Annotated in this window: 103 protein-coding genes, 1 tRNA gene and 2 pseudogenes (2 of these 106 running past the window's edge); 55 read left to right on the top strand and 51 right to left on the bottom strand. The window is 73.1% G+C overall.

From position 1 onward, the window contains the following. A protein-coding gene (gene cobC / locus HDA31_RS04725) for an Rv2231c family histidinol phosphate aminotransferase CobC (RefSeq protein ID WP_178066160.1) crosses the window boundary here: on the bottom strand, nucleotides 1-331 show its beginning. The gene continues 836 nt to the left of window position 1, outside the view; the window shows 331 of its 1,167 coding nt (coding positions 1-331); its start codon is at nucleotides 329-331; its stop codon lies off the left edge, out of view. 121 nt (nucleotides 332-452) lie between these two features. On the opposite strand from cobC, the gene HDA31_RS04720 reads away from it, so the two are divergent. Continuing rightward, complete coding sequence (locus HDA31_RS04720; RefSeq protein ID WP_178066161.1) at nucleotides 453-2,585, top strand: transglycosylase domain-containing protein; 2,133 nt, start codon at nucleotides 453-455, stop codon at nucleotides 2,583-2,585. 76 nt (nucleotides 2,586-2,661) lie between these two features. Here the strand turns inward: HDA31_RS04720 and HDA31_RS04715 are convergent, their stop codons facing one another. Further along, on the bottom strand, nucleotides 2,662-4,053 hold the full coding sequence (locus HDA31_RS04715) for a cobyrinic acid a,c-diamide synthase CobB (protein WP_178066162.1): 1,392 nt from the start codon (nucleotides 4,051-4,053) through the stop codon (nucleotides 2,662-2,664). Between the two features lie 197 nt (nucleotides 4,054-4,250). Between HDA31_RS04715 and HDA31_RS04710 the strand changes: the two genes are divergently transcribed. Continuing rightward, nucleotides 4,251-5,072: an SURF1 family cytochrome oxidase biogenesis protein gene (locus HDA31_RS04710; protein ID WP_074477569.1), complete on the top strand. Its 822-nt coding sequence runs from the start codon at nucleotides 4,251-4,253 to the stop codon at nucleotides 5,070-5,072. Between the two features lie 287 nt (nucleotides 5,073-5,359). After that, entirely contained in the window at nucleotides 5,360-6,148 is a 789-nt protein-coding gene (locus tag HDA31_RS31945; protein WP_178066163.1) for a hypothetical protein, read from the top strand. A 58-nt stretch (nucleotides 6,149-6,206) separates the two neighbouring features. On the opposite strand, the gene HDA31_RS04700 is transcribed toward HDA31_RS31945, so the two are convergent. From HDA31_RS04700 to HDA31_RS04685, 4 genes and pseudogenes are all read right to left on the bottom strand, one after another. Continuing rightward, the gene (locus HDA31_RS04700; RefSeq protein ID WP_221486937.1) at nucleotides 6,207-7,844 is read right to left on the bottom strand and encodes an ATP-dependent DNA ligase; all 1,638 of its coding nucleotides are present in this window, start codon (nucleotides 7,842-7,844) and stop codon (nucleotides 6,207-6,209) included. Nucleotides 7,845-8,170: 326 nt separating this feature from the next. Beyond that, nucleotides 8,171-8,377, bottom strand: coding sequence for a hypothetical protein (locus tag HDA31_RS04695; protein ID WP_083302916.1), 207 nt, complete (start codon nucleotides 8,375-8,377; stop codon nucleotides 8,171-8,173). A 113-nt stretch (nucleotides 8,378-8,490) separates the two neighbouring features. Beyond that, a complete protein-coding gene (locus tag HDA31_RS04690; protein ID WP_178067766.1) occupies nucleotides 8,491-9,843 on the bottom strand; it encodes a dipeptidase in 1,353 nt (450 codons plus the stop codon). Further along, a pseudogene (locus HDA31_RS04685) lies at nucleotides 9,836-10,701 on the bottom strand (uridine kinase family protein); the annotation flags it as partial. The gene HDA31_RS04690 and the pseudogene HDA31_RS04685, both read right to left, overlap by 8 nt. On the opposite strand from HDA31_RS04685, the gene HDA31_RS04680 reads away from it, so the two are divergent. Further along, nucleotides 10,636-11,037, top strand: coding sequence for a rhodanese-like domain-containing protein (locus HDA31_RS04680; RefSeq protein WP_221486935.1), 402 nt, complete (start codon nucleotides 10,636-10,638; stop codon nucleotides 11,035-11,037). The pseudogene HDA31_RS04685 and the gene HDA31_RS04680 sit on opposite strands and share 66 nt — an antisense overlap. A gap of 38 nt (nucleotides 11,038-11,075) precedes the next feature. Here the strand turns inward: HDA31_RS04680 and HDA31_RS04675 are convergent, their stop codons facing one another. The 4 genes and pseudogenes from HDA31_RS04675 to ssb form a co-directional block, all read right to left on the bottom strand. Beyond that, complete coding sequence (locus HDA31_RS04675) at nucleotides 11,076-12,137, bottom strand: hypothetical protein (RefSeq protein WP_178066166.1); 1,062 nt, start codon at nucleotides 12,135-12,137, stop codon at nucleotides 11,076-11,078. Between the two features lie 175 nt (nucleotides 12,138-12,312). Continuing rightward, entirely contained in the window at nucleotides 12,313-13,857 is a 1,545-nt protein-coding gene (locus HDA31_RS04670) for a cobyric acid synthase (RefSeq protein WP_178066167.1), read from the bottom strand. Continuing rightward, complete coding sequence (locus HDA31_RS04665) at nucleotides 13,854-14,912, bottom strand: cobalamin biosynthesis protein (RefSeq protein WP_376701437.1); 1,059 nt, start codon at nucleotides 14,910-14,912, stop codon at nucleotides 13,854-13,856. The genes HDA31_RS04670 and HDA31_RS04665 overlap by 4 nt, the downstream gene beginning before the upstream one ends. 851 nt (nucleotides 14,913-15,763) lie before the next feature. After that, nucleotides 15,764-16,205, bottom strand: a pseudogene (gene ssb / locus HDA31_RS04660) (single-stranded DNA-binding protein); the annotation flags it as partial. Nucleotides 16,206-16,543: 338 nt separating this feature from the next. Here ssb and HDA31_RS04655 point away from each other — a divergent pair. From HDA31_RS04655 to HDA31_RS04630, 6 genes are all read left to right on the top strand, one after another. Further along, entirely contained in the window at nucleotides 16,544-16,978 is a 435-nt protein-coding gene (locus HDA31_RS04655; protein WP_178066169.1) for an HPF/RaiA family ribosome-associated protein, read from the top strand. A gap of 96 nt (nucleotides 16,979-17,074) precedes the next feature. Continuing rightward, a complete protein-coding gene (locus HDA31_RS04650) occupies nucleotides 17,075-18,181 on the top strand; it encodes an alpha/beta hydrolase (RefSeq protein ID WP_178066170.1) in 1,107 nt (368 codons plus the stop codon). Between the two features lie 125 nt (nucleotides 18,182-18,306). Continuing rightward, a tRNA-Arg gene (locus HDA31_RS04645) sits at nucleotides 18,307-18,379 on the top strand. 68 nt (nucleotides 18,380-18,447) lie between these two features. Beyond that, nucleotides 18,448-19,935: a tyrosine-type recombinase/integrase gene (locus tag HDA31_RS04640; RefSeq protein WP_178066171.1), complete on the top strand. Its 1,488-nt coding sequence runs from the start codon at nucleotides 18,448-18,450 to the stop codon at nucleotides 19,933-19,935. A 661-nt stretch (nucleotides 19,936-20,596) separates the two neighbouring features. Beyond that, nucleotides 20,597-21,475, top strand: a complete 879-nt coding sequence (locus HDA31_RS04635; RefSeq protein ID WP_178066172.1) for a hypothetical protein — start codon at nucleotides 20,597-20,599, stop codon at nucleotides 21,473-21,475. Nucleotides 21,476-21,958: 483 nt separating this feature from the next. Further along, on the top strand, nucleotides 21,959-22,993 hold the full coding sequence (locus HDA31_RS04630; protein WP_178066173.1) for an NAD-dependent epimerase/dehydratase family protein: 1,035 nt from the start codon (nucleotides 21,959-21,961) through the stop codon (nucleotides 22,991-22,993). Here the strand turns inward: HDA31_RS04630 and HDA31_RS04625 are convergent. After that, a complete protein-coding gene (locus HDA31_RS04625; protein WP_246384107.1) occupies nucleotides 22,973-24,250 on the bottom strand; it encodes a hypothetical protein in 1,278 nt (425 codons plus the stop codon). The genes HDA31_RS04630 and HDA31_RS04625 overlap by 21 nt on opposite strands. A gap of 132 nt (nucleotides 24,251-24,382) precedes the next feature. Between HDA31_RS04625 and HDA31_RS04620 the strand changes: the two genes are divergently transcribed. Further along, nucleotides 24,383-24,628, top strand: coding sequence for a helix-turn-helix domain-containing protein (locus tag HDA31_RS04620; protein WP_246384109.1), 246 nt, complete (start codon nucleotides 24,383-24,385; stop codon nucleotides 24,626-24,628). 10 nt (nucleotides 24,629-24,638) lie between these two features. Here HDA31_RS04620 and HDA31_RS04615 read toward each other — a convergent pair whose 3' ends face one another. Beyond that, nucleotides 24,639-24,875 (bottom strand): hypothetical protein, encoded by a 237-nt coding sequence (locus tag HDA31_RS04615; protein ID WP_178066175.1) that lies wholly within the window; start codon nucleotides 24,873-24,875, stop codon nucleotides 24,639-24,641. 116 nt (nucleotides 24,876-24,991) lie between these two features. On the opposite strand from HDA31_RS04615, the gene HDA31_RS04610 reads away from it, so the two are divergent. From HDA31_RS04610 to HDA31_RS04560, 11 genes are all read left to right on the top strand, one after another. Next, nucleotides 24,992-25,243, top strand: coding sequence for a DUF6284 family protein (locus tag HDA31_RS04610; RefSeq protein ID WP_178066176.1), 252 nt, complete (start codon nucleotides 24,992-24,994; stop codon nucleotides 25,241-25,243). Nucleotides 25,244-25,441: 198 nt separating this feature from the next. Next, complete coding sequence (locus HDA31_RS04605) at nucleotides 25,442-25,780, top strand: hypothetical protein (RefSeq protein WP_376701358.1); 339 nt, start codon at nucleotides 25,442-25,444, stop codon at nucleotides 25,778-25,780. Nucleotides 25,781-25,940: 160 nt separating this feature from the next. Then, a complete protein-coding gene (locus HDA31_RS04600; RefSeq protein WP_178066177.1) occupies nucleotides 25,941-26,795 on the top strand; it encodes an ABC transporter permease in 855 nt (284 codons plus the stop codon). An 85-nt stretch (nucleotides 26,796-26,880) separates the two neighbouring features. After that, the gene (locus HDA31_RS04595) at nucleotides 26,881-27,345 is read left to right on the top strand and encodes a Pycsar system effector family protein (protein ID WP_178066178.1); all 465 of its coding nucleotides are present in this window, start codon (nucleotides 26,881-26,883) and stop codon (nucleotides 27,343-27,345) included. 148 nt (nucleotides 27,346-27,493) lie between these two features. Continuing rightward, nucleotides 27,494-27,880, top strand: coding sequence for a TraA-like protein (locus HDA31_RS04590; RefSeq protein WP_043966229.1), 387 nt, complete (start codon nucleotides 27,494-27,496; stop codon nucleotides 27,878-27,880). Then, nucleotides 27,877-29,823 (top strand): FtsK/SpoIIIE domain-containing protein, encoded by a 1,947-nt coding sequence (locus HDA31_RS04585; RefSeq protein ID WP_246384110.1) that lies wholly within the window; start codon nucleotides 27,877-27,879, stop codon nucleotides 29,821-29,823. The genes HDA31_RS04590 and HDA31_RS04585 overlap by 4 nt, the downstream gene beginning before the upstream one ends. A gap of 132 nt (nucleotides 29,824-29,955) precedes the next feature. Next, entirely contained in the window at nucleotides 29,956-30,195 is a 240-nt protein-coding gene (locus tag HDA31_RS04580; protein WP_178066179.1) for a hypothetical protein, read from the top strand. Between the two features lie 30 nt (nucleotides 30,196-30,225). After that, nucleotides 30,226-31,155, top strand: coding sequence for a bifunctional DNA primase/polymerase (locus tag HDA31_RS04575; protein WP_178066180.1), 930 nt, complete (start codon nucleotides 30,226-30,228; stop codon nucleotides 31,153-31,155). Further along, nucleotides 31,152-32,714, top strand: coding sequence for a hypothetical protein (locus HDA31_RS04570; RefSeq protein WP_178066181.1), 1,563 nt, complete (start codon nucleotides 31,152-31,154; stop codon nucleotides 32,712-32,714). The genes HDA31_RS04575 and HDA31_RS04570 overlap by 4 nt, the downstream gene beginning before the upstream one ends. Before the next feature lie 785 nt (nucleotides 32,715-33,499). Further along, nucleotides 33,500-34,447, top strand: coding sequence for an AbiTii domain-containing protein (locus HDA31_RS04565; protein ID WP_178066182.1), 948 nt, complete (start codon nucleotides 33,500-33,502; stop codon nucleotides 34,445-34,447). Nucleotides 34,448-35,325: 878 nt separating this feature from the next. Next, a complete protein-coding gene (locus tag HDA31_RS04560) occupies nucleotides 35,326-35,889 on the top strand; it encodes a dihydrofolate reductase family protein (protein ID WP_178066183.1) in 564 nt (187 codons plus the stop codon). Between the two features lie 124 nt (nucleotides 35,890-36,013). Here the strand turns inward: HDA31_RS04560 and HDA31_RS04555 are convergent, their stop codons facing one another. The 6 genes from HDA31_RS04555 to HDA31_RS04530 all read right to left on the bottom strand — a co-directional run bounded on the left by HDA31_RS04555 (nucleotide 36,014) and on the right by HDA31_RS04530 (nucleotide 41,828). Next, complete coding sequence (locus HDA31_RS04555) at nucleotides 36,014-36,859, bottom strand: ABC transporter ATP-binding protein (protein WP_178066184.1); 846 nt, start codon at nucleotides 36,857-36,859, stop codon at nucleotides 36,014-36,016. 114 nt (nucleotides 36,860-36,973) lie between these two features. Next, nucleotides 36,974-37,819 (bottom strand): ABC transporter permease, encoded by an 846-nt coding sequence (locus HDA31_RS04550; RefSeq protein ID WP_178066185.1) that lies wholly within the window; start codon nucleotides 37,817-37,819, stop codon nucleotides 36,974-36,976. Continuing rightward, nucleotides 37,816-38,670, bottom strand: coding sequence for an ABC transporter permease (locus tag HDA31_RS04545; protein ID WP_178066186.1), 855 nt, complete (start codon nucleotides 38,668-38,670; stop codon nucleotides 37,816-37,818). The genes HDA31_RS04550 and HDA31_RS04545 overlap by 4 nt, the downstream gene beginning before the upstream one ends. 40 nt (nucleotides 38,671-38,710) lie before the next feature. Beyond that, nucleotides 38,711-39,676, bottom strand: coding sequence for an ABC transporter substrate-binding protein (locus HDA31_RS04540; RefSeq protein ID WP_178066187.1), 966 nt, complete (start codon nucleotides 39,674-39,676; stop codon nucleotides 38,711-38,713). A 1,508-nt stretch (nucleotides 39,677-41,184) separates the two neighbouring features. Next, entirely contained in the window at nucleotides 41,185-41,463 is a 279-nt protein-coding gene (locus tag HDA31_RS04535; protein WP_178067774.1) for a hypothetical protein, read from the bottom strand. 110 nt (nucleotides 41,464-41,573) lie between these two features. Then, complete coding sequence (locus HDA31_RS04530) at nucleotides 41,574-41,828, bottom strand: hypothetical protein (RefSeq protein WP_178062719.1); 255 nt, start codon at nucleotides 41,826-41,828, stop codon at nucleotides 41,574-41,576. Nucleotides 41,829-42,102: 274 nt separating this feature from the next. Between HDA31_RS04530 and HDA31_RS04525 the strand changes: the two genes are divergently transcribed. Together HDA31_RS04525 and HDA31_RS04520 are read left to right on the top strand one after the other, a co-directional pair. Then, on the top strand, nucleotides 42,103-42,987 hold the full coding sequence (locus HDA31_RS04525) for a helix-turn-helix domain-containing protein (protein WP_178066188.1): 885 nt from the start codon (nucleotides 42,103-42,105) through the stop codon (nucleotides 42,985-42,987). After that, nucleotides 42,984-43,181, top strand: a complete 198-nt coding sequence (locus HDA31_RS04520) for a DUF397 domain-containing protein (RefSeq protein ID WP_074477528.1) — start codon at nucleotides 42,984-42,986, stop codon at nucleotides 43,179-43,181. Before HDA31_RS04525 ends, HDA31_RS04520 begins: the two co-directional genes overlap by 4 nt. 150 nt (nucleotides 43,182-43,331) lie before the next feature. Here HDA31_RS04520 and HDA31_RS04515 read toward each other — a convergent pair whose 3' ends face one another. Then, complete coding sequence (locus tag HDA31_RS04515) at nucleotides 43,332-44,756, bottom strand: glycoside hydrolase family 30 protein (protein ID WP_178066189.1); 1,425 nt, start codon at nucleotides 44,754-44,756, stop codon at nucleotides 43,332-43,334. 97 nt (nucleotides 44,757-44,853) lie between these two features. On the opposite strand from HDA31_RS04515, the gene HDA31_RS04510 reads away from it, so the two are divergent. The 4 genes from HDA31_RS04510 to HDA31_RS04495 all read left to right on the top strand — a co-directional run bounded on the left by HDA31_RS04510 (nucleotide 44,854) and on the right by HDA31_RS04495 (nucleotide 47,291). Then, the gene (locus HDA31_RS04510; protein WP_178066190.1) at nucleotides 44,854-45,300 is read left to right on the top strand and encodes a hypothetical protein; all 447 of its coding nucleotides are present in this window, start codon (nucleotides 44,854-44,856) and stop codon (nucleotides 45,298-45,300) included. 331 nt (nucleotides 45,301-45,631) lie between these two features. Continuing rightward, a complete protein-coding gene (locus HDA31_RS04505) occupies nucleotides 45,632-46,504 on the top strand; it encodes an oxidoreductase (RefSeq protein WP_178066191.1) in 873 nt (290 codons plus the stop codon). Next, entirely contained in the window at nucleotides 46,501-46,803 is a 303-nt protein-coding gene (locus HDA31_RS04500; protein WP_178066192.1) for a hypothetical protein, read from the top strand. Before HDA31_RS04505 ends, HDA31_RS04500 begins: the two co-directional genes overlap by 4 nt. A 47-nt stretch (nucleotides 46,804-46,850) precedes the next feature. After that, on the top strand, nucleotides 46,851-47,291 hold the full coding sequence (locus tag HDA31_RS04495) for a winged helix-turn-helix transcriptional regulator (RefSeq protein ID WP_074477518.1): 441 nt from the start codon (nucleotides 46,851-46,853) through the stop codon (nucleotides 47,289-47,291). Here the strand turns inward: HDA31_RS04495 and HDA31_RS04490 are convergent. The 10 genes from HDA31_RS04490 to HDA31_RS04445 all read right to left on the bottom strand — a co-directional run bounded on the left by HDA31_RS04490 (nucleotide 47,255) and on the right by HDA31_RS04445 (nucleotide 57,256). Continuing rightward, nucleotides 47,255-47,755, bottom strand: a complete 501-nt coding sequence (locus HDA31_RS04490) for a GNAT family N-acetyltransferase (RefSeq protein WP_074477516.1) — start codon at nucleotides 47,753-47,755, stop codon at nucleotides 47,255-47,257. The two genes, HDA31_RS04495 and HDA31_RS04490, sit on opposite strands and share 37 nt — an antisense overlap. Before the next feature lie 62 nt (nucleotides 47,756-47,817). Beyond that, on the bottom strand, nucleotides 47,818-49,011 hold the full coding sequence (locus tag HDA31_RS04485) for a hypothetical protein (protein ID WP_178066193.1): 1,194 nt from the start codon (nucleotides 49,009-49,011) through the stop codon (nucleotides 47,818-47,820). Between the two features lie 57 nt (nucleotides 49,012-49,068). Next, nucleotides 49,069-49,818, bottom strand: coding sequence for a lysophospholipid acyltransferase family protein (locus tag HDA31_RS04480; protein WP_074477512.1), 750 nt, complete (start codon nucleotides 49,816-49,818; stop codon nucleotides 49,069-49,071). A 108-nt stretch (nucleotides 49,819-49,926) separates the two neighbouring features. Further along, nucleotides 49,927-51,987, bottom strand: a complete 2,061-nt coding sequence (locus HDA31_RS04475; RefSeq protein WP_178066194.1) for an amylo-alpha-1,6-glucosidase — start codon at nucleotides 51,985-51,987, stop codon at nucleotides 49,927-49,929. After that, on the bottom strand, nucleotides 51,987-52,373 hold the full coding sequence (locus tag HDA31_RS04470; protein WP_178066195.1) for an SCP2 sterol-binding domain-containing protein: 387 nt from the start codon (nucleotides 52,371-52,373) through the stop codon (nucleotides 51,987-51,989). Before HDA31_RS04470 ends, HDA31_RS04475 begins: the two co-directional genes overlap by 1 nt. A gap of 157 nt (nucleotides 52,374-52,530) precedes the next feature. Continuing rightward, complete coding sequence (locus tag HDA31_RS04465; RefSeq protein WP_074477506.1) at nucleotides 52,531-52,947, bottom strand: CBS domain-containing protein; 417 nt, start codon at nucleotides 52,945-52,947, stop codon at nucleotides 52,531-52,533. 88 nt (nucleotides 52,948-53,035) lie between these two features. After that, on the bottom strand, nucleotides 53,036-54,061 hold the full coding sequence (locus tag HDA31_RS04460; RefSeq protein WP_178066196.1) for an aspartate-semialdehyde dehydrogenase: 1,026 nt from the start codon (nucleotides 54,059-54,061) through the stop codon (nucleotides 53,036-53,038). 222 nt (nucleotides 54,062-54,283) lie between these two features. Further along, a complete protein-coding gene (locus tag HDA31_RS04455) occupies nucleotides 54,284-55,630 on the bottom strand; it encodes a M16 family metallopeptidase (protein ID WP_178066197.1) in 1,347 nt (448 codons plus the stop codon). Beyond that, the gene (locus tag HDA31_RS04450; protein WP_074477500.1) at nucleotides 55,627-56,919 is read right to left on the bottom strand and encodes a M16 family metallopeptidase; all 1,293 of its coding nucleotides are present in this window, start codon (nucleotides 56,917-56,919) and stop codon (nucleotides 55,627-55,629) included. The genes HDA31_RS04455 and HDA31_RS04450 overlap by 4 nt, the downstream gene beginning before the upstream one ends. A gap of 121 nt (nucleotides 56,920-57,040) precedes the next feature. Then, nucleotides 57,041-57,256, bottom strand: a complete 216-nt coding sequence (locus HDA31_RS04445) for a hypothetical protein (RefSeq protein WP_074477498.1) — start codon at nucleotides 57,254-57,256, stop codon at nucleotides 57,041-57,043. 297 nt (nucleotides 57,257-57,553) lie between these two features. Between HDA31_RS04445 and HDA31_RS04440 the strand changes: the two genes are divergently transcribed. The 3 genes from HDA31_RS04440 (at nucleotide 57,554) to HDA31_RS04430 (ending at nucleotide 59,509) form a co-directional block, all read left to right on the top strand. Further along, on the top strand, nucleotides 57,554-58,663 hold the full coding sequence (locus HDA31_RS04440) for a 3-deoxy-7-phosphoheptulonate synthase (RefSeq protein WP_074477494.1): 1,110 nt from the start codon (nucleotides 57,554-57,556) through the stop codon (nucleotides 58,661-58,663). A gap of 345 nt (nucleotides 58,664-59,008) precedes the next feature. Then, nucleotides 59,009-59,278 (top strand): hypothetical protein, encoded by a 270-nt coding sequence (locus HDA31_RS31940; RefSeq protein WP_376701436.1) that lies wholly within the window; start codon nucleotides 59,009-59,011, stop codon nucleotides 59,276-59,278. A gap of 33 nt (nucleotides 59,279-59,311) precedes the next feature. Then, nucleotides 59,312-59,509: a hypothetical protein gene (locus HDA31_RS04430; protein WP_074477492.1), complete on the top strand. Its 198-nt coding sequence runs from the start codon at nucleotides 59,312-59,314 to the stop codon at nucleotides 59,507-59,509. Nucleotides 59,510-59,570: 61 nt separating this feature from the next. Here HDA31_RS04430 and HDA31_RS04425 read toward each other — a convergent pair whose 3' ends face one another. Genes HDA31_RS04425 through HDA31_RS04415 form a run of 3 tightly spaced genes read right to left on the bottom strand, consistent with a single transcriptional unit; the run spans nucleotide 59,571 to nucleotide 60,819 of the window. Next, on the bottom strand, nucleotides 59,571-60,110 hold the full coding sequence (locus HDA31_RS04425) for a DUF1360 domain-containing protein (RefSeq protein ID WP_178066198.1): 540 nt from the start codon (nucleotides 60,108-60,110) through the stop codon (nucleotides 59,571-59,573). Between the two features lie 59 nt (nucleotides 60,111-60,169). After that, the gene (locus tag HDA31_RS04420; RefSeq protein ID WP_074477488.1) at nucleotides 60,170-60,505 is read right to left on the bottom strand and encodes a hypothetical protein; all 336 of its coding nucleotides are present in this window, start codon (nucleotides 60,503-60,505) and stop codon (nucleotides 60,170-60,172) included. Beyond that, nucleotides 60,505-60,819, bottom strand: a complete 315-nt coding sequence (locus tag HDA31_RS04415; RefSeq protein ID WP_074477486.1) for a DUF6158 family protein — start codon at nucleotides 60,817-60,819, stop codon at nucleotides 60,505-60,507. The genes HDA31_RS04420 and HDA31_RS04415 overlap by 1 nt, the downstream gene beginning before the upstream one ends. Before the next feature lie 121 nt (nucleotides 60,820-60,940). Between HDA31_RS04415 and HDA31_RS04410 the strand changes: the two genes are divergently transcribed. From HDA31_RS04410 to HDA31_RS04400, 3 genes are all read left to right on the top strand, one after another. Next, on the top strand, nucleotides 60,941-61,381 hold the full coding sequence (locus HDA31_RS04410; protein ID WP_178066199.1) for a hypothetical protein: 441 nt from the start codon (nucleotides 60,941-60,943) through the stop codon (nucleotides 61,379-61,381). Nucleotides 61,382-61,431: 50 nt separating this feature from the next. Beyond that, entirely contained in the window at nucleotides 61,432-61,758 is a 327-nt protein-coding gene (locus HDA31_RS04405) for a DUF3817 domain-containing protein (RefSeq protein WP_074477483.1), read from the top strand. 210 nt (nucleotides 61,759-61,968) lie between these two features. Then, complete coding sequence (locus tag HDA31_RS04400) at nucleotides 61,969-62,958, top strand: C40 family peptidase (protein WP_074477481.1); 990 nt, start codon at nucleotides 61,969-61,971, stop codon at nucleotides 62,956-62,958. Nucleotides 62,959-63,033: 75 nt separating this feature from the next. On the opposite strand, the gene HDA31_RS04395 is transcribed toward HDA31_RS04400, so the two are convergent. The 4 genes from HDA31_RS04395 to HDA31_RS04380 form a co-directional block, all read right to left on the bottom strand. After that, on the bottom strand, nucleotides 63,034-64,023 hold the full coding sequence (locus HDA31_RS04395) for a sigma-70 family RNA polymerase sigma factor (protein WP_178067778.1): 990 nt from the start codon (nucleotides 64,021-64,023) through the stop codon (nucleotides 63,034-63,036). 438 nt (nucleotides 64,024-64,461) lie between these two features. Continuing rightward, the gene (gene murQ / locus HDA31_RS04390) at nucleotides 64,462-65,415 is read right to left on the bottom strand and encodes an N-acetylmuramic acid 6-phosphate etherase (RefSeq protein ID WP_178066200.1); all 954 of its coding nucleotides are present in this window, start codon (nucleotides 65,413-65,415) and stop codon (nucleotides 64,462-64,464) included. Next, nucleotides 65,412-66,326: a MurR/RpiR family transcriptional regulator gene (locus HDA31_RS04385; RefSeq protein WP_074477475.1), complete on the bottom strand. Its 915-nt coding sequence runs from the start codon at nucleotides 66,324-66,326 to the stop codon at nucleotides 65,412-65,414. The genes murQ and HDA31_RS04385 overlap by 4 nt, the downstream gene beginning before the upstream one ends. 223 nt (nucleotides 66,327-66,549) lie before the next feature. After that, nucleotides 66,550-67,362, bottom strand: coding sequence for a dTMP kinase (locus tag HDA31_RS04380; protein WP_246384112.1), 813 nt, complete (start codon nucleotides 67,360-67,362; stop codon nucleotides 66,550-66,552). A 98-nt stretch (nucleotides 67,363-67,460) separates the two neighbouring features. Between HDA31_RS04380 and HDA31_RS04375 the strand changes: the two genes are divergently transcribed. From HDA31_RS04375 to HDA31_RS04360, 4 genes are read left to right on the top strand one after another with little or no spacing between them, the layout of a single operon-like run. Next, nucleotides 67,461-68,102 carry a nucleotidyltransferase family protein gene (locus HDA31_RS04375; RefSeq protein ID WP_343071136.1) on the top strand — a complete coding sequence of 214 codons (642 nt, stop codon included), beginning with the start codon at nucleotides 67,461-67,463 and terminating at the stop codon, nucleotides 68,100-68,102. Then, on the top strand, nucleotides 68,099-68,395 hold the full coding sequence (locus HDA31_RS04370; protein WP_074477469.1) for a hypothetical protein: 297 nt from the start codon (nucleotides 68,099-68,101) through the stop codon (nucleotides 68,393-68,395). Before HDA31_RS04375 ends, HDA31_RS04370 begins: the two co-directional genes overlap by 4 nt. A gap of 13 nt (nucleotides 68,396-68,408) precedes the next feature. Beyond that, nucleotides 68,409-69,182 carry a metallophosphoesterase family protein gene (locus HDA31_RS04365; protein WP_074477467.1) on the top strand — a complete coding sequence of 258 codons (774 nt, stop codon included), beginning with the start codon at nucleotides 68,409-68,411 and terminating at the stop codon, nucleotides 69,180-69,182. Beyond that, on the top strand, nucleotides 69,173-69,319 hold the full coding sequence (locus tag HDA31_RS04360; RefSeq protein WP_013288160.1) for a GPGG-motif small membrane protein: 147 nt from the start codon (nucleotides 69,173-69,175) through the stop codon (nucleotides 69,317-69,319). Before HDA31_RS04365 ends, HDA31_RS04360 begins: the two co-directional genes overlap by 10 nt. A gap of 337 nt (nucleotides 69,320-69,656) precedes the next feature. Here the strand turns inward: HDA31_RS04360 and HDA31_RS04355 are convergent, their stop codons facing one another. Continuing rightward, on the bottom strand, nucleotides 69,657-70,430 hold the full coding sequence (locus HDA31_RS04355) for a M23 family metallopeptidase (RefSeq protein ID WP_043966153.1): 774 nt from the start codon (nucleotides 70,428-70,430) through the stop codon (nucleotides 69,657-69,659). A 259-nt stretch (nucleotides 70,431-70,689) separates the two neighbouring features. Here HDA31_RS04355 and HDA31_RS04350 point away from each other — a divergent pair, with 259 nt between their 5' ends. The 5 genes from HDA31_RS04350 (at nucleotide 70,690) to HDA31_RS04330 (ending at nucleotide 76,946) form a co-directional block, all read left to right on the top strand. Beyond that, complete coding sequence (locus HDA31_RS04350; RefSeq protein ID WP_178066201.1) at nucleotides 70,690-72,036, top strand: ABC transporter substrate-binding protein; 1,347 nt, start codon at nucleotides 70,690-70,692, stop codon at nucleotides 72,034-72,036. Between the two features lie 67 nt (nucleotides 72,037-72,103). Further along, nucleotides 72,104-73,153 (top strand): carbohydrate ABC transporter permease, encoded by a 1,050-nt coding sequence (locus HDA31_RS04345; protein ID WP_074477462.1) that lies wholly within the window; start codon nucleotides 72,104-72,106, stop codon nucleotides 73,151-73,153. Between the two features lies 1 nt (nucleotide 73,154). Next, entirely contained in the window at nucleotides 73,155-74,120 is a 966-nt protein-coding gene (locus HDA31_RS04340; protein WP_178066202.1) for a carbohydrate ABC transporter permease, read from the top strand. A gap of 61 nt (nucleotides 74,121-74,181) precedes the next feature. Continuing rightward, the gene (locus HDA31_RS04335) at nucleotides 74,182-75,204 is read left to right on the top strand and encodes a LacI family DNA-binding transcriptional regulator (protein WP_178066203.1); all 1,023 of its coding nucleotides are present in this window, start codon (nucleotides 74,182-74,184) and stop codon (nucleotides 75,202-75,204) included. A gap of 65 nt (nucleotides 75,205-75,269) precedes the next feature. After that, the gene (locus HDA31_RS04330) at nucleotides 75,270-76,946 is read left to right on the top strand and encodes a glycoside hydrolase family 13 protein (RefSeq protein WP_178067779.1); all 1,677 of its coding nucleotides are present in this window, start codon (nucleotides 75,270-75,272) and stop codon (nucleotides 76,944-76,946) included. A gap of 520 nt (nucleotides 76,947-77,466) precedes the next feature. Here HDA31_RS04330 and HDA31_RS04325 read toward each other — a convergent pair. The 3 genes from HDA31_RS04325 to xylA are packed head-to-tail and all read right to left on the bottom strand — an operon-like array spanning nucleotide 77,467 to nucleotide 81,566. Continuing rightward, complete coding sequence (locus HDA31_RS04325) at nucleotides 77,467-78,891, bottom strand: MFS transporter (RefSeq protein ID WP_246384114.1); 1,425 nt, start codon at nucleotides 78,889-78,891, stop codon at nucleotides 77,467-77,469. Nucleotides 78,892-78,925: 34 nt separating this feature from the next. After that, nucleotides 78,926-80,368: a xylulokinase gene (xylB, locus tag HDA31_RS04320; RefSeq protein WP_178066204.1), complete on the bottom strand. Its 1,443-nt coding sequence runs from the start codon at nucleotides 80,366-80,368 to the stop codon at nucleotides 78,926-78,928. A 10-nt stretch (nucleotides 80,369-80,378) separates the two neighbouring features. Further along, nucleotides 80,379-81,566, bottom strand: coding sequence for a xylose isomerase (xylA, locus tag HDA31_RS04315; RefSeq protein ID WP_178066205.1), 1,188 nt, complete (start codon nucleotides 81,564-81,566; stop codon nucleotides 80,379-80,381). A 49-nt stretch (nucleotides 81,567-81,615) separates the two neighbouring features. Here xylA and HDA31_RS04310 point away from each other — a divergent pair, with 49 nt between their 5' ends. From HDA31_RS04310 to HDA31_RS04300, 3 genes are all read left to right on the top strand, one after another. Continuing rightward, nucleotides 81,616-82,872 (top strand): ROK family transcriptional regulator, encoded by a 1,257-nt coding sequence (locus tag HDA31_RS04310; protein WP_176735007.1) that lies wholly within the window; start codon nucleotides 81,616-81,618, stop codon nucleotides 82,870-82,872. Nucleotides 82,873-83,004: 132 nt separating this feature from the next. Continuing rightward, complete coding sequence (locus HDA31_RS04305) at nucleotides 83,005-84,678, top strand: PP2C family protein-serine/threonine phosphatase (RefSeq protein ID WP_178066206.1); 1,674 nt, start codon at nucleotides 83,005-83,007, stop codon at nucleotides 84,676-84,678. Continuing rightward, nucleotides 84,675-85,694, top strand: coding sequence for a cobalamin B12-binding domain-containing protein (locus tag HDA31_RS04300; RefSeq protein ID WP_178066207.1), 1,020 nt, complete (start codon nucleotides 84,675-84,677; stop codon nucleotides 85,692-85,694). The genes HDA31_RS04305 and HDA31_RS04300 overlap by 4 nt, the downstream gene beginning before the upstream one ends. Before the next feature lie 103 nt (nucleotides 85,695-85,797). On the opposite strand, the gene HDA31_RS04295 is transcribed toward HDA31_RS04300, so the two are convergent. Continuing rightward, nucleotides 85,798-86,439, bottom strand: coding sequence for a MarR family winged helix-turn-helix transcriptional regulator (locus HDA31_RS04295; RefSeq protein ID WP_178066208.1), 642 nt, complete (start codon nucleotides 86,437-86,439; stop codon nucleotides 85,798-85,800). A 99-nt stretch (nucleotides 86,440-86,538) separates the two neighbouring features. On the opposite strand from HDA31_RS04295, the gene HDA31_RS04290 reads away from it, so the two are divergent. Further along, nucleotides 86,539-87,669, top strand: a complete 1,131-nt coding sequence (locus HDA31_RS04290) for a PP2C family protein-serine/threonine phosphatase (RefSeq protein ID WP_178066209.1) — start codon at nucleotides 86,539-86,541, stop codon at nucleotides 87,667-87,669. Between the two features lie 22 nt (nucleotides 87,670-87,691). Here the strand turns inward: HDA31_RS04290 and HDA31_RS04285 are convergent, their stop codons facing one another. From HDA31_RS04285 to HDA31_RS04255, 7 genes are all read right to left on the bottom strand, one after another. Further along, the gene (locus tag HDA31_RS04285; protein ID WP_184871937.1) at nucleotides 87,692-89,176 is read right to left on the bottom strand and encodes a sugar transferase; all 1,485 of its coding nucleotides are present in this window, start codon (nucleotides 89,174-89,176) and stop codon (nucleotides 87,692-87,694) included. Between the two features lie 228 nt (nucleotides 89,177-89,404). Then, nucleotides 89,405-91,147 carry a substrate-binding domain-containing protein gene (locus HDA31_RS04280; RefSeq protein ID WP_178066211.1) on the bottom strand — a complete coding sequence of 581 codons (1,743 nt, stop codon included), beginning with the start codon at nucleotides 91,145-91,147 and terminating at the stop codon, nucleotides 89,405-89,407. A gap of 175 nt (nucleotides 91,148-91,322) precedes the next feature. Then, the gene (locus HDA31_RS04275; RefSeq protein WP_178066212.1) at nucleotides 91,323-92,360 is read right to left on the bottom strand and encodes a lactonase family protein; all 1,038 of its coding nucleotides are present in this window, start codon (nucleotides 92,358-92,360) and stop codon (nucleotides 91,323-91,325) included. A 112-nt stretch (nucleotides 92,361-92,472) separates the two neighbouring features. Beyond that, nucleotides 92,473-93,072, bottom strand: a complete 600-nt coding sequence (locus HDA31_RS04270) for a GTP-binding protein (protein ID WP_178066213.1) — start codon at nucleotides 93,070-93,072, stop codon at nucleotides 92,473-92,475. Continuing rightward, entirely contained in the window at nucleotides 93,053-93,439 is a 387-nt protein-coding gene (locus HDA31_RS04265) for a DUF742 domain-containing protein (RefSeq protein ID WP_074477700.1), read from the bottom strand. Before HDA31_RS04265 ends, HDA31_RS04270 begins: the two co-directional genes overlap by 20 nt. Further along, the gene (locus HDA31_RS04260; RefSeq protein WP_074477436.1) at nucleotides 93,429-93,851 is read right to left on the bottom strand and encodes a roadblock/LC7 domain-containing protein; all 423 of its coding nucleotides are present in this window, start codon (nucleotides 93,849-93,851) and stop codon (nucleotides 93,429-93,431) included. The genes HDA31_RS04265 and HDA31_RS04260 overlap by 11 nt, the downstream gene beginning before the upstream one ends. Next, complete coding sequence (locus tag HDA31_RS04255; RefSeq protein WP_184871935.1) at nucleotides 93,851-96,265, bottom strand: sensor histidine kinase; 2,415 nt, start codon at nucleotides 96,263-96,265, stop codon at nucleotides 93,851-93,853. The genes HDA31_RS04260 and HDA31_RS04255 overlap by 1 nt, the downstream gene beginning before the upstream one ends. Nucleotides 96,266-96,565: 300 nt before the next feature. Between HDA31_RS04255 and HDA31_RS04250 the strand changes: the two genes are divergently transcribed. Beyond that, a complete protein-coding gene (locus HDA31_RS04250; protein ID WP_246384116.1) occupies nucleotides 96,566-97,261 on the top strand; it encodes a hypothetical protein in 696 nt (231 codons plus the stop codon). 10 nt (nucleotides 97,262-97,271) lie between these two features. Then, nucleotides 97,272-98,270 (top strand): hypothetical protein, encoded by a 999-nt coding sequence (locus tag HDA31_RS04245; RefSeq protein WP_178066215.1) that lies wholly within the window; start codon nucleotides 97,272-97,274, stop codon nucleotides 98,268-98,270. A 101-nt stretch (nucleotides 98,271-98,371) separates the two neighbouring features. Here the strand turns inward: HDA31_RS04245 and HDA31_RS04240 are convergent, their stop codons facing one another. Further along, entirely contained in the window at nucleotides 98,372-99,271 is a 900-nt protein-coding gene (locus tag HDA31_RS04240; RefSeq protein WP_178066216.1) for a helix-turn-helix domain-containing protein, read from the bottom strand. Between the two features lie 558 nt (nucleotides 99,272-99,829). Between HDA31_RS04240 and HDA31_RS04235 the strand changes: the two genes are divergently transcribed. The 3 genes from HDA31_RS04235 (at nucleotide 99,830) to HDA31_RS04225 (ending at nucleotide 100,782) form a co-directional block, all read left to right on the top strand. Next, nucleotides 99,830-99,970 (top strand): hypothetical protein, encoded by a 141-nt coding sequence (locus tag HDA31_RS04235; protein WP_176735005.1) that lies wholly within the window; start codon nucleotides 99,830-99,832, stop codon nucleotides 99,968-99,970. 33 nt (nucleotides 99,971-100,003) lie between these two features. Then, the gene (locus HDA31_RS04230; protein ID WP_178066217.1) at nucleotides 100,004-100,267 is read left to right on the top strand and encodes a hypothetical protein; all 264 of its coding nucleotides are present in this window, start codon (nucleotides 100,004-100,006) and stop codon (nucleotides 100,265-100,267) included. A 149-nt stretch (nucleotides 100,268-100,416) separates the two neighbouring features. Further along, complete coding sequence (locus tag HDA31_RS04225) at nucleotides 100,417-100,782, top strand: hypothetical protein (RefSeq protein ID WP_178066218.1); 366 nt, start codon at nucleotides 100,417-100,419, stop codon at nucleotides 100,780-100,782. A 162-nt stretch (nucleotides 100,783-100,944) separates the two neighbouring features. Here the strand turns inward: HDA31_RS04225 and HDA31_RS04220 are convergent, their stop codons facing one another. Further along, nucleotides 100,945-102,750 carry a glycoside hydrolase family 6 protein gene (locus tag HDA31_RS04220; protein ID WP_178066219.1) on the bottom strand — a complete coding sequence of 602 codons (1,806 nt, stop codon included), beginning with the start codon at nucleotides 102,748-102,750 and terminating at the stop codon, nucleotides 100,945-100,947. A 589-nt stretch (nucleotides 102,751-103,339) separates the two neighbouring features. Between HDA31_RS04220 and HDA31_RS04215 the strand changes: the two genes are divergently transcribed. Both HDA31_RS04215 and HDA31_RS04210 read left to right on the top strand, forming a co-directional pair. Beyond that, nucleotides 103,340-104,344: a hypothetical protein gene (locus tag HDA31_RS04215; RefSeq protein WP_178066220.1), complete on the top strand. Its 1,005-nt coding sequence runs from the start codon at nucleotides 103,340-103,342 to the stop codon at nucleotides 104,342-104,344. Between the two features lies 1 nt (nucleotide 104,345). Continuing rightward, complete coding sequence (locus HDA31_RS04210) at nucleotides 104,346-105,071, top strand: class F sortase (protein WP_178066221.1); 726 nt, start codon at nucleotides 104,346-104,348, stop codon at nucleotides 105,069-105,071. A gap of 72 nt (nucleotides 105,072-105,143) precedes the next feature. On the opposite strand, the gene HDA31_RS04205 is transcribed toward HDA31_RS04210, so the two are convergent. Continuing rightward, the gene (locus tag HDA31_RS04205) at nucleotides 105,144-110,198 is read right to left on the bottom strand and encodes an NAD-glutamate dehydrogenase (protein ID WP_178066222.1); all 5,055 of its coding nucleotides are present in this window, start codon (nucleotides 110,196-110,198) and stop codon (nucleotides 105,144-105,146) included. Nucleotides 110,199-110,520: 322 nt separating this feature from the next. Here HDA31_RS04205 and HDA31_RS04200 point away from each other — a divergent pair, with 322 nt between their 5' ends. Continuing rightward, nucleotides 110,521-111,960: the 5' portion of a penicillin-binding transpeptidase domain-containing protein gene (locus tag HDA31_RS04200; RefSeq protein WP_178066223.1), read on the top strand. Its footprint extends 540 nt past the window's final position; 1,440 of the gene's 1,980 nt are visible here — the first part of the coding sequence; it begins with the start codon at nucleotides 110,521-110,523; its stop codon lies off the right edge, out of view.

The raw sequence follows: 111,960 nt of genomic DNA, 5'->3' as shown, positions 1-111,960 counted from the left end.
TGAGCAGCGCCTCCTCCGGGGGGCGGCCGTGCCGGGCCGCGACGGCCGCGCGGGCGGGCCGGGCGTCCGGGTACGCGGCCAACTCGCCCAGGGCGGCGGTGATCGGGTCGGCCAGCCAGTCCGGCATCGGGGCCCGGCGGACGTTGACGGCGAGGTCGACCAGACCGTCGCCGACCTCGGCGTCCCCGTGGTGCCCGAGGTCGGGACCGGTGACGGAGGCGGGGTCGGGACCGGGGGCGGGGTCGGGACCGGGGGCGGGACCGGGGTCCGCCTCGACGGTGGCGTCCGGCTCGTCCCGGGTGGGTGGTGGCGGCACCAGGTGAGCACGCATGTCCGCGATCCTGCCGGGAAGCCGCCGCGCGGGACAGCGCATCCCGGCGTGGGCCGCGTCACCCGCTGCCGGTTTATGAATTGTTCTCACGGACGATTCGGAAATGTCATAACTTGACCCCGTGAGCAACCGACCCCTTGCCTCCGTTGGCCGTCTCGTCCCTCTCCTGCGCGCCGGGCTGATCGCCGGCATCGTGATCGCCGGCGCGCTCTACCCACTGGCCGCCGTCACCGGCCTCGGCGCCAAGGCCACCGCGCACGCCGGGGAGCAGAAGGCCGACATCCTGCGCACCGCGCTGCCCGCCGAGACCTCCTACGTGTACGCGCCGGACGGCCGGACCGTGCTGACGATGTTCTACGAGGAGTACCGCCGCTACACGAAGCTGTCCGACATGTCCCCGAACATCCAGCAGGCCATCGTGGCCGCCGAGGACAGCCGCTTCTACCAGCACCGGGGCGTCGACCCGAAGGGCGCCGCCCGCGCCTTCGTGGCCAACTCACAGTCCGGCGGGGTCTCCCAGGGCGCGTCGACCCTGACCATGCAGTTCGTCCGGATGACCCTGCGGGACAGCGCCAAGACCCCGAAGGAGGTCCAGGAGGCCACCCAGCAGACCAGCCTGCGCAAGGTCAAGGAGATGCGGATGGCGCTGGACGTCGAGAAGGAGCTGACCAAGGAGCAGATCCTGGAGCGCTACCTCAACTCGGCGTACTTCGGCCACCGGGCGTACGGCATCTACGCCGCCGCGCAGATCTTCTTCTCCAAGACGCCGGCCACCCTCAGCCCGGTCGAGGCGGCCACCCTCGCCGGACTGGTCAAGTCGCCCTCCGAGTACGACCCGGCCAGCTCCGACCAGAAGGACGCCACCGGCCGGCGCAACTACGTGCTGGACCGGATGGCGCAGCTCGGCTACCTCAGCCCGGACGCCGCCACCGCGGCGAAGGCCGAGCCGATCCGGCTCAAGCTGACCGACCCGCCGAACGACTGCGCGTCGCTGCCGGCGACGTACCAGACCTGGGGCTTCGCCTGCGACTACCTGAAGAACTGGTGGAGCGCCCAGCCCGCGTTCGGGGAGAACCGGCTGGAACGGATGGACAAGCTGCGCCGCGGCGGCTACCGCATCGTGCTCAGCATCGACCCGAAGATCCAGGCGGCGGCCGAGAAGAACGTCGGGGCCAAGGAGAACACCGGCAGCCCGTTCGCCAACGGCATCGTCGTCGCCGAACCGGGCACCGGGCGGATCAAGGCGATGGCGGTGAACCGCAACTACTCGCTGGACGTCAGCGAGAACGGGCCCAGCTCCAACCCGGAGGCGTCACCGAAGGTGAAGGCGAACTATCCGAACACCGTGGCGCCCCTGCTCGGCGGCGGCGACCTCCCCGGTTACCAGGCCGGGTCGACGTTCAAGATGTTCCCGATGCTGGCCGCGCTCAACGCCGGGATGCCGCTGTCCACCGCGTACGACTCGCCGTACCGCTACCGCTCCGAGGTGTACGACGGGTGGGCCCCGTCCAACGCCAGCGGCGCGATGACGGGCCGGCAGACCATGTGGTCCGGGTTCGGCAAGTCGGTGAACACCTACTTCGTCCAACTGGAGGAGAGGGTCGGGGCGGACGCCGCCGTGCGGCTCGCCGAGCAGCTCGGGCTGCGCTGGCGCACCGACGTCGACCGGGAGCAGGCGTCGCCGGCCAAGGCCAGGAAGTGGGGCGCTTTCACCCTGGGCGTCTCCGACGCCACCCCGCTGGAGATGGCGAACGCCTACGCCGCGATCGCCGCCGACGGGCGGTACTGCGAGGCGATGCCCGTCCAGTCCATCAGCAAGCGGGACGGCACCCCGGCCACGTACACGACGGCCGGCGGGATCGAGCGGGAGGTCGCCAAGCCGCGCTGCCGGCAGGTGGTCAGCGCCGACGCGGCCCGCGCCGCCACCGACGCGGCCCGCTGCCCGACCGGCGACACGCCGGCCAAGGGGAGCTGCGGCGGCTGGTCGACCGCCGACAGCGTGCGGGGCACGGTGGGGCGGCCGGTGGCCGGCAAGACGGGTACGACCGACAGCACCCGGTCGGCCTGGTTCGTCGGCTACACGCCGGAGCTGGCGGCGGCGAGCTTCATCGCGGACCCGGACAACCCGTTCAACGCGGTCGGCGACGGGCAGTCCCAGATCCCGATCGCGGCGGTGGCGAACACCCTGCGCGACGGTTTGAAGGGCCAGCCCACCCGCCAGTTCACCCCGCCCTCCGACGCCATCGTCGGCTGACGACGACGCCGCTCACCAGGGGCCCGTCCCCGGGTGAGCGGCGGCGGTCAGGCGGGAGCCCCGAGCACCGCGGCGATCAGGCGGGAGCCCCGAGCACCGCGGCGGCCCGGGCCGCCGCGACGACCCGGGCACCGACCCCGGGCTGCCCGGCCCAGTGCACCATCAGCTGGGAGGCGTGCACGCCCTGCCAGACGAACCCCTCGGGCGCGCCGCCGTCCCAGCTCCACGCCGGGGACTGGCCGGCGCGGGGGGTGAGCACCGCCCGGTGTTCCTTGTAGCCGACCACCGTCGCGCCGGCCGGGGCGAGCACGCTGTCGGTGCGGGCGGTCGCCGACCGGTAGCCGACCACCACGCCCTCGCGGCTGACGCCCACCGTGTCGAGCACGCCGCACATCGGCAGCCCGTCCAGCTCCCGGGCCAGCCAGAGCACGCCGGCGCCCTCGGCGAGCACCGGCCGCCCCGTCCGGGCCAGCTCCGCCACCGCGATGCAGAGCCGGCGGTTGGCGGAGAGCTGCTCCGCGTACGACTCGGGGAGGCCGCCGCCGACGACCAGCGCGGCCGCCCCGGCGGGCAGCGCCTCGTCGCGCAGCGGATCGAAGCGGACCACCTCCGCGCCGGCCGCCCGCAGCAGCTCGGTCGTCTCGGCGGGGCCGTAGTCGCCGCCCGGCCCGCCGGCCACCGCGATCACCGGGGACGCGCCGGCCGGCACGGGCCCCGACGGGTCCGCCGGCTCGGCCGGCTCCGGCGACCAGGGCTCGCCCGGCACCGGCGGGGCCGACCTGGCCAGCGTCAGCAGCCGGTCCAGGTCGAGCGTGGCGGCCACCGCCTCGCCGAGCCGGCGGACCGCCCGCAGCGCGTCGGCGTCGCGGCCGACCACCGGGGCCAGGCCGTGCCGCCGGGGCGGCAGCACCGGGGGCAGCTCGTGGCGGCGCACCGCTCCGTAGACCGGCACGCCGACGTCGTCGAGCGCCTCGCGCAGCATCGCCTCGTGCCGGGGCGAGGCCACCCGGTTGAGGATCACCCCGCCCAGCCAGAGCTGATCGTCGTACGCCCGGAAGCCGTGCACGAGGGCCGCCACCGACTGCCCCATCGCCGCCACGTCGACCACCAGCACCACCGGGCTGCGCAGCGCGATCGCCACGGCGGCCGTGGACTCCGTCTCGGACTGGCCGGCGACCGAGTCGTACAGCCCCATGGTGCCCTGCACCACGGCGAGCCCGGCACCGGCGGCACCGTGGCCGAACAGGGCCGGGACGCGGTCGGGCCCGACCAGCCGGGCGTCGAGGGTGCGCCCCGGACGGCCGGCGGCGAGCCCCAGATAGCCGGCGTCGACCTGGTCCGGCCCGACCTTGAACCCGGCGACGTCGAGGCCCCGCTCGGCGAAGGCGGCGAGCAGCCCGAGCGCCACCGCGCTCGTGCCGTGGCCCGAGGACGGCGCGCTGAGCACGAGGCGCGGCACGACGGTCATCAGCGACTCCTCCGGCGAGGGTGGTACGCGGCGGCGGTCGGCCCCCCGATCCGCCCGCGTGACGATACCGCCCGGACGCACACCCGGCGGCCACGACCGGCCCGCGTCGCGCCGCAGGGCCGCCGGGGTCGCGGCGTGCCGGCGGCGGTCCCGGGCCGGCCGCCTGGCGGCTGCGGTCCTGCGGGTAGCCTCGACCCGTGTACCGGTTCCTCCTGACGCCACGCTGGCTGGGCATCCTCGCGCTGACCCTGGTCGCCGCGGCCGTGATGGTGCTGCTCGGCAACTGGCAGCTGGACCGCTACCGGGGCCGCACCGCGATCAACGAGCGGATCGACGCCGGCAGCCGGATGACGCCGGCGCCGCTGCGCGACGCCGTGCCGGCCCCCACCGGGGGCGGCGGCACGGCCGGCCCGGCCCCCGCCGACGAGGCCACCTGGTCGCGGGTCACCGTGACCGGCCGGTACGACACGGCCAACATCGTCCTGGTCCGGGGCCGCACGGTCGACAACCGGGTCGGCTTCGAGGTCGTCACCCCGCTGCTCCTCGCCGACGGCACGGCCGTGCTCGTCGACCAGGGCTGGGTGCCGCCCGCCCCGGGCGGGGCCCTGGCGCAGCCGCAGCTCCCGCCGGTGCCGCAGGGCGAGGTGACCGTGGTGGGCCGGGTGCACCCGAGCGAGAGCGGCGCGGGGGCCGTCGACCGGCGCGACGGCCGGCTGGAGACCCGGCGGATCGCCGTCCCCCGGCTGGCCCGGGAGCTGCCGTACCCGGTCTACGGCGCATACGTGCTGCTCGACGAGCAGACGCCGGCCGCCGACCCGGTCTTCCAGGCGGTGCCGATCGGGCACACCAACAACTGGCAGAACTTCGGTTACGTCGTGCAGTGGTGGATCTTCGCCGTCATGACGCTCTTCGGCTACGGCTGGGTGGCGCGGCGGGAGGCCCGCCGGGCGGCCGGGCTGGACGGGCCGGGCAAGCCGCTCGACCGGGCCGCCGAGCCCTCCCCGAGCGCCCCCGCCTGACCGCAGCCGGGCCCTCCCCCGCTCCGGCTCGCTGCGGAAACCGGACACTCGACGGGTCGCCGGGGCACGGCGGGAAGTTGTAGTGTCCGCCGGGTGATCGAGAACCGTGGGGGGTCGCGGTGACCCCTGATCCCACGCCGCCACCACACCCGCCGGAGCCGCCCTCCTCGGGCCCGCCCGCTCCGGGGCCGCCCGCCTCAGGGCCCGCCTTCCCGGAGCCGTCCGCCTTCCCGGCACCGCCGGCCTTCCCGGAGCCGCCCGCCTCGGGGCCGGCCTTCCCGGACCCGGTGACGGCGACGCATCCGTCGACCGACCCGTGGGCGGTCACGCCGCGCTCGACGACGTACTCGACCCCGCCGGCGGGGTTCCCGGCCACGGCCGACCCGTTCGCCCCGCCGCCGGCCACCGCGCCGTTCCCGGTGCCGCCGGCCGTCGCGCCGCACCCGGCACCGGCCGCCGGACCGTTCTCCGCGCCGCCCGCCGCCGGACCGTACTCGGCCCCGCCGGCCGCCGGACCGTACTCGGCCCCGCCGGCCGCCGGACCGTATTCGGCTCCACCGGCCGCCGGACCGTATTCGGCCCCGCCCGTCACGGGACCGTACTCGGCCCCGCCCGCCGCCGGGCCGTACTCCGCGCCGCCGGGAACCGGGGCGTTCTCCGCGCCGCCGGCCGGGCCGTACCCGCCGGCGCTGGCGGCGCCGCTCGGGGCCCCGCAGTACGGGGCGTCCTCCGGCGTGGCGGTGCAGATCGGCGAGATCACGGTCTCCCCGCCGGAGATCCGCACCCCGGCCGGCGTGCTGCCCCTGGCCGGGACGCAGTGGCACGTCGCCGACTACTGGCAGACGGAGCAGAAGGTCGCCACCTGGGCGATCGTCTGCGCCGTGCTCGGGTTCTTCTGCCTCACGATCTTCAGCCTGCTCTTCCTGCTGATCAAGGAGACCCGGCACTACGGCACCGTGCAGGTGACGGTCAGCAACGGCCCGCACCAGTATGTGGCCCGCATCCCCGTCACCGACCAGGGGCAGGTCATGCACATCAACAACCAGGTCAACTACGCCCGGTCGCTGTCCGCCTGACGGCCGGGTCGGGCGGGTGGCGGTGTCCGCAGCCCGGGACGCCGCCACCCGCCCGGCGTCACGACGACAGGTGCCCGGCGTGGATGGCCCGGACCGCGTCGATGGTGTCCGCCTCGGCGGCGGTCTTGTCGTTGCGGTAGCGGACCACGCGGGCGAAGCGCAGCGCCATCCCGCCCGGGTAGCGGGAACTGGCCTGCACCCCGTCGAACGCGATCTCGACCACCTGCTCGGGACGGACCCGCACCAGCCAGTCGCCGCGTTCCACGGCCAGGGCGAGGAACCGCTCGGTCTGCCAGCGCAGCACCTCGTCGGTGAGCCCCTTGAACGTCTTGCCGAGCATGACGAACTCGCCGGTCGCCGGGTCCCGCGCGCCGAGGTGCAGGTTGGACAGCCAGCCGCTGCGCCGGCCGCTGCCCCACTCGACCGCGATCACCACCAGGTCGAGGGTGTGCCGCGGCTTCACCTTCACCCAGGCCGCGCCGCGCCGGCCGGCGTCGTAGGGCGCGTCGGGGTTCTTGACCACCACGCCCTCCTGCCCGGCGTCGAGCGCCGCGGCGAAGGCCGCCCCGGCCGCCCCGGTGTCGTCGACCGTCACCCGGCCGACCAGCAGCGTCGGGTCGACCGCGCCGGCCAGCGCCGCCCACCGCTCGTGGCCGGGCCGGTCGATCAGGTCGTCGCCGTCGAGGTGCAGCAGGTCGAAGAAGTACGGCGTCAGCACCGCCTCGCCCGTGCTCTCGGCGGCGGCGCGCACGGCCGGGGCGACCGGGGCGACGGCGTCGCCGACGGGTGCCGACGCGGACGGGCCGCCGGGCGGGCCGGCCCCGGCGGCCGGTGCGGCGCGGCGGGCGGCCCGGCTGGAGGTCTGCTGGAACGGCAGCGGCCGGCCGGTTTCGTCCAGCCCGATGGCCTCGCCGTCGAGCACCAGCTCCCGGGCGGGCAGCGCCCGCACGGCGGCGACCACCTCGGGCACCCGGGCGGTGATCTCGTCCAGGCTGCGGGTGAAGACCGCGATGTCGGGGCCGGAGCGGTGCACCTGGATGCGGATGCCGTCGAGCTTCACGTCGACCACGGCGGGGACGCCGGTCGCGGCCAGCGCGTCGTCGACGGTGGGGGCGCTGGACGCCAGCATCGGGGCGAGCGGCCGGCCGACCTGGAGCCGGAACTCGGCCAGCGCCGCCGCGCCGCCGCCCAGGGCGGCCACCGCCACGGCCCGCAGGTCACCGGCGAGCAGCAGCGCCCGGCGCACGGCGGCCAGCGGCACGTCGGCGGCGCGGGCGACCGCGTCGGCGAGCAGCCCGGCCTGGGCGCCCTGGCGCAGCTCGCCGCTGAACAGGCCGCGCAGCATCCGCTGCTCGTCGGCGGTGGCGGCGGCGAAGAGGCCGTGCAGGAGCTGCCGACGGCGGGCCTGCGAGCCGGGGCCGCCCACCGACGCGATGTCGTCGATCACGGCGTCGACGGCGCGGACGGTCAGGGTCGGCTCGGCGGCCGGCGGCGGCAGGTCGCGCAGCCCGGCCCAGCCGACGCCGGTCTGCCGCTGTCGCAGCTCACCCGCGAGCCAGCCGGCGCCCGCCGGGATCTCCGCGGGGTCGAGCGACCGCAGCGCCGCCGCGAGCAGCTCCACCTTGGCCCGCCGGCCGGTGGTCGCGCCCACGGCGGCGGAGGTGGCCGCCAGGTCGAGGAACCGCACGCACCTCATCCTGCCAGCCACCCCCGACACCGCTGGGGATACGCGGAACGCCGCCGGAAGTTGCCGCTTCCGGAGCTGCCGCGCCACCCCGGCCCGGCATCCGTGCCGGATGCCTGGACCGCCCGGTCCCCGACGCCCCCCAGCGTGCGGGGACCGGTGTCTCGGTGGAGCCCGGTCCGCGCCGACCGCGCACGGACGGCGAGCCGCGACCGCGCGAACGGAAGTCGCGCCGCGACCGCGCGGGAGCGGACGGTCGGGCCGCAACCGTACGCGCGCGACCTGTCGAGCCGCGACCGCGAACGGACGGTCGGGCCGCGACCCGGGCCGACGGCCGGTCAGGCCGCGACGGGCTCCTCGATGCGCAGGCCGCGGGCGCGCACCTCGTCGGCGACGCGGGAGAGCAGCGCGTCGAGCGTCACCAGGGCGGTGGAGAGGTCACCGAGCTGTTCCTTGAGCGTGTCCTCGGACCACGCGGAGACGTCCACGTCCCCCAGAGCGCCGACGGCGGCACCGAGCCGCGCCATCACCTCGTTCGTACTCATGTTCGAAAGGCTATACCAGGATGTCCCGCGACACGCCGAAAACACCCCGATGAACTGGGACGTTACGGTTCCGTCACCTGACTCCGTTCCGTGCCGGCGGCGTCGCCCGAGGCTCACCGGCCCCGCTCCGCCGCTGCCGCCACCTTCGCCAGCAGCAGCGCCTCGGCCGCGCAGACCCGGGCGAACTCGCCGAGGTGCAGACTCTCGTTCGGGCCGTGCGCCCGGGCGTGCGGGTCCTCCACCCCGGTCACCAGGATCGCCGCCTGCGGGAACATCTCCTGGAACGTGGCGATGAACGGGATCGAGCCGCCGATGCCGATGTCCACCGGGTCGGTGCCGTCCCAGGCCGCACGGAAGGCGTCGCGGGCCGCATCGAACATCGGGCCGGACGCGTCGATGACGCACGGGGCGCCGTCGTGCTCCAGCGTCACCGTCACCCGGGCGCCCCACGGGGCGTGCTTCGTCAGGTGCTCGCGCACCGCCGCGTACGCCCGCTGCGGGTCGTCGCCCGGCGCGAGCCGCACGCTCAGCTTGGCCTTCGCCGCCGGGACCAGGGCGTTCGGGGCCTCGCCGGTGGCCGGGGCGTCGATGCCGAGCACGGCCAGCGCCGGCTTGGTCCAGATCCGGTCGGTGATCCGGCCGGTGCCGATGAGCGACACGCCGTCGACCAGCCCGGCCTCGGCCCGGAACCGGTCCTGCGGGTAGTCCACGGTCGCGCCCGCCCGGCCGGACAGCCCGGCGACCGCCACGTCCCCGGCGTCGTCGTGCAGCGTGGCCAGCAGCCGGACCAGCGTCGTCAGCGCGTCCGGCACCGCGCCGCCGAACATGCCGCTGTGCACGGCGTGGTCCAGGGTGCGGACCTCCACGAAGCAGTTGACGATGCCGCGCAGCGACGTGGTCAGCGCCGGCACGCCGACGTCCCAGTTGGCCGAGTCGGCGATCACGATCACGTCCGAGGCGAGCGCGTCGCGGTGCTCGGCGAGCAGCCGCTCCAGCGAGTCCGAGCCGTACTCCTCCTCGCCCTCAACGAAGATCACCACGCCGACGGGGAGCCGGTCGCCGAACGCGCGCAGCGCCGCGACGTGCGCCATGATCCCGGCCTTGTCGTCGGCCGCGCCCCGGCCGTAGAGGCGGCCGTCCCGCTCGACGGGCTCGAACGGGTCGGACTCCCACAGCGACAGGTCGCCCACGGGCTGCACGTCGTGGTGGGCGTAGAGCAGCACGGTCGGCGCGCCGGGCGGGGCGGCCCGCGTCCCGATCACCGCCGGCTGCCCGCCGGACCGCACGACCTTCACGTCGAGGCCGCAGCCGCGCAGCAGCTCCGCCACCGCCTCGGCGGACCGCTCGACGTGCGAGTGGTCGAAGCCGTCGAAGGCGATGCCGGGAATGCGGACGAGTCGTTCCAGGTCGGCGCGGACGCCGGGCAGTTCGCGCGCGACGGCGGCCCGCACCTCGGCGTCGGACATGATCGGTGAGGTCATGACCGGCATCGTATGCCGGCCTTACCGAGGCCGGCGGCGGACGTACTCGGTGCGGGGGTCGTGCGGCACCTCCGGCGCGCCGTCGACGAGCAGGTCGACCGCGTCCGCCGTGCCGTCGGCGGCGAAGTGCGCGCGCTCGCCGACGTGCCAGCGGCGCAGCTCGGGCAGGATCCCCGGCCCGTCCCGGGCGACGGCCCGGGTCAGCCGCAGCCCGGCGGGCGCGGTGACCAGCACCGACAGGGTCAGCTCGGGCCGCACGGCCGCCCGCGCCGCCGACACCCCCTCGACGATCACGACGGGGGCGGGCGGGACGGGCAGCTCGCGGGGCAGGAAGCGGTGCCGCACCCAGCTGTACCGCCGGTAGGACCCCGGCCGCCCGGCCCGCAGCGGGGCGAGCACCCACCGCTCCAGCCGGGACCAGAAGGTGAGCTGGTCGGCCCAGCCGTCGAGCAGGTCGTCGGTGTGCACCACCGGTGGCCGCCCGCCGCCGGGCAGCGCCGCCAGGGCGTCCGCGAGGCGCGCCGCGAAGAGGCTCTTGCCCGCGCCGCTCGGCCCGTCGACCGCCACCAGTCGGGTACGCCCCAACCGCGCAGGCCCGGCCAGCACCCGCCGGCCCAGCCCGGCGTACGTCTCGACGACCGGCACCCCCACGGCCCCGACGCTAGCGGTCCGCGCCGGCGGGATCGTCGGCCCGTACGTCGTCCGGTCGAACCGAGGCCGTTTCGTTGCGCGGAGTCCCCGGGCCGCAGGCATGATCGTGCCGTGCGCCACAACGTGATGAGCCCGGGCGTCGACGCCCTGCTGGAACAGGCCCGTTCGGGGGTCCGCCGGCTGACCCCGCACGAGACGGTCGAGGCGGTACGCCTCGGCGCGCTGCTCGTCGACACCCGCACCGACGTGCAGCGCCGGGAACAGGGCGACCTGCCCGGCGCGGTCGTCATCGACCGGACGGTGCTGGAGTGGCGGCTCGATCCGGCAAGCGAGTGGCGCATCCCCGAGGCCACCGGGTACGACCGGGAGATCGTGGTGGTGTGCCGGCAGGGTTACAGCTCCAGCCTGGCCGTGGCGAGCCTGCGGACGCTCGGCCTGCACCGCGCGACCGACCTGGTGGGCGGCGTCGAGGCGTGGCGGGAGGCGGGGCTGCCGATGTCCGACCGCCCCGCCGACATCCGCTACTGACCCCGGCGACGCCCCGGTGGCGGCTGGCCGGGCGGCGGTCAGGCCGGCTCGGCCACCCGGCCCAGCCAGTGCGCCGCCTCGGCCCCGGTGAGCGCTCCGTCGACCGTCAGGGCCGCCGCCATCAGCGGGAACCGCCGGATGTTGTTCCAGCTCCGCTGGTACGGCGGCGGGTCCAGGACCACGACGCGGACGCCCTCGAAGAGCGGGATGTCCGCCGGGGCGCCCTCGTTCCAGATCCACTTGCCGTGCCCGTCGACCAGGTTGAAGCTGCCCACGACGGTGCCGCCGAACCGGTCCTCGGGCGCGTCCGTGGCCACCTCCACCCAGGCCGGGTCGACGGTCAGCCCCTCGATCAGCCCCCGCTCGGCCGGGCCGGCGAGCGCCCCGGCCAGCAGGGTGTGCAGCTGGAAGTTGTCGGCCACCCCGTCGATGGTGACCCACCAGCCCCGGCCCGTGGCCCGGTGCAGCACCAGCAGCCGCTCGCCGTCGAGCACCCGCAGCAGCCCCAGGACGCACTCCAGGTCGGGCCGCTCGCCGGCCAGCCCCGCCCCCGCCTCCAGCAGCCCCTCCCGGTGCGGGAACGAGGCGCGCACCGCCGCGGACTGCTGCAACAGGGTGATCACGGGCATCGCCCAGGTGCCGACCGCGTACCAGCCCTGCACCGCGTCGTGGGCGACGGCCTCGTCGTCGTACGCCTGGGTCAGGGCGGCCAGCGCCTCGTCCATCGTGGCAGGGTCGTCGGGGTCGGGCGGGGCGTCGTCGCCGCGTACCCGCTGCCAGCCGGAGCGGAAGCGGTGCGCGCCGGCCAGCGCGGCGGCGAGCCCGTCGGCCGCCGGGGCGACCAGCTCGTCGGGGCGGGCCCCCAGCTCGACCAGCGCGCCGCAGAGGACGGAGAACTGGCCGCCCGCGCCGGTGCCGAGCTGCGGCAGCAGCGCCACGCACCGGGGCAGCACCGCGTCCAGCTCCGCCACGGACGCCTGCTGCGCCGCCTGCCAGACCCGCGCCACGGCCCTGGTCATGGCGTCGCCGTCGCGCCCGCGCACGGCCGCCTCGACGTCGGCGACCCGGTCCGCCAGCTTCCCCCTGCGATTGAAGATCATCGGCGCAGCCTAGCGAGCGCGCCGGGCCCCGCACGGCCACGGCCGGGGTGGTGACGACCCGGCATCCGGCTCGCGGTCGCCGACCTGCGCGTGTCCGGACATGTGCGACACGTCACTGCCGGCGCGCCACGGGAAGCCGGTTCGGCGCGGCGCTCCAGGTGGCTCGGAGCCCGGGTCAGCGCGGCGCTCCGGGCGGGACGAACGGCAGCCCGGCCGGGGGGCCGGACTCGACCAGCCGCCACAGGGCCGTCGTGTCGAGGTGCTCCTCGACCAGGTCGCCGAGCAGGTCCAGGGAACGCTCGCGGGCGGCGGCGAAGCTGGTGTCCGGGGCCACCCGGAATCCGGTACGGCCGGCGAGGCGGGCCGCCTCGGTGAGGAAGCGGCGGCGGAACGCGTCGGACTCGAAGGCCCCGTGCCAGTGGGTGCCGCACACCGCGCCGAGCACGGCCCCCTCGCCGGTGCCGTCGTCGTACGCCAGCAGGGGCGGCAGCCCCGGGCCGGCCGACGAGACGTGCCCGTGGTGGATCTCGTACCCCCGGACGGGGACGCCCGGGTCGGCGGCGGCGGTGCCGGCGGCCTGCCGGACGGTCTTGCGCGCGGCGAAGGTGACCTCGACGGGCAGCAGGCCCAGCCCCGCAACGCTGCCCGCCCGGCTCTCCACCTCGTCGTGCACGGCCCGGCCGAGCATCTGGAAGCCGCCGCAGATGCCCAGCAGTGGCTTCCCGGCCGCCGCGTGCGCCGCCACGGCGTCGGCCAGCCCGGTCTGCCGCAGCCAGGCCAGATCGACCACGGTGGACTTCGAGCCGGGCAGCACGACCAGGTCGGCGGCGGCCAGCTCGGCCGGCTCCACGGTCAGCCGGACCCGGACGCCGGGCTCGGTGGCCAGCGCCTCCACGTCCGTGGCGTTGCTGATCCGGGGCAGCCGGACGACCGCCACGTCCAGCCACTCCGTGCCGTGCGGGGCCGCCGGCCGACCGAGCACCCGGCCGTACGCGAGCGAGTCCTCCGCGTCCAGCCACAGGTCGAGGTGCCAGGGCAGCACCCCGTACGTGGGGCGGCCGGTGACCCGGGCCAGCATGTCCAGCCCCGGCCGCAGCAGCCCGAGGTCGCCCCGGAACTTGTTGATCACGAAGCCGGCGACCAGCGCCTGGTCGGCCGGGTCGAGCAGGGCGACCGTGCCGAACATGGAGGCGAACACCCCGCCCCGGTCGATGTCGCCCACCACGATCGTGGGCAGCCCGGCGTGCCGGGCCAGTCCCATGTTCACGTAGTCCCCGGCCCGCAGGTTGATCTCCGCCGGGCTGCCGGCCCCCTCGCAGACCACCACCTCGTACGCCTCCCGCAGCTCGGCCAGCGCGGCGAACGCCGCCTCGGCGAGCCGGGGCCGCAGGGCGTGGTAGTTGCCGGCGGTGACCGTGTCGACGGCCTCGCCGAGCAGCACCACCTGGCTGGACCGGTCACTGCCCGGCTTGAGCAGCACCGGGTTGAACCGCAGGTCGGGGGCGATTCCGCAGGCCGCCGCCTGCATCGCCTGGGCCCGGCCGATCTCCCCGCCCCGCCCGTCCGGGCCGACCACCACGGCCGAGTTGTTCGACATGTTCTGCGCCTTGAACGGGGCGACCTTCACCCCGCGCCGGTGCAGCCAGCGGCAGATCCCGGCGGTGAGCACGCTCTTGCCCGCGTCGGAGGTGGTGCCGGCGACCAGCAGCCCCCCGCTCACCGGACGCCCCCGCCCCATCGGCCCGCCCTCGCCGCCGTGGTCCTCCTCAGCACGCTCCCCGCCACGGCAGTCCCCGCCGCCGCGGTCCTCCTCAGCGCGGTCCCCGCCGCCGCGCCGGCCAGCCGGCCGACCGTCACCGGATAGGCGGCGGCCAGCCCGAGCGCGGCCAACCCCACCGCCCCGGAGATCCGCGCCGCGCGCTTCAGGTGCCGCGCCTCCGGGCGCGGCCCGTCGCCGAGGTACGGCCGCACCTCCGACCGCCCGAAATAGACGTTGCGGCCGCCCAGCCGCACGCCGAGCGCGCCCGCCATCGCCGCCTCGCACTGCCCGGCGTTCGGGCTGGGATGGTCGTCGCGGTCGCGCAGCCACACCCGCCAGGCCCGTCCCCGGTCGCCGTGCGCCGTCGGGGCCACGGCGACGGTGAGCAGGCCGGTCAGCCGGGACGGCACGAGGTTGAGCAGGTCGTCGAGGCGGGCGGACGCGGTGCCGAAGCGGGCGTACCGGGGCGAGCGGTGACCGACCATCGCGTCGAGCGTGTTCGCCGCCCGGTAGCCGAGCAGGCCGGGCAGCCCGGCGACCGCCCCCCACAGCAGCGGGGCGACGACCGCGTCGGAGGTGTTCTCGGCAACGGACTCGACGGTGGCGCGCGCCAGCTCGGGCTCGTCCAGCGCCGACGGGTCCCGCCCGCACAGGTGCCCCAACCGGCGGCGGGCCGCCGGCACGTCCCCGCCACGCAACGCGCGGCCCATCACCGTCGCCTCGTGACGCAGGGTGCGCCCACCGAGCACCGTCCACGTCGCGGCGGCCGTCAGCACGGCCCGACCGAGGGGCCGATGCCGGGTGCCCACCGTCGCCGCCACTCCCACCAGCACCGGCACGCCCACGGCGAGCGCCGTGAACGCCGCGCCGGCTGCCCGGTCCGGCCGGTAGACGCGCCGCTCCAGCGCCCCGGCCGCCCGGCCGAACCCGGCCACGGGATGCCAGCGTCGTGGGTCGCCGAGGAGGGAGTCCAGCGCGTACCCCGCCACCAGCCCTGCCGCGTTAGCCACGGCGATCGACTGCCGCACCTGCCACCACCTCCGGCCGGCAGCCTAGCCGCCGCTCCCCAGCAGGGCGGCCTCATGCCGGCCGGGGCTCACTAGGCAAGATCATGTCGGGGAGATAGCGGTATCCCAACGCCCGGACACCCCCATCTCCCCGACATGATCACTTCTCCCGTCGGGGCGTCAGGCCGGCACGCCGGCCCGACCCCGCCCCCGCCGACCACGCCGGGTCGGCGTCACCCCGTCGAGCTCCCCGGTGGGCGGCGCGGAGCCGTCGGGTCCGGCCCCGGCGGACAACCCGTCGCGTCCGGCGGACGCCTCGCGGTGCCCGACGGACGACTGGTCCCGCCCGACGGACAACCCGTCGCGCCCGACGGACGACTCGTCGCGCTCGGCGGGCGGGACCAGGGCGCCACCGGACGGGGGCGGGCCGCCATCCGCCGCGCCCGCCTCGGCCGACTCCCCGTCGTCACCGAGCCCGGAGCCCTCGCCGGTGCCGGCACCGAACCCGGAGCCGGCGTCGAGGCCGGAGCCCTGCCCACGCCCGCCGTCGTCGCCGAGCCCGTCGTGGCCGGAGTCGTCGTGGCCGAAGTCGTCCTCGTCGGAGTCACCCTCGGAGTCGTCGTCCAGGTCGTCCCGCTCGTCGAGGTCGTCCAGGCCACGCGGGGCGTCGCCCAGCCGGTGCACCGCCCCCAGCCCGGGCGCAGCACCCAGCCCGTGCGCAGCCGCCGGGCCGTGGGCGGCGTCCACGACGCGCGGGTCGAAGGAGACGTGGGCCGGGACGAAGTCGTCCGGCTCGAAGTCCTCGTCGAAGGGGCGGCCCTCCGGCCCGCTGAGGGGCGGCCCGCTGGGGGCCTGCTCACGCGGGACCCGCTCGGTCGGCTCGCCGTGCACCCGGCTCTCCGCCTCGGCGTCCTCGACCGTGCTGGTGGCCACGTTCGGCCGGTTGCGCAGGAACCGGGCCCGCCCTCGGGACAGGTCGTGGCCGACGGCGACCGCCTCCAGCTCGTACACCGTGCGGTGGTTGCCCGCGTCGTCGGTCCAGTCACGGGTGTAGAGCCGGCCGACGACCACCACCGGGTCGCCGACCATCACGGAGGCCGCCACCCCCTCGGCCAGCTTCCGCCAGCAGTTGACGCGGACGCGGAGGCTGTTGCCGTCGACCCACCGGCCACTGCCCCGGTCGAGCCGGCGGGCGGTGGAGGCCACCTTGAAGTTGGCCACGAGCGTGCCGCTCTGGGTGGTACGCCGCCACTCCGGCGCCGTCAAGATGTTGCCGACGATCGTTACGTGGGTGTCGAACATCGTCCCTCCAGGGAAGAGATCGGGGTTGCCGTGGTGAGTCGACCCGCCGCCGACACTGGCCGCTCCGGCCCGCCCGTCGCCACCGTGAGGCCGCCACCTGTGGACAGGCCGGCGGCCTGTGGACAAAGACCTGATCAAGCCCGGATGTGCTAGACCCCGGCTGGGATGCCGCCCGGGCGGCCCCGTCGGAGGCGTTTCCGGACGGCCCGTGACTGGGTACAGATTCGATCAAGCGAGCACCACCGACGGCACGCCGTCCGATGAGAAAGGCCACGGGACATGACTTCCTGCCGACCCCGTACGACCGGTTTCGTCCGCACGGACGGCGAGGCGCTGCGATGAGCGCCGTGGCGAACCCCGCGACCGTGGCCGAGTGCCTGCGCGTCGGGGCCGGGTTCTCCCAGGGCGACCGGAACTGGATCGCCGAGCAGTTCGCCACCCTCGACGCCCGGCTCGCCGGCTTCCACGCCGACGCCACCGAGCTGGAGGTGTCGGTGAAGGACCGGGAGGCCCGGGGGCAGAAGGTCACCCTGGAGTGCTGGATCGCCGGCCGGCAGAAGATCGTCACCACCTCCGCCGAGGAGGACCTGAACGCCGCGCTCAACGACGTCCGCGACGACCTGCGCCGCCGGCTCAACGACGCCAAGACCCGGCAGGAGCCGCGCAACAACAAGCGGCTGCGCGACACCGGCCAGCCCGAGGCGGGCCTGCCCGACGCGGAGCTGGACGACACCGACGGCGACGCGCACCGGGTCGACGCCGAGACCGCCTGAGCCGACCCCCGTCGGGGAGGTGGTGTCCGCCACGGCGGTCCGCCATCTCCCCGGCGGGGCTACCGTCGGGTAGGCTGCGGGCGTACCGTCGCGGTCGTGGAACCGGATGTGCTGGGGCCGCCGTACGAGCGGCAGACGATCGACCTGGGCACCGACGACGAGGGCCCGGTCGTCGCGACCCTGGTCCGCCGCCGGGCCGACCGGCCGACCCGCCGCGCGGTGCTCTACGTGCACGGTTACGTCGACTACTTCTTCCAGACCCACGTGGCCGACTTCTTCGCGGAGCGGGGCTGGGACTTCTACGCCCTCGACCTGCGAAAGTACGGCCGCAGCCTGCTCGCGCACCAGACCCCGAACTTCTGCCGCGACCTCGGCGACTACTTCCCCGAGCTGGACGCCGCCGCGAAGATCGTCCGCACCGACGACGGCCACGACACCCTGCTGGTCATGGGTCACTCTACCGGCGGCCTCGTCATCTCCCTCTGGGCGCACGCCCGACGCGACGCCGGCATCGTCGACGGGCTGGTGCTCAACAGCCCCTTCTTCGACATCAACGCCCCCTGGGTGGTCCGCAGACCCCTCGCGGCCGCCGTCTCGCGCCTGGGCCGCAGCGCGCCGCGCCGCCGTCTCCCCTTCGGCCTCGGCACCGTGTACGGCGAGAGCCTGCACGCCGAGCATCGGGGCGAGTGGACGTACGACCTGGCGTGGAAGCCGCTCGCCGGCTTCCCGGTCCGGGCCGGCTGGCTGAATGCGGTCCGCGCCGGTCAGCGGCAGCTCCGCGCCGGCCTCGACATCCCGGTGCCGGTGCTGCTGGCCTGCTCGACCCGCACCTTCCGGGGCACGAAGTGGCACGACTCGGCGGCCCTCGCCGACGCCGTCCTGGACGTGGAGCACATGGTCCGCTGGGCCCCCCGCCTCGGCCGGCACGTGACCCTGGCCCGCTTCGACGGCGGCATGCACGACCTGACCCTCTCCGGCCCCGCCGTCCGGGAGCAGGTCTTCGTCGAGGTGGGCCGGTGGGCGGAGGCGTTCCTCGCCGCCGGCCCGACGCCCGAGCAGCCTGCCGACCAGCCGACGCCCACCGTGCCGGGCGACGATTCGACGCCCGGGCAGCAAGGCGGCGTGCCGTCGCCCGAGGTGCCGGTCAGCCGGTCGCCTGCGGAGGCGACCACGCAGAGCACGGGGGCCGCCGCAGCGGGCTGACCGGGTGAAACAGGGGTGCCCGCTGGCGGCGGGCCATGCGACGCTGAACGCGCGTCGACGGGCCGCCCCGTCGCGCCGGGCACCCCCGGCGCGGCGGTACCCTCTTGGCGCGAGACCCACCGCGCGCGCCCGTAGCTCAGCGGATAGAGCAGGGGACTTCTAATCCCAAGGCCGCAGGTTCGAATCCTGCCGGGCGCACAGCACTTTCTCTCAGCCGATCGAGCCGCGTGGGGCTATCCGTGGTGCGAGCGAGCTAGGTTTGCCGCGTGGCGAGTTCGAACGGACGCACGAAGCGGCAGCGCGGCGAGGTCGAGACCCTGCCCAGTGGGTCACTCCGCGTGAAGGTCTACGCGGGGGTAGACCCGATTAGCGGCAAGCGGCATTACCTGACCGAGGTCATCCCCGCCGGCCGCACCGCCGCCAAGGAAGCGGAGAAAGCACGCACCCGGTTGCTGGCCCAGGTCGACGAGCGGCGCAACCCGCGCACGCGCGCAACGCTCGACCAGCTCCTAGACCGATGGCTTGAGGTGGCCGACATTGAGGCCACCACCCGCATGGGGTACGAGAACAAGCTGGACAAGCACGTACGGCCGACGCTCGGCAAGCTGCCGGTCGGCCGGCTTGACGCCGAGACGTTGGAGTCGTTCTACGCGAGTCTGCGCCGCTGCCGGGACTGGTGCGGTGGCAAAGCGTTCGTCACGCACCGGGTGAAGGGCGAGCACACCTGTACCGCGAGATGCCGCCAGCACGTCTGCAAGCCGCTCAGCCCATCGTCCGTACGACAGATCCACTGGATCCTGAGCGGTGCGCTGAGTCGGGCGGTGCGGTGGCGCTGGATCGCGGTCAACCCTGCCGCACAGGCTGAACCACCCGCCCCGCCGCACCCCGACCCGCAACCGCCGAACCCGACCGACGCCGCCCGCATCATCACCGAGTCGTGGCGCGACCCGGACTGGGGCGCGTTGGTCTGGCTCGCCATGACCACCGGTGCCCGACGGGGCGAGTTGGCCGCGCTGCGCTGGCATCACCTCGACCTGGCCGCCGGCGTGCTGACTCTCCGGCGGAGCGCCTACCTCGACGCCGACGGCGCGCTACAGGAGAAGGACACCAAGACCCACCAGCAACGCCGAGTCGCCCTCGACCCCGAGACGGTCGCCGTACTTGCCGAACTACACGCGCGGTACGTCGACCGCCTGGCGCAGCTCGACGCGACGGCCGACCCGGCCGACTACGTCTTCTCCCCCGAGCCGGACAACAGCCGCGGCTACCGCCCCGACACCATCACCCAGCGATACGGTCGGCTCGCCAAGCGGCTCGGCATCGACAGCCACATTCACGCCCTGCGCCACTACTCGGCAACCGAGCTGATCAATGCCGGTGTCGACGTGCGTACCGTCGCCGGCCGGCTCGGTCACGGTGGCGGTGGCACCACCACTCTCCGGGTCTACGCCGCGTGGCTGTCGGAGTCCGACCAGCGGGCCGCCGGCACCCTCGCTGCCCGGATGCCTACGCGCCCGACCTCGCCCACGCTACCGAGCAGCCCGTACCGAGTCATTGCCGAAGGACTACGCGAGCAGATCCGCACCGGGAGCCTCAAGCCGGGTGACCCGCTTCCTTCGGTCGCCGAGTTGGCTGCGGCGCATGGAGCCTCAGTCGGTACCGCTCACCGCGCAGTGGCTCTCCTGGCAGCAGACGGCCTGGTCAACGTTGCCCGAGGTCGCCGGGCGACCGTCGCAGGACAGCCCGACGGGTAGCCGCGACGAGTCTCCCTCCCTCAAGCACGATGTATCCACTCTGCCGACAATGGTTTAGGAAGGCGACAGTGAAGTGATCTCAGCGACTTTCCGGTAGGCCGGAGGCCGCCCGCAGGGGCAGGCCGCGAGCGCAACGACTATCCCCGCCTTGCAAAGATCAAGACTTCTTTCGGCCAGCGTCGGCGACTGTCGCTGACCTGCCCGCTGTGTCGCCCAAGGTCGGCCCCGGACTATGTCCGTCGGCCGGCTTGGCTGTACGGATGGCTGTACAGCCAAGCCTCGACAGAGCAGCGGATTAAGAGTGCTGACTCTCGATCCTGGCTGGTCGTGCTGGCCTCGCCTTGTCGTGTTCATCCGACGATGCCTGGGTGCTCGTCTTGCGGCCCGTTGGGGGCGGCCCTCAAGGCCGCAACGCTGGCCTTGCAAAGATCGAGACTCCTTTCGACCTATGTCGTTGACCATGTCTGCCGGGCCGTCGTGGATCCTCCGGTCGGCCCCAGACGGTGCCTGTCAGCCAACTTGACAGCACGGATGGCTGTACGGCCGATCCTGCGCGCTCCAACCAAGCAGCAGCCGTTTCCTTACGCAAGCAATTTCGCTACCATCAATCCGAGGACCCGCATCCCGCCAGCTCAGCTGGCCACGCGAAGGCGGAAGACACATGACCAACAGGGGAAAGCGCAGAACGCGACCCAACAACCAATTTGGCGAAGTCAAAGACTTCTCTGAAGAAATACCAACTCAGCGAAAAGTCCGGACACCAACAGCAACGCCACCATTCATGCGCCTTCTTTCATTCACGCGCGACCACGGCATGGATCCCTTGGTCGCCATCCCCCTCATAGGGGCATTACTAGCCTCGTTCAAAATATTTGTCGTCTCGGCGGGCGATAGGGCAACATTTTTGCATCTCGCTAAGACACTTAACATTCAGGGATTGCTAGTATCAGTCCTAACCCCCATAGTGTGGATGCTCTCCCTGGCGGCCCTAATAGCATGGACGATCTGGTTTCCCGCACACAAGCTCACGAGAGCCAAGAAGTCCGGTTCAGAAGAATTCGTATCACCATTAAGGCTGGCCGCCAGCGGAAGCGCTCTTCCTATAATCGGGACAGCATTTTTCCTCCTGCCGGCAATAATGGTTATCCTTGCCACATTCTTGGGAATACTGTGGGGGGCTTATTCATTGGTAGATGCAGGTAGCGACAGGGAAAGCACTTCATGGCCAAAGGGGGCCACATCGACCATCCTCCCAATGATTCTCGTGGTATTTCTAAATGAAATAGTTTCAGGATCGATGTGGCTGCCGGCAGAATCCGCAAATATTGGCCCAAGTGTCAAACCGAGCAAGATATACGCGTTACAGCAGAGTGAAGACCAAATCACTTTTCTCGACGCGACAGCAGGCAAGGTTCGTACGATACCCCTGTCCGAGCTCAAGTCACGTCAGACTTGCGACGATCTGCCGCAGTGGGCTAATCGCCCACTTCTCAAACTACGCAAAGGTACGACTTCCTACTCACACGATCGGTGCCCATAAACACGACTGGCTACTGACGTTGCAGCGGCAGAAGGCCCGACCTGAGCTCAACTTGCTGCCATCCCGTCTGCCATCGACCCACACAGGCCGGAGCATCCCGACCATCCCGGAGCCGGAGTTCCCGGCCGAAGGCGGTCTTTCTAGCCTGCATCCGCGGCGCAACCCGCCGACGTTTCGGCCACTGGATCCGGGCAGCTCGTCGGGTGCCGCTACGCCGGTCAGACGGGCCCTCGCTGCCGGTGACTCTCGGGATTCAGGGTGTCGGCGTGGTTTGCGGGCCGGTTGACCTTCCGCCCCGGCTCCGCAGGCAGCCGGGGCGGCGGCTCCGCAGGAGCCGATTGCCGCGCCCCGACCCGCGCCGCGCGGCGCTCTTGATCCAAGTACAGGCCAGCTCGCCAACAGGTCACAGTCAGGCTCGACCCCATGTTCACCAGGAGACATCCCCGTGCATCCCTGGCGGCTCCTTCTCGGCATGATGGTCCAATGCGCTTGCTGGTTCTCGGCGGAACCTGGTTCGTAGGCCACACGATCGTGACAGCCGCCCTCGACTCAGGGTGGGAGGTGACCACGTTCAACCGGGGCTCCACCGGGCCGGACGTTGACGGCGTACACGCGATCCGAGGGGACCGGACGCAGCCGGCCGACGTCGATGCCCTGGCCGCCGCCGGGCCGTGGGACGCCGTGGTGGACACCTCGGGCTACGTACCGAGGAACACCCTCGACGTGGCTCGCGCGCTGGATCCCGTCGCCGGCCGGTACGTCTTCATGTCGACGGTGAGCGTCTACCGGGATTGGCCGGTGAAGCCGCTCAGCGAGGAATCCGAGGTGCTCTACTGCCCACCGGATGCCGGGCCGGACTACGGCACCGACACCGAAGACGGACCGACGCAGTACGGCTACCAGAAGTCGGGGTGCGAGGCTGCCGCACTGGCCGCGTTCGGCCCGGATCGGACAACGGTCCTACGGCCCGGTGTGGTGCTTGGTCCGCGCGAGTACGTCGGCCGGCTGCCCTGGTGGCTGCGCCGGGTCGCTGCCGGCGGGACGGTTCTCGCACCGGGCTCGCCGGATCGGTCGATTCAGCCCGTCGACGTCCGCGACCTGGCCGCGTTCGCCTTGCGTACCGCCGCCGAGGGCATCTCCGGCGCGTTCAACGTCTGCGCCCCCGTCGGCGAGGCCACGTTCGGGGAGCTGCTCGCGTCGTGCGCCGACGCGACCGGCGCCGCACCGCAGTTCGAGTGGGTGCCGGATGACGTGCTTCTCCACCAGGGCGTGCGGCAGTGGTCCGAGCTGCCGCTCTGGCGCACCTTCGAGGGTGTTTGGCGAGTTGATCCGTCCCGCGCTCACCGAGCCGGCCTGTTCTGCCGGCCGCTGGCCGAAACTGTCGCCGACACCTGGCGGTGGCTGGTCGAGACCGGGGAGGTAAGCGCCCACGACCGGGCCAACGAGATCGGGCTCAGCCGTGACAAGGAAGCGCGGGTGCTCGCCGCGTGGCGAGCGTCAGGAGAGCGGACGGGCTGACGTCTCCGCGAGCCAGACGGAGATTCGTTCGGCGAGTTGCTGCGCTTCCGAGTCCTCACGCCACGCGGGCGTGGTCAGTAGCCGACCGACCTTCTCCAGCCGCCCGGTCAGCGACACGTTCCGCTTCTGCGCCGGTAGGTCGAGAACGCCTTGCAACGCTTCGGCCGCGCCGTCTCGGTCGCGCATGTGCAGGTGAGCAGCGGCCACGTCGATCTGCGTCCCGTTGATCTGGGAGTACGGACGGCGGGACAGCGGCAGCGCTTCGTAGACCTGCAACGCCTCACGGGCGTACTTCGCCGCCTGCTCGCCGTTGCGCAGATCCAGCCAGGCCGCCGCCGCGCACGCCGCCGCTCTGGCTTCCCCGAATGCGAACTCGCCGCCGATCGACCGGCTGAGATCATCGGGACGGGAAGCCGCCATATCCCGATCACGCCGGGCCGCTTCCAATACCCCGGCAACCGATTCCGCGTCGGCCAGCAGCGCGTGAGAGCGGGAAGCGATGTATCGGAGCCGGAGTCTCGGCTCACCCTCGGGAGCCGCACGCATCGCGCGAGCGAAGTAGGTCAGTGCCGCATCGGGTTCGTTGCGCCAGTTCGCCAACGTCATTTGCAGTCCGTACGTCCACGCCTTGAGCGAAGCGTGCCCGGCAAGGTCCGCGTACTGGGTGGAAGCCCGCGCGAGCGCCGCCGAGTCGTTCCAGTGCCCGAGATCGAACGCGGTGGACGCCATGAGCGCCGTCCCCTGGCCGACGATGACGTACAGGTCAGCGAGGTCGCCCGGCCTGCGGGTACGCTCAGCCAGCTTCCTGGCCTCATCCCGCAGACGACGGGCGCTGGTGAACGTGTCGAACGCGGCCATCCCCCCGGCACGCGCCAGCAGCGCCATTTCCTCCTGTAACGACTCGATCGATTCGGCTCCGACCGGGCCGCTGGTCAACAGAGGATCATTGACAACAGAATTCGCGGCGTCACTCACAACGTCGAGAACGACGTTTCCGGTACGAGGAATTCCGGATTGCTTGAGCGAATCCGAAACCATACGGAAGAAGCGATCCCGCACCGCATCGGATACCCGGTCCAGCGCCGCAGTAAGAATCTCCTGATTGGAGTTTCCGGGCACGGTGTCCGGCCGACTATGCCAGTAGGCGACGGTTCTGACCGCGATTCCCAGCCACGTCGCGAAGCTCTCGTTCGTCATACCCGATGCCGACTGGAGAAGACAAGCCAGAGCGCCGGTCCACCGCTCGATCCTCGTCATTTCCGTCTCCCGTGGCTGAGGGTTGCACTGCCTTGCCGGGCCTTGCACTCAACTTGCGTCGCCGAAGCGCCTTCCATCGATTTCACTGGTTCCAGACGGCAAGAGCAAGCCCCGATGGTTCAGGAGATCAGGTTGAGCACCGTACGCACGATCACCCACCACCCGCGCCCCCGCTTCCACTCCGTGTCGGAGGTTGCCACCATCCTCGGCATGTCGGAGGTGACGCTGTACCGAGCGATCCACGCTGGGCAGTTCCCAGCCATCAAGGTCCGTGGCCGACTGGTCATCCCCGCTCGGGTCCTCGACGACATGGAGGAATCCGCGCTCACCACCGGCCTGGTCAACGCCGAGGACTACACGCGACGGAAGGCCAGCTGACCGCCCGCCCTCACCGAGCCGCGCGCTTGGGGCCGGGAGGCGCGGCGGGCACGTCGTTCTGCCGCGCGAGCTTCCGGATGTACGCACCGCTGAAGGGCGACAGCCGCTCAACTTCGGTCGGCCCCACGCCCTGCCGGAGCGCGGCAACGACAGCCGCGACCACGGCCTCACGCGCCGCTTCATGGGCCGCTTCGGTACGCCGATAGCGCTTCGTAGCTGCTGAAAGTTCGTCCCGAGGGTCAGTCACCCGAACAACGTTACCGCTACCCACTTGCGCAACCTCGCCGCGTATCGCTACCTTGTTGCGCAACAGAGAATCGCATCTCTGAATCGAACCCCTTCTAGATCGAAAGGACAGCCGACGTGGCTGAGCCGCAGAGACACCCCGAAGAGTTCCGGGAGCCGAGCACCACCGACCTCGCCGCGATCGAGCAGGAGATGCCGCTGATCGAGGCAGAGGTGATGTTGCTCGACGCTCAGATCACGCTCCTGTTCAGCGACGCCGTACCGAGCGAAATGGACTGGCAGCGGTTGCGCCGCGCACAGCGCCGGGTGCTCCGCGAGGCGCGGGCCCTGCTCGCGGTACGCGGTGTTCCGGTTCCGCGAGTCGCGTGATGACCGTCGCCCCTCGGCTGCCGTCCCACCTGCTGACCTGCACCGAGCCGGCCTGCTCTCCCCAGTCGATTGGAGGTGCCCCGTGACCTGGCTGCTTCTGCTGCTGATCCTGCTCGGCGGTCCCGCCGTGATGCTCGCCCCGTTCGCCATCGGGCACGCGCTGAACCTGCCGACCCCGAAGATGAAGGAGACCCGGCGATGACCGACCGCAAGAGCCACCGCGCGGTGATGGCCGAGCTGCTGTTGCTCGCCGCCCCGACCAGCATCCGTGTCCACAGCGACGGCAGTTCCATGGCGATCACGTTCGGGTCGGTCGGCGAGCTGCGTGCCTGGCTCGACGCCGCCGGCCTGAACGCCCCGAACCTGCTGACCGCCGAGCGTGAGCGCGTCAACAACGACGGTCGCCCGGTCCGGTCCCTGAACGCCTACCCGACGTGGCACGGCTGGGAGATCTACGCCGACGCCACCGACTACCTCGACGTGTCGCCGCTGGACACGGCCACCGCCGACGCGCTCGCCGCCGTGGCGGTGGGCTGATGCCCCCCGCCTGCTGCATCTGCGACCCGGTGGCCTGCGCCGCTGACGACACCGGCGAGCACTGCATCGAGCAGTCCTGCGGCGCGTGCCTGCACGGCTGTCCCGCCCCGGACGGCCAGTGCTGCACCGCCCCCACCACTACCCGAAAGGACGACACCCGATGACCGCCCCCACGATCAACGGCACCCGCTACCCGCAACCCGTGGACGAGTTGCTTCCGGCGGCCCGGAAGCTCGCTCACGAGCTGGACGCGCTGCCGTCGCGTAACCGGCTGATGAAGCGGTTCCGGATCGGGTCGGAGAAGGCCAACGAGCTGCTGACCCGGTTGCGGGAGGAACGCGCCCAGCAGGACCGGGCGGACTCGCTGCACGCCGCGATGGTGCTCCGCGGCAGCCTCGCCGACCGGCCGGTGCTGGTCCCGGTCGACCCCACCCCGGACACCGACACCGACGGGACGGACCCGGACACGCCCGAGCGGCCCGAGCAGACCGCACCGGACCCGACCCCCGCCCCGCCGCCGGTGGCCGGGTCGCCGGCTGAGCAGGTCAGCATGGTCGAAAGCCCGGGTACCAAGATTCGGCCCGCGCGGTCGCGTCGGGCGGTGGTGTGGCCGGTGATCCTGCTCGCCCTGCCCGCGTTCGTCGCCATCTGGGGCGGCTGGGTCGGCCTCGGCAAGCTCACCGGGTTCGGGAAGGTCAACCTCCTGCCCGGCATCGGGTCCGGGTGGGTCATCGACACCGCCATAACCCTCCCGATCGGCGTCGAGACCTACGGCGCGTTCGCCCTCTACGTGTGGCTCTCCGGCCGCGTACCCGCACGGGCGGCCCGGTTCGCCAAGTGGTCCGCCCTCGGCTCCCTCGCCATCGGCGCACTCGGCCAGGTCGCCTACCACCTGCTGATCGCCGCCGGAGTCACCTCGGCCCCCTGGTGGATCACCACCCTCGTCGCCTGCCTACCCGTCGCCGTACTCGGCATGGGCGCGGCCCTCGCGCACCTGATGCACGCCGACGACTAGCTACGCCCGGCGGCACGGCCCCTGGCCTGGAAACCCATGCCGTGCCGCCGGCCCTCACTCCTCCTGATGGAAGGCGAGACCTCTGATGGTGCCAGACACCAGCTTCCTGACCACTGAACTGGCCACCGTGCGCGCCGAGCTGGTGCGCGTGGACGCGAAAGCCTCGACGCTGCTCACGCTCGCCGGCACCGCCCTCACCGTCGGCCTGGCCGTGCTGGCCCGCGCCGACCTGCCCGCACCCGCCCTCCCCACCGGAGCGATAACGGTCACGGTGATCGGTGTCGCGGTCGCCCTGTTGGCGTGCGCGGTGCGTCCGTCGCTCGGCGGCGGGCATGGCCCCGACCGCTACGCCGTCAGCGCCCCGGGTGACCTGATGACCGACGCCGCGTTGCCGCCGCTGAGCATGGCGTCGCTGCGGGCGCACGAGCTGGTGTGGCTGTCACGCACGACGGTGGCGAAGTACCGCCGCGTCCGTACCGCCGTCGACCTGCTCCTGTGCGGCCTGGCCGGCACCGCGGTCACCGCCGCCCTGGTCCTGCTGCTCGGCTGACCGGTCACCCGGCCGTGCTCACCCGCACCCCGGAAGGGGTTCGGGTGGGTGCGGGGGCCGACCGGCCCACCTCACCTGTTTGCGCCGGGCGCGGCGCACGCCTGAGAAACGTTCCGCGCCCGGCCCTCCACGAAGGAGAACCATCAGCATGGCAGGCACCCACGATCAGCGTGGCATCTTCACCGGCGCCGACGCCCTCACCGACAACGTCGCCCTGTCCCAGTGGTTCAACGACACCCGCCGGATCCTGCACGCCGCCGCCCTGGAGCTGGGCGTGACCGCCTCCGAGCTGGACGCCCGGCTTCGGGCCGTCTCCGGCGGGGTGGTAATCGGCGGACTCACCGGCCGGGCGCGCGCCCGCCAGGTCGCCAAGCCCATCACCCACGCTTCCGATGCCCTGGTGGTCGCGTCGCAGTACATCGTGACCGCGTCGACCCGCTTCGAGGCCGTCTACCTGCCCGAGCTGGAGGCCGTCGGCCACCGGCCCCGCAAGTCCGACTTCCGCTTCACCAACGGCGGCGGGGGTGGCCGATGAAGCGGCCCCGCCCGTCCCGGATGCCCCGCAACAGCGGCCTGTCCCCGATGACCTACGGCGTCGATCTGCGCTCGGCGCTCCTGCCCTACCTGGCCTGCCCCACCGGCTGCCTGCTCGCCTGGCCGGCCGCCGCCGCGTCGCACCACTGGTGGGGCAGCAACCCGTGGGCCGCCGCCGGCATCACCGCCGCCGGCGGCGGACTCACCGCGCTGACCTGGGCCACCGGCCGGGCGCGGGGTGTCATCCGGCAGCGGGTGGCGACCCTGCTCACCGCGTCCGGGTCGGTGTGGGCCCTCGGGGCGACCATCGGCGCACCCTGGGAACGGCCGTGGCTGGACATATGGGCCGGCGGCACCGTCGCCGCCTCGGTCGCGGTCGCGGTCATGCGGCTGATGGCGAAGGCCAACCCCGACGAGCAACCCGCCCGCACCACCGGAGGCGGGCTCGCCGAGGCAGTCGCCGCGCTACGCGACGCCCGCATCGGCCGACCGAAGATCGACGGGGCGAAGGTCAAAGCGTCGATCACCATGCCGCACGGCGACACCCTCTCCGACGTCGAGGGCTCCCGCGAGTCCATCGCCTCCGCCCTCGACGTCGCCCCGACCGCCGTGCGCGTGCACCGCGACCCCGACAGCGTCCGTAGCGGCCGCATCGAAGTCGTGCCCGTCGACCAGCTCCGCGACACGATCCCGTGGGCCGGCCCGTCCGCCCCCGGCCGATCGGTTGGGGACGCTCCGCTTCGCTTCGGCATCGCCGAGGATGGCGAGCAGGTCGGGTTGTGGCTCACCGGCCGGCCCGGCGTCCGCCCCGCCACCCACGTCCGGGCGACCGGCATGACGGGTTCGGGCAAGACCGAATGGGCCCTGGTGGTCATGACCGACTACCTGACCCGCACCGACGGCGCGCTCATCGTCGTCGACACCGTCAAGCGGGACCAGACCATCAAGCCGGTCAAGGCCGGGCTGACGTTGCTGGTCACCGAAGACGACCACGCGGAAGCGTTCTTCGACGTCCTCGCCGAGCAGGTCATCCCCGCCCGCACGGAGGCATTGGGCCGGGAGGACCTGACCGAGTGGATGCCGGGATGCTCGCTGTCGCACCTGACGGTGTGGGTGGAGGAGTCGGCCGCGTGGTCCGGTCACCCCGCGCTGGTGCAGGTGGCCGAACGGGCACGGTCGGCCGGCATCTCCCTCGTGCTGTCCCAGCAACGCTGGACCCACGACCGGGCCCCGACCTCCCTCCGCAGCCAGTTCGCTACGAACGTGTGCTTCGGCATCGACAGCCGCGACGACCCGTCGTTGGCGCTGTCCGGCGAAACCGTCGACGCCGGAGCCTCCCCCGAGTCGTGGGGCAGCAGCAAACCCGGCTACCTCTACATCGAGTCGCCCGGCATCCCCACCGGCCGGTGGCCGATCCCCTGCCGCTCGGAACTCGCCCAGCGCGCCGACCTGGCCGCCGCGGTCACCGGCTGGACCGCCGTCCGCCGTCCGCTCGACCCGGTCACCGCGCGTGCTCTCGCGCCTGTCATGCCCACCGACACCGTCAAGCCGTCACCCGGCCCCCAACCGGCCGCCGACGACGATGAGGACCAGGAGGTGCCCGCCATGGCCGCCCGCCCCGGCGTCAACCCCAACGACCCGCCCGACGACGTCGACCCCTCACACGAACTCGACACCACCCCCACGCCGCGCCGGTTCTCCCTCGCTCTGCCCCAGCAGTCCAGCCCCGAGCATGCCCGCGCGATCCTGCGCGAGCACATCACCGCCCTCGCCGCCCAGGGACACACCGAGGTGCGACCGGCCGACCTGGGTGACGTGCTCGCCGCGACCGGCTACACGGCCAAGTGGCTGTCCAAGGCCCTCGCCGAACTCACCGCCGGTAACCAACCGCTGCTGATGGCCATCAACCGCAACGGCCGGTACCGCATCCTGCGCACCGCCTGACGCAGCCCTGTCGGGGCCGTGGAATCCACGTGGAATCCACACCGATTCCACGGCCCCCACCTAGACAAACCCGCCGTGGAATCCACGTGGAATCCACGGCCGGCCGACCACGCCCACAACCAGGGAGCAGCCATGAACCCGGCCGCCGTAGCGCTCGCCGCCCTCGCCCTCGGCACCATCCTCGGCATCACTCTCGGTATCCCCCTCGGCCGCCGCGTCGAACGCATCGCGTGGCACGCCGACGCCGCCCTCACCCGCGCCCGCGTCACCGGCTGGCTCATCCGCGACCTCACCGCCGCCGCCCTCACCGCCGCCGCCGTCATCACGGTCGCCGGCTTCGTGATCTGGGCGCTGCTCACCCACCGCCGCTGACCCCGCCCGCACCCACCGATCGGAGGCACCATGTCCCACCTCGACCTGCTCGCCGCCGCACTCGCCCACGCCGCACGCGGATGGCACGTCTTCCCGCTGCGCCCCGACGACAAGCGGCCCGCGTTTCCCAACCACGCCGCCGACCGGTGCGACCGCACCGACCCCCGCTGCCGCGCCGCCGGCCGGCACCTCGGCTGGGAAGCCCGCGCCACCACCGACCCCGACCGCATCCGCCGAGCATGGTCGGTCCGACCGTACGGAATCGGCCTCGCCTGCGGACCGTCCCGGCTCGTGGTGGTCGACCTGGACGTGCCCAAGCCGGGTCAGATCCCGCCGGCCGACCATGACCTGTGCGGCGACGGCGTGGACGTCTTCGCCACCGTCTGCCACCAGCACGGCCAGCGCATCGAAACCACGTACACGGTGACCACCGGGCGAGGCGGCACCCACCTCTACTACCGCCACCCTTCCAGCGGGCCGACGCTGCGAAACACCGCCGGGGCGCTCGGGTGGCTGGTCGACACCCGCGCCCACGGCGGCTACGTCGTCGCCGCCGGCAGTACCGCCCACGGCCGGCGCTACACCGTCGCGCTCGACGTCGATCCCGCCCCTCTGCCCGACTGGCTCGGCCAGCTCATCGCGCCCGCCCCGCCGCCGGCCCGGCAGGCGGTCACGGTGACCCTCGACGTCGACCGGCGCGGCCGGTACATCTCCGCCGCGATCCACCGGCAGGTGGCGCACCTGACCTCCGCGCCGGAAGGCCGCCGCAACCACGCCTTGTTCGCGTCCGCCGTCGCCCTCGGGCAGCTCGCCGCCGGGGGCGCGCTCACCGACGACGACGTCACCGCGGTTCTCGAACCCGCCGCCCTGTCCATCGGGCTGCGGCCGGGTGAGATCGCCCGCACGATCGCGTCCGGCCTACGGGTCGGCGCGCGGCAGCCTCGGGTGGTGGCGGCATGAGCGCCCCCCGGTTGCAGGTTGGTTCAGGGCCGGAAACCATCCGGGTCCTCAAGGCCGCGCTGGTCGACGGTGTCCTACCTGACACGTACGTGTCGGCCGGGTCGCTGGTCCACATGGAAGCCGTCTCCGGTGGCCTGACCACCGGCCCTGACGACGATTCCCCGCTACCCGTCGCCGCCAGTGCGGTCACCCCGGCCGGGCTCGCCGGGCTGCTCGCCGAGCACGCCTACGTGTACCGGCTCAAGACCCGCAAGGGCGACGGCGGCAATCCGGAGGTCTTCGAGGAGGAGGTGACCCCGCCGAGGGAGATCCTGTCGTCCGTGCTCGCGGCGAAGACGTGGCCGAACGTGCCGGCGCTGCGCGGGATCATCGGTGCCCCGGTCCTGCGCCGCGACGGCACCCTGTTGCAGCGCCCCGGCTACGACCCGGCCACCGGCCTCTACCTTGCGTCGAAGGTCGCCCTGCCGCCCGTGCCGGATGAGCCCACCGCCGAGCAAGTGCGGGAAGCACGCGCGTTCCTGCTCGGCCGGTTCCTGCGCGACTTCCCGTGGGCCAGCGCCGCCGACCGAGCCAACTACGTGGCCCTGCTGGCCACGCCGATCCTGCGGCACTTCACCCGCTCGCTGACGCCGTTCGCGCTGATCGACGCGACCATGCCATCGTCCGGAAAGACCATCCTGACCGCTGGTCCCGGCATGCTCTACGGACAGCGGATCATGCCGTGGGCGTACTCCGACGAAGAGCTACGCAAGTCCATCACCGCCGTACTCGCCGAACAGGTGGGGGTGGTGATCTGGGACAACCTCGCCGAGGGAACCGTCATCGACTCCGCCGTGCTCGCCCAGCTCGTCACCACCGGCGTGTGGTCAGATCGGCAGCTCGGCGTGTCCCGCAACGTCGCCACCGTCAACGACCGGCTGTGGATGGCCACCGGCAACAACCTCCAGGTCGGTGGGGACATGGCCTCCCGCACCGTCCGCGTCCACCTCGACCCGAACATGCCCCGCCCCGAGCTGCGGGACCAATCCGGGTTCGGCATCCCGCACCTCGACCAGTGGATCACCGACCCCGCCAACCAACTCACCGTCCTGTGGCACCTCCTGGTCCTCGTCCTCGACTGGACCCGCCAGGGAGCACCACGGGTAACCGGGGTGTCGATGCGGCAGTTCACCCCGTGGGCGCAAGCCCTCGGCGGGTTCCTCGCCCACCACGGCATCGACGGATTCCTCACCAACGCCACCAACGTCCGCGAGATCGACGAAGACGAGACGCGCTGGCGCGCGTTCCTCACCACCTGGCACGACCGCCACGGCAGTCGAGCGATGACCGCCGCCGACCTACGCCGAGACGCCGAGCCGATGCACCTCGGCAGCGACATCAACGACCCGTGGGACGGGCAGTTCATCACCACCCACGCCGGACGCCTACCCAACCCGCTGCAACTCGGCCGGTTGCTCACCGGGCAGGCCGGACGCTGGCGCGGCAACCACGTCGTTCGAGCCGGCAAACACGAGCGCGGTAACCGGGCCGTCTTCTGGGTCGAGCAGCACGACGCTTGAACCCGCTGAACCAACTCGGCAGCTCGGCAACTCGGCGAAACCGGCCAGCTAGCAGGGCAAAGAGACTGCCGAGATTAGACCGGTCGACCAGATTCGATCTCGGCAACTCGGCAACCTTCTGCCGAGATGAAACCCGGTTGCCGAGTTCACGCCGCAGAACCTGAACGATCTCGGCACGCGCGTTTTCGCAGGTCAACAGCACCCTTGCCGAGATGCCGAGATGCCGAGATGCCGAGATGGTTCAGCCCTCCCCACAACAACCACCGACCACCCGCCGCCGACCGGTACGGCACTCACGAGCAGGACCCCTCTCTTGTAAGTCCTGGGCGCTCCGTCCGGCAGTGTCCGTCCGCGTTCGCGGCCTCGGGCGACTATCCGTGCCCGGCCACTGTCGGCTGTCCATGTAGCGTCTTGTCGCAATCACCGTGGCTGTCGACAGCATCCATTAGGCAGCGGTCCCACGCTCAGGCATCGCCACGCTTTGCGGCCTCTGGGCCCACGGGGCTGGCCTAGCGATGCGCCTGTCCGTGCTCATCGCCATCGACCGCCTGTCCCTGCTCCTCATGGGCTTGCTTCACTGGCGTGCGCCAGCAGGATCTCAGTAGCCTCGGCCGCCGCCGGCTAGCTACTATGCCCGACAGCCTCGTCGCGCATGACATGGGCTGACAGCCTCGTGCGGCCTCAGGGTGCCCCCGGCCAACCGAGCGATGAGTCGGACGTCGGAAAAGTCCGGGTAAGCAGGCTTGCCCGTGCTAGCGCCTCACTTGGTAAGGAAGGTCAAGATTGTGCTGAAGAAGCAGACTGAAGCACTGAGACTAGCTGAAGATCTTCTTGAGGACATCGAGCTTAGTCGAGTCGACGCCGAGAATTTGCTACTCAAAGCTTCTCGGCTCGCCCGATTGATCGGCGACGAGGATAGCCTGCAATGGCTGCAACTAGAACTAAATGGCTACACCTTCAATCAATCGACGCGCCCACACCTGAAGCGTTCGGGTCGAATATACAAGAACGAAAAGGGTGAAGAGCGGGCGAAGACAGGGAGCCTTGGGGCGATTGCTGCAAGCATCAAATCCCTAGAGGGAATGTTGAGCACTCTCCACACACCCAGCCTTAGCGGCGAACATTTGAGCACCGCACTGAATGCCCATTACCGAAACGTAGGCCAGGTCACGAGCAGCATTGCCGAACTGTCCGCCATTCGCTCTGCCGTAATCGCAAACCTATACGAAATCGCGACCCGAACGTATCATGAACTGCTCTTCAGTGAATCACAAGGAGAGCTGTTCGAGTCGACTCGGCAGCATATCGACTCGATGCTCGCCCCATTGAGCGGCACAGCACTCACGAAGGTTGAGTCGATCATCGAGCGCCTGGATGCTGGCGACCCTGAAGCCATCAGCCAAGCCATGAGCACATGCCGACGCCTTATTGACAGCTTTGCTGATGCTGTATTCCCTCCACAGGAAGAGCCGATTCAGCATGGAGAACAGAAGGTCGACGTACGCAAGTCAAACGTACTGAACCGGATTGATGCCTTTGTCCGACAATGCACCAGCAGCAAGAGTCGCCAAGGTCGCCTTCGGCAGGCGATGCGAGGAATATATGACCGAGTCTCCACCGGAATTCACAATGACGTGACACTCTCAGAAGCGAGGTATCTGTTCCTCGAAACATATGTTCTACTCGGAGAGATTCTGTCCCTCAAAACACCATCACCTACACAGATCTCGTAGGCAAGCCACGTTGTGGCTACCATCCCGTCTGCCATCGAGCCGCCCCTGGGAACGGGCGGGGGTTTACTCGGCTTGCCTGGGTCGATGGCAGGTGGGATGACCTACCGCAATTACCGACGGCCGCGGCTCACCGACGGAGCCCTGGCCATCCTGGAGCCAGAGCGCCCCCGCCGGAGGCGCAGTAGCCACAGCCCGCTATCGCCGCCAGATCGCGAACGCGGCCGGCGTGCGCTCCCCTGCGCCGCGCGGGCTTGTGGGCCGCGCGGCCCGGCCTGCTGCCGGCCCACCCCTGACGGTTAACGGCCTGTCGTTCTGCGGCGGCCCCGCGGGCTCCCCCGCTTTCGCGCCAGTCGCCGGCCGTTCTGCGTGGCCGGAGCGGAGCAACAGCGAAGTGCAGGCCGCGCACCCCTGGCGGCGGCGCGTGCGGCCCGTTCAGGGCCGCCGTGAAGACGTGCAGAAAGTTGAATCACACCGGCGGCTACCCATCGATAGACTACCGTCAGTCACCACTTCGCTCGGCCCCACCTTGGCTGGCCGTGGTGCTATTCGTGGTGCGGAATGCAGGTCAACAGAGCAACCAGGGATAGCCAGAGCAAGAGTTTGTGCAGCTAGCGAAGCTGATGAAGTCAGGGATCGGAACGTGAATGCCACTTCTAATCCCAAGGCCGCAGGTTCGAATCCTGCCGGGCGCACCTCCACCACCACAGGCCACCGGCCCGGTGCCCATGATCAGGACAGCCGGGCCGACGCCGACACCGTCACCCGGTGCCCGCCGCCTCTCCCGCCGGTGAGCCAGCCTTCGGTGTGGCCTGACCGATGATTCTCCCGCGCCGTGCTGGTCTGTATGCCGAAGTACGGACCCACGGGAGGCTGGCACGATGCGGAAACTGACCTTCGGCATGAACCTGAGCCTGGACGGCTACATCGCCGCGCCCGGCGACGACCTCGGCTGGAGCGCGCCGAACGACGAGCTGTTCCAGTGGTGGTCCGACCGGGTGGGGGCGACGGGCACGGGGCTGTACGGGCGCAGGCTGTGGGAGACGATGAGTTCCCACTGGCCGTCCGCCGACCAGCGGCCGGGTGCCACCCCGGCGGAGGTCGAGTTCGCCCGTCGTTGGCGGGACATGCCGAAGGTGGTGTTCTCCTCGACGATCAGCACGGTCGACTGGAACGCGCGTCTGTTCGCCGGCGACGCGGTCACCGAGATCGCGCGGCTCAGGGCCGAGGACGGCGGCTCCCTGGACATCTCCAGCCCCACCCTCGCCGCCGGGGCCATGCGCGCCGGGCTGATCGACGAGTACACGCTCGTCACCCACCCGGTCCTGCTGGGCGGCGGCAAGCCGTTCTTCACCGCCCTCGACAACTGGGTGAACCTGACCCTGGTGGAGACCAGGACGTTCCCTGGCGGCGTGGTGCTGACGAGGTACGAGACCAGGCGCTGAGCACAGCCACAGACTCGGGTCCGACGGAGCGCCGCACCACAACGCAGGCGCGACGCCGACGTGCCCGGTCACGCGCCCGCCGATAGTTGCCGGGCGGCGCGACCGGGCCTCGGCCCATGACGGGTCAGTGCGCGTCGCCGGACAGGGAGGTGCGCCGCTGTGACGCCATGACCAGGGAGTAGACGTTCTCGCGGAGTTCGCCGAAGAGCGCCGTCTGCTTGGTCGCGATCTGGTCGCGGGGCCGTTCCAGCTCGACCGGCAGGTCCTCGACGACGACGGACGGCCCCTGCGACAGCACGACCACCCGGTCGGACAGGTAGACGGCCTCGTCGATGTCGTGGGTCACGAACAGCACCGTCGTGCCGGTCTCGGCCCAGACCTTGAGCAGCAGGTCCTCCAGGCTGGCCCGGGTCTGGGCGTCCACCGAGGCGAAGGGCTCGTCCATGATCAGCATCTCGGGCCGTACGGCGAGACCCCGCGCGATGGCGACGCGCTGCTGCATGCCGCCGGAGAGCTGCCACGGGTGCAGCGCCGCGGCGTGGGCCAGGCCCACCATCTCCAGTGATTCCCGTACGCGGTCGCGGATCTCGGTGCGGGGCAGCCCGCGGTCCCGCAGGGGCAGGGCGACGTTCTTCTCGACGGTGAGCCAGGGGAACAGCGACCGGCTGTAGTCCTGGAAGACGACCGCGACGCCGTCCCGCGGGCCCGACATGCGGTCCCCCCGGAACATGACGCTCCCGGTGGTGATGGGCAGGAGTCCGGCGATGCACATCATGAGGGTCGTCTTGCCGCAGCCGGAGGGGCCGACGACCGACACGAACTGGCCGGCGTGCACGGCGAAGTCGATGCTGCGGACGGCGAGGACGTCGCCCTTGCGCGAGGGGTACGACTTGCCGAGTTCCTGCACGGCCAGCACGGGCGTGTCGGTGCCGGGGCCCGGTTGGTGCGGTTGGATCGTCACGGACTTCATCCGGGACTCCTCTACGTGGTGTCGTCGTTGTCGTCGGCGGCTCGGGAGTTTGGCGGCAGGGAATCGGCGGTGCGGAGAGCGGTTGGCGGCAGGGAACTGGGGGCGCGGCCCCCGCTAGTGGCTCTCCGCGCCTTCCGGCCGCACGTTGCGGTGCCACCTGAGCAGCACCCTCTCGACGACGGCGAAGATGGCGTTGAAGAGGATGCCCAGAAGCGCCAGCAGCACGATGGCCGCCCACAGTTCCGGGAACCGGAACAGCCGCTGCTGGCTCACGATGTAGAAGCCGAGGCCCGCCGTGGCGGCGTAGAGCTCGGAGATCACCATGAGCACCAGGGCGATCCCGATGCTGATCCGCATTCCCGCGAAGATCGCGGGGCTGGCGCCGGGCAGCAGGACCTGGAGGAAGTAGCGGCGTCGGGTCAGCCGCATGCTCTTGGCGGCGGTGACCACCGTGCGGTCGAGTCCGCGTACCCCGTCGTAGGTGTTGATGAGGATCGGCCACAGGCAGCCCAGCGCGATGAGAAAGACGTTCATCCCGCTGGTGATGCCGAAGATCACGATGGCGATGGGCAGGAGCGCGGTCACCGGCACGGACATGCCCAGCCGGATCAGCGGGTTGAAGAACGCTCCGGCGGGTCGCCACACTCCGATCAGGATGCCGGCGCTGATGCCGATCGCCGCCGCCGCGCCGTAGCCGAGGCCGAGTCGCGCGAGGCTGGGCACAACGTCGGTCCGGAACTGGTCGCTGAGGAAGAGCGACGACGGCGAGCCGGAGAGCCAGGTGTCGACGAACGCGGCGAAGATCTGCGACACCGGCGGGACGAACAGGGACCCGGCCAGCCGGGCGGCGATCTCCCACACCACCAGCAGTGCCGCGAGCAGCCACAGCGACTGCACGCCGCGTCCCATCGCCTGCGCCGAGGCGGCCAGGCTCGACCGCTTCGCTCCGTGTTCGCTCATCGTCCGCTCTCCCGTTGGGCCTGGCCCCAGGGGACCACCAGGCGTTCGACCAGGTTGAAGCCGTAGTAGAGGGCCATTCCGAGCAGCCCTACGAGGAGGATCCCCGCGTAGACGAAGTCGGGTCGTTGCGCCTGCTGGTACGTGGTGATCACCGTGCCCACCCCGCTGGTCGCGCCGAGCAGCTCGGCCGAGAGCACCACGATGAGCGCCGTCGAGCTGGCCACCCGCAGGCCGGTGGCGATGGACGGGGCCGCCGACGGCAGCACGACTCTGGTCAGCAGCCGCGTCCTGCCCCAGCCCATGCTCCGGCCGGTGGCCAGCATGAGCGGTTCGGTGTCGCGCACGCCGTACATGGCGTTGAGCAGGATCGGCCAGAAGATCGCGTAGATCGCCAGCGACACCTTCATCTGGGTGCCGAGGCCGAACAGCAGGATGGCGATCGGCAGGAACGCCGAGGAGGGGATCGACCGGCCGGCGTGCACGACCGAGGACGACGGCCGGTAGAACGCGGAGAAGTAGCCGAGGGTCAGGCCCAGCGGAATGCCGACGGCGCTGGCGACGAGCATGGCGAGCAGCCAGGCCCACAGGGTCTGCGCCACCTCGGTCAGGAACGTCGCGTCGACGAGTAGCTCGCCGGCCCGTTGCATGGTGGCCGCCGGGTACGGCAGGGAGTCCGCCGAGACCGCCCCCGTGCGTACCACGAGTTCCCACACCACGAACATCGTGGCGATGCCCGCCAGCCCGTACGCCCAGTCGGGCGTCGAGCCCCTCCGGCGTGCCGTGGCGGGCACGCCGGAGGGCGACGGGGCGGGGACATCAACCTCGACCGAGTGACTCGACACCCCTGTCACGTCCTCTCCCTTGACGGTCGGTCGGTCGCCGGCAGACGGTTCAGGACCGGGCGAAGTCGGTGACGAAAGGCTCAAGATCGGGCTTCTTCTGCATCATCTTGAGGTCGACCATCTGCTGCGCCATCCGGTCCAGCGCGCCGAGGTCGACGGCGGCCTCGATGGCATTCTGCGGCTGGGCGGCGAGGGTCTCCGCCGGCACCTTCTGGCACTCGGAGAGCAGCCGGAACGACTCGTCCTTGTTGGCCGGGTCGTTGAGCTGCTGGGCGGTTTCGGTCATCGCCTCGTGGAAGCGCTTCGCCGCGTCGCCCTTGGCCACGAAGTTCTTCGCGGCGACGTAGGTCGCGATGTAGACCTTGTTGCTGCTGGCGAAGGGGTCCGCCAGGCTGCGGACGCCGTCGTTGTTGTTGCCGAGCAGCGAGTAGCCGAGCTGGGCGGCGTCGACCCGCCCGCTGAGCACCGCGGGAATCTGCTCGGCGAAGGGCAGCGCCACGAAGCTCACGCTGTCCGGCTCGACCCCGTTGGCCTTCAGCCAGCTCGCGGTCACGATCTGGTTGATGCCGTTGATCTCGTTGACCGCGATCTTCTTGCCGGCGAGGTCGGCGGGCGACTTGATCGGGGAGTCCTTGCCGACGAAGACGCCCTGCGCGGGCTTGGCCGGCGGCAGCGCGTTGACGTTGGCGCCGGACACCATCTGGATGGGGAAGCCGGTGTTGTAGGCGTTGATCGCGGTGTAGCCGTTGACGTAGCCGAAGTCGGCCGCACCGGAGAGCACCGCGGCGACGGCGGCCGAGCCGCCCCCGGACCGGACCAGCTCGACGTCGAGGCGGTGCTTCGCGTAGACGCCCTTCGAGATCGCCCAGGTGTTCCAGATTTCGCAGCCGAACGTCGTGACGGAGACCTTCGTCGTGGCGTTCGCGGAGTCGCCGGCGTCGTCGCCCCCGCCGCAGGCGCTCACGAGAAGCATGGCGGTGACGGCCGCGGCCGCACCGATACGTCGAGAGATCATCTTGTCGCTCCTATGTGCTCGCAGGTGACCCGGTGTTCCCACCACTGCTGGCAATGGCGGTTCTTGGTGGCGGGTAGGCGCTTGCGCGATCTGGGCTCCACCGCTGCGAACCCGCCCGCCTGGCGCGTGGAATCGCCCTGCGGTCTCGGTACGACGGGTCTTGCCCTGGCGTGGAAGGGGGTGGGTGACCGCGTGCCCGCTTCGGCTGGAGCCGGCCCGACGCCGCGGGGGCCCCGGTGGATTCACGGCATGGCCGAGCAGGTTGGTCGCCGGTCGGTTCAGGCTCGGGCTGCACCCCAGCAGCACCCTGACGCCTCGCCGACTTGGAGCGAACGTACGCGGCACCCGAAACCCTGTCAAGATGCGGAATGGGATCTCGCATCGCGCGAAGGATCGAATCGGCGGGGCCGGCCGCCCGGGCTTCCGACAGGCGGGTTGAGCAGGCGTAACGATCCGCCTTCACCGGTTGACGGGGCAGACGGCGGCGGCTAGCTTCTCCAACAGACAGCGCCGGCCCGTCGACCCGGGAGTGGACATGAGCTTGGAGACGCCCCCCGAGGCCGTTCCAGCCATCTCCCGCGCGCCGATCGGCCACTGGAAAGGGCCGGAGTTTCCCGCCATCCGCCCCGGCACCGGGGCCGGGAAGGCGCTCGTTCCGTTCTGATCGGGATCCCCGCGTCTCGTAGCACCCTGCCCACATTCAGGCGACGCCGTTCGCCCGGCCGCGTCCTGCTCATCCACGTGGTGAGCGGCCCGGTCGCCGGCAGTCGATGCTGCACGAGACGCGGCGGCAGGCGAACCTTCCGCACCCTCGGCACACCCCTCGCCCAACGTCGGCGAGCCGAGGGGCGGCGGGCGCGTTCCTGCTTCTCCGGCCCGGTGGGCCCCGACGCGGGGAGCCGGGTCCGCCCCCGGGACCCCAGCCGGGCGGGCGGACCGGTTCCCACACCCCAGCGCGTACGGCGGCCAGCGCGACCGGGCGTCACCCGCAGTCGACCCGGCCCGGGATCTTGGCACTGCCGCGACACGGCCCGTGAGGCGACGATGACAGCGTGCGCGGACGTGAGAGCCAGGTGTGTTCCGGGCGGCGTTCCATGACCTGTCGTGGCCGGCGTGACCTGGGAAGGGCCGCCTGCCGCAGGTGAGCGGGCCGCCGGCTCCTCGGTCGGGACGACGAGCTGCGGCGCGTCGACGCGCTGCTGGCTGCGGCCCGGGACGGCCGCGGGGGTGCACGGGGCGCTGTCCGACGCGGCGGTGTCGCTGGGGCTGGTCGCGTTGGCGGCCTGGCGTCCGCGGGTGCGGGCCCACAGGAAGAGCGGAACGGTGCCGCGGGTGCGGGCCCCGCAAAACGAACGGGACCGCGCCAGCACGCGCGGCGGAGACCGTGCGCCCGAACCCTTGCGCGGCGATCTTGCACTTTCGGCCCCACAGAAGGGCGTTTCACCCCTTTTGCCGGGGCCACAACCGCAAGATCGCCGCGCACGGGGGCGCGGCGGGGCGGCGGCCGGTCAGGCGTCGGCGGTCGGGCGAAGGCCGGGGGTCGGGCGAAGGCCGGGGGTCGGGCGGGGCGCAGGGGCGGGCCGCAGCACGCGCAGCCCGGCCGGGCGCACGAAGATCGACCTGCGGGCGACGGCGTCTCCCCTGCCGTCGAGTTGGTAGACGTCGAGCCACACCCACCCGTCGTAGGTGATCCAGTCGAGCACCCGGACGACCCGGCACCTGATCGGCTCGACGAACTGCACGCTGGCCGCCCGGGTCACCTGCACCAGGTCGCCCGGCTTCGGCACCGCCGCACCCCGCACCTCCGCGCCCCGCACCGCCGCGCCCCGCACCTCCGCACCCCGCACCTCCGCACCCCGCAGCGGCGCGCCCGTGGCCGAAGGCGGGCGGCCGCCGGTCACGGCCCCTCCCCCGACCCGCGCCGAGCGCCCGTCCCGGACGGGCGTCGGCCACCCTGCCCCGGCCCGGGCGGGCCGTCGTCCTCCCCCGGCCAGTGCGCGCGGCCGATCGGGATGCGGTGGCGGGCCCGGCAGGGCAGCTCCGCGCCGCAGCGGCACACCCTGCGCCAGCGCTTCCAGCTCCAGACCGGCCGGTGCCGGCGGGCGAGGGTCAGCGCGACGGCGACCACGTACTCCTCGTACGTCACGCGCATCGGGCGTCCTTTCCGAAGAATTGCGCCGCCCCGCCCGCGCGTGACTCGCAACGAGCGGGACAGCGGGCCGGCAGGGGGGGCGACGGGCTATTGCCGACGCCATTCTCGGCCCCGCGCCACCCTGCCGACATTCGACAGATTGCAACCCGCCCGCCACCTTGCGCAACACAACCCACCCCCTCTAGCCTCGATTCGAATCAATCCCCGAGGAATGGAGGAAAGAAATGCGCGGGAATAGGAGCGGAATGTTGCACGAGGGGCGCGGTGATGTTGCATGACGGATGAAACAAGCGGGTCGACGGTGCCCCGGCGGCAGCTCGGCAGGCTGCTCACGCAGCTCCGCGAGGGCGCCTCGGTCTCGCTGGACGCTGCCGCCGAGGGGCTGGACTGCTCGCGGCAGAAGGTGTGGCGCATCGAGAAGGGCCTCGTCCCGGTGCGGGTGGTGGACGCCCGCGCCATGTGTGAGATCTACCGCGCGCCGGAGGACATGAAGGCGATCGTCACCGGCCTGGCGAAGGAGACCCGCGCCAAGGGCTGGTGGCACTCGTACGGCGAAATCGTCCCGCCGTGGTTCTCGCTCTACGTCGGGCTGGAAAGCACCGCCACGCTCATGCGTCGATACGACTCCGAACTGATCCCGGGGCTGCTCCAGACCCGCGAATACGCCGCCGAGCTCTTCCGCCGCAAGAATCCCACGATGACCGAGGCCGAGCGGGAGAGGCTCGTCGAGGTGCGGATGCACCGCCAGCACGTGCTGACCCGGCGGTTGCCCAGCGCGCCCACGCTGAAGGCGGTGCTGAGCGAGGCCGTGCTGCGCCGCACCATCCCCGACCGGCGGGCGATGGCCGGGCAACTGCGCCACCTGCTCGACATGGCCGCGCTGCCCAACGTGAGCCTGCGCGTCCTCCCGCTGGCCGCCGGCCCGCCGCTGGCCAGCGAGACGGGCACCTTCGTGGTGCTCGACTTCCCGCAGGCGTTCGGCCGGGCCGCGACCGAGCCGACGACCGTCTACCTGGAGAACATCACCGGCGCGCTCTACCTCGACCGGCCGGCCGAGGTCGCCGCCTACGAGCACGTCTGGTCCGACCTGGAAATGCTCGCCTCGGATGAGGCAGAATCAGAGAAAATGATCAACATGATCATCGAGGAGCGCGCATGACTGACCTTGCCGGTGCCGTCTGGCGCAAGAGCACCCGCAGCGGCGGGAGCGGCGGCGACTGCGTCGAGGTGGCCGCCAACCTGCCGGGCGTCGTGGGCGTACGCGACAGCAAGGACCCGGCCGGGCCGGCGCTCCTGTTCGCCCCGACGGCCTGGGCCGCCTTCGTCAACCAGGCGGGCCGCCCCCCGCGCTGACCGGGGCCGCGACCAGGGCCGACACCGCTGACCGGGGCCGAGGCAGGGCCGGCACCACGACCGGGGCCGCACACGGCCGACACCGCGACCGGGGCCGCCCTCCGTGCCGGCGGGCGGCCCCGAAGCCACGCGGGGTGAAGACCGGACGACTCAGCCCCGGCCACCGACCAGGGTGGTCAGCGAACGCGGCGGCAGCTCGACCGTCCGGTGTGCGCCGTGCCCCGAGACGAGCCCGTCGACCTTCTCCAGCTTGTGCGTCGAGTCGGTGAGGTAGGCGGTCGGCCTGCGCAGGTCGACGGTGGTCCGCACCACCTCGGTCGAGGTGTTGATGACCTGCACCACCTCGGTGCCGTCGGCGTTGCGGTAGGCCGACACCGCCAGGCCCGCCGGCGCGCCGTCCACGCCGATCCGCACCGCCCCGGGCCGGATGAACCTGCTGTACGCGGCGAAGGCGTAGAGCCGGGAGGACACCCGGTAGCTGTCCGTGGCGTTGTCGACCTGCACGAGGGCCGCCGTCCCGCCCCGGGACGACCCGAGCCAGTAGACGAAGGCGCTGGCGTCGGCCTTGGCGAGGGTGTCGTGGATGCGCTGGGCGACCGCGATGCCGTCCGTGACCTTGCCGCTGTCCCACGCCTCGTTCCAGCCGTCGGAGGTGCTCGACGGGGCCCACTCCGTCATCCAGGTCGGCGCCGTCGTCGGCAGCGGGCGGTCCGACGGGCTGGCGTAGCCGTGCCCGGTGAACAGGTCCAGGTGGCGGCGGGCCTCCGGGTCCGCCTCGATCGCCTGCGCGTACGCGTCCGACTGCTGCCAGCCGAACGAGTCGCAGCAGACCAGCCCCACCCCGGCCTGCTCGGCGACGGGGCCGATGACCTTCACGAACTCGGCGGCCTGCGCCGGGGTGAACCGCATCGAGGCGTACGGGGCCGTCCAGTCGGGCTCGTTGGTGAATCCGATCTCGTCGATCCGGATCCCCTCCTGCCGGTAGAACTTGGCGTACTGCACGAGATAACGCGCGTACGCCTCCCGCCAGTCGCCGCTGGCGCAGGTCACGCCCGACAGGCCGCAGAGGCTGCCGCCGTTGGCGTCGGTGCCGTTGTTCTTCATGTATCCCGGCGCGCTCCACGCGTCGGCGTAGAACCGGTTGATCCCGCGCTTACGCGCCTCCTTGGCATACCACACCTGGCCGCCGTCCCAGCCGTCCCACTGGTAGTTCGGGGTGGCCGCCGGGCCACCCGGGTCGGTCGGCTGGATGGACAGCATGTTGTCGTACACGTCGGTGGCCGACGAGCCGATGCCGAGCCGCAGGATCGTCGGCGCGGCGCCCTTACGCCGGTCGAGGAGCAGGTCGAGGACCTCCGCGCGCTTCGCCTCGGACAGGTCGTGGACCAGCGTGGAGCGCTGGAAGGCGATCGAGTAGCCGAAGCCGTCGATGCTCTGGTGCAGCTCGGCCCGGTCGAGGTCGAGGCTCGGTGGTGGACCGGGTCGGGAGCCGGCGTGGGCGGGTGTGCCGGCCAGGACGGTGATGGCCGCGACGGCGGTGGCGACAGCGCTGGCGACATTGCGGGATCGAAACACGAAGTTCTCCTTGACGTCGCGCGGGAGACACTCCGGGCATACTACAGACATTGACGCTCATCGTCGGGCAAGAATTCTTGGAAGGCGGTATCAGGAAATGTCGACGATCGCACACGGGAAGGCCGGAAGGCTGGCGGGCGCCCTGGCCGCCGCAGCCGTCCTCACCACCGCCATGGCCACGCCGGCCCAGGCCGCCACCCCGGCCCAGGCCGCAGCGCCGGCCCAGGCCACAGCGCCGGCCCGCATTCACGTGGCCACGATCAGGGTGGCCGACTCGACCACCCAGCCCTTCCGCATCACCTACGGCGCGTCGATCACCGAGGGCACCGTCACCTTCTACAACCGCAGCCTGGACATCAGCGGCTACGTGAAGGCGGTCAGCGCCTCGCGGACGGTCGAGTTCATCGGCTACAACGGCAACCTCAGCTGCTACTTCGACGAGACGCGCACCGCCTCGGCGGGCACCACCCGCACGTTCGGGTTCGGCGAGACGTGCGACGTGGCCGGCGGATTCACCGCGGTCGACGTCTATTTCCCGGCCTAGCCACCACCGCGCCGCGCCGCACGGACCTTGGACACTTGACGTACGCCACGAACAGCAGGTGTCCAAGGTCCGAAGAAATGCCCGCGGTGGCCAGTCAACGGAAGTGTCCGCAGGGCACTTCCGCCCCCCGATGCCAGACACTGCCCCGCACCGCGACGGGGTAGCCGACCTCCCTGGTCTGCCGGTCGGCGGTCTCTATCGAGAAGCGCACCGGCAACGGCTCGGCCCCCTGGAGAGGCCACCAGCTTCCGGGCCCCGGCTGCCCCCGGGTGCCTAACGCACTTGGAAGTACGTACTGCCTGATGGAGAGTTACCGGGCAAAAGTAGAGCCATGACGAACTCCACCACCTCCCTCCCCGGCGGCACCTGGCGCCTGGGAAGCTCGGTCGTGTCCCGCTTCGGCTACGGCGCCATGCAGCTCGCCGGCCCCTACGTCATGGGGCCGCCCGCCGACCACGCGGGCGCGCTGGCCGTCCTGCGCGAGGCGGTCGAGCTGGGCATCACCCACATCGACACGAGCGACGCCTACGGCCCCCGGGTGACCAACGAGCTGATCCGCGAGGCCCTGCACCCGTACCCGGAGCCGCCGCTCGTCGCCACCAAGGTCGGCGCGTTCCGCGACGCGCAGGGCGGGTGGCCGACGGCCCGACGCCCCGAGGACCTGCGCAAGCAGGTGCACGACAACCTCGACGGTCTCGGCGTGGCGGCCCTCGACCTGGTGTACCTGCGCATGGGCGACGCCCAGGGGCCGCAGGCCGGTTCGCTCGCCGAGGCGTTCGGCACTCTCGTCGACCTCCAGCGGGACGGCCTGATCCGCCACCTCGGGGTCAGCAACGTCACCGCCGAGCAGGTCGCCGAGGCGCAGGGCATCGCGCCGGTCGTGGCCGTGCAGAACATGTACAACCTGGCCTACCGCCACGACGACCCGCTGATCGACCGGCTCGCCGCCGAGCACGTCGCCTACGTGCCGTTCTTCCCGCTCGGTGGCTTCTCTCCGTTGCAGTCCGAGGCGCTCTCGGCGGTCGCGGCCCGGTTGCGCAGCACCCCGATGGCCGTCGCCCTGGCCTGGCTGCTGCGACGGTCACCCAACATCCTGCTGATCCCGGGCACCTCGAAGGTGGCCCACCTGCGCGAGAACGTCGCCGGCACCGGCGTGACCCTGACCGACACGGACGTCGCCGAGCTCGATCGGATCGGCCGATGAACACGAACCGGACCTGGCTGGCCTCCGTCGCGGCCGCGATCGCCCTCGCCACCGGCGTGGCCGGATTCGCGTCACCCGCCGCCGCGCACGCCCGGCCGTGGCAGCACAGTTCGCTGGACGTGCGCGTGGACGGGGTCTCGGCGGCGTTCGGGCCCGACCAGAAGCGTTCCTTCGGCGCCGCGTCGCGGGTCGACGCCGTCGTGGTCGAGGACGCGGCGCACGACCTGGCGCTGCACCGCAACGCCCCGCGCACCAACGATCTCGTCAACCGGTGGGCGCTACTCTCCATCAGGAAGTAGTTGCCGGTCCGGGGTGGCGGCTGCCGATGGCGGGAGAGGAGCATCCGATGGCTACGACGACAGCGGCCGAGATTCGGGCCCGGCGCAAGGCGGAGTACAACGCGTTCCTGGCGGTGTGCCCGAGCCACAAGATGCTGGAGCGGATCTCCGGTAAGTGGGTCATGCTCCTGCTCTCCGCCCTCGGCAGCGGCCCGGACTGCACGGGCGGGCCCCGGCCGATGCGCTACTCCGAGCTGTCCCGGCTCCTGGCCGGCGTCAGCCAGAAGATGCTCACCCAGACCCTGCGTGCGCTGGAACGCGACGGTCTGGTCACCCGCACGGTGACGCCGACCGTGCCGGTCACCGTGTCCTACGAGATCACCGAGCTCGGTCTCTCCCTGCACCAGATGATGCGCGGCCTGAAGGTCTGGGCGGAGGCCCACACGGACGAGGTCGCCGCCAACCAGGCCGCCTACGACACCGCGACCGGGTGTCCCCTGTCGGGCTGAGCAGGCAGGTCGAGCGCGCCGACGGTCTGGCCGCCGCTGCGCTCCCCCGTCGGGCGGAACCCGAGCCGCAGGTAGAACCCCTCCGGCCCGTCCCCGCCCGGCTCCCACGTGGTGAAGATGCGCCGCTCGCCGCGCCGCCGCGCCTCCTCGGCCACGGCCCGCACGGCGAACCGCCCGTAGCCGCGCCCCTGCCGGTCGGCGGCGATGTTCAGCCGCCACAGCCCCGAGCGCAGGTCGCCCGGGGCGTCCTCGCTCCACGGGATGCGGAAGAAGCCCATCAGGAAGCCGACCAGGTCGTCGCCGTCGTAGACGAGCCGGGGCCAGGCGACGCCCGGCCAGACGTAGGCCTCGGCCAGCGACCGGGCGACCGGCTCCACCAGGTGTTCCTGGTCGGGGCGGATGCGCAGCTCACAGGCGGCGTCGAGGTTGGCCGGGGTGATCTTCTCCAGGCGTGGGGTGGGCACCGGGGCACCCTAGCCGGCCGCCCCGCCGCCGCCCCACCGGATTTGCGCCCCACCGGATTCGGTCAGGGCGTGCGGGGGCCGATGCCGTCCTTCGGCGTGGGCGCGACCAGCAGCCCCACCTGGTGCCCGATGAACCGGTAGACGACCTGGCTCGCCGCCCACATCAGGTGGCCCCGGTCGGCCCGGTCGATCGCCCGCCCGTCGGCGTGGCCGACGCTGACGAACAGCACCCAACTCTTCGACGTCGACACCACGTCGGCCGTGTCGCCGTCGAGCCCGGCCTGCGCGGTGCCGGAGCGCAGCGGCCCCCGGCGCTCGCGGGCCGCGTCCTCCGTCGGGAACAGCACCGCCGCGAGACGCACCACGGCGTCGCTGTCGTCGGTGGTCCAGCTTCCCCGCACGGTACGCACGCAGCCCGCCAGCCGCTCGTCGTCGTCCAGCACCCCGGCGCAGCCCCGCTGGTCGTCGGCGGACGTGCGGGTGAGCGTGTCCCCCGCGACGGTGAACGTGCGCTCGGGGAACGCCAGGTCGGCGGTGACCGGCACGGGGTCGGCCCGGCCCAGGGCCACCCCGAGCATGGCCAGGCACGCCCCGGCCGCGACCAGCGGCGCCCAGACGGGCGGCAGGGCCGCCTTCCCACGCTCGGCGGGCACCGATCTCCTGCTCTCGGCGGGCACCGTCTTCCTGGTGTCGGCGAGCACCGCGACGACGAGGAGGGCGAGCAGGGCGAGCGCGAGGCCCGCCCAGGCCCAGGTGATGCCGGTGGCCGTCGCGTACCGGGCGGGGCCGTCGAGGAGGTCGTCGAGGTCGCGACGCCGGCTGGGGATGAACAGGTAGGCGCCCAGCACCAGGGGCGCGGCCACCACGGCCACCGCCGTGCGGGCCCGGCCGGGCAGCCGGGACCAGAACGCGACGGCGGTCACCACGTAGAGGAACGGCACGGTGATCAGCAGCCAGCCCGCCGTGGCCATGCCGGGCCCGGTGCAGCCGGTGACCGCGCACGCGTACCCCTCGATCCGCTCCCGGCTGGCGGGGCCGATCACGACCGACACGATGGGGAAGGCGACCAGGCCGAGCACGAGCAGCACGCCGAGCAGCGCCCCGGTGTGGGCGGGCCGGGCGGCCGTCGGCGCGGCGCCACGCCGGGCCCGCGGCCCGGCGTCGGCCTGCGGGTGGGCGTGCCGCCGTTCCGCGTCCGCGCGGGCCTCCGCGACCAGGTCGACGGACCTGCCCCGGCCGCCCTTGAACTTCCGCATGGCCGCGAGGTTAGACCAGCCGCGCACCCCGCTCCCGGCGACGCCGGGCGGCGGCGGTCAGGCGGCGGGGGTGCGCCGGCCGCCCCGGTCGAGCGCGGCGGCCTCCTCGGGCGTCGGCGCGGTGCCGCCCAGGTGGGCCGGCTGCCACCAGGTGTCGTCCGGCCCGGCCGGGGTGTCCGGGTACGTCCGCTGGGCCCGGTCGACGAGGGCGGCCAGCCGGGTCTTCAGCTCGGCGCTCAGCGCGTTCGCGTCGGCGTGGTCGGCGGGGTCGATGGGCTCGCCCACCAGGATGGTGATCGGGGTGTGCCGGCGGGTCAGCGTCCTCGGGCGGCCCTTCGTCCAGAGCCGCTGGGTGCCCCACAGCGCCACCGGCAGCAGCGGCACGGCGGCGTCCTGCGCCATCCGGGCCGCACCGTTCTTGAGGTCCTTCACCGTGAACGAGCGGCTGATGGTCGCCTCGGGGAAGACGCCCACCACCTCGCCCCGGCGCAGCGCGTCGACCGCCGTGCTGTAGGAGCCGGCGCCGGCCCGCCGGTTGACCGGGATGTGCTTCATGCCGCGCATCAGCGGGCCGGAGACCTTGTGTGCGAACACCTCGTGCTTGGCCATGAACCGCACCAGCCGGCCGGACGCGTGCGCGCCGTAGCCGCAGAAGATGAAGTCCAGGTAGCTCACGTGGTTGCTGGCCAGCACCGCCCCGCCGGTGCGCGGCACATGGTGGCTGCCCTCCACGGTCAGGCGCAGGTCGAGGACCCGGAACATCGTCTTGGCGGCGGCGATCACGGGCGGATACACGAGTTCCGGCATCCGGCGACTTTACCCTGCTGGGGGTGGGGACACGCCAGGGCCGCACGCGCCCTCCCACGGCGTGCCGCCACCCGGGGGCGGCGGGCCGCCACCCCCGGTGGCGACCCGTCAGTCAGCCAGGTTGTGCAGGTCCAGCCGGCCCCGGGCGAACGCGTCGACCTTGCCCCACCGGCCCGGGATGTCCAGCATCTCGATCCGGCCCATGCCCACGGGCAGGCACGGCTCCACCGACAGGTGCCCCTCGTGCGGCTCGATGCCGAGCATGGTGCGTAGCAGCAGCATCGGCGCACCCGTTGACCAGGCCTGCGGGCTGCACGCCGTCGGGTACTCCACCGGGAACTTGGTCAGCTCCCGCTGGTAGCCGCCGAACGCCTCCGGCAGCCGCCCGTCGAAGTAGCGGGCCGCGTCGAGGATCCCGTTGGCGATCACGGCGGCCTCCTCGGCGAAGCCGTACCGGCGCAGCCCCCACGCGATGAACGAGTTGTCGAACGGCCAGATCGTGCCGTTGTGGTAGCCGATGGGGTTGTAGCGGACCTCCCCCTCGGCCAGCGTCCGCACCCCCCAGCCGGAGAACAGCCGCGGCCCGACCAGGTGCTCGGCGATCCGTCCGGCCCGGTCGTGGTCGACGATGCCGCTCCACAGCAGGTGGCCGATGTTGGAGCTGAGCACGTCCGCCCGGCGGCCGTCGGGGTCGAGGGCGAGCGCGTAGAACTGGCCGTCGTCGACCCACCAGTCCCGGTTGAACCGCTCCTTGAGCAGCGTGGCCTCCCGCTCCAGCTGGTCGCCGTACGCGGGGTCGCCCCAGAACTCGCGCGCCATCCGGGCGGCCCGCATCTTCGCGTCGTACGCGTACCCCTGCACCTCGCAGGTGGCCCGGGGGAACGGCAGGAGGGTGCCGTCTCGGTAGGAGATCGAGTCCCAGGAGTCCTTCCAGCACTGGTTCTCCAGGCCGGTGTCGGTGTTGCGCCGCTCATACCAGATGTAGCCGTTGCCGACCAGGTCGGCGTAGTCGTCGATCCACTTCAGCGCGGCCCGGCACTCCTGCTCCAGCTCCCGCACCAGCGACTCGTCGCCGCTCCACCGCTCGTACTCGTCGAGCAGCACCACGAACAGCGGCGTCGCGTCGACCGAGCCGTAGTACGGCGAGTGGGGCTGCTCCTCGAACGCGGCCGTCTCGCCGTAGCGCATCTCGTGCAGGATGCGGCCGGGGTCCTCGTCGCGGAAGTCGTCGAACCGGGTGCCCTGCAACGAGGCGAGGATGCGCAGCGTCGTCTTGGACAGCGCCGGGGCGTACGGCAGCACCTGGAGGCAGGTCAGGATGCTGTCCCGGCCGAACATCGTCATGAACCACGGCAGGCCGGCGGCGGGCAGGGTGCTGCCGCCGAGCGACAGGGGCGAGAAGCGCAGCGCGGCGAGGTCGACCAGGCTCCGCCGGTACGTGCGGGCCAGGTGCTCGCACTCGGTGTTCACCTTCGGCGCGGCGGCGATCCACTCCTGGAGGTCCTGCTGGAGGGCCAGCCGTTCGGTGCCGTGCGCCCGCACGCCCATCCGCAGGTCCCGCCCGCCCGGCCCGAGGGCGAAGGTCTGCACGTCGATGTCGGTGCTCCACTGCTCGTTGGGTTCGAGGTGGACGCTGAACTCGAAGCCGTTGCGGTCGTACCTGGCGGTCCGCGAGCAGGAGACGACCGTCTCGCGCCGGAAGTTGCCCCGGCGGTAGCCCAGGCGCAGCCGGTCGGCCTCCGCCTCGGCGTACAGCTCGCCCTTCTTGTTGACGATCTCGTCCTTGACCTGGAACAGGTCGGCGAAGTCGGAGCCGGCGTCCATCCGGACCCGCAGGTCGACGGGCTTCTCGTCGTGGTTGAGGATGGTGAGCTGCTCGCGGAAGCTGCCGCCGACCACCCGCTCGCGGATGATCGACAGCTTCGCGTCGACGTAGTGGGTGGCCATCCCCGGCACCAGGAAGAACCGCGCCTCGTAGTACTGGAGGTCGTCGTAGGACAGCGTGTTGAGCCGCTCGCCGTTGACGGTCAGCACCCAGCGGGACAGGAACCGGGTGTCGAGGGAGAACATGCCGGTGGGCTCGCTCGGGGTCGCCTCGATGTCGCCGGTGTCCTCGGAGACGACGAAGGTGCTGCCGTCGAGGATCCGGATCGTGTTGCCCTCCGTCATCAGCGTGCCTCCTTCTGGAACAGCCGCTTCTGGAACAGCCGGCGCGGGCCCTGGCTGGTCGGCGGGCCGGGGAAGAGGCGTTCCACCTGCACCACCAGCCGGGCGTCGCCGCTGACCGTCATGTCCCCGCGCAGGATCGCGGCGATGCCGTCCTCCCGGCCGGCGGCGAGGTCCTCGAAGAGGACGGGGTTGGTGTTGACGACCGTGTCCGCCTCCCGGTCCTCCCGGCTGACGCTGATCCGGCCCCGGTCGATCGCGACCAGCCAGTGCGTCGTCTGCTGCCCCTCGTGCAGGTCGAAGCGGATGGTTCCGGATGTCTTGACCAGCAGCGGCTCGTACCCCCGCCGGTCCAGGTCCTCGAAGAATCTGGTGGTCGCGTCCGGCATCGGGCCCCTCCCCTCCCGTCGACCCGCGGCGTTCGACGTCGCGGAAGGGTCCCCGTCCGGTGCGGGGTCAACCTCACCCGGATCGGGTGAGGGGCGCGGCGCGGGCACGACGCGACGCCGGCCCCCGGTTCGGGGGCCGGCGTCGCGCGGCGGACGGTCAGTTGTTGGGGTCGTCGGCGCTGATGTCCGCCAGCACCGACTGCGGTTCCCGCTCGACCGCGAGGTCGCCCATGGAGATCAGGCCGACCAGCCGGCCGTCGTCGATCACCGGCAGCCGCCGTACGGCGTACGTGCGCATCAGGTCGGCGGCGGCAACGGCGTCGTCGTACTGGCTCACCGTGATCACGTCGCGGGTGGTGATCTGGTCGAGCCGGGTCGTGTCCGGGTCCCGCTCCTCGGCGACGCCCCGGACCGCGATGTCCCGGTCCGTGACGATGCCGACCACGTCGTCACCGGCCGTCACCACCACGTCGCCGATCGAGCTGTCGCGCATCTCCCGCGCGGCGGCGGTGAGCGTCTCGTGGCCGTCCATCGTCACCAACCGGGTCGTCATGAACTCTCCGACCGTTGTCATGGTGCTCCCCTCTCGGTGTCGGCACCGCGGTCTACCCGCCGCCCGGGCGGGGTAACGCCGCGTGCCGACACCCGGGGCGCGGCGACGGTCAGCGCAGGTCGGCGGCGACGAGCTCGGCGAGCTGGACGGCGTTGAGGGCGGCACCCTTGCGGAGGTTGTCGTTGGAGCAGAACAGCGACAGCCCGTGCTCCACCGTCTCGTCGGCGCGCAGCCGGCCCACGTACGTCGGGTCGTGGCCGGCGGCCTGCAACGGGGTCGGCACGTCGGACAGGGCCACGCCGGGCGCGCCGTCGAGCAGCTCGCGGGCCCGCTGCGGGGTGATCGGCCGGGCGAACCGGGCGTTGATCTGGAGCGAGTGCCCGGTGAAGACCGGCACCCGGACGCAGGTGCCGGAGACCTTCAGCCCGGGGATCTCCAGGATCTTGCGGCTCTCGTTGCGCAGCTTCTGCTCCTCGTCGGTCTCCGCCGAGCCGTCGTCGACGATCGAGCCGGCGAGCGGGAGCACGTTGAACGCGATGGTCCGGGCGAAGACGCGGGGGGCGGGGAACTCCACGGCCGCGCCGTCGAACGCCAGGCCGGCGGCCTGCTCGGCGACCTTGCGGACCTGCTCCTCCAGCTCGGCCACGCCGGCCAGGCCGGCCCCGGAGACCGCCTGGTAGGTGGCGACGACGAGGCTCACCAGCTCCGCCTCGTCGTGCAGCGGGCGCAGCACCGGCATCGCGGCCATCGTGGTGCAGTTCGGGTTGGCGATGATGCCCTTCGGGCGGCGCGCGGCGGCGTGCGGGTTGACCTCGGCGACGACCAGCGGCACGTCCGGGTCCATCCGGAACGCCGACGAGTTGTCGATCACCACCGCGCCGGCGGCGGCGACCCGGGGGGCCAGCGCCAGGGCGGTGCCCTTGCCGGCGGAGAAGAGCACGATGTCCAGGCCCGCGTAGTCGGCGGTGGCCGCGTCCTCGATCGTCACCTCGCCGCCGCGCCATGGCACGGTCCGCCCGGCCGACCGGGCGGAGGCGAACAACCGCACCTGCTCCGCCGGGAACTCGCGCTCCGCCAGCACCTGCCGCATCACGCCACCGACCTGGCCGGTGGCCCCCACAATGCCGATCCTCATGCCCGCGAGGCTACCCAGGTCGGCGGCCGGGCCGGGAACGCTTTCCCACCGCCCGGGCCCCGGCCGGGCGGGCCCGGCGACGGGCCCGCGCCGCAACGTCGACGTCGCCACCGCACGCCGCGCCGGAATTTCGGGGGCGCGGGCGGGCCCGGGCCGGAACATCGCCGCCCCGGCCGGGCCGCCCCGCCGGCCGGGACGCGACGCGAATCACACCCGCCCGGATCAGGGACGGGCGTCGACGATCTCCCCGAGGCCGGTGGCCGCCAGCTCGTCGCGGATGAGCGCGGCGTCGCCCTCGACCACCAGGGTCAGCGCCTCCGGGTGCAGGTGGGTCGCGGCGGCGGCCGACACGTCGGCCACGTCGGCGGCGAGCAGCGACTCGCGCAGCCGGGCGTGGTAGTCGTCCGGCAGGTCGTGCACGACCAGAGTGGTCAGCGCCGACGCGATCGCCCGGGGGCTCTGCAACTCGACCGAGAGCTGCCCGGCCCGCCACGACCGGGCCACCGCCAGCTCGTCCTCGGTCACCCCGCCGGCCCGGGTCCGGGTGATCTCCCCGACCGCCTCGACGAGGGCCGGCGCGGTCACCGACGTCTGCACCCCGGAGCTGACCGCGAACCGGCCGAACCGGCGGGACGAGGCGAAGTCGCCCCGGATGCCGTAGGTGTAGCCGCGCACCTCGCGGATCAGGTGGTTGAGCCGGGAGGTGAACGCGCCGCCGAGCACCGTGCCGGCCAGGCTCGTCGGCACGTGGTCGGGGTGCGCCCGGTGTGGGGCGGCGTGGCCCAGCCGCAGCGTGGACTGCACCGACCCGGGGCGGTCGACCAGGATGATCCGCCGGCCGGCGCGCAGCGGCACGTCGATCGGGCCCTCGACCGGGGGCGGGCCGCCGCCGGTGCCGGCGAACGCCGCCGCGCCCAGCGCGTCCAGGTCGAGCCGGTCCAGGTCACCGGCGACGACCAGGGTGCCGGGGCGCAGGAACCACTCGGAGTGGAAGACGGTGACGTCCTCCGGGTCCAGGGCCGCCACCGACTCCGGGTCGCCGTACATGGGTCGGCCCCAGCGGTTCTGCGCGCCGAACAGGTCGGCCCGCAGCGCCGCCTCGGCCCGGGGGCCGGGGTTGGCCCAGTCCATCCGCAGGGCGGTCGCCTCGTCGTCGCGCACCCGCCGCACGTCGTCCGGGTCCAGCTTCGGCGTGCGGACGGCCTCGGCGAGCAGCGCGACGGCGGCGCTCAGCCGCTCCACCGGCACCTGGACGCTGACCTGGAACGAGTCCCAGTCGAGCCCGGTCACCAGCTCGGTGCCGAGCGCCTCGATGGCCAGCGCGTACGCGGTGGCGTCCCGCTGCGCGGTGCCCTCCTCCAGGGCCTTGGCCAGCACCGCGCCGAGCCCCTCCCGGCCGACCGGCTCGCGGCCCGCCCCGGCGTCGAGCAGCAGCAGCGCCACGGCCAGGTTCTGCCCGGGCAGGTGCGCGGCGACGACCCGGCCGCCGGCGGTGCCGCGGCGCACCACCTGCGGGAACCGGTAGGGCCGGGCCAGCCCCGGCCCGGGACGGTCGGCGATCAGGCTCATGCGGTCTCCTCGGGCAGGTAGGTCAGGGTGACCCGGTCGTCGGCGCGCAGCGCCTCGGCGGCGAGTTCGGCGATCTGCTCGGCGGTGACCGCGAGCCAGGCGGGCAGCCGCTCCGCCGCCTTCGCCGGGTCGCCGAACTGGGTGGCGTACCGGCCGAGGGTGTCGGCGCGGCCGTCGACGGTGGACATCTGCCGCCACCACGCGGTGCTGAGCAGCGCCTTGGCCCGGTCCAGCTCGGCGGCGGTGACCGGCACCGTGGCCAGCTCGTCGACGACCTCGGCCACCCCGGCGGCCAGCCGCTCGCCGGTCACCCCGTCCCGGGCGGTGGCGGTGACGATCAGCGGGGCCGGCGCGTGCCGCAGGTCCACCCCGTACGCGCCGACCAGGTCGGGCTGGGCGAGCCGCTCGCCGTCGGCGAGGCGCTGGTAGAGGCGGCTGCCCCGGCCGCTGCCCAGCACGGTGGCCAGGACGGTCAGCACGTCGTAGCCGGGGGTGCCGAACGGGTGGGTGCGGTGCGCGACGAACACGCGGGGGGCGGGCACGGCGGCGGTGACGGTCTCGGCGACCGGCGCGCCGGTGCGGGGCACGTGCCGGCCGTCCGGCGCGGCCGGGATCGACTCCCGGGCCGGGATCGCCCCGAAGTACTTGTCGGCCAGCGCGAACACCTCGGTCGCGGCGGCGTCGCCGACGACGGTCAGCACGGCGTTGTTCGGCGCGTAGTAGGTGCGGTGGAACGCCTGGAAGGTGGCCAGGTCGGCGGCGTTCAGGTCGGCCATCGAGCCGATCGTCGCGTGGTGGTAGGGGTGCCCGGGCGGATAGAGCAGCGGCAGCAGCCGCAGCCACGCGTCGCCGTAGGGGACGTTGTCGTAGCGCTGGCGACGCTCGTTCTTGACCACGTCCCGCTGGTTGTCCAGCGTCTCCTGGGTCAGCGCCGGCACCAGGCCGCCCATCCGGTCGGCCTCCAGCCAGAGCGCCAGCTCCAGGTGCTCGGCGGGGACGGTCTCGAAGTAGTTCGTCCGGTCCGGGTTGGTGGTGGCGTTCAGCGAGCCGCCGGCGCCCTGGACGAGCTTCATGTGTTCGGTCTTCGCCACGTTCACCGAGCCCTCGAACATGAGGTGCTCGAAGAGGTGGGCGAACCCGGTCTGCCCGTCGGGCTCGTGCCGGGAGCCCACGTCGTACCAGAGGTTCACCGCGACCGCCGGCGCGGTGCGGTCCTCGCTCACCACCACACGCAGGCCGTTGTCCAGTCGGGTCGTTTCGATCGGCCAGGGGAAACCGCTGTCGGGCATGGCCCGACGCTATCCGATCCCGAGGTCGCGGACGTGACGCGCGGGGGTCGGCGCGGCGCAGCCCGGCCGGTCCGCTGCCCGGCCCCGGGCGGGCACACGCCGCCCGGGGCCGGGGTCGGGGTCAGTCCGGGGGCTCGACCGTGGTCACCGTCTCGTCGGAGGTACGCCGCTCCAGCACGGTGTCGGGGGCGGCGGCGCGGTCGGCCTCCCGCCGGTCGGACTCGTCGAGGATCGCCTCGGCCTGGGCGTACGCGTCGTCGCTGCCGACCGCCGCCTCCTCGGGCAGCAGGTGGGCGCGGGAGGAGATCCGGTCGGCGTCGCTGTCGTGGTGGCTCATGCCGGTGTCTCTACCCAGCGGGCGGCTCAGCGGAACGGGCCGCGCACCTCGTAGGTGATCCCGCCCGACGACGGGGTGAGCCTTTCCCGCCGCGTCGGGTAGGCTGGTCGGCGTGACGCGGTCGTATCGATGGTTTAGACAGCCGGCTGGAGGAGCCGGTGACTTCACCGTGATCTGACGTCACTTCCTCTTCGAGCCGGCTGGGCAGGGGCCTGATTCCCTGCCCTTTTGCGTACGAGCAGCCGGCTCGACCTCGGGCGCCGGCCCCGGGGCACGGTCGGCGGAAGGAACCCCACCGTGACGTCCCCGGACAGCCATCGCGTGATCGACCAGCGGATCGACCGCGTCGTGCCGTTGACCACCCCGGCCCTGCTCCACCACCACCTGCCCCTGGACGCGACGCTCACCGAGGCCGTGCTCGACGGCCGGCGCGCGGTCGCCCGGGTGCTGGACCGCGCCGACGACCGGCTGCTGGTCGTGGTCGGCCCGTGCTCGGTGCACGACCCGGCCGCCGCCCTGGAGTACGCGGCCCGGCTGCGCACCGTCGCCGACCGGCTCGCCGACGACCTGCTGATCGTGATGCGGGTCTACTTCGAGAAGCCGCGTTCCACGGTGGGCTGGAAGGGCCTGATCAACGACCCGGCGCTGGACGGCTCCGGCGACGTGAACACGGGCCTGCGCACCGCCCGCGCGCTGCTGCTGGACGTGCTGCGGCTGGGCCTGCCGGTGGGCTGCGAGTTCCTCGACCCGATCACCCCGCAGTACATCGCCGACACCGTCGCCTGGGGCGCGATCGGCGCGCGCACCGTGGAGAGCCAGGTGCACCGGCAGCTCGCCTCCGGGCTGTCGATGGCGATCGGCATGAAGAACCGCCCCGACGGCAGCATCGGCACGGCCGTGGACGCGATCCGGGCGGCCGGCGTCCCGCACGTCTTCCCCGGCATCGACGTCTCCGGCACCCCGGCGATCATGCACACCCGGGGCAACGCCGACGGCCACCTGGTGCTGCGGGGCGGCAACGACGGCCCGAACTACGACGCCGCCTCCGTCGCCGCGGCGCTGGCGAAGCTGCGGGCCGCCGGCCTGCCGGAGCGGGTCGTGGTCGACGCGAGCCACGCCAACAGCGGCAAGGACCACCGCCGCCAGCCGCTGGTCGCCGCCGACGTCGCGGCCCAGCTCGCCGCCGGCCAGCGCGGCATCGTCGGCGTCATGCTGGAGAGCTTCCTGCTGCCCGGCCGGCAGGACCTGGACCCGACGCGGGAGCTGGAGTACGGCCGCTCGATCACCGACGCCTGCCTGGGCTGGGACGACACCGAGGAGGTGCTCGACGACCTGGCCGCCGCCGTCCGCACCCGCCGCGGCACCCCGGCCGACACCACCGCCACCCCCACCTCCACCCCCGCCTGACGCCGGCGGCGCGGGGCGGGCGGGGCGGGACAAGCCAGTGGCGCCCCGGCCGAAGACCGGGGCGCCACTGGTGTCGGTGTGCAGGTCGCCTCTCGGCGCGTGGCGCGACGCGGCTCCAGCCGGACGGTATTCCGCGAAGGCATTTCAGGTGAGGCCCGGGGACACTGGGCACACCGACACCCGTCACAACCGGCGGGAGCCGGTCGATGTTCCGGCCGCCGACGTGACGGGCATCACGCTACCGTGGCCGCCCCCGGCCCTTCCGGGTTTGCTCGTTTCCGCCCCGGGTAGCTGATCGCCGTGACCGACGAAGCAGTGACCGACGAAGCAGTGACCGACGAGGCCGTGACCGACGAAGCTGGGACCGACGGGGCGCCCGTGACGGCAGCGCCGGTGAGCGACGCCGGGCCGGTCGAGGAGCCGGACACCCGGCCGCTCGACGAGCTGCTCGACGACATCTACCACGGCCAGGAACGGATCAGCCAGGTGGACATCTACCGCCGGGCCGTCGCCGCCGAGCTGCCCGCAGCGCTGCTCACCCGCGTCGCCGCCCTCCCCCAGGGCGAGTACGCCGTGGACGAGGCCGCCGACCTGCTGGGCGGATCGGCGATCTGACGCCCCGGCCGCGCAACCCGAGAGGACAGCCAGATGACCGACCGCCAGGAGCCGCACCGGGAGCACGTCGAGGCGCTCGGCCAGCCGCCGGAGGGCCTGGACACCACGCCCGAGCCGGACTTCGCCAACGAGCACGACCGCACGGCCGTCGACGCCGACGTGATCACCGGCGAGGACGAGGACGAACGCGAGCCGGAGTCGCCGCACGGCTGGTCGGGGATGCAGCGCTGACGCGACCGGTGAGGGGAGGGGGCCGGCGCCGGCCCCCTCCCCTCACGCGTACGACAGGGGATCAGTCCCTGTGGTGGCCGCCCTCGGCGGCCTGCTGGGCCACGGCGTAGCCCATCTGGAGGAAGTCGGAGGCCGCGACGGCGGTCAGGGCGGTGGCCACCAGCCGGGTCAGCCGGGGGGCCAGGACGAGCCCGCCGGTGAGCCCGGTGGCCACCCAGACGGCCAGGCAGAACGGGCAGCTCAGCAGCTCGCCGATGGCGTGCCGGGTCGGGCTGCCCGAGTCGCGGACCTGCTCCATCACCTCGCCGCTGCCGATCGGGTGGTCGTAGCGGGTGAACGGGGCGCGCAGCGGGCTGGTCACGGCGTCCTTGGACAGCAGCCGGCTGAGCTTGTGGGTGGCGACGGCGAGCAGCACCACGTCGGCGGTGGCGGGCCGCTCGGGCACGGGGCGGCCGGTCGCCCGGACCAGGCCCGCGATCATGGCGGTCACCCCCGCGTACGTGCCCATCGCCGCGAGGTAGCCGCCCAGCGGACGGTGCTCGTGCGGCGCGTACGCCTGGCGCAGTCGCGCCGCCTTCTGCCTCAGGCTGCTCTCGCTCAACCCGCTCTCCTCGTCGTCAGCGCGTCGCGGCCCCCGCCGGGGGCTTGCCCGCCGGCCGGTCAGCCGGCGGTCAGGTTGTCGGCCACCTCGCGGGCGAGGTTGGCCAGGGTCTCGTCGGCGAGCCCGGCCTCCGCCCCGCCGGCCGCGCCGGCGAGGTCGATCGACACCTGCGCGCCCCCGGCGTCGGCCGGCTCGACCCGGATCTCGGCCGACCAGCCGGGCGCGGAGTCGCTGCGCCACCAGGCCCGCAGGTCCCCGGCGTCGACCTCGGGGCGGCTGTCGCCGTCGGACCGCAGCGGCTCGGGCAGCCAGGCCGCGGCGCGGTCCGGGTCGGTCGCCGTGCTGAACACCACCTCGGGCGGCGCGGACATGCCGCGCCGGGCGCGGGCGGTCATCACTCGTCCCGCAGCCGGGCCGGGTCGATCTCCCGCCCCGGGTGCCGGGCCAGGTACTCCGTCTCCAGCTCCGCCGTGCGGCGCAGGTGGTTGGCGAGCGCCGAGTCCGACGCGTGCCGCAGGGTGTCGAGGCGGGTGCGGTGCAGGCTGTGCATCTCGCGGATCAGGTCGTCGTCGGCGAGCTCGGCCGGGTCGATGCCGGGCTCCTCGTCGGTGGCCGGGTCGCGCAGGTGGTCACCGTCCCACTCGGGCATCCGCTGCTCCGGGCTGGCCTCGGCCGGGCCGGTGGTCGTCCGCCAGGCTGATTCGGTCATGTCGCCCCCCTCGTCTCGGCTGGGCTGGCGTCTAGACGGATGCCCACCCGCGCGCCCGGCAAACCACCGGCACTACGACGCCGCGTCGGAGACGACGCCGCCGACCGGTACCCTCGATGCCATGAAGCGGCTCTGGACACCGGCGTGGATCGCCCGCCACGTGGCCATGGTCGTGCTCGTCGTCGGCTTCCTCGGGCTGGGCTGGTGGCAGCTTTCCCGGGCCGCCGGGGGCAACGCGCTGAGCTGGGGGTACGCGGTCGAGTGGCCGGTCTTCGCCGCGTTCGTGATCTTCGTCTGGTGGCGTGAGTTGCGGCACACCCTCCGGTCGGCCCCCGGCGACGCCTCGGCCGAGCCGGCGACGACCGGGCCGGCGCCGGCCGACCGGGGCGCGGCGGCCGCGCCGGCCGCCACCCCCACCGGGGTACGCCGGCCGGTGCGGGTGTCCCGCGCGCCGGCCACGCCGGTCGACGGCGCGGACGACGCCGACCTGGCCGCCTACAACCGCTACCTGGCATGGTTGAACGCCAATCCGGGGGCGCGGCCCGGTGACTATCCCGGCTGAGGCCGGTTCGCGACTATCCGGCGCAGGCCGGTTCGGAAGGACGGACGAAGGTGGGCGGAGCCCTTACCCGGTACCGCGTGATCGCCTGGATCGTGGGCGTGGCGCTGGTCGTGCTGGTCCTGATCGGCATGCCCCTGAAGTACGGGTTCGACGAGCCGGCCGTGGTGGCGGTCGTCGGCACCGCGCACGGCTGGCTCTACATGCTCTACCTGGGCGCGACGTTCGACCTGTCCCGCCGGGCGGACTGGCCGTTGAAGCGGATGCTGCTGGTGATGCTCGCCGGCACCGTCCCGTTCGTGTCGTTCTACGCCGAGCGCCGGGTCAGCGGCTGGCTCGCCCCGCAGCCCGCCCCGACGGCGGAGCCGGTGGCGGGCTGAGCGCGCCGCGCCACCGTACGTGACCGCCCCTCGCGTACCACTGGGCCGTTCCGCCACGTTCGTCCCTGCTTCACCTGCGGGTAACTTCCGTCCCGCGCTAGGTTGATCAGGCCGGACCGGTCGACCGCCGTCCACCAGGACAGCCCCGGGCCGGTGCCGACGCGGCGTCCACGACGTCGTGCCGGCTGGTGGGAGAGGAGCCCTCCGCTCTTGTCGTCCCTCAGAAATTCGCTGCGCGCACTGGTGACGGCCGGCCTCGTGGCCGCGCTGATCGCCCCGGCGGCGGTGGCTCGGGCCGAGCCGACCCCCGCCGAGCTGACGCGGCGGATCGAGAAGTCCTCGACCGAGCTGGAACGGGTCGTCGAGTCCTACAACAAGCTCGCCGAGGACATCAAGGCGAACAAGGCCACCGCGGCGAAGCTCGCGGCCCGGATCGGGCCGCTGGAGGAGCAGACCGCGCAGAGCCGGGCGGACGTCGGCACGATCGCCGTCACCGCGTACAAGTCGGGCCGGCTGGACGCCGCCAACGCGCTGCTGAGCCCCGGCGGGCCGAGCACCCTGCTGGACCGGCTCGACACGCTCGACCAGCTCAGCCGGCAGCGCCAGCAGCGGATCGCCGGCTACACCGAGAACCAGCGCCAGCTGCTCGACCAGAAGGGGCGGCTGGACGCGACGCTGGCGAAGCAGGCCGCGCAGGCGAAGCAGCTCACCGCCAGCCGCAAGCGGATCGAGAAGGACCTCGCCGAGCTGTACGAGATGCGCCGGCAGGCGTACGGGCGGGCCACCGAGCCCACCCCGCCGAAGGCGCGCTCGGGCGGGAAGTCCGGCTCCGGCGAGAAGGCCCCGGCCGTCTCGGGCCGGGCCGGCGCGGCCGTGCGGTACGCGTACGGCGCGCTCGGCAAGCCCTACGTCTGGGCCGCCGACGGCCCGAACGGGTACGACTGCTCGGGCCTCACCTCCGCCGCCTGGCGGGCGGCCGGCAAGTCCCTGCCGCACAACACGCGGATGCAGTGGGGCGTGGTCAGCCACATCAGCCGCAGCGAGCTGCGCCCGGGCGACCTCGTCTTCTACAACAGCCTCGGCCACGTGGCCATCTACGTCGGCGACGGCCAGGTGATCCACGCGCCGACCTTCGGCCGGAACGTGGAGAAGCGGGCCCTGGCCCTGATGCCGCCCTACGGGTACGGCCGGGTCCGCTGACCCGCTCCCCGTGTGACGGCGAACGGCCGGCGTCCCCCTATCGGACGCCGGCCGTTCGCCGTCATTACTACCAGCTCAGGCGGCCTGTAGCCCCTCGGCCCGGGCCAGCTCGCGCAGCCGGCCCAGCGCCTGGATCTCCAGCTGCCGGATCCGCTCCCGCGACAGCGAGAACCGCGAGGCGACCTCGGTCAGCGAGTGCTCCCGCCCGTCCTCCAGGCCGTAGCGGGCCCGCATGATGCCGGCCGACCGGTCGTCGAGGTGGTTGAGCAGGCCCTCGATGCGCTGCCGCTCCAGGCCGGTGAGGACGATGTCCTCCGGCGACGGGGCGTCGCTGTCGGCGACCAGGTCGCCGAGGTTGGTGTCGCCGTCGTCGCCGACCGGCGTGTCGAGCGACACGGTGTCCTGCGACCAGCGCACCAGCTCGTTGACCCGCTCGACGGTGACGCCGAGGGCCGCCGCGATCTGCTCGGGCTCCGGGTCGCTGCCCAGCTCGCGGGTGAGCTGCCGGGCGACGTTGCGCATCCGGTTGACGTCCTCCACCAGGTGCACCGGCAGCCGCACGGTGCGCTCCTGCTGGGCGATCGCCCGGCTGATCGCCTGGCGGATCCACCAGGTCGCGTAGGTGGAGAACTTGAAGCCGCGCTCGTAGTCGAACTTCTCGACCGCCCGGACCAGGCCGGTGTTGCCCTCCTGGATCAGGTCGAGCATGGGCATGCCCGAGCGCACGTAGCGCCGGGCGATGGAGACGACCAGCCGCAGGTTGGCGCGGATGAAGAGGTCCTTCGCCCGCTCCCCCTCGGCGACCACCCGCGCCAGGTCGTCCCGGGCGACACCGGCGGGAACGCGGTCCGTCTCGAGCAGGTGCTCGGCGTACAGCCCGGCCTCGATCGACTTGGAGAGGTCGACCTCGGTGGCGGCGTCCAGCAGTGGCGTCCGGGAGATCTCGTGAAGGTAGACTCCGACGAGGTCGCGCTCCTCGGCCACCTCGTCGGTTCGCATGCCGATGTTCTTGTCCACGTTGCCCACGGTCCCCTCGCTCGCGCCGGTTGCCCGGTTCCTTGCCATCCCCACGTCCATCAGCCCTCCCCCGTAACTCCCGTCTGTGCCCTCCGGTGCTGACCTGACACCTGCACAACAGTTGAGACGCGTCGGGGATTCCATGTCGTGAGTCGAAAGTGTCACGAATGCCTGAGTAGTAGCTGAGAGCCCGGTCCATGTTTGCTGTCAGCACCCCGAAAAGTGGCTCGCCGTCGGCGCCACCGACGGGTCGGCGGATCGACGGAACGCGCCCGCCCCTGGCATGGCACCATCGCCATCCCGGGGCGCACAGCGACCCGCGTCACCGTCGTGCTGCGATCCTGGTCACCGGCTGATACGCGGCGGCGGACCGGTCGGTTCATCCACGGATGCGGAATACCCTCGACCCGGTTGAACAATCCGTGCCGTGTGGTAAGTCCCGCCGTCGGACGTTGGTGACCACCGTCACGGCCCACGCCGGGCCACTCAGGAGGCGAGCAGGTCGAGCGCGCCCCTGACCTGGTGGGCCGCGCGGGCCAGGGCGGCCCGGGCGGCGGGGACCTCGGCGCCGGAGACGAGCGACACCAGAGCGGTCTTGAGGTCGCCGTCGGCCTCGTGCAGGGCCCGCCGGCAGACCTCCTCGGCGCAGCCCGTGGCGTCCACCAGGATCGAGATCATCCGGCCACGCAGCTTGGCGTTGGTGGCCACCATGTCGATCATGAGGTTCGAGTAGACCCGGCCCAGCCGCACCATGACGGCCGTGGAGAACGTGTTGAGCACCAGCTTCTGCGCGGTGCCCGCCTTCATCCGGGTCGAGCCGGTCACCACCTCGGGGCCGGTGTCGACCCCGATGAAGACGTCGACCGACCCGGCGGCCTCGGCCTCCGGATTGGCGCAGAGCAGCACCGTCGAGGCCCCCTGGGCCCGGGAGGCGGCGAGCGCACCGAGCACGTACGGGGTGCGCCCGCTGGCGGCCAGCCCGACCACCAGGTCGCCCTCGCCGACGCAGTCGGCCGCCTCGGCGGCCCCGCCCCGGTGGTCGTCCTCGGCGTCCTCGACGGCCCGCCACATCGCCTCCGGGCCGCCGGCGAGGTGGGCGCAGAACCAGTGCCGGGGCGAGTTGAAGGTGGGGGCCAGCTCGGCGGCGTCCAGCACCCCGAGGCGGCCGGAGGTCCCGGCGCCGAAGTAGTGCACCCGGTGCCCGCCGCGCAGCGCGGCGACCGCGAGGTCGACGGTGGCGGCGATCTCGTCGAGGACCGCCGCGACGGCGGCCGGCACCCGCCGGTCCGCCTCGTTGATCACGGTGAGCACGTCCCGGGTGGACATCAGGTCGAGGTCGACGCTGCGCGGGTTGCGCCGCTCGGTGGGCGCGCCCACCCGGACCACCGGGCGAGCGGGGACCGCCGCGACCTCCCCGGGCTCGACGCGCCCGGCCGTCATCCCCGCCTCCGGCCGGGGCCGACCCGCCGGGTCCGCACCGCGTCGGCGGTGACCTCCAGCGCCCGGCGGGCCCGCGCGCGGTTGCGGGCGGCCACCCCGACGAAGAGGCAGTCGACCACGGTGAGCTGGGCCAGCCGGCTGGCCATCGCGCCCGAACGGTACGTCGTCTCGCGGGCCGCCGTGGTGAGCACGAAGTCGGCGACGTCGGTGATCGGCGAGCGGGGGAAGTTGGTCAGCGCCACCGTGCTGGCCCCCCGGGCGCGGGCCTGCTCCAGCACCTCGATCACGTCGGCCGTGGTGCCGCTGTGCGAGATGCCCACGGCCACGTCGTCCTTGGCGAGCAGCGCGGCCGAGGTGAGGGCGGTGTGCACGTCGGGGAAGTAGAACGCCATGCGGCCGATGCGGTGCAGCTTCTGCTGGAAGTCCGAGGCGACGAAGCCGCTGGCCCCCGCGCCGTAGACCTCGATCCGGCCCGCGCCGACGATCGCCTCGACGACCTGCTCGCAGACGGCGGGGTCGAGCTGCTCGGCCGTCTCCTCCACGGCGCGGGCGTCGTTGAACGCGATGGTGGCGATGATCTGGGCCAGGTCCGCCCCGGGCGGGATGTCGCCGCCGACGACCCGGGCGTCGGGTGGCTCGACCCGGCGGGCGGCCTCGGCGGCGAGCCGGATGCGCAGCTGCGGGTAGCCGTCCATGCCGACCGAGCGGCAGAACCGGATGACGGTCGCCTCGGACGTCTCGGCGGCGGTGGCGAGGTCGGTGATGGTGCGCCGGGCGGCGTCCGCCGGGTCGGCGACCACCAGCCGGGCCACCCGCTGCTCGGCGGGCGACAGCGAGGGGAGCAGGCCGCTGATGTGGACGATCAACCCACCCGGCTCGTGACTCGCAGAAATCTTCGGACTCTTCGCCACGGATGAAACTTACTTTCACCAGGCGCAAGCGTCAACCATGTCTCCACGTATCGGGAAAAAAGTACTCCGGACGTTCACGAGTGTTGCGAAAAGGCTGTCATTTCCGCCGCCCCCGGCGCTTCCCCCGGAGGGGCCCCGCCCCGTGCTGGACGGGGGCGGGCGACCGCCGTCCGGGCGGCGGCGTCCTTCGGTGGGGCATCCGGGGTGGGCCGGGCGGCCTACGTCAGGCCTGACCCGCCACGAGCAGCCCCGGCCCCCGGCCGGCATCGTCGACGGGGAGCGCCACCGCACCGGGCGCGCCGGCCGGGGCCGGCGGGGCGGGCTGGGCCGGCGGGGCGGCCGGGGCGGGCTCGGCCGGCGACGGCCCGGCCGGGGCGGCGGCCCCGGCGGACGTGACGCCCTGGGCCGGCAGCCAGGCGGCCAGGTGGGCCCGGATCTGCCGGGACACCTCCTCGGGCGGCCGGCCGGCGTCGACCACCACGAAGCTGGGGAACTCCGGCAGCGTGCGGTACGCCCGGTCGGCGGCGGTCAGCCAACCCATCGTCTCGTGGTCGGTGCCGCGCCGCTCGATGCGCTGGTACGCCTCGGCGGGGTCGACCGCGAGGAGGAAGGTGACCTGCGGCGGCGGGAAGAGGCGGTACCCGACCCGGGCCAGCCGCTCCCAGCGCTGCCCGCCGTGCGCCCGGATGCTGGCGTACTGGCAGGCGGAATAGCGGTCCATGACGGCAGTGCGGCCGGTGACGAGGCAGCTCAGCAGCGCCGCCGCGATCGCCAGCCAGCGCAGCACGGACTCGACGGCGAGCAGGCCGCGCCGGCCGACCAGGCGCTCGGCGTCGGGACGGCCGAACCGCTGGGCGACGCGGCCGAGCCAGCGCCGGCCACCGGCGTTGCGGTGGTAGGTCGCGGGGCGGCCGGCGGCGGTCAGCGCCTCGGCGAGGTGGTGGGCCTGGGTGGTCTTGCCCGACCCGTCGATGCCGATCAGGGCGACGGCGCGCAGTCGGGCCCCGCCCCGCCGGTCCCGCAGTGATCTGGCCACCCTCCCCAGACTATCGGACCCACGCTCACCTCCGGTTCTTCGTCCCTTTGCGGCCGGTTCGCACCCCGGGAGGCGGCGCTCAGGTGTGGGCGAACGGAATGCCGGGTACGCAAATCGAATCCGCCTGTCCACGACACGACCGACGGGAGAGCCACATGGCCGAGCGCGGGGACGAGACCCTGGTGCACACGCTGAAGAAGGTCGCCGCCGTGCTCAAACAGTCCGAGATCCCGTTCGCCCTCGGCGGCAGCTTCGCGGTGTACGCCCACGGCGGGCACTCCAGCGAGCACGACGTCGACTTCCTGATCCGGGGCGAGGACGTGGACCGGGCGCTGGAGGCGCTGGTCGAGGCGGGCTTCGACGCCGAGCGCCCGCCCGAGGACTGGCTGGTGAAGGTCTACGACGACGGCCGGATGGTGGACCTGATCCACCGACCGATCGAGACCCCGGTCACCGAGGAGACGTTCGCCGACACGATCGACCGCCCGGTCGACGCGATCCACATGCCCGTGCTGTCCGCCTCCCTGCTCATGGTGCACAAGCTGCTCAGTTTCTCCCAGCACTACTGCGACTTCGCCCGGGCGCTGCCGCTGGCCCGGTCGCTGCGCGAACAGATCGACTGGGAACGGGTACGCAAGGAGACGCAGCACTCGCCGTACGCCGAGGCGTTCCTGGTGCTGCTCGACCGGTTGGACGTGGTGCCGTACGCCGACGCCACCCAGGAGAAGGAGACCGCGTGAGCGAGCACCGTGACAACGCCGTCGGGACGCCCGCCGTCACCGCCGGCCCGCCCGACGAGTACGTGGAGGCCGAGATCCACCGGCTGCTGGCCGAGGACCCGGCCGTCGCCGAGCAGGGGATCACCGTGGTCCGCCGGGAACGCGGCCTGGTCCTCTACGGCGAGGTGGAGAGCCCGCACCGGCGCGAGGAGATCCTGCGCCGGGTCGCCGAGCGCTTCCCCGACGTGCCCGTGACCAGCGACATCGGGGTGATCCGCACGCAGGCGCCCACGGAAGTCGAACAGTTGCCGTGAGGGAGGTCGGAAGGTGATCCGGATCGCCGCCGTGGGCGACGTGCACCTGGACGAGGACGTGGTGGGCCGGTTCCGGCCCGCCCTGGACGAGCTGCCCGACTGCGCCGACGTGCTGCTGCTCGCCGGTGACCTGACCCGGCACGGCACCGAGGCCGAGGCGCGCTGCGTGGCCCGCGAGTTCGGCGGGCTGGGCGTGCCGGTGGTGACGGTGCTCGGCAACCACGACCACCAGTGCGATCAGGTGCCGCAGGTGGTCAAGGTGCTGGAGGAGGCCGGCATCCGGGTGCTGGAGGGCGAGGGGATCGTGCTGGAGTTTCCCGCCGGGCGGCTCGGCGTGGCCGGGGTGAAGGGCTTCGGCGGCGGCTTCGCCGGGCGGTGCGCCAGCGACTTCGGCGAGCCGGAGATGAAGGCGTTCGTCCGCACCACGAACGAGAGCGCGGAGGCGCTGGGCGCGGCCCTGCGCGGGCTGGACTGCGACCTGCTGGTGGCGCTGACCCACTACTCCCCCGTGCCGGACACCCTGGCCGGCGAGCCGCTGGAGATCTACCCGTTCCTCGGGTCCTACCAGCTCGGGCAGGCCATCGACTCGGCGCCGACCGCGTTGGCCCTGCACGGGCACGCGCACGCCGGCAGCGAGCGGGGCACCACCCCGGGCGGGGTGCGGGTCCGCAACGTCGCGCACCCGGTGATCAAGCAGGCGTACAGCATCTTCCACCTGGGAGATCACCTGGACGCCGGAGAGGTTTCCCGGATCGGTCATTCGGGTATTCAGCAGCCATGGAGCTGATTCTCTGGATTCTCGCAGTCGTACTCGTGGTCGCCGGCATTCTCGCGCTGTTCCGCCGGCAGATCCTGTGGGGCATCGTCCTCATCGTCGTCGGGCTCCTGGTCGGCCCGGGCGGGGTCAGCATCTTCAACACTTGATCCCCCGACTTCGTCGTATCCACCACCGACCCGCCGGGGTCGTCGTGGCCGGAGCCCCGTCCTCCCAGACAGGGGCCACCGGACAGGACGACCCCGGCGCCGTGCCGTCCGGGGTTTGCCGGCGGCGACCGCCGGGCACCTGCCCCACATGACAGTTTCGGACAGCCTCCGGCGCACGACCGGGAGGCGCGGATGGTGGGCGCTGCTCGGCTTCGGCGCGGCCGTGACGGTCGCCGCCCTCAACTTCTCGATCTGGCAGCTCAACTGAGGCGCAAGGAAGGGCCCCCTGTCAACGCATTGCGTTGCACAGGGGGCCCCTCCTAACCGGGCGCAGCGCTCAGCAGCGCGGGACGTTCGGGATGTAGCCGTCGTACCCGGTGTAGACGTACGCGTCGGCGATGTACCGGCCGCTGCCGATCCGGTCCCAGATCGAGCTGGTGCCGTACGTGCCGGTGACCGTGGTGCCGCTGGTCTGGCAGTGGATCGTCACCTTCGTCCCGTCCGCGACCGTGCCGACCGAGGAGTACCCGGTGCCCGGCCCGGAGCGGACGGTCAGCGGGGTGCCGCTGGTGTCGACCGTGCCGGAGCCGGTGCTCGACGAGCAGTTGTTGTCGCTGGTGTACGTCTTGGTGCCCCAGTACAGCGCCAGGTTGCCGTTGAACCGGACCTGGATGTCGTTGCCGTTGAGCCGCTGCTCGTAGTGCAGGTGCGGGCCGGTGGAGCCGCCGGTGCTGCCGACCCAGCCGATCACCTTGCCGTAGCCGACGCTCTGGCCGACCGAGACGTTGAAGCCGTTGAGGTGGGCGTAGTAGGTGGTGTAGCCGCCACCGTGGTCGATGCGGACGTACTTGCCGTAGCTGGTGCCGCCGAGGTCGGTCACCCGGTCGACCGTGCCGGGGGCGCTGGCGACCACCGGGTCGCCCTGGTCGTCGGTGCGGTTGAAGTCGACGGCGTACGCCGGGCTGTGGTCGGAGCGGGTCTGGCCGGACCAGGACTGGCCGCAGGGGAAGGGGACCTTGAAGGTCGGGGCGGCCATGGCCGGGGTCGCCGGCACCAGGGTCGCCGCGATCAGCGCGCCGACCGCCGCGAGGCTGTACCACCGCTTACGCATCCAGCACCTCCGATGTCGATAAACTTCAATCGATTCCCTCCAGCGTGACAGAATCCTGCATCGACCGAAAGGGGTCGCGGCGGGGCGAACACCCCTATCCGTGGGAGCGTGCCCACTACTGGTGAGCCGGTTTCGGGATTGTTACTCGTCCGTGTCCGACTGGGGGTGGACGCGCTCCAATGCAAGCGCTTACATGTGGTGACGCCCATCGGACCGGCGCCGGTTGAACGCGACCGCGCCGGCAAGGAAGGAGAACGGCATGGCGGTCTTTGCCAGACCACGCCAGGCTCTCGCGGTCGCCGGCGTACTGGGGCTGGCGCTCAGCGTCACTGCCTGCGGCACCGGCGACGACAAGAGCAGCGACAAGGCGGACTCCGCGGAGTGTGCGGCTTACGAGAAGTACCAGGGCAACGACGGCAAGAAGGTCACGATCTACTCGTCGATCCGGGACATCGAGGCCGACCGCCTCGACGAGTCCTGGAAGCAGTTCGAGGACTGCACCGGCATCGAGATCGACCACGAGGGCAGCGGTGAGTTCGAGGCCCAGCTCGGTGTCCGGGTCGACGGCGGCAACGCGCCCGACCTCGCCTTCATCCCGCAGCCGGGTCTGCTCAAGCGGTTCGCCGACGCCGGCAAGCTCAAGGCCGCCAGCGCCGACACCAAGGCGATGGCGGAGGAGAACTACTCGGCCGACTGGCTGAAGTACAGCACCGTCAACGGGCAGCTCTACGGCGCCCCGCTCGGCTCCAACGTCAAGTCCTTCGTGTGGTACTCGCCGAAGACGTTCAAGGAGAAGGGCTGGGCCGTTCCCACCACCTGGGACGAGCTGATCGCCCTGAGCGACAAGATCGCGGCGGACGGCACCAAGCCGTGGTGCGCGGGCATCGAGTCCGGTGACGCGACCGGCTGGCCGGCCACCGACTGGATCGAAGACCTGATGCTGCGGACGCAGACCCCCGAGGTCTACGACCAGTGGACCACCCACGGCATCCCGTTCAACGACCCGAAGGTCGCCGAGGCTCTCGACAAGGCCGGCACCATCCTCAAGAACGAGAAGTACGTCAACGGCGGCTTCGGCGGCGTGAAGAGCATCGCCACCACCTCGTTCCAGGAGGCGGGCACGCCGATCACCACCGGCAAGTGCGCCCTGCACCGCCAGGCGTCCTTCTACGCCAACCAGTGGCCCGAGGGCACGAAGGTGGCCGAGGACGGCGACGTCTTCGCGTTCTACTTCCCGGCGATCGACCCGGCCAAGGGCAAGCCGGTGCTGGGCGGCGGCGAGTTCGTCGCGGCCTTCGCCGACCGCCCCGAGGTCCAGGCCGTGCAGACCTACCTGGCCTCCGGCGAGTACGCCAACAGCCGCGCCAAGATCGGTGACTGGGTGTCGGCCAACAAGAAGCTCGACCTGGCGAACGTGCCGAACCCGGTCGACAAGCTCTCCGTGCAGATCCTCCAGGACCAGAAGACCGTCTTCCGGTTCGACGGCTCCGACCTGATGCCGGCCGCCGTCGGCGCCGGGACCTTCTGGAAGGGCATGGTCGAGTGGGTCAACGGCAAGGACACCGCCGCGGTGCTCCAGGGCATCGAGACCAGCTGGCCGAAGTGATCTGAGGCGGTGGTCCGGCCCGTGCGCGGGCCGGACCACCGGCTGATCCGAACCCGAGGGAGGGTTGATGGAGTTCGACTTCGCCGACGTGCAGCCGAAGTTCCTCATGCTGTTGTACGGGCTGATCGCGTTCGCCGTGGTCGTCGGGGGCCTGCTGCTGCTCCTCGACGCCGTGCCGTCCTGGTTCGCCCGACGCCACGAGGCACAGCTGATCGCCGCCTCGGCGAGCGGGGCTCCACTGCCCCGACGTCGCAAGCCGCGCGAGGGCATGTTCGCGTTCTTCTTCCTGCTGCCAGCGGTGCTGCTGCTCATGATCGGCCTGGTCGTCCCGGCCATCCGCACCACGCTGCTGTCGTTCATGGACGGCGGCAGCCGGAACTGGGTAGGCCTACGTAACTACACCTGGATGTTCTCCGACGACTCGATCGTCCGGGTGCTGATCAACACGCTCATCTGGGTGCTGCTGGTGCCGCTGGTGGCCACGGCGTTCGGCCTGCTCTACTCGGTCCTGGTGGACAAGGCCCGGTTCGAGTCGGTGGCCAAGTCGCTGATCTTCATGCCGATGGCGATCTCGTTCGTCGGCGCGGCGATCATCTGGAAGTTCGTCTACGCCTACCGGGGCGACGGGCAGGAGCAGATCGGCCTGCTCAACCAGATCGTGGTGAGCCTCGGCGGCGAGCCGAAGCAGTGGCTGCTGGACTCGCCGCTGAACACCCTGCTGCTGATCGTGATCATGGTCTGGATCCAGGCCGGCTTCGCCATGGTGGTGCTCTCCGCGGCGATCAAGGCCATCCCGGCCGACATCGTCGAGGCCGCCAGGCTCGACGGGGTCACCCCGTGGCAGATGTTCTGGCAGATCACCATGCCGAGCATCCGACCCGCGCTGATCGTCGTGGTGGTGACCCTGTCGATCGCCACGCTCAAGGTGTTCGACATCGTCCGCACCGCGACCAACGGCAACTACGAAACCAGCGTCATCGCGAACGAGATGTACAACCAGGCGTTCCGGTACGGCCAGAACGGGCAGGGCTCGGCACTGGCGGTCTTCCTCTTCGTCCTGGTGATCCCGCTCGTGATCTACCAGATCCGCAACCTGCGTCAGCAGCGGGAGGGCTGAGATGACCACTACGACGCCCACGCTCCCCGCCGGGGCACAGGCCACCGGGAAGACCTCCACCACCGCCGGCCGGGTGCGCAAGCGGCTCAACAGCCGCACGGCGACCCTGGTCTCGATCGTCATCGCGCTGTTCTGGACGATCCCCACCTTCGGCCTGTTCGTCTCCTCGTTCCGGCCGGAGGACCAGATCAAGACCACCGGCTGGTGGACGTTCTTCACCAACCCGCAGTTCACCCTGGAGAACTACCAGGAGGTGCTGTTCGGCCGCTCCTCCTCCTCGGGGCAGTTGGCCAACTACTTCGTCAACTCGCTGGCGATCACCATCCCGTCGGTGCTGTTCCCGATCGCGTTCGCGTCCCTGGCCGCGTACGCGTTGGCCTGGATCAACTTCCGGGGCCGGGACTGGGCGTACATCGCGATCTTCGCGTTGCAGATCGTCCCGCTCCAGATGGCCCTGGTGCCGTTGCTGAGGTTCTTCTCCACCGGGGTGAGCCTCGGCGGGGTGACCCTCATGCCCGCCTGGGACCTGGTCGACGAGCAGAAGTTCGTGCAGGTGTGGTTCGCGCACACCTGCTTCGCGCTGCCGTTCGCCGTCTTCCTGCTGCACAACTTCATCGCGCAGCTCCCCAAGGACCTGATGGAGGCGGCCCGGGTCGACGGGGCCACCCACCCCAAGATCTTCCGCACCATCGTGCTGCCGTTGATCACCCCGGCCCTGGCGGCCTTCGGCATCTTCCAGTTCCTCTGGGTCTGGAACGACCTGCTGGTCGCGCTCATCTTCGCCGGGGGCAGCAGCGAAACCGCACCACTGACCGTACGGCTGGCCGAGATGGCCGGCACCCGGGGCAACGAGTGGCAGCGGCTGACCGCCGGCGCGTTCGTCTCGATCGTCGTACCGCTGATCGTGTTCCTGTCGCTCCAGCGGTACTTCGTGCGTGGCCTGCTCGCCGGCAGCGTCAAGGGCTGACTCGCGACCGCCGCCGCCCGCGTTCCCGGGCGGCGGCGGTCCGGGCCGGAGCGGGGTATCCATGACCAAGATCGATGATGTCGCCCGCCTGGCCGGGGTCTCCACCGCAACCGTGTCGCGGGCCCTGCGCGGCCTGCCGACGGTCTCCGCGGCCACCCGCCGCCGGGTCCTCGCCGCCGCCGAGCAGCTCCAGTACGCGGTCTCGCCGAGCGCGTCGCGGCTGGCCGGCGGGCGGACCGCCACCGTGGCCGTGATCGTCCCCCGGATCACCCGCTGGTTCTTCGGCACCGTGGTCGAGGCCGTCGAGGAGACCCTGCACGAATCCGGCTACGACCTGCTGCTCTACAACCTCGGCGGCCGGGAACGCACCCGCCAGCGGGTGCTGGGCACCGCCAACCTGCACAAGCGGGTGGACGCCGTGATGCTGGTCGCCACCCCGCTGCGCCGGGCCGAGCTGGCCGCGCTCACCGTGCTGGACCTGCCCGGCGTGACCATCAGCTCCGGCAGCGGGGTGCCCGGCTGGCCCTGCGTACGCATCGACGACGTGGCCGCCGCGCGGACCGCCACCCGGCACCTGCTCGACCTGGGGCACCGCCGGATCGCGCACATCTCCGGCGACCCGGACGACGAGCTGGCCTTCACCACCCACCTGGACCGACGCCGGGGCTACCAGGAGGCGCTGCGGGCCGCCGGCATCGAGCCCGACCCCGGCCTGGACGTCGAGTCGCAGTTCACCATCGACGGCGGCGAGCAGGCCACCGTCGAGCTGCTCGCCCGGGGCGAGCCGCCGACCGCCATCTTCGCCGCCTGCGACGAGATGGCCATGGGCGCGATGAGCGCGCTGCGCGAGGCGGGCCTGCGGGTCCCGCAGGACGTCAGCGTCATCGGCATCGACGACCACGACCTGTCCGGGGTGCTCGGGCTGAGCACGATCGCGCAGCCGGCGGCGGAGCAGGGCCGGCTCGCGGCCCGCATCCTGCTCGACCCGCTCGACGGCCGGGACCTCCCCCCGCCGGGCGGGCCGCTGATCCTGCCCACCCGTCTCGTGGTACGCGACTCGACCGCCCCGCCCCGGGCAGACTGAACGGGTTCGTCCACGCGCCACCGGGGAACCATGACCGGGATGGCTTCGACACACGGGAGAAGGCCCTGAACACCGACGCGACCCCCCAGCAACAGTCCGCCGGCCCCGCCACCGCCTGGTGGACCGAGGCCGTGATCTACCAGATCTACCCGCGCTCGTTCGCCGACGCGAACGGTGACGGCATCGGCGACCTGCCGGGCATCACCGCCCGCCTCGACCACTTCGTCGAGCTGGGCGTGGACGCGGTCTGGCTGTCGCCGTTCTACCCGTCGCCGCAGGCCGACGCCGGATACGACGTGGCCGACTACCGCGACGTGGACCCGCTGTTCGGGCGGCTCGCCGACGCCGACCGGCTGATCACCGAGGCGCACGCCCGCCAGCTGCGGGTCATCGTCGACCTGGTGCCCAACCACACGTCGTCGGCGCACCGCTGGTTCGCCGCGGCCCTCGCCGCCGCCCCGGGCAGCCCCGAACGCGCCCGGTACGTCTTCCGCGACGGCCTCGGGCCCGACGGCGACCAGCCGCCCAACGACTGGAGCAGCGTCTTCGGCGGCCCGGCGTGGACCCGGGTCACGGAGCCCGACGGCCGGCCCGGCCAGTGGTACCTGCACCTGTTCGACCCCGGGCAGCCCGACCTCAACTGGGACAACCCGGAGGTGCGCGCCGAATTCCTGGACGTGCTGCGGTTCTGGCTCGACCGGGGCGTCGACGGCTTCCGGGTGGACGTGGCGCACGGCCTGATCAAGCAGGCCGACCTGGCGAACTGGCAGGAGCCGCAGGAGATCCTCTCCGGCAACGAGGTCGACAAGCCCCGCCCGCCGATGTGGGACCAGGACGGCGTCCACGAGGTCTACCGGGACTGGCGTCGACTGCTCGACTCGTACGACGGCGAGCGGATCCTCGTCGCCGAGGCGTGGGTGCAGCCCGCCGAGCGGCTGGCCCGCTACGTGCGGCCCGACGAGATGCACCAGGCGTTCAACTTCGAGTACCTCACCGCGTCCTGGACCGCGCCCGCCCAGTACGCGGTGATCACCCGCTCGCTGGAGGCCACCGACGCCGTCGGCGCGCCGACCACGTGGGTGCTGTCCAACCACGACGTCGTCCGGCACGCCTCCCGCCTGGGCCTGCCCGTCGGCACCCCCCGCCCGAACGGCATCGGCGTCGGCGACCCGCAGCCCGACGCCGCGCTGGGCCTGCGCCGGGCCCGGGCGGCCACCCTGCTGATGCTGGCCCTGCCCGGCTCGGCCTACCTCTACCAGGGCGAGGAGCTGGGCCTGCCGGAGCACATGACGCTCCCCGACGAGGTGCGGCAGGACCCGACCTGGGAGCGCAGCGGGCACACCGAGCGCGGCCGGGACGGCTGCCGGGTGCCGATCCCGTGGGAGGCCGACGCCCCGTCGTACGGCTTCGGGCCGACCGACGCGAGCTGGCTGCCCCAGCCGCCGTCGTGGGCCGAGTACGCCCTCGACCGGCAGCGCGACGTGCCCGGCTCGACGTACGAGCTGTACCGCACCGCCCTGCGGCTGCGCCGCGAGCACGGGCTCGGCCGGGGCGGCCTCTACTGGCTGGCCTCGGGTGACGAGGTGGTGAGCTTCCGCAACGGCGACGTCACGGTGCTGACGAACTTCGGCGCGACGCCGGTGCCGGTGCCGGCCGGGGCGCAGGTCCTGCACGCCAGCGCCCCGCTGCCCGACGACGGCACGGTCGGGCAGGACGTCACCGTCTGGTTCCGCGCCGCCTGATCGCCCCGCCCCGCCCCCGCTCGGCCGGGCCCCCGCTCGGCCTGGCCTGCCCTGCAGCGGGTGCCCGGCCGGCGTCGCGGGGCGGTCCGGCGGGTGCTGACGGCTCTGCCGCCGCCTAGGGAGCTGATGTCGTGGATGACTCACCCCCGTTTCGCCCCCGCCCGCCCCGCCGACCACCAGGGCGGGCGGGGACGCGCGGCAAGCAGGGCAGGCCGGCAAGGCAGGCGGGGCGGGAGGCGCAACAGACGAGGCAGGCGGAGCAGTCGGGGACGGATATGCAGCAGGCGGGGCGGTGGGAGCGGGCGGGGCTGCGGCGTGAGTCATCTACGACATCAGCTCCCTAGGCGACCGAAGGAGCCCTCGCCCGGAAGGGCCGGGAACGTCGGGAGCACCGGAAGTGGCCGGGAGCGCCAGGAGCGCTGGTCCGACCCCACCAGACCCGGCCCGACCCGATCCAGCCCAACCCGACCCGACCCGACCCGACCCGGCCCGGCCCGGGCCCCGACCGCGGCCCCGGCGGCTACAGACGTTCGGCGCGCTCGTGCAGCAGGGTCCGCACCTCGTCGATGTCGCGCGGCGAGGTGCGGGAGGCCAGCCAGTACATGACGCCGGTCGGCACGAAGAAGAGCTGGAACACGGCCAGCCCGACGGCGTAGTTCAGTGGCGGCGGGAACGCCGCCCGCAGTGCGTGGAAGGCCACCCCGACCAGCCCGTTGCCGGCCGCCCGGCCGATCCCGTTGACCAGGTTGCCGAGGCTGTAGACGGTGCCCCGGTGCTCGGGCGGGTTGACGTCGGCGATCAGGGCGAACCAGTTCGGCGAGTTCGCCGACGTCAGCGCCAGCGCGAGCACGGCGGTGAGCAGGCTCAGCCCGACCGTCGGCTCGGTGACGACGCTCGCCAGGACCGCGCCGGCCACCGCGCCGGTGGAGCCGCCGTCGGGCACGTCGATGCGCAACGGCACGAAGAACAAGACCAGGTAGAACGGTAGCGCCGCGAGGATGCCCACCGCCGCGACCAGCGCCCGGCCCCGGGGGGTACGCCGCTGCACGGCGTCGCCCACCAGCCCGCCGACGATGGAAAGCACCCCGCCGAGCTGGAACAGGGTGGCGAAGACGCTGCCGACGACGACGGCGGTGGCCGCCGAGTAGCCCTGGGCCTGGGCCCGCTGGGCGAACAGCACCGGCAGCCAGACCAGCGACCCGAAGGCCGCCTGGGCGGTCAGCCCCTGCAGGACCAGCCAGCGGTTGGTGCGCCGGGCCAGGATGCCCGGCAGGTCGGCGCGGGTGATCCGGTAGTCGTACTCCGCGCCGCCGGCCAGCGCGCCGGACAGCTCGGGCTCGCTCTGCCCGCGCCGGATGTCGTAGGTGAACAGGTACGCCGCCGTCGCCGCCAGGCCGACCACGGTGAGCAGCCAGAACGGCCGCCGCCAGTCGGCGGCCCCGAGCAGGCCGCCGACCAGCGTTCCCGCCAGGGTGCCGACGCCCTGGGACAGCCCCCAGAAGCTCATCACCAGCCCCCGGCGGCGCGGCGAGATCAGGTCGGTGACCACCGAGTAGCCGACCGAACCGACCGCGCCGAGGCCGACCGCCGCGACGAGCTGGGCGGCCAGGAACGCCGGGTAGCCCTGCGCCAGCGCGCTGCCGCCGGTGCCGGCCGCCCAGACGAGGGTGCCGACCATGAGCAGCGGCTTGCGGTCGGTGCGGTCGCCGACGTACGCCCAGCCCACGGCGGCCACCGCGCTGACCAGGAAGCTGACGGCGGTGACCAGCCCGAGCAGGCGCTGGGACACGTCGAACGAACCGGAGATCGGGCCGTACAGCGGCGGGACGAGGCCGATCGCCACGTTGTCCAGCGAGGCGAGCAGCACGAACACCAGCACGCTGTACGACCGGTGCGCCGCGCCGCCGCCCCAGCCCCGCCGCCGTACCACCGACCGACCCGTCACCGACCCAGCATGCCCGCTGCCGGGTCGGCCCCCGTCAGGCGGGGCGGTCGAGCACCCGGTCGCGGGCCGCCGCGTACCGCTCGCGGACGGCCGCGACGCCGTCGGCCGCGTACTCCTGCGTGCCGGCCGGCGACCAATCGGGCGCGTCCTGCCCGCCCAGGGCGAGCCAGGCGGCCTGGCGGGCCGCCCCGTCGGCGACGTACTCCCCCGGCGGCGGCACGACCACCGGGCGGCCGAAGACCTGCGGCGCGATGCGGCGCACCGCCGCCGACCGGGCCCCGCCGCCGACCAGGATCACCCGCTCGGCCCGGCAGCCCTGCGCGGTCAGCGCGTCGAGGCCGTCGGCGAGCGCGCAGAGCATCCCCTCGACCGCCGCGCGGGCCAGGTGCGCCGGGGTGGAGGTGCGCAGGGTGAGCCCGTGCACCGCCCCGGTGGCCGACGGCCGGTTCGGGGTCCGCTCCCCCTCCAGGTAGGGGACCATCACCAGGCCGTCCGCGCCGGGCGGGGCGGACAGCGCCAGGTCGGACAGGGCGTCGAGGTCGACCCCGAGCAGGGTGGCCGCCGCATCGAGCACCCGGGCCGCGTTGAGCGTGCAGACCAGCGGGAGATAGCGGCCGGTCACGTCGGCGAAGCCGGCGACGGTGCCGGTCGGGTCGGCCGTCGGCGCGTCGGCGACGCTGAACACGGTGCCGGAGGTGCCGATGGAGACGACCACGTCGCCGGGGCGGGCCCCGACGCCGAACGCGGCGGCCGCGTTGTCGCCGGCCCCCGGGCCGAGCAGCGCCCCGCCGGGCCCCCCGCCGGCGGCGAGCGCCGCCGGGTCGACGGCCCCGGCGGTCTGGGTCGGCCCGAGCACGACGGGCACCTCCAGCCGCCGGCCGAAGGCGCGTTCGAGCAGGTCGAACCGGTACTCGCCGGTGGCCGGGGACCAGTAGCCGGTGCCGCTGGCGTCGCTGCGGTCGGTGCGCAGCGCGTCCAGGCCGGGCGCGCCGGCCAGCCGCCAGGTCAGCCAGTCGTGCGGCAGGCAGACGGCGGTGACCCGGTCGGCGTTGGCCGGCTCGTGCCGGGCCAGCCAGCGCAGCTTGGTGGCGGTGAAGCTGGCCACCGGAACGACGCCGACGGCGTCGGCCCAGAACCGTCCGCCGGCCTCGCCGCCGCCGGCCTCCTCGAGCAGGTCGGCGGCGGCACCGGCGGAGCGGGTGTCGTTCCACAGCAGCGCCGGGCGGACCACCTCGCCCGACTCGTCGAGGCAGACCATGCCGTGCTGCTGGCCGGCGACGGAGACGGCCGCGACGTCGGCCAAGCCGCCGGCCTGCGCCACGGCGGCCTCCAGGGCCGCCCACCAGGCCGCCGGGTCGACCTCGGTGCCGGCGGGATGGGCGGCACGGCCCGAGCGCACCAGCGCTCCGGTCTCCGCGTCGCGGATCACCAGCTTGCAGGACTGGGTGGACGAGTCGAACCCGGCGACCAGGGGCATGGCGGCGGCCTCAGCGAGCGCCGAGCAGGTGCTCGACGGCCAGCTGGTTGAGCCGGACGAAGTGGAAGCCCCGCGCGGCGGCGGCGTCGACGTCGTACTCCTCGAAGGACGCGCGGTCGGCGAGCAGCCCGGCGTAGCCCTCGCCGTCGGCGACGGTCGGGGTGGCCAGGTCGCCGACGCGGCTCGCGGCGAGGGCCTCGGCCACCTCCGGGTCGGCCCGGAACGCCGCGGCCCGCTCCTTGAGCAGCAGGTAGGTGCGCATGTTCGCCTCGGCCGAGGCCCACACGCCGGTGAAGTCCTCGGTGCGCGAGGGCTTGTAGTCGAAGTGCCGGGGGCCGTCGTAGGCGGGGCCGCCGTCGGGGCCGCCGTTCTCCAGCAGGTCCACCAGGGCGAACGCGTTCATCAGGTCGCCGTGGCCGAAGACGAGATCCTGGTCGTACTTGATGCCGCGCTGGCCGTTGAGGTCGAGGTGGAACAGCTTGCCCTGCCACAGCGCCTGGGCGATGCCGTGGGCGTAGTTGAGCCCGGCCATCTGCTCGTGGCCGACCTCGGGGTTGAGGCCGACCATCTCCGGGCGGGCCAGCGTGGAGATGAACGCCAGGGCGTGCCCGACGGTGGGCAGCAGGATGTCGCCGCGCGGCTCGTTCGGCTTCGGCTCGATGGCGAAGCGCAGGTCGTAGCCGCGGTCGACGACGTACTCGCAGAGCAGGTCGACGCCCTCGCGGTAGCGGTCCAGCGCCGCGCGGATGTCCTTGGCCAGGTCGTACTCGGAGCCCTCCCGGCCGCCCCACATCACGAACGTCTTGGCGCCCAGCTCGGCGGCGAGGTCGACGTTGCGCAGCACCTTGCGCAACGCGTACCGCCGCACGTCGCGGTCGTTGCTGGTGAAGCCGCCGTCCTTGAACACCGGGTGGGTGAACAGGTTGGTGGTGACCATCGGCACGACCAGGCCGGTCTCGTCGAGGGCCTTGCGGAACCGGGCGAGCTGGGCGTCGCGGGCGGCGGAGTCCGCGCCGAACGGGATCAGGTCGTCGTCGTGGAAGGTGATCCCGTACGCGCCCAGCTCGGCGAGCTTGTGCACGGCCTCGACGGCGTCGAGCTCGCCGCGGGTGGCGTCGCCGAACGGGTCGCGGGCCTGCCAGCCCACCGTCCAGAGGCCGAAGGAGAATTTGTCGGCGGGGGTGGGACGGGGTGCCATGGCAGACCTCCGGTAGCTATTTGTTCAGTGGTTGAATTATTTGGCGGGCATGTGGCACTGTCAAGGGGTGACCCGCCCCGCCCCTGTCCCCGGGGCGGTCCGCCAGGGCAGCCTGCGCGAGCTGAACCTCGCCGTGGTGCTCGGCCGGATCGCCGCCGCGCCCCGCCCACCGTCGCGGGCCGACGTGGCCGCCTCGACCGGCCTGACCCGGGCCACCGTCTCGGCCGTCGTCGACGACCTCATCGCCGGCCGGCTGGTCGCCGAGTCGGATCCCGCGCCGCGCAACGGGGCGGGCCGTCCGGCGCGCGGGCTGGTGCTCGCCGGGTCGGGTCCCGCCGGCCTCGGGCTGGAGATCAACGTCGACTACCTGGCCGCCTGCGTGGTCGACCTGGCCGGCGAGGTCCGGCACCACACCGTGCGCCGGGCCGACCTGCGCCCGGTCTCCCCCGCCGACGCCCTCGCCCGGCTCGTCGCCCTGGCCGCCGAGGCGCGGGCCGACGCCGAGCGGCAGGGCCTCGACCTGGCCGGGGTGGCCCTCGCCGTGCCCGGCCTGGTCGGCGACGCCGGGCTGGTCCGGCTCGCCCCCAACCTGGGCTGGCGCGACGTGGCCGTCCCCGAGCTGCTCGCCGGCCACCCGCCGCTGGCCGGGCCGGTGCCCGGGGTCCCGCCGCTGGTCGTCGACAACGAGGCCAACCTGGCCGCCGTGGGCGAGCTGCACGCCGACCCGACCGGGCCGGCGAGCTTCCTGCACGTCTCCGGCGAGGTGGGCATCGGCGCCGGGATCGTCCTCGACGGCGCGCTGTTCCGGGGGGTCCGCGGATGGAGCGGCGAGATCGGTCACATCCCCGTGCAGCCGCAGGGGCGGCCCTGCCGCTGCGGCGGCCGGGGCTGCCTGGAGCAGTACGCGGGCCAGGAGGCCGTGCTCGCCGCCGCCGGGCTGGACCGGGCGGACCTGCCGGCGGACACCGCCGCCGCGCGGCTGGCCGACCTCGCCGCCGCCGGCCACCCCGCCGCCCTGGCCGCGCTGGCCGAGGCGGGGCAGGCCCTCGGGGTCGCGGTGGCGGGCGTGGTGAACCTGCTGGACCTGGACACCGTGGTCCTCGGGGGCGGCTACGCGCTGCTCACCCCCTGGCTGCGGCCGGCGGTGCTGGCCGAGGTGTCCCGGCGGGTGCTCACCGCCGGCTGGGCGCCGGTCACCGTACGCCCGTCGACGCTCGGCCCCGAGGCCGCCGTGGTCGGCGCGGCCGGCTCGGTCGTCCGCCGGATCGTCGCCGAACCGGTCGGCTGGCTGACCCGGCAGTCCTGACCTCCCCTTCCGCTCGATGGGCGACCGTCGGAGCCCCTCGGTACGCTTGCCCGAAGGCAAGTTCTCGGCAGCGGAGGAGCGCACGACCAGCATGCACACAGCGCCTCCGACCGGTGCGGCCGGCGACCGGCCGTGACGACCACCCGACGGGGCGGTCTCGCCGGGCCGGTCAGCGGCGGCGGGCAGGCGTCCCGCCCGGCGCACCGACGCCCCGCCGGGTCCCCGCTGCCGGCCGACTCCGGCCTGGCCCGGGAGCTGCTGGACGGGCTCGCCGAGGCGGTCGTCACCACCGACCACGCCGGCGTGGTCACCCTGCTCAACGCGATGGCGAGCGAGCTGCTGCCGGAGCTCGCGCCGGGCGGCGAGCTGGCCGGGTGCGCGGTGCCCGCGCTGGCCGGGGCCGCGGCGACCGGCGCGGACACGTTCGACGCCGAGCACCACGGCCGGCGGTTGCACGGCGTCCGCCGCGCGCTGCGGGGCGGCCGGTTCGCCTGGTACGTGCGCGACGTCACCGAGGAGCGCGCCCGCACCGACGCCCTGCTGGCCGAGCGGTCGCGCACCACGTTCCTGGCCCAGGCCGGCAGCCGGCTCGGGCTCTCCCTGCACCGCGAGCAGACCCTGCGGGCCGCGGCCACCCTCCCGGTGCCGTACCTCGCGGACGCGGCGCTGGTCGTGCACCGCCCGCCGCCCCCGGCCGAGGACGCCCCGCACTGGCTCCGGTACGCCGAGGGCGACCGGGGCCCGACGGCCGGGGTCTCGCCGGGGGGCCCGCCCCTCGCGGTGCCCGGCCTCGCCGAGGCGCTCGCCGGCGACCACGCCGAGCCGAGCCCCTGGCTGGACGCGGAGCTGGCCGACCTCGACGCCGTGCTGCCGGCGGGCTTCGGGCGGCCCGGCACCGTGCTGGTCAGCCCGCTGCTCGGCGCGGCCGGCGCCGTCGGGGCGCTGGTGCTGATCCGGCGGGTCGGACGGCCCGGCTTCGACGCCCGGGAGATCGAGCTGGCCCGGGAGTTCGCGGCGCGGGCGGGCGCGGCCCTGGCCACCGCCGAGCTCTACGGCGAGCAGGCCCACCTGGCCCGGGTGTTGCAGCACAGCCTCCTGCCGCCCGAGCTGCCCACGATCGGCGGCGTCACCCTCGCCGGCGGCTACCGGGCCGCCGGGGACAGCCTGCGCATCGGCGGGGACTTCTACGAGGTCTTCCCCACCGCCGACGGCGCGCTGTTCGCCCTGGGCGACGTCTGCGGCAAGGGCGTCGGCGCGGCCGTGCTCACCGGCCGCGTCCGCCAGTCCCTCCAGACGCTGCGGCTGGTCGAGCAGCGCCCGCTGGAGCTGATGCGGCTGCTGCACCGGGCCCTGTTCGACGCGCCGGACGCCGCCCGGCGCAGCCAGTTCACCACCGTCCTGCTCGGCACCCTCACCCCCCGGCCCGACGGGGGCCTGCTGGTCCGCGTCGCCGGCGGCGGCCACCCGTCGCCGCTGGTCGTCCGCGCCGACGGCACCGTCGGACAGGTCTGGGTCGGCGGCATGCCGATCGGGGCGCTCCCCGCGCCCCGGTTCGCCGAGACGGAGGTCCACCTCGCCCCCGGCGAGCTGCTGCTCGCCTACACCGACGGGGTGACCGAGGCCCGGGGCGGCGCGGGCGAGGTCGACATGTTCGGCGACGAGCGGCTGCGCCGGGCGGTCGCGTCGGGCGTCGGGCTGCCGCCCGCCGCCCTGGTCGACCGGGTGCTCCAGCTCGTCGACGAGTGGCTCGACGGGCAGGCCCACGACGACATCGCGATGCTCGCCGTGCGGGCGGACGGCCCGTGACGGCGGTGTCCGGCGTCGCCGTCGGGCCCGGGGCGGCGGCGGTCGAGGCGTACCTCGCCTGCCTGGACTCCGCCGACCACCCGGCGGCCGTCGGGCTCGCCCTCGGCCTGCTCGACGCCGGAGCCAGCGTCGCGGACGTCCTGGTGGACGTGGTGGCCGTGGCGCAGCGGGAGATCGGCCTGCGCTGGTCGGCCGGGCGGTGGAGCGTCGCCCAGGAGCACGCCGCCACCTACGTCAGCGAGCTGGTCGTCGCCGCCGTCGGCGCGCGGACCACGGGCCGGCCGGCGCGCGGTCACATGGTGCTGGCCTGCGTGGAGGGCGAGTGGCACGCGCTGGCCGCCCGCATCGTCGCCGAGGTGGTCCGGGCCGAGGGCTGGCGGGTGACCTTCCTCGGCGCCAGCGTCCCCGCCCGCCACCTCGTCTCCTACCTGCACCAGACCGGGCCGGACGCGGTGCTGCTGAGCTGCGTGCAGCCGAGCCGGCTGGTCCGGGCCGGCCGCACGATCGAGGCGTGCCGGTCGGCCGGGGTCCCGGTGGTCGCCGGCGGCCCGGGGTTCGGCCCCGACGGCCGGTGGGCCGCCGCCGTGGGGGCGGCGGCCTGGGGCGCGTCCGCCCGCGACGCGGCCCGGCTGCTGGAGACGGACCTCTTCGCCGGGCACACCGGCCCGCCGCCCGCGACGGGCGGCGACGACTACGCCGCGGTGCTGCGCCGGCGGCGCGACGTCGTGCAGTTCGCCCTGCGCGCGGTGGCCCCGCCCGAGGCGGAGGCCGACCAGTTCGCCGCCGCCGTCGGGCACCTGGTGGACGCGCTCGCCGCCGCGATCCGGGTCGGTGATCCGCAGCTCCTGCTCGACCACACGACGTGGCAGGCCGACCTGCTGGCGGCCCGGGACGGGGGCCGCGGGCCGCTGCTGGACGCCGTGCTGGCGGCCTGCGGCACCGTCCTGGCCGACCATCCCCGCGCGTGCGACCACCTGCGCTGGGCCCGCGAGATGCAAGGAAGGGCCCCCTGTTAACGCTATCTGTATAGGAAGGGCCCCCTCCTAACACCTGCCGCGCCGGAGGAGGCGCGCCGCGCCGGGCGGCCGTCAGGCGGTGCGGGGTCAGGCGGCGCGGGCGTCAGGCGGTGCGGGCCACCTGCGGGTCGCCGGCCGGCCAGCCGCCGCCCGCAGCGGCGTCGCCGGGCCAGCCGCCCGGGGTCGCGTCCGTCGCCGGTCGGCCGCGCGGCACGCCCGGGGTCGACCAGCCGGCCGGGTGCTCCCCCGCCGGCCAGCCCTGGCCGGGCGGCGGTGCCCACTCGTCCGACCGGGCCTCGGCGGCTAACTCCGCCGTCGGCGGCTCCGGCGGGTGCCGCAGCCGGGCGACCTCGTCGAACTCCTGGAGCCCGCCGAGCAGGGCCTGCCGCCCCTCGGGGCTCATCCCGGACAGGATCGCCGCCAGCCGCTGCCGGCGGTCGGCCCGCAGCTCGGCGAGGAGCTTCTCGGCCTCCGGCGTGAGGTGCAGGGAGATCTCCCGCCGGTCGGACCGGCCCGGCTCGCGCTCCAGCATGCCCGCCGCGACGAGCCGGTCGCAGAGCCGGCTGGCCGAGGAGAGCAGCATGTCGAGCAGCGTGGCCAGCCGGCGCAGGTTGATCCCGTCGTGCTGCTCGACCACCATGACGGCGCGCAGTTGCGCCCCGGAGAGCCGGCTGGTGGTGCGCTCGCGCGCCGCCTCGAAGACCGTGAGCAGGGTGCCGGCCGCCGCGTCGAGGGCGGCGGCCATACTCGCTTCTGGTCCGTGCGGACCGTGTTCTTCGGTCATGTTGGGCAAGAGACTACCCGGCGTCCCTGGTCGCCGGCCCCTCCGAACAGAGGAGTGACGATGAGCGGTGCGGAAGACCGGGCCCGTCGTACCCTGACCGAGGCGCCCGCCGACCTGCTGATCGACCGGCTCGCCGGGGAGCTCCTGGGGTCGTACGGGATCACGGAGGTCGAACTCCTCCAGGTCGACTACCGCCTCTCGGCGCTGCTGCCGCTCACCGAGGGTGAACCGGTCGAGGGCCCGGGGCACCCCGCCTGGCGCTGCTTCGACCACCAGGAGCCGATCGTCGCCGAGCGCACCGGCTACTTCCCGGTCAGCATGCGCGGCGACCGGCGGGGCGTGCTCCGGGTGTCGCCGGTGCCCGGCGACCCGGCGGCCGTGGGCGAGCTGCTCGGGGTCGCCACCGCGCTGGGTCACGAGCTGGTCGCGGTCAACGAGGGCACGGACGTCTACCGGGCCGCCCGCCGCAGCCGCCGGCTCACCCTCGCCGCCGAGATGCAGTGGGAGCTGCTGCCCGGGCGCAGCCGGATCCGCGCGTCGTTCAGCCTCGCCGGCCAGCTCGAACCGGCGTACGCGGTGCGGGGCGACAGCTTCGACTGGTCCGACGACGGGCACCGGCTGTGGCTGTCGACGATCAACGGGATGGGCGAGGGGGTGCAGGCCTCCGTGCTGACCGCCCTCGCCACGCACGCCCTGCGCAACGCCCGCCGGGCGGGGCTGGGCCTGGCCGACCAGGCCGCCCTCGCCGACCAGGCCGTGTACGCGCTGCACCGGGGCGAGCAGCACGTCTCGGCGCTGCTGCTGGAGCTGGACCTGGCCGGCGGCGTGCTGACCGTGGTCGACGCGGGCTCGCCCCGGCTGGTGCTGCTGCGCGACGGGGAGGTGGTGGAGCAGCCGCTGGAGGCGCAGTTCCCCCTCGGCATGTTCGACGGCACCGACTACCGGGAGCAGCGGTTCACGCTGCGCCGCGGCGACCGGCTCTTCGTGCTCAGCGACGGCGTCGTCGAGGCGACCGGGCAGAACGTCCGCTACGGCGAGAGCGCGCTGGACCGCTTCCTGCGCCGGACCGGCCCGATGGAGCCGCTGGACGCGGTGCGGTCGCTGATCGGCGACCTGCGGGCGTTCGTCGCCGGTGACCTGGTCGACGACGCGGTGGTGGTCTGCCTCGACTGGACGGGCCCGCGGCCCTGACCGGCCCGGGGACGCCCCGGGGTCAGTAGGCGCCCCGGCTGCGCACCACCGCGCCGAACGTCTTCCACAGGATCGTCAGGTCGGCGGCGAGCGACCAGTTCTCCACGTAGTAGAGGTCGAGCCGGATGCCGTCCTCCCAGCTCAGGTCGGACCGGCCGCTGACCTGCCAGAGGCCGGTCATCCCGGGCTTGACCAGCAGCCGCCGGGCCACGTCGCCGTCGTAGCGGGCCACCTCGGAGGGCAGCGGGGGACGCGGGCCGACCAGGCTCATCTGCCCGAGCAGCACGTTGGCGAGCTGGGGCAGCTCGTCGAGCGACCACTTGCGCAGCACCCGACCGACCCGGGTCACCCGGGGGTCGTCGCGCATCTTGAACATGAGGCCGTCGGTCTCGTTGCGGGTGGTCAGCTCGGCGAGCAGGGCGTCGGCGTTGACCACCATCGTGCGGAACTTGAACACCCCGAACTCGCGGCCGCCCTGGCCGACGCGGATCTGCCGGAACAGCACCGGCCCCCGGCTGTCGAGCTTGATCGCCAGGGCGATCACGGCCAGCAGCGGCAGCAGCAGGGCCAGCGCCACGGCGGCGGCGGACCGGTCGACGAAGCCCTTGACCAGCTTGCGGGCCCCCCGGAACTCGGGGGCCTCCACGTGGATCAGGGGCAGGCCGGCGACCGGCCGGGTGTGGATGCGGGGGCCGGCGACGTCGGTGAGCGCGGGCGCGACGACCAGGTCGACGCCGGTGCCCTCCAGCTGCCAGCCGAGCCGCCGCAGCCGGGTCGCGGTCAGCTCGCCGGAGGCGGTGACGGCCACGGTGTCCGCGCCGATCGCGGTGGCCGCCTCCGGGATGCCCCGGAACGAGCCCACGACCGGCACGTCGCCGAGCCGCTGCGGCACCGGCGCCAGCAGCGCGTCGGGGATGCAGGCCCCCACCACGTGGTAGCCGGCGTACGGCTCGCGCCGCAGCTGGTGCACCAGTTCCAGCACGTGCGCGGTGTCGCCGACCACCAGCACCTTGCGCGACCAGCCGCGCCCCCGGGACCGGGCCCGGTGCAGCCGCTTGCGGGCGGCGAACCGGGCCACCTCCAGGCCCAGCATGCCGACGGCGAACGAGATGGCCAGGAAGCCCCGGGAGACGCCGACGTCGGCGATGTAGCCGGCGATGGCGGTGCCGCCCGCGAGGCGCAGGCTGGCGCTGCCGACCCGCCGGTACTCGTCGGCGCCGTAGCCCAGCACCCGGTCGTCGTAGCAGCGCAGGATCTTGAGCGAGAGCAGCCAGGTCAGCAGCAGCACGGGGGCCACCACGACGTACGGGATCTCCGAACCCACCGGCTCCTCGTCGCCGAAACGGGCCACGTAGCCGATCAGCACCGCGACCGCCAGGACGGCGGTGTCCAGCACGACCAGCATGCGAACGTACGCCCGCTCGTCGACGCGAGCCACGGGCCCGCCCCGGTCAGCACCAGGCTGCGGCGGCGTCCTGGTGGCGGTCAACAGCGTCGCCGACGTCACCGGCCCTCCCCACTCTGCTGAGAAAGGCCCCGGGCGTTGTCCGGTCTCCCCAACGGGACCGACGGCGCCGGAGCACCTCGACATCTTCTCTTAATAACTATGGCCGCCGATTACTTCGGACGTATTGCCGTCAGTTTGCTGGCGGACCGGCGCGGCACGTGGCTCGGCGCAAGGGTTTCCCCGCGCGGCGAGCCCCCGCCGCTGATTGATGACTCAGTATGGCGCACGTCAGCGAGGCGCGTTCGGGCGGAGCGCGATCGCCTTGAGGAAGATGTCACCGATCTTGGTCGGGTCCTCGGTGACGAAGTTGCCGCCGCCGGTGACCTTGGTGATCGACTCCAGCTCGGACTTGCTGACGTCGTTGCCGATGCCGATGATCACGACCTGCACCGGCCGCTCCGGGTCGGCGATCCGCTTCAGCTCGGCGAGCAGCTTCTGCTGGGAGATGCCGTTGGCGTCCTCGTTCTTGCCGTCGGTGAACAACACGATCGAGTTGACCCGCCCCGGCTCCCAGTCCTCCTGCACCGCCTTGTAGGCGGCCAGCATCGTGTCGTACAGGCCCGTGTCGCCGTTGGAGGGCCGGATCGTGGCCAGCCCCTGCTCCAGTCGGCTGCGGTTGCTGGAGAGCGGGTTGATCGGCACCAGCTCCCGGTAGTCGAGGCTGCCGACCAACTCGGTGGAGAAGGTCCACAGCCCGATCGACCAGGAGTCGTCGAAGAGGTTCAGGCCCCGGCTGGCCGCCGCGACCGTCACCTGCTCCCGGGTGGCGTTGTTGGCGCTGGGCACCGGCTGCTTCATCGAACCGGAGACGTCGATGACGCAGAGCATCCGCCCGGACTGGGTGGCGATGGACCAGCTGGAGACGGCGCGCTCTATCGCGACGGGGTCCAGACCCCCCGCGCCGTTGCCGCCCGGCGCCGGCGCGGTCGCCGCACCACCCGCCGGGCTCGGCGCGCCCTGCGGCGCGTTGAAGCCGTCGCCCCAGTTGCCGTCCGGCGCGCGCAGCGACCGCTCGGCCAGCCGGTTGCGGAAGCCCGGCGTGGTGAGCACCTCGAACAGCACCTTCGCGGCGGCCTGCTTCGCCGGCTCGATGCCCGGCAGCACCGCGTACGGGTAGTCCAGCGGCATCGGCGACGGCTCCAGGTAGAGCGCCGCCAGCGGGATCGGCGGCTTCCGCTCGTTGTACGCCATCACGTCCTCCTCCGACAGCGCGGCGGCGCCGAGGCCGGAGGCGATCGCCGTCGGGTCGGAGGAGCGGGGGAACCGGGCCAGCAGGTCCTCGCGCAGCGCGGAACGGCCGGTGGCCAGCGCCCGCAACGCCCCCGTGGTGGCCTGCTGCGCGTCGCCGCCCGCGCCGCTGGCGGCGGCGGTCATCGACAGCAGCCCGGACAGGCCGGCCGCGTCCTGCGTCGGCTCGACGATCCCGGCCCGGATCGGCTTGCTGCTGCTCACCTGGCGCAGCAGGTCGGTCCAGGTCAGCTTCTTCTCCGGCCAGCCGAACCGGGTCTCGGCCACCGGCTCGGGCACCGCCACCACCACGGGGCTGCGGGCGATGGACGCGCCGTTGCCCGGGGCGAACGCGGTGGCCCCGGCGTTCTTCAGCCGCAGCAGCCAGGTCGAGGAGTCCGGCACCCAGACGTCCGGGGTGACCGCCGTGCCGCTGGCCTGGCCGACGCCGGCCAGCTGCACCCCGTGCTTGCCGGCCACCGCGGCGGCGACGTCCACCGGCTCGGCCGCCGTGACGTTCACGGCGATGCACGTGCCGCCGACCGCCGCCCCGTCGGACACCCACTGCGCCGCGGCGGCCTGCACCGCCGGGGCCAGCTCGGGCGCCGCCGCCACCGACAGCTGGACCTGCCCCGAACAGGCGGGCTGGACCAACGCCCGGTAGCCGAACCAGGCACCCGCGATGACGACGACGAGCGCCGTCGCCGACGCGACCGCGCCTGCTCCGCGGATACCTGACTGCATACGATGGCGGCCTGACACGGTGACCATCTTGCGGACCCGCTGCTGGTACTGCCACGTCCGTTCGGACGAAAGTTACTCAGGAGAGACAGATGTCATCACTTTTCCTACGCTGAGTAACGACCCGGTGCCCCGAGGTCGCCGGCACGCCCCTGATCAGGGCCGGAACCGCTGGCGGTCACGGCAGGACGCAGGTCGGGCTGGGCAGCGCCACGGGCTCCCCCACCGCCGTCGGGACCCCCGTCGCGGCCTCCACCCGGAACACCCGGACCATGTCGGCGCGCTCGTCGGCGACGTACAGGTGCTCGCCGGCCAGGGCGAAGTGCCGGGGCCACTCCCCGCCGGTCGCCACCTCCGCGACCAGCTCGGGCAGGTCACCGGCGAGCGCGAAGACCGACACCGTGCCGACGCCCCGGTTGCCGACGTAGAGGAAGCGCCCGTCCGGGCCGACGGCGATCTCGGAGGGCTGGACGGGCCCGGCGCGGCCGCTGGCGTCCACCCGGCCCCGCTGGTGCAGCGCCCCGTCGGCGGTCAGCTCGTACGCGGTGACCGCGGCGTCCAGCTCACCCACCAGCCAGCAACGCCGGCCGTCCGGGTGCCGGGCCAGGTGACGCGGGCCGGAGCCGGCCGGGGCGTGCACCCGGGGCGCCCGGGGCACCAGCCGCCCCGAGGCGGCGTCGAGGTCGTACCGGTAGACCGAGTCGGTGCCCAGGTCGACGGCGAGCAGCGGCCCGCCGTCCGGCGCCGGGCTGACCATGTGGCAGTGCGCCTTCTCCTGCCGCTGCGGGTCGGGCCCGTGCCCGGCGTGGACCACCAGGTCGCTGCGGTCGCCCGGCGCGCCCGTCGGGTCGAGCGGGAACACCGCCAGGCTCCCGCCGCCGTAGTTGGCCGCCACGAGGTGCCCGCCGTCGTGGGTGACCGCCAGGTGACAGGGCTCGGCGCCCCCGGTGCCGACCGAGCCGAGCGGGGTCAGGTCGCCGTCCGGGCCGACCCGGAACGCGCTGACCTCCCCCTCGGGCAGCTCGTTGACGGCGTAGAGCACCGGCAGGGTGGGATGCCGGGCGAGGAAGGACGGCGACGGGGTCGCCGCGGCGGTGCCGAGCGGGGTCAGCGCGCCCGTCACCGGGTCGCGCCGGGCGGCGACGATCCCCTCGCCCCGCCCCCCGGTGGCCGCCGTGTAGCCCCCGATGTGGACGATCGTCTGCTGCCCGGTCATCCGGTCCGCCCTCCGCTGCTGTCCGTGTGCGCCGCCGGCCGTGCGCCGGCCGGGCCCGTCGCCCCGGGGACCGTACCCACGTCGGCCCGGCCCCTACCCGTGCGCCGCCGGGTCAGGCCGGCACCGGCTCGCCGCGCTGCCTGGCGACGTGCTCGACCAGGGAGATCAGCACCAGCTTGCCGGACTGGCGGTCCCGGGCGTCGCAGAACAGCAACGGCACGCCCGGGTCGAGGTCCAGCGCGTGCCGTACGGAGTCCAGGCTGAACCGGCGGCCGTCGTCGAAGCAGTTCACCCCGACCACGAACGGGATGTTCCGCTGCTCGAAGTAGTCGATCGACGGGAAGCAGTCGGCCAGCCGGCGGGTGTCGGCGAGCACCACCGCGCCGAGCGCCCCGAAGGCCAGCTCGTCCCAGAGGAACCAGAACCGGTCCTGGCCCGGGGTGCCGAACAGATAGACCTGGAGGTCCTCGTTGATGGTGATCCGGCCGAAGTCCATGGCCACCGTGGTGGTGGACTTGCCCTCCACCCCCGAGAGGTCGTCCACGCCGATCCCGGCGCCGGTGAGGACCTCCTCGGTCTGCAACGGCCGGACCTCGCTCAGCGCGCTCACCAGCGTCGTCTTGCCGGCGCCGAAGCCGCCCGCGATGAGGATCTTCAGGGCCAGCGGGATCCGCACCCCGGACCCGCCCCGGTCATAGCGCACGGAGTCCATTGACCACCGCCTTGAGGATGTTGTCGTCGGGTAGGAACGCGGTGCCGGCCGGCTCGTGCACCGAGACCAGGCCACGGGCGAGCAGGTCGCCGACGAGCACCCGGACCACCCCCACCGCGAGGTCCAGCTCGACGGCCAGCTCGGCGACCGGGACCGGCCGCCGGGCCAGCTCCACCAGGCGGCGGTGCTCCGGGTGCAGCCGCGGGTGGGCCGCCGGGTCCACGCCCCGGCCGGCGAGCACGAACGCCACCAGGTCGAGGCCGACCGGCGGCCGGACCCGCCCGCCGGTCAGGGTGTACGGGCGGACGACCGGGCCCGCGTCGCCGTCCAGCCACTCGTGCTGCGGCCCCGGGGACTCAGCCCGCATCGGCCCCACCCGAGGAGGACCGGACCGGGGCCGTCAGGTTCTCGCCCACCCGGATCACCAGCATCGCCATCTCGTACGCCACCAGGCCGATGTCCGCGTCGGCCTCGGCGACGACCGCGAGGCACGCGCCCTGGCCGGCGGCGGTGACGAAGAGGTACGCCGACTCCATCTCCACCACCGTCTGCCGCACCCCGCCGGCGGCGAGGTGCCGGCTGGCGCCCTTGGCCAGGCTGGAGAAACCGGAGGCCAGGGCGCAGAGGTGCTCGGCGGCGGTCCGGTCGAGCTCGGCGGACGCGCCGAGCAGGAGGCCGTCCGCCGAGAGCACCACCGCCTCACGGGCGGCCGGTAGGCGTTCCACCAGCTCGTCGAGCAACCAGTCGAGATCGACGTTCGGCTTCGTCCTGTGCACCACTAGGCGTCCCTCTCAGTTGCGGTCGTGGGTTGCGGGGGCGCCGCCGGGACGTCCGGTTCCGGTGTCGCGCCGGCGGCGGTCGGGTGGGGAACGGCGGCGGTCGGGGCGGCGGGGGCCGGGGCCGGGCCGGGGCCAGCCCCCGGGGGGTCGCCCCCGGCGGCGTCGCCGCCGTCCGCGGCCGCGCCGGCCACGCCGTCCCGGCGGCCCCGGGCGGTGCCGGCCTGGAGCGCGGACATCAGCCGCCGGGCCTCCTCCGGGGCGCGGGGGGTCGGGGCGTCCTGGGCCGTCGGCCGGGGGCGGGTGGTGGGGCCGCGCCGGCGCACCCGCCGGGGCAGGCCGTCGCCGTCGCCCGGGTCGGCCGGCACGGAGCGGCTGGGCACCAGCGGGACCACGGCCGTCGACGAGTCGCCGCGTTCCCGGGTGATCCGGGCCGAGCGGGGCCGGGGCAGCGTGTTGAGCCGGGTCACCTTGGCCATCCGCCGGTCGTCGGCCGCGCCCTGCGCCGCCCGCCTGCCGGCCGGGCCGGGCGGCGGCTCGCTGGTCACCAGGCCGTGCGGGATCAGCACCACGGCGGTGACCCCGCCCTGGGCGGCCGGCCGCAGCTGCACCCGGATGCCGTGCCGCGCGGCGAGCCGGGCGACCACGAACAGCCCGAGCCGGGCGCTGTCGGCCGGGTCGAACTCCGGCGGCGTCGCCAGCCTGCGGTTGGCCTCCTCCAGTGCCGATGCGGCCATGCCGAGGCCCTGGTCGACGATCTCCACGGCGTACCCGTTGGGCAGGCTCTGCCCCCGCACCGCGACGCGGGTGCCGGGCGGGGAGAACACGGTGGCGTTCTCGATCAGCTCGGCCAGCAGGTGGATGAGGTCGCCCACGGCCCGGCCGACGGTGGCGGCCGGCTGCATGTCGGCGATGTCGACCCGGTCGTACGCCTCCACCTCGGAGATCGCGCCCCGCACCAGGTCGACCATCGCGACCGGGTTGCGCCAGCCCCGGCCCGGCGCGGCCCCGGCGAGGATCACCAGGTCCTCGGCGTGCCGGCGCAGCCGGGTCGCCAGGTGGTCCACCCGGAACAGCTCGGCCAGCTCATCCGGGTCCTCGACCCGGCGCTCCATCCGGTCGAGCAGGGCGAGCTGCCGGTGCACCAGCCCCTGACTGCGCCGGGCGATGTTGAGGAAGACCTCGTTGAGCCCGCGCCGGAGGGTCACCTCGTCCACCGCGGACCGGACGGCCGTCCGGCCCACCTCGGTGAACGCGCGCCCCACCTGGCCAATCTCGTCCTCGCCGTGTTGCAGCAGCGGGGCTTCCCGGGCCACGTCGACGTCCTCGCCGCGACGCAGCCGGGTGACCACGTCCGGCAGCCGGCGCTCGGCCATCTCCAGCGCCGCGTCGCGCACGGCGGTGAGCCGGCGCGCCAGCGACCGGCCGACCCGCAGCGACACCAGCACCGACGCCACGATCGCGGCGAGCCCGAGCACCCCGGCGACGCCGAGCCGGGCCAGGATGCCGACCGCCACCGGCACCGTCCGGTCGGCGATCGCGTCGGCCTGGGTGAGCTCGAAGTCGCGCAGTCCCCGTTGGACCGCCTCCTGGCTGGTCTCCCAGGCCCGGGCGTCGAGCTGCGGCGTCCGGCCGGGATCGGCCCGTACCAGCTCGTCCTGGAGGGTGCGCAGCCGGACGAACGCCTCGCTCTCGGCGAGCCGCTGGTAGGCCGCCCGGTCGTCCGCCGGTAGGTCGGCGACCGCCGTCTCGGTCAGGAAGCGCTGGTTGCCGATGACCTGGACGAGCTGGGTGTGCTCGCCCGGGGCGTAGCGCCCGGTGACCAGCACCCCGGCGAGCAGCGCGTCGGCCTGCCCGAGCAGCTCCCGGGACCGGCCGAGCGCGGTCAGCGCCAGCGCCTGCCGGTTGAGGTCGTTGTCGGGCAGGGCGGCCAGCGCGGTGAACGCCTGGAAGGCCGCGCCCACCATGCCGCTGTAGAGCCCGATCGCGCCCGTCCGGTCCACCTCGCGGCGGTCGATGAAACCCCGGCCGGCGGGCAGCGCGTCCAGCGCGCCGAGCAGCCGGTCGAGCCGGGCGTCGAGCAGGTCGCCGGCGGCGTCCCGCAGGCGCTCGCCGTTGACCCGGCGACGCAGTTCGGCGACCGCGACGTCGGTGCGCCGCCGCTGCTCGGCCAGCTCCGGCAACTCGGCGGCGCCGGCGAGCTGCACCACGGTCAGCCGGCGCTCGCGTTGCAGCTCGGCGACGACCGTCTCACCGGGCCGGCCGAAGTCGTAGAGGAGGGTGCCCGCGGAGAGCAGGTCCAGGGCGGGACCGAAGGCGAGCGTGGTGGCGAAGATCCACAGGGCCAGCAGCGCGCTGACCGGCGCTACGACCAGGGCCGTCAGCTTCGAGCGGATCGGCCAGTCGCGGGTGTTCATCAGACCTCGCCCGGAACGTGTGGCAGCGGGTGGCACCGGCGCCGGCCAGGCTTCGCCGCCACGGCACCGGGGCACCGGCACGGGCGCCTTGGGCAGGATACGTAATCGTCGGCGGATGCGGTACCGGCCTCTCGCCCGGTGCGCTCGCCCCGGCACGCTCCGCTGTACCGGAGTCCCGGCCCATCAGGGCGGGAACCCCCCGTTCGGCACCCGGCACCCGCCGATCGCCCAGGAAAGTCGCCCGGATCGGGATTGGCGATCAGCGACCGGAGGGAATACCGGAGGGACGAAGGAGGAGCCATGTCGCCCACGCAGGTAATCGTCATAGTTCTCGTCGTGCTGGTGGTGGCCGCGGTCCTGGCCGTCGTCGCCCGGCAGGCGGCCCGCCGCCGCGCGCTGCGGTCTCGGTTCGGGCCCGAATACGACCGGGTCGTCGCCGAACGGGACAGCCGCGCCGACGCCGAGCAGGAGTTGCGGGAGCGGGAACGCCGGCACGCGGAGCTGACGCTCACCCCGCTCACCCCCGAGTCCCGGGCCCGGTACGCGGCGGCGTGGGAGGAGCTCCAGGTCCGCTTCGTCGACTCCCCCGCCGAGACGGTGAGCGACGCCGACGAGCTGGTCGGCCGGCTCGTCGCCGAGCGCGGGTATCCGACCGGGGACTTCTCCGACCAGATCGCCCAGCTCTCCGTCGAGCACGCCCGGACGCTCTCGCACTACCGGGACGCCCACGAGATCCGGCTGCGCAACGAGCGCGGCGAGGCCGGCACCGAGGAGCTGCGCCAGGCCGTCGTCCACTACCGGGCCCTCTTCGCCGACCTGCTCGGCGGGGATCCGCTGGACGCCCGCGTCCCCGACCAGCGCGACCCGGACCAGCACCACCCGGAGCACCACCGGCCCGAGCAGCACCACCGGCCCGAGGAGCGCCACCCGGAGCACGCATCCCGGGAGGCGCAGGAGACGCCGGTCGACCGTCCGCACGACGTCACGAGCCGTTGAGGAGAGCCAGATGCGCCAGGAGCAGCAGGTGAGCAGCGACCACCCCGAGGCCGTCCGGTCCGCGCCGGTGCCGGTGCCGCCCCCGGGCCGGGCGACCGGCGACGCGGCGGCGCGCCGGGGCCGGGACGTCGAGGGCCGCGCCGAGGTGCCCGAGGACGTGCTGGACGACCGGGGCACCTTCGACGACCCGACCGTGGCCGACGGGCGCGGCGACGGCGAGCCCGAGTTCCACGAGCCCGCCCCGTTGCCGACCGCGTTCGGGGCCACGACGGTCGGCGGCGCGGTCGCCGCCTCGGCGATGGCCAGCGGCCGCCCGGAGGACGAGCGGGACCCGCGCGCCGAGGACACCGCCCGGCCGGGCGACGGCGCGCCGGGCAGGACGGACGCGTTCGACGACGAGCGGGCCGACCCGACCGCCGCCGACCGGCTGCACGACCGGTCCCGGTGGGCGGACGGCGGACCGGACGACGAGCGCGGCGAGGGCCGCCACGCGGAACACCGGCACGTCGACGACACCCGGCACGAGCACGACACCCGGCACGAACCCGACGGCCGGCACCCGGTCGACGGGCGGGTCGGGGCGGACCGCAGCCAGGAGGACGCGGTGGCCGCCGGCGCGGCCGGGTACGGCCGGCCCGAGCCCGGCATGATCGACCCGGACGCGCGGGACGACGCCCCGTCGGCCCACGGCGTCGGCGCGGTCACGGCGGCGGCCCGGCCCACTGCGGGCGCGGTGCCCGAGGACGCCGCCACCCTCTTCGAGCCCGGCACGGCGCAGGGCTTCCGGGACCGCTGGCGCGACGTCCAGCTCCGCTTCGTCGACGACCCCAGGGCCGCCGCCGGCCAAGCCGAGTCGCTGGTCGGGGAGGCGATCGAGGCGCTGGCCGCCGCGCTCGCGGAGCAGAAGAACAAGCTGGGCGACTGGCAGCAGACCGGCGACGACACCGAGCAGCTCCGGATCGCGGTGCGCGGGTACCGCGACTTCCTGGACCGGGTGCTCGGCCGCTGACCGTCCCCGCCCCGCGCGCCCCGGCCGACCACGGCCGGGGCGCGCGTCGCGCCCCGTTCCCCGCCTGCGGGCCAGGCGACGGAGGCCGCCGCGCGGGCGGGTCAACACGCCGGCAGGGCGAGTCCGCCGCGGTACTCGGGCGCCACGTATATCTCCGCGAGGAATCCGGCCCGGCCGTCCGGCCACACCACCCGGTACCACAGCCGGGAGGTGACGCCGTTCGGGTTCTGCGCGATCCCCGCCGACGTGGTGTCCCGGTTCGTGACCTCCGTGCCGGTGACCCAGCAGGTGACGGGGACGAGGGTTCCGCTCCACATCTCCGTGTCGTCGAGCTTGCAGCCGCGCGCCGCGCAGCGGGCCGCCGGCTCCGCCGACAGGTAGGCGGGGGTGCGGTCCTCCACCAGGTCGGACGGACCGATCGCCACCTTGTTCTGGACGAGCAGCGCCTTCGGCGTCGCGCTGGTGGCCTGCGCCGGGGGCGGCCGGTCGTCGGCGTCGGCGAACGCGACGAACCCGACCACGGCGACGGACACCACCAGCACCGCCGTGGCGGTCGCCCCGATCCACCACCGGGCGGGCAACCGCCGCCGGGACGCCGGAGCGCGCCCCTCGACACCGCCGGCCGCCGGCTCGTCGCCGGTCCGGCTCGGGGCGTCGGCGTACGCCGGTTCCGCCGGCTCCCGTTCCGCCGGCTCCCGTTCCGTCTGCGCCCGGCGGCGCTCGGGCGGCGGCGGACGGGCGGCGGCGGCCCACGGAGGAGTCAGGTCGAGGCCCTCCGGCGCGCCTGAGGGTCGCCCCTGGCCGGATGCGCGCTTCAGCCGGGTCCAGTAGTCCCGCCAGGCGTCCTCGTCGCCGTCGCAGGCCTTGACGAAGGCGAGGGTGACGTCGAGGGTGGGCAGCCGGCGTCCCGCCGCGGCTTCCTGCAGGGTGCTCTTGCCGTATCCGGTCCGCCGGGAGAGCTGTTCGTACGTCAGACCCGACCGGTTGCGCAGATCGCGCAACCAGTACGCGAATTCCGTGGCCAGCGATCCGTCACGATCGAGAGAGCCTTCAGGACGTCCCACTGCCGAGCCTCCGACGATTATCCGGATCTTCGTGGTGATTTTCCGTAGGCATCCCGGCGTCTGTCCAGGTCGGACAACAGTGGGGTACCGGACAACGAGCCGGGGTTTTCCGGTCTTCTGCCGACATGCTTGTCCTCGCCGGCCCCGTTACGCGACCGTCTTTCCGGCGGACCACCGGGCCGAGCGGCAGCCGGGCGCAGCAGTCGGACAAGTGGACGTCCGGCGGGCGGTCGGGCGTTCCCGCCGATCACCCATTCCTGAGCCAGCCGAATCAGCCCCGAGCCCGCCGGATCAACGCGTCGATCCGGTACCGCCACCACCCGCCGAACGCATTCGTCACCGGATCTGGAGAGCATCGTGGACCTCGCCCTGTGCCTCGGCCTCACCTTCGACCCCGGTGGCGGCGACACCGACAGCGGTCGGCGACGGTCTTCTGTCAACTGATCGATGGAGGTAGCAGGCATGAGCAGGCCCACCTGTCACTGCGGCGTTCCGATGTACGCACGACCGGGCTCGAAGAGTGGAGCGGGACCCGCCGGCTACTGGGCGGTGTTCGAGTGCAAGACGCTGCACTGCCCGAAGTGCGGCAACGGGCGCTGCCGCATGACCGAGAAGGCGTTCGTCGAAACGCGCTGACCACGGACCGAACGGCTGTAGGGGGACAGTGTCATGGAAGCGGTGCCCGGCATCGTCTATCTTCTCGGAATTCTCGTGGCCACCATCGTCGTCCGGTCGCGGGCCGGCGTCGGCCAGGGCCCGATAAAGATCCTCGGGTCCGACGGATTCGGGCTGGGCTGGTTTCTGACCGCCTTGTCCGCCAGCCTGTTCTGGCCGATCACCCTCGGGCTCTGGCTGGCCCGGGGCCGTCCGGAGCCCCGGGTGGTGTTCAACGAGAAGGCGGCGGAGCGTCGCCGCCGATCGGTTCACCCGTAGCGGGCGGCACGGACGATCCAGCCGCCACGGCTCAGGAGGTCGATTCCACGGCGCCGGACCGCAGGGTCCGGCGCCGTCGGCATGCCCTCCGCCCTTCGGGGTACGCCGGGGGGATCAGGCAGCACCTGGGCGCACAGGAGGGCAGCAGGATGACGGAGCGCGAGCCGAACGCGGGGCGACCGCTGGAGGAGACCCCCGAGGTGGCGGCGGCGGTGGACGACGAGAGCACGGTGCCGCAGCTGCGTACCGGCGGTGCGGACCGGGCCGACCCGTCCTTCGCCGGGCCGGGGGAGGTCGTCGAGGGGGCCGGTTCGACCGAGGACCTGCTCGGCGACCCGTACGGCGGGGGCACGGGCGCCGGCGGGGACACCATCCGCACCGGCGCGGAGCAGCCGTGGGACCCGGAGGACATGGTGCTGGCGCGGGGCCAGGACCCGACGCCGGAGAACGTCGAGCGGGCCCGCCGGGACCTGGCCGAGCAGGGCCGGGCGGCGGTGGAACGGACGGTGCCCTGACCCGCCCGGGGCCGGCCGGTCCGGGGCTGACGGACCAGGGGCGGGCCGGCCCGGAACAGGCGGGGGCCCCTGGCCCGACCGGTGGACGGTCGGACCAGGGGCCGGGGGAACCTGCCGGCGCGGTGCCTCACTCCCGCGGCGGCCGGTAGGCCTTCCGCCGGATCAGGAGAGCGGCGGGTAGGCGTTCTGCATCAGCTGGGTGAACTGCGCCGGGAACCAGGCACCCGAGATCGGGGCGCCCGACAGCGCGCCACTCATGTTGTTGCCGTTGCGGGCGTTACCGGTGTAGGTCGGGTCGCACATCCGGTCGAAGCCCTTGCCCTCGTTGTTCGGGATCTCGGTGCTGGAGCCGTCCGACTCACCCGGGGGCTTCACCCAGACGTAGGCGTCGATGCCCGGCTCCGGAGCGGCCTTGGGACGCTCGCCGAGGCCCGCGCCGGCCTGGTTGCACCAGTTGCCGGTGTGGAAGCGCCGGTCGACCCGACCGCCGTTGACGTAGGCGTCCACGCTGGTCATCGGGCCCGCGCCGGTGGGCCGGGCGGAGCCGCCCCAGCCGTTGCGGGAGGTGTCGATCAGCATGCCGATGTTGCTGCTGAAGCCCTTGGAGACCAGCTCGTTGCGGAACGCCTGGGCGAAGGAGAGCTCGTCGACGTAGTAGTTCCAGTCGACCCACTTGGACTGGCGTACGGTCTGGCCGTTCACGGTGTCGGTCACCTTGAAGTACGGCTCCTTGAGGGCCGAGTAGTTCGCGGTGTTGACGATGAAGCCGTGCACGTTGGCCGGGGTGCTGCCGGACGCGCCGGCGGCCTCACGCAGGATCGCGGCGCTCGGGCTGAAGTTGCTGTCCCAGCCCAGCCAGCCGTGGTGGCCGGCGTCGATGTAGTTGTAGACGTTGCCGATCGCGCCCAGCTTCGCCAGGGCGTAGCCCACGCCGTTGACGTACCCGCCGTTGGCCTTCATCGTGTCGCACGTCGCGGTGCCGCCCGGCTTGTCCGAGGTGTTGGTGATCAGGTTCGGCAGCGAGTCGATCTCGACGATGTTGATGATCCGCAGGCTGGCGTACTTCGAGTCGCCCTGGATCGCGGCGATCGGGTCGATGTACTCCGACTTGTAGCGGGGCAGCTCGTCCGGCTTCAGCTCGCCGTTGGAGGCGAGGGCGGAGCAGTCGCGGCCGGGCAGGTTGTAGATGACGAACTGGATGTAGTTCGCGCCCTGGGCGAGCGCGGCGTCCAGGTGGTCACGCACGCCCATGGCCCCGTTGGAGCTGCTGTCCGGGGTGCCGTTGATGGCGGCGATCCGGTCGATCCACACGGCGGTGGGGGTGTTGGACACCCGGTTGCCGCCCGCGACGGACTCGGCCTTGGCCTTCCACTCCGGGTTCACGTACCCCTTGGCGTTCAGGTACGGGTTGTCCACCTTCTGCCCCGGCGGAGTCGTCGGCGGAGGGGTGGTCGGCGGGGGCGTCGTCGGCGGAGGGGTGGTCGGCGGCGGCGTCGTCGGCGGAGGGGTGGTGGGCGGCGGCGTCGTGGGGTTGGTGGTGCCGCCGTTGCAGACCACGCCGTTCAGGGTGAACGAGGTGGGCTTCGGGTTGCTGCCGCTCCACGAGCCGTTGAAGCCGAGGGTCACGCTGCCACCGCTGGAGATCGAGCCGTTGTAGGCCTCGTTCGCGGCGGTGACGTTCTGCCCGCTCTGGCTCCACTTCGCCGACCAGCCCTGCACGACCTTCTGGCTGCTGTTCGGGAAGGTGAAGCCGAGGTTCCAGGACGAGACGGCGTCGCCGATGTTCTTGATGGTGACGCTGCCGGTGAAGCCGCCGGCCCAGTCGTTGGTGGTGTAGTCGACGCTGCACTGGGTCGCGGCCTGGGCCGCGGTGACCGGGATGGTCACCAGACCGCCGGCGACCAGCGCGCCCGCACCGGTCAGTGCGAGCGCCCGGCGGCGGCCGGACAGTCTCTTCCTCATACTCATGCCACTGATCTCCTTGGGCGAGACCGGACTCGCGGCCCGGCGGAACGGCGCGCGACATCGAACGGACGTCGACGGCGCCACGGGGGATTTCGGGGGTGCCCGACCCGGACGGGCAGTTTGGTGGTGGTGCGCGGCCGGCGCTTGCATGGCCGGCCGGGCGGCGGACGTCGTCCGGTGGAACCGGTGCCCTCGACATCTGCCTTGCGCGGTGTGGCTCCCCGTACCGCGTGAGGGAATTCTTGCATGGGAGCGCTTCCATGGCAATGGTTCGATGTCGGGCGACCCCGCCCACCGGGGACGAGCGCCCCGGTCGGGGCGGCTGAGCACCGAAGGTGTCGACCGGGACGCCGCACGCGGGCACCCCGCCCCACTCGAAAGAGTGCGGGAACGCCCGGCGGGTCGCAACCCCGTCGACCACCCCGAACAATCCGACACATGGCATCAATACCTCTAAAGCCTTCTTCACCTCATCGCCCGGCAAACTGTAAAACACGAATCTTTCCCCTGATAGCTCGCGAACGGGGCTAACGTCGTGGGTAGCTCGGCTGACGTCGGGCTCAGGACGAAGAGGGATGGAGTGACGCAGGTCATGGCAAACAAGATGCTCGGGAAGGTCGTTGCGGGAGCCGCGCTCGGCGGCGCGTCCCTGCTGGTGTTCACGCCGGGGATCGCGTTCGCGGACGGCCACTACGACGGCGAGACCCGCGACGGCAAGGTCTACGCCAAGCCGCACGTCGTCAAGCCCGGCGAGAAGGTCAAGATCCTGGAGATCTGCCCGGAGGCCCAGGAGCACGCCGCCGTCTGGTCCGAGGTGACCGGCAAGGTCAAGCTGCACCCGGCGGACGAGGACCGCGGGTACCAGGGCGAGGAAGAGGGCGCCTGGGCCGAGGAGAAGGCCGGCGACGAGAAGGCCGGCGAGGAGCACGGCGGGGCCAAGGAAGACGAGAAGGCCAAGGAGGACGAGAAGTCCAAGGCCAAGGAGGACGAAAAGACCAAGGGCGGCAAGGGCGGCGGCGCCGCCGACGACTCCGGCGAGTGGAGCGGCTACGAGCACGACCAGGAGGCCGAGAAGGGCTACGGGGACAAGTCCGAGAAGAAGGCCGAGAAGGACTGGTCGAGCGAGGACTCCGGCCACGGCGAGGACAAGAACTACGGCAAGGACTCCAGCCACGGCGAGGACAAGAGCTACGGCAAGGACTCCAGCCACGGCGAGGACAAGAGCTACGGCGAGGACTCCAGCTACGGCGAGGACAAGAGCTACGGCGAGGACTCCAGCTACGGCGGAGACAAGGGCTACGGCGAGGACTCCGGCTACGGCGAGGAGAAGTCCTGGGAGCACAAGAAGGACTTCGTCTACTACGGCGAGGCGGAGGTCGCCGAGGACGCCGCTCCGGGCCGCTACGAGCTGAAGGGCTCCTGCGGCGAGGGCGAGCTGGTCGTGCTCCCGCGCGGCCACGTCGAGGGCGGTGACGGCGGCGCGGCCGGCGGCACCGACCGTGGGCTCGCCACCACCGGGGCGAGCATGCTGGGCGCCGCGGCGCTCGGCGGCCTCGTGCTGATGCGGCGGCGTCGGGCCAATGGGTCCCTCGCCTGACGTGACGGCGACACCGGCCGGCGGCCGTCACGGGACACCGTGGCGCGCCGCCGGCGCGGCCGTCGTCGTCCTGCTCGCCATGGTGGGCGCCGGGATGGTCGGCGCCTCCATGCGCGCCGCGCCCACCCCCCGCCCGCCCCAGCCGGTCACCCAGGCCGGTCCCGACCGCGTCGGCGGGACCACGGACGACGGCGGGAACGTCGCCGGTCAGGGGCCCCTCGACGCCGGCCCGGGGGCGGCGGACGGGGAGCGGTCGGCGACCGGCCTGGCCCGGGCCACCCCGACCACCATCAGGATCCCCCGCATCGGCGTCGACGCCCCGATCATGACGCTCGGCACCAACCCGGACGGCACCGTCCAGGTCCCCCCGCTGGAGCAGGCGTTGAGCGCCGGGTGGTACTCCCCGGGCGCGAGCCCCGGCGAGATCGGCAACGCCGTCGTCGTGGGCCACGTCGACTCGGCGAAGGTCGGCGGCCCCGCCGTGTTCTACTCCCTCGGCGCGCTCCAGCCCGGCGACACCGTCGAGGTGGCCCGGGACGACGGCAGCCGCGTCACCTTCACCGTCGACGAGGTGCGGGCGTACCCGAAGGCCGCTTTCCCCACCGAGCTGGTCTACGGACCGAACGACCGGGCCGGCCTGCGGGTCGTCACCTGCGGCGGCCAGTTCGACCAGGCGGCGGGCAGCTACGTGGACAACGTCATCGTGTTCGCCACGATGACCGGCTGACCGGCCGGAGCGGGCAGGCGGGGCGCGGCCGGTCGGGCATCCGACCGGCCGCGCCCCGCACCGCGTCCGGCGTCAGGCCGCCGAGGTGCGCACCAGCGTGCGGATCTGGCGCAGCAGCACCGACAGCGCGGCGAGGTCCGCCCGCGACTCGTCGAACTCCCCCATCGCCCGCCGGGCCCGGTGGATCGACGTCGCGTTGGCCTGCTCCCACTGCTCCACCCGCTCCAGCGGCGGCAGCGAGTCCGGCGTGGAGCCGAGCACCTCCGCGGTGAGCGCGGCCAGCGCGGCGTACAGGTCGTAGCGCAGCGCCATCCGGGCCAGGGTCTGCCAGCGGTCCGCCCGGGGCAGTAGGGAGATCTTCGACAGCAGCGAGTCGACCCGGAACCGGTCGGAGAGCACGAAGTAGACCGAGGCCACCTCGCCGACGTCCCGCCCGCTCGTCGCCGTCGTCTCCACCACGTCCAGCAGGCCGAAGCTGTACATCAGCCTTGTCGCCTGCTCGGCCAGCCCGCGCGGCAGCCCCCGCGAGGTCATCGCGTCGATGTGGGCGGCGATGGCCTCCCGCTCGCTGCCGTAGAAGAGGTTCTCCAGGCCGGGCAGCAGCCGGGCCACCCCGTCGCGCAGCCGGGCGATCTCCGCCGGCACGTCCAGCGGCGAGCGCCGGTTGGTCACCAGCCAGCGCACCGCCCGGTCGAGCAGCCGCCGGGTGTCCAGGTAGACCGCCGTCTGCAACTCCGGGTCGACCTTGTTGTCCAGCGCCTCGACGGCGTCCCACAGCTCGCGCAGCCCGAACACCTCGCGGACCACCACGTACGCCCGGATCACGTCCGCCGCCGACGCCGCCGTCTCCTCGACCACCCGGAAGACGAACGTGATGCCGCCCCGGTTGATCGCCTCGTTCACCAGCACGGTGGTGACGATGTCGCGGCGCAGCCGGTGCTGACCCATCCGGTCGGCGAACCGCTCGCGCATGGGCGTCGGGAAGTAGTTGACCAGGACGTCGGTCGTCCACTCCTCGTCCGCGAGACCCTCGGCCAGGATCTCCCGCTCCAGCACGATCTTCGTGTACGCGAGCAGCACCGCGAACTCCGGCGCGGTCAGCCCGGTCTCGGTGCGGGCCGCCAGCTCCTCGTCCGGCGGCAGCGCCTCCAGCGCCCGGTTCAGCGCGCCCGAGCGCTCCAGCTCGTTGATCATCCGCCGGTGCACCGGGAGCAGCGAGGCGGCCTGCGCCTGCGAGTTGTTGATCGCGCGGGCCTGGTCGTAGTTGTCGCGCAGCACCAGCTCGGCGACCTCGTCGGTCATCCCGGACAGCAGCTCGTCGCGCTCCGGCACGGTCAGTTCCCCGTCGGCGACCGCCGTGTTGAGCAGGATCTTGATGTTCACCTCGTGGTCGGAGCAGTCCACCCCGGCCGCGTTGTCGATGAAGTCGGTGTAGATCCGCCCGCCCGCGAGGGCGTACTCGATCCGGCCGAGCTGGGTGCAGCCCAGGTTGCCGCCCTCACCGACCACCCGGCAGCGCAGGCTGCGGCCGTCGACCCGGATCGCGTCGTTGGACTTGTCGCCCACCTGCGCGTTGGTCTCCGCCGACCCCTTGACGTAGGTGCCGATGCCGCCGTTCCAGAACAGGTCCACCGGGGCCGTCAGGATCGCCTTCATCAGCTCCTGCGGCGAGAGCTGGTCGACGTCGTCGTCCAGCCCGAGCACCGCGCGGACCTGCGGCGACACCGGCACCGACTTCGCGGCGCGCGGGTACACCCCGCCGCCGGCGGAGATCAGCTTCTCGTCGTAGTCCTCCCACGACGACCGGGGCAGGTCGAACAGCCGCTTCCGCTCGGCGTACGAGGTGGCGGCGTCCGGGTCCGGGTCGAGGAAGATGTGCCGGTGGTCGAACGCGGCCACCAGCCGGATGTGCTCGCTGAGCAGCATCCCGTTGCCGAACACGTCGCCCGACATGTCGCCGACGCCGACCACCGTGAAGTCCCGGGTCTGGGTGTCGTGCCCCAGCTCCCGGAAGTGCCGCTTCACCGACTCCCAGGCGCCCCGGGCGGTGATGCCCATCTTCTTGTGGTCGTACCCGGCGGAGCCGCCCGAGGCGAACGCGTCGCCCAGCCAGAACTGGTGCCCCGCCGAGATCTCGTTGGCGATGTCGGAGAACGTGGCGGTGCCCTTGTCCGCCGCCACCACCAGGTACGGGTCGTCCGCGTCGTGCCGGACCACGTCCTCTGGCGGCACGATCTCACCGGCGACGATGTTGTCGGTGACGTCGAGCATCGCGCCGACGAACTCCTGGTAGCAGGCGACCGCCTCGTCCCGGTCCCCCGGCTTCTGCTTGAGCACGAAGCCGCCCTTCGCGCCCACCGGCACGATCACAGCGTTCTTCACCATCTGCGCCTTGACCAGGCCGAGCACCTCCGTGCGGAAGTCCTCCCGCCGGTCGGACCAGCGCAGCCCGCCCCGGGCCACCGGCCCGTAGCGCAGGTGCACGCCCTCGAACCGGGGCGAGTAGACGAAGATCTCGAACCGGGGGCGCGGGGCCGGCAGGTCCGGGATGGCCTGCGGGTCCAGCTTGAACGCCACGTACGGCTTCGGCCGGCCGCCGACCGGCTTGGCGTAGAAGCTGGTGCGCAGGGTGGCCTGGATCAGGGTGAGGTAGGAGCGCAGGATGCGGTCCTGGTCGAGGCTGGCCACGTCGTCCAGCGCCGCCTTGACCGCCGCCACCAGCTCGCCGCCGCGCTCGCGGCGCTGCTCGACGCTCGCCTCGCCGGGGGCGAACCGCACCTCGAACAGCTCCACCAGCAGCGCGGCGATCCTCGGGTACGCGATGAACGTCTGCTCCATGTAGTCCTGCGAGAAGACCGTCCCGGTCTGCCGCAGGTACTTCGCGTACGCCCGCAGCACCACCACCTGCCGCCAGGTGAGCCCGCCGCGCAGCACCAGCTCGTTGAAGCCGTCCACCTCGGCCTCGCCCCGCCACGCCGCCGCGAAGGCGTTCTCCACGTGCGGGCGCACCTCGGCCAGCTCCTGGTGACCCTCGGGCAGCCGCAGCCCGAAGTCGTACAGCCAGATCCGCCCGTCGACCCGCTCCACCTCGTACGGGTGCTCGTCGACCACCTTCACGCCGAGCGAGTGCAGCACCGGCAGCACCGCCGAGAGCATCATCGGCTCGCCGTAGCGGTAGACCTTGAACCGCACGTCCATCGTCTCGTCGACGTCGGCGTCCCGGGCGACGCCCGCGCGCGGCGCGAGCTGCTTGCGGAACAGGTGCATCTCCAGCTGGCCGGGCTCCTCCAGCAGCTCCAGCTTCGCCAGGTCCTTCATCGCCTCGTACGGCGTGTGCCCGTCCTTGTAGCCCTCCGGGAACGCGTCGGCGTACCGGCTGAACAGGTGCTTGGCCTGCTCGTCGCCGAGTTTGCGCTCCAGCACCAGGCGGTAGTCGTCGTCCCACAGCCGGGTCGCGTCGGCCAGCTCCTCGGCGAGCAGGTCCGCGTCGATGTCACCCGGCGGGCGGGTCGGGTCCGTCCGCACGATGAAGTGCACCCGGGCCAGCATCGACTCGGTGACTCGGGTGGTGTAGTCCACCCCGACGCCGTTCAGCTCCCGCAGCAGGATGTCCTGCATGCGCAGCCGGTTCTGCGTAGTGAACCGGTCCCGGGGCAGGTAGATCAGGCAGGAGATGAACCGCCCGTACGCGTCGCGGCGCAGGAACACCCGCAGCTGGCGGCGGCCCGCCATCCGCAGCACGCCGATCACCGCGTGGTAGAGGTCCTCGGTCTTGATCTGGAACAGCTCGTCGCGCGGGTAGGTCTCCAGGATCTGGAGCAGGTCCTTGCCGGAATGGCTGCGCTGGCTCAGGCCGGAGCGGTCCAGCACCTCGGCCACCTTCCGGCGCACCACCGGCAGCTCCCGCACGCTCGTGCGGTACGCCGCCGTGGAGAACAGGCCGAGGAACCGCCGCTCGCCGACCACCTGACCGGCGTCGTCGAAGACCTTGAAGCCGATGTAGTCGAGGTACGCCGACCGGTGCACGGTGGCCCGGGAGTTCGCCTTCGTGATGATCAGCAGGCGCTTCTCGGTCACCTTCTCGTGCGCCTCGGGCGTCATCGACGACAGCGCCCGCGCCTCCGGGGAGTCCGACCGCAGGATGCCCAGGCCCGTGCCGAGCACCGCCTCCAGCGCCGGCCCCTCGCCGTCGGGGGCGTCGACCAGCCGGTACTCCCGGTAGCCGAGGAAGGTGAAGTGGTCGTGGGCGAGCCAGCGCAGCAGCTCCACCGAGTCGGTGATGTCCTTCTCCGGCACCGGCGGGCGGCTGTCCGAGGTGCGCGCGGTGGCCAGCTCGTCGGCCAGGGCCAGGGCGCGCTGGCGCATCCGCGGCCAGTCCTCCACGGCCTCCCGCACGTCGGTGAGCACCCGCTGCAACTCGCGGCGCAGCTTCTCCCGCTCGGCGGCGTCGCGGACCGGGTCGACCTCGATCCGCATCCAGCTCTCGACGAGGTCCCCGTCGATGGAGTCGTCGGGCTCCACGTCGGCGGCGACCTCGACGAGGCGGCCCAGCGGCTCGCGGCGCACCACGACCAGCGGGTGCACCAGCAGGTGCACGTCGAGGTGGTGGGCGTTGAGCAGCGCGGTCACCGAGTCGACCAGGAACGGCATGTCGTCGGTGACGATCTCGATCACCGTGTGGTGCTGGTCGGCGTCCGGCTCGTGGATGCGCAGCTTCAGCTCGCCCGGCACCCGCTGGTGGGCGAGGTCCCGGTGGGCGCGGGCCGCGTCGAGCATCTCCTCGGCGGTGAACCCGATCAGCTCCTCGTCCGGGGCGAACCGCCAGAAGCGGCTGACCAGTGTCGCCGCGTCGTGGTCGTCCCCGGCCAGCGCGACGGCCTGGGCGACCAGGCGTTCGGCGTTCGGGACCGGCTCGTCGAGCTCGGCATCCTCGACGTCGTCGGCCAGCGCCTCCGCGGGCAGCCCGAGGTCGTAGAGGGTGTCGATGCTCGAACCGGTCATCCCGGTCGCGCCTGTGTCGAGTCGGCCGAAGCCGTCCCCGTCGGTTGCCGAATCGAAACTGTCGTCCCGGCCGGTGTCATCCTGCCGGAGGTCGGGTCCCGGTTTGATCGCCGGACGCCGGTCCATCGGTGCCACTCCCCTCGACCCACCGCGTTGTGGGTCACTCTGCCGCCCAGCCTAGGCCCTCCCGAAGAGCGCGCTTCGGTTGACCTTGGTAGGCCCTACCGATGAGTGCTTCGGTCGACCTTGGCCGGAACGTACGGTTCGGGACTCCGTCCTTTCACCCGTTGCAGATCCCTGGTAGGCCGGCTGGGGATTACCCCGCGCGGGATGTTCATGCACCTGCCCGGAACAGGTCTTCCCGCACGTGGCGCGCCCGGCGGGGCGGTGCGCGGGGAGCGGTCGTACTACCGTGACGGGCAGTCGGAGATCAGGAGGGACCGCCCGCATGCACCTGACGCGCCCGATCCGCCGCGGCAGCGCCGGCACCCGCAGCCGCGCCCGGCGGTCGCTCGCCGCGGTCGCGGCCACCGTGCTGGCCGCCGGCGCGTTGGTCGGCTGCTCGTCCGACGACGGCCCCGGACCGACCGTCGACGCCTTCCTGTCCGGTTGGGGCAAGGGCGACCTCCAGGCCGTCGGCTTCGTGACCCCGGCCGGGCTGAAGGTCCCCGCCGCCGACGTGACGCGCCAGCTCCGCGAGCTCTCCGGCGAGCTGGCCGACACCCCGCCGGCCCTGCGGCGCACCGGCGACCCGAAGGTCGACGCCAACACCGCCACCGCCGGGATCCGGGTGGCCTGGTCCCTGCCCGGGGGCACCCCCTGGGAATACGACCGGCAGGTGCGGCTCACCACCGGCGGCGACGGGCAGTGGCGGGTCATCTGGGAGCCCCAGATAGTGCACGAGCAGCTCACCGACGGCGACCGGATCGCGGTGCGCCGCGACGCCGCGCCCCGGGCCGGGGTGCTCGACGGCGCGGGCGAGCCGATCGTCACGCCCCGGCCCGTGGTCCGCGTCGGGCTGCAACCGAGCGAGGTGACCGACGTGAAGTCGGTGTCGCGGCAGCTCGACGCCGCGTTCCGGGCGGTCCGGCCGGCCATCACCCCGCCGGTCGACCTCGCCGACCTGCCCAAGCGGCTCGCCGACGCCGACCCGGGCGCGTTCGTCGAGGTGGTGACGCTGCGCGAAGAGGCGTACCGGCAGATCCGGTCCCGCATCTACGACCTGCCCGGCACCAAGTTCCGGGCCGAGAAGCTCGACCTGGCCCCGACCCGCGAGTTCGCCCGCGCGCTGCTCGGCTCGGTCGACCAGGCCCAGGCCGACGACCTGGCCGCCCACCCCGACCGCTACCGGCAGGGCGACCTCGTCGGCCACGGCGGCCTCCAGGGTCGGCACGACGAGCGGCTGCGCGGCGCCCCGGGGCTCACCGTGATCAGCGAGCGGGCCGGGCCGGACGGCACCGTCGCGCCGACCGGCACGGAGCTGTTCCGGCAGGAGCCGAAGCCCGGCCAGCCGGTGCGGACCACCCTCGACGTGGCCACCCAGAACGCCGCCGACGCGGCCCTGCGCGGCGAGAAGCGCCGGGCCGCGCTGGTGGCGGTGCGGGTCGGCGACGGTGCGGTGCTGGCCGCGGCGAACGGCCCCGGGGCCGCCGGCGAGAACCTCGCGTTCACCGCCCAGGTGCCGCCCGGCTCGACGTTCAAGATGGTCAGCGCCCTCGGCCTGCTCGACCGGGGGGCGGTCACCCTGGACGGCCCGGCCGCCTGCCCGAAGACGTTCACGGTGGACGGTCGCTCGTTCAAGAACTCCGACAACTTCGCCCTCGGCACGGTGCCGTTCCGCACCGACTTCGCGAAGTCCTGCAACACGGCGTTCGCCGCGCTCGCCCCG

It is taken from the genome of Micromonospora carbonacea (assembly GCF_014205165.1).
Lineage (GTDB): Bacteria > Actinomycetota > Actinomycetes > Mycobacteriales > Micromonosporaceae > Micromonospora > Micromonospora carbonacea.
The sequence above is the reverse complement of the archived record's forward strand: the minus strand, read 5'-3'. Positions and strand labels throughout refer to the sequence as shown.

What these genes read in the sequence shown, in the direction of transcription:
- HDA31_RS04215 (WP_178066220.1), top strand. Translation starts at nt 103,340, where the DNA reads ATGGCAAACAAGATGCTCGGGAAGGTCGTTGCGGGAGCCGCGCTCGGC.
- HDA31_RS04250 (WP_246384116.1), top strand. Translation starts at nt 96,566, where the DNA reads ATGTCGCCCACGCAGGTAATCGTCATAGTTCTCGTCGTGCTGGTGGTG.
- HDA31_RS04505 (WP_178066191.1), top strand. Translation starts at nt 45,632, where the DNA reads ATGACGAACTCCACCACCTCCCTCCCCGGCGGCACCTGGCGCCTGGGA.
- HDA31_RS04235 (WP_176735005.1), top strand. Translation starts at nt 99,830, where the DNA reads ATGTACGCACGACCGGGCTCGAAGAGTGGAGCGGGACCCGCCGGCTAC.
- HDA31_RS04275 (WP_178066212.1), bottom strand. Translation starts at nt 92,360, where the DNA reads ATGACCGGGCAGCAGACGATCGTCCACATCGGGGGCTACACGGCGGCC.
- HDA31_RS04525 (WP_178066188.1), top strand. Translation starts at nt 42,103, where the DNA reads ATGACGGATGAAACAAGCGGGTCGACGGTGCCCCGGCGGCAGCTCGGC.
- HDA31_RS04475 (WP_178066194.1), bottom strand. Translation starts at nt 51,987, where the DNA reads ATGACGGAGGGCAACACGATCCGGATCCTCGACGGCAGCACCTTCGTC.
- HDA31_RS04230 (WP_178066217.1), top strand. Translation starts at nt 100,004, where the DNA reads ATGGAAGCGGTGCCCGGCATCGTCTATCTTCTCGGAATTCTCGTGGCC.
- HDA31_RS04540 (WP_178066187.1), bottom strand. Translation starts at nt 39,676, where the DNA reads ATGATCTCTCGACGTATCGGTGCGGCCGCGGCCGTCACCGCCATGCTT.
- HDA31_RS04655 (WP_178066169.1), top strand. Translation starts at nt 16,544, where the DNA reads ATGAGCGCCGTGGCGAACCCCGCGACCGTGGCCGAGTGCCTGCGCGTC.
- xylA (WP_178066205.1), bottom strand. Translation starts at nt 81,566, where the DNA reads ATGGCACCCCGTCCCACCCCCGCCGACAAATTCTCCTTCGGCCTCTGG.
- HDA31_RS04270 (WP_178066213.1), bottom strand. Translation starts at nt 93,072, where the DNA reads ATGGACTCCGTGCGCTATGACCGGGGCGGGTCCGGGGTGCGGATCCCG.
- murQ (WP_178066200.1), bottom strand. Translation starts at nt 65,415, where the DNA reads ATGACGGCCGGGCGCGTCGAGCCCGGGGAGGTCGCGGCGGTCCCCGCT.
- HDA31_RS04495 (WP_074477518.1), top strand. Translation starts at nt 46,851, where the DNA reads ATGGCTACGACGACAGCGGCCGAGATTCGGGCCCGGCGCAAGGCGGAG.
- HDA31_RS04500 (WP_178066192.1), top strand. Translation starts at nt 46,501, where the DNA reads ATGAACACGAACCGGACCTGGCTGGCCTCCGTCGCGGCCGCGATCGCC.
- xylB (WP_178066204.1), bottom strand. Translation starts at nt 80,368, where the DNA reads ATGCCCCTGGTCGCCGGGTTCGACTCGTCCACCCAGTCCTGCAAGCTG.
- HDA31_RS04715 (WP_178066162.1), bottom strand. Translation starts at nt 4,053, where the DNA reads ATGACCGTCGTGCCGCGCCTCGTGCTCAGCGCGCCGTCCTCGGGCCAC.
- HDA31_RS04430 (WP_074477492.1), top strand. Translation starts at nt 59,312, where the DNA reads ATGACCGACCGCCAGGAGCCGCACCGGGAGCACGTCGAGGCGCTCGGC.
- HDA31_RS04590 (WP_043966229.1), top strand. Translation starts at nt 27,494, where the DNA reads ATGGCAGGCACCCACGATCAGCGTGGCATCTTCACCGGCGCCGACGCC.
- HDA31_RS04675 (WP_178066166.1), bottom strand. Translation starts at nt 12,137, where the DNA reads ATGATCTTCAATCGCAGGGGGAAGCTGGCGGACCGGGTCGCCGACGTC.
- HDA31_RS04550 (WP_178066185.1), bottom strand. Translation starts at nt 37,819, where the DNA reads ATGAGCGAACACGGAGCGAAGCGGTCGAGCCTGGCCGCCTCGGCGCAG.
- HDA31_RS04600 (WP_178066177.1), top strand. Translation starts at nt 25,941, where the DNA reads ATGACCGCCCCCACGATCAACGGCACCCGCTACCCGCAACCCGTGGAC.
- HDA31_RS04220 (WP_178066219.1), bottom strand. Translation starts at nt 102,750, where the DNA reads ATGAGTATGAGGAAGAGACTGTCCGGCCGCCGCCGGGCGCTCGCACTG.
- HDA31_RS04580 (WP_178066179.1), top strand. Translation starts at nt 29,956, where the DNA reads ATGAACCCGGCCGCCGTAGCGCTCGCCGCCCTCGCCCTCGGCACCATC.
- HDA31_RS04690 (WP_178067766.1), bottom strand. Translation starts at nt 9,843, where the DNA reads ATGTCCGACGCCGAGGTGCGGGCCGCCGTCGCGCGCGAACTGCCCGGC.
- HDA31_RS04680 (WP_221486935.1), top strand. Translation starts at nt 10,636, where the DNA reads ATGAGCCCGGGCGTCGACGCCCTGCTGGAACAGGCCCGTTCGGGGGTC.
- HDA31_RS04295 (WP_178066208.1), bottom strand. Translation starts at nt 86,439, where the DNA reads ATGGCCGCCGCCCTCGACGCGGCGGCCGGCACCCTGCTCACGGTCTTC.
- HDA31_RS04225 (WP_178066218.1), top strand. Translation starts at nt 100,417, where the DNA reads ATGACGGAGCGCGAGCCGAACGCGGGGCGACCGCTGGAGGAGACCCCC.
- HDA31_RS04360 (WP_013288160.1), top strand. Translation starts at nt 69,173, where the DNA reads ATGGAGCTGATTCTCTGGATTCTCGCAGTCGTACTCGTGGTCGCCGGC.
- HDA31_RS04455 (WP_178066197.1), bottom strand. Translation starts at nt 55,630, where the DNA reads ATGAGCCTGATCGCCGACCGTCCCGGGCCGGGGCTGGCCCGGCCCTAC.
- HDA31_RS04480 (WP_074477512.1), bottom strand. Translation starts at nt 49,818, where the DNA reads ATGCCGGAACTCGTGTATCCGCCCGTGATCGCCGCCGCCAAGACGATG.
- HDA31_RS04395 (WP_178067778.1), bottom strand. Translation starts at nt 64,023, where the DNA reads ATGGCAAGGAACCGGGCAACCGGCGCGAGCGAGGGGACCGTGGGCAAC.
- HDA31_RS04555 (WP_178066184.1), bottom strand. Translation starts at nt 36,859, where the DNA reads ATGAAGTCCGTGACGATCCAACCGCACCAACCGGGCCCCGGCACCGAC.
- HDA31_RS04445 (WP_074477498.1), bottom strand. Translation starts at nt 57,256, where the DNA reads ATGAGCCACCACGACAGCGACGCCGACCGGATCTCCTCCCGCGCCCAC.
- HDA31_RS04205 (WP_178066222.1), bottom strand. Translation starts at nt 110,198, where the DNA reads ATGGACCGGCGTCCGGCGATCAAACCGGGACCCGACCTCCGGCAGGAT.
- HDA31_RS04280 (WP_178066211.1), bottom strand. Translation starts at nt 91,147, where the DNA reads ATGCAGTCAGGTATCCGCGGAGCAGGCGCGGTCGCGTCGGCGACGGCG.
- HDA31_RS04375 (WP_343071136.1), top strand. Translation starts at nt 67,461, where the DNA reads ATGCCGGGTACGCAAATCGAATCCGCCTGTCCACGACACGACCGACGG.
- HDA31_RS04460 (WP_178066196.1), bottom strand. Translation starts at nt 54,061, where the DNA reads ATGAGGATCGGCATTGTGGGGGCCACCGGCCAGGTCGGTGGCGTGATG.
- HDA31_RS04595 (WP_178066178.1), top strand. Translation starts at nt 26,881, where the DNA reads ATGGTGCCAGACACCAGCTTCCTGACCACTGAACTGGCCACCGTGCGC.
- HDA31_RS04585 (WP_246384110.1), top strand. Translation starts at nt 27,877, where the DNA reads ATGAAGCGGCCCCGCCCGTCCCGGATGCCCCGCAACAGCGGCCTGTCC.
- HDA31_RS04310 (WP_176735007.1), top strand. Translation starts at nt 81,616, where the DNA reads ATGTGGCACTGTCAAGGGGTGACCCGCCCCGCCCCTGTCCCCGGGGCG.
- HDA31_RS04255 (WP_184871935.1), bottom strand. Translation starts at nt 96,265, where the DNA reads ATGAACACCCGCGACTGGCCGATCCGCTCGAAGCTGACGGCCCTGGTC.
- HDA31_RS04450 (WP_074477500.1), bottom strand. Translation starts at nt 56,919, where the DNA reads ATGCCCGACAGCGGTTTCCCCTGGCCGATCGAAACGACCCGACTGGAC.
- HDA31_RS04350 (WP_178066201.1), top strand. Translation starts at nt 70,690, where the DNA reads ATGGCGGTCTTTGCCAGACCACGCCAGGCTCTCGCGGTCGCCGGCGTA.
- HDA31_RS04575 (WP_178066180.1), top strand. Translation starts at nt 30,226, where the DNA reads ATGTCCCACCTCGACCTGCTCGCCGCCGCACTCGCCCACGCCGCACGC.
- HDA31_RS04340 (WP_178066202.1), top strand. Translation starts at nt 73,155, where the DNA reads ATGACCACTACGACGCCCACGCTCCCCGCCGGGGCACAGGCCACCGGG.
- HDA31_RS04605 (WP_376701358.1), top strand. Translation starts at nt 25,442, where the DNA reads ATGACCGACCGCAAGAGCCACCGCGCGGTGATGGCCGAGCTGCTGTTG.
- HDA31_RS04410 (WP_178066199.1), top strand. Translation starts at nt 60,941, where the DNA reads ATGAAGCGGCTCTGGACACCGGCGTGGATCGCCCGCCACGTGGCCATG.
- HDA31_RS04345 (WP_074477462.1), top strand. Translation starts at nt 72,104, where the DNA reads ATGGAGTTCGACTTCGCCGACGTGCAGCCGAAGTTCCTCATGCTGTTG.
- HDA31_RS04700 (WP_221486937.1), bottom strand. Translation starts at nt 7,844, where the DNA reads ATGAGGTGCGTGCGGTTCCTCGACCTGGCGGCCACCTCCGCCGCCGTG.
- HDA31_RS04625 (WP_246384107.1), bottom strand. Translation starts at nt 24,250, where the DNA reads ATGACGAGGATCGAGCGGTGGACCGGCGCTCTGGCTTGTCTTCTCCAG.
- HDA31_RS04245 (WP_178066215.1), top strand. Translation starts at nt 97,272, where the DNA reads ATGCGCCAGGAGCAGCAGGTGAGCAGCGACCACCCCGAGGCCGTCCGG.
- HDA31_RS04570 (WP_178066181.1), top strand. Translation starts at nt 31,152, where the DNA reads ATGAGCGCCCCCCGGTTGCAGGTTGGTTCAGGGCCGGAAACCATCCGG.
- HDA31_RS04635 (WP_178066172.1), top strand. Translation starts at nt 20,597, where the DNA reads ATGACCAACAGGGGAAAGCGCAGAACGCGACCCAACAACCAATTTGGC.
- HDA31_RS04415 (WP_074477486.1), bottom strand. Translation starts at nt 60,819, where the DNA reads ATGACCGAATCAGCCTGGCGGACGACCACCGGCCCGGCCGAGGCCAGC.
- HDA31_RS04420 (WP_074477488.1), bottom strand. Translation starts at nt 60,505, where the DNA reads ATGACCGCCCGCGCCCGGCGCGGCATGTCCGCGCCGCCCGAGGTGGTG.
- HDA31_RS04355 (WP_043966153.1), bottom strand. Translation starts at nt 70,430, where the DNA reads ATGCGTAAGCGGTGGTACAGCCTCGCGGCGGTCGGCGCGCTGATCGCG.
- HDA31_RS04520 (WP_074477528.1), top strand. Translation starts at nt 42,984, where the DNA reads ATGACTGACCTTGCCGGTGCCGTCTGGCGCAAGAGCACCCGCAGCGGC.
- HDA31_RS04265 (WP_074477700.1), bottom strand. Translation starts at nt 93,439, where the DNA reads ATGCGGGCTGAGTCCCCGGGGCCGCAGCACGAGTGGCTGGACGGCGAC.
- HDA31_RS04290 (WP_178066209.1), top strand. Translation starts at nt 86,539, where the DNA reads ATGAGCGGTGCGGAAGACCGGGCCCGTCGTACCCTGACCGAGGCGCCC.
- HDA31_RS04335 (WP_178066203.1), top strand. Translation starts at nt 74,182, where the DNA reads ATGACCAAGATCGATGATGTCGCCCGCCTGGCCGGGGTCTCCACCGCA.
- HDA31_RS04560 (WP_178066183.1), top strand. Translation starts at nt 35,326, where the DNA reads ATGCGGAAACTGACCTTCGGCATGAACCTGAGCCTGGACGGCTACATC.
- HDA31_RS04630 (WP_178066173.1), top strand. Translation starts at nt 21,959, where the DNA reads ATGCGCTTGCTGGTTCTCGGCGGAACCTGGTTCGTAGGCCACACGATC.
- HDA31_RS04470 (WP_178066195.1), bottom strand. Translation starts at nt 52,373, where the DNA reads ATGCCGGACGCGACCACCAGATTCTTCGAGGACCTGGACCGGCGGGGG.
- HDA31_RS04530 (WP_178062719.1), bottom strand. Translation starts at nt 41,828, where the DNA reads ATGCGCGTGACGTACGAGGAGTACGTGGTCGCCGTCGCGCTGACCCTC.
- HDA31_RS04485 (WP_178066193.1), bottom strand. Translation starts at nt 49,011, where the DNA reads ATGCGGAAGTTCAAGGGCGGCCGGGGCAGGTCCGTCGACCTGGTCGCG.
- HDA31_RS04510 (WP_178066190.1), top strand. Translation starts at nt 44,854, where the DNA reads ATGTCGACGATCGCACACGGGAAGGCCGGAAGGCTGGCGGGCGCCCTG.
- HDA31_RS04465 (WP_074477506.1), bottom strand. Translation starts at nt 52,947, where the DNA reads ATGACAACGGTCGGAGAGTTCATGACGACCCGGTTGGTGACGATGGAC.
- HDA31_RS04695 (WP_083302916.1), bottom strand. Translation starts at nt 8,377, where the DNA reads ATGAGTACGAACGAGGTGATGGCGCGGCTCGGTGCCGCCGTCGGCGCT.